Genomic DNA, 112,807 nt, shown 5'->3' on the forward strand with positions numbered 1-112,807 from the left:
GGATCCGCCCACCGCAGCCCGCCGCCCACCGGCGACACCGGTGTCAGCGGACGCGGCTCGCCGCCCTCCTCGTACCGGTACAGGCGCTGGTCGGCGAAGTGCACGAACACCACGACCGGGTGGCCGTCGGCCAGGGCGCCGGCCCAGGGCTGCCCGCCGTACTCGATGACGCGGCTGCGCACGTTCCACGGCGCGGGCAGCACGGACTCCTCCGTGCCGTCGGAGTGCCGGCGCACCAGGGTGCGGCGGCCCCCCTCCGCGGGCCGTGGCTCGGTCCACCACACCTCGTCACCGACGAAGCCCACGTACTCCGGGTGCCCGTCGTGCGCGGCGGCCAGGGCCGCGTCGATGGGCGTCGGCCAGGAACCGTACGGCAGGGTCTGCACGTTCTCCCCCATGTGGTCAGGCGTCCCGCAGGAACCGGTCGAGGACCCGCACGCCGAAGTGCAGCGCCTCGACGGGCACCCGCTCGTCGACGCCGTGGAAGAGGGCCTGGTAGTCGAGGCCCTCGGGCAGCTTCAGCGGCGCGAAGCCGTAGCCGGTGATGCCGAGCCGGGAGAACTGCTTGGCGTCGGTGCCCCCGGACATGCAGTACGGCACGACGTGCCCCTCGGGGGCGAACTCCTCCACGGCGGCCCGCATCCTGGCGTACGTCGGCGAGTCCAGCGGTGCCTGGAGCGCCACCTCGCGGTGCTCGAACTCCCAGTCCACGTCCGGCCCGGTGAGCAGGTCGAGGGTGGCCCGGAACTCCTGCTCGGCGCCCGGCAGGTACCGCCCGTCGACGTGGGCCACGGCCTCGCCCGGAATGACGTTGATCTTGTATCCGGCGTCCAGCATGGTCGGGTTGGCGCTGTTGCGCACGGTGGCCTCGACGAGCTTGGCGGCCGGCCCGAGCTTCTCCAGCAGCCTGTCGACGTCCCTCAGGTCGCCGTCGACGCCGTACAGCGCGGCCAGCTCGGTGAGCGCCGCACGCACGGTCGGGGTCAGCCGCAGCGGCCACTCGTGCGCGCCGATCCGCGCGATCGCGGCGGACAGCCGGGTCACCGCGTTCTCGCGGTTGACCTTGGAGCCGTGCCCGGCGCGCCCGCGCGCGGTGAGCTTGAGCCAGCCCGTGCCGCGCTCGCCGGCCGCGATCGGGTAGATCTCGCGGCCCGCCCCGTCGTGGAAGGTGAACGCCCCGGACTCGCTGATGCCCTCGGTGCACCCCTCGAACAGCCCGGCGTGCCGGTCGGCGAGGAAGCCGGAGCCGTCGACGGCGCTGGCCTCCTCGTCCGCGGTGAACGCGACGACGATGTCCCGCCGGGGCCGGACGCCCTCGCGGGCCCAGGACCGCACGACGGCGAGGATCATCGCGTCCATGTTCTTCATGTCGACCGCGCCCCGCCCCCAGACGACCCCGTCGCGGACCTCGCCGGAGAACGGGTGCACGCTCCAGTCGGCGGCCTCGGCGGGTACGACGTCCAGGTGCCCGTGCACCAGCAGCGCGTCGGCGGACGGGTCGCTGCCCTCGATCCGGGCGACCACGTTGGTGCGCCCCTTGGTGCGCTCCACAAGCGTGGGTTCCAGGCCCGCCTCGGCCAGCCGGTGGGCGGCGTACTCGGCGGCGGGCCGCTCCTGGCAGTCGCCGCCACCCCGGTTCGTGGTGTCGATGCGGATGAGGCCGGAGGTGAACTCCACGACCTCCTCCAGCGCCTGCTGATCAGCCATACTGCTCCTCCACGGCGGCCGAGACAACGGTGGTGACCGCCTTGAAGGTGCGGATCCCCTCGTACATCGTCGCACTGGTGTACGCCACCTTGCGCTCCCCGGTCCGGTCGACGCCCGGCACGACGGTCGCCGCCATCGCGAGGTGCTCGGCGTCGAACTCGACCGCGACCGTGCAGGGGCCGGAAGCGACCGGTTCGTACCGCACGGCCAGCGTGGCCGCCTCCTTGGCGGCGGCCCGGATGTCGGCGGCGGTCCTGGCCGGCGTGCGGCACACGGCCGCGTACCGCGACACATGGTCCTTCACGGCGACCTTCAGCGCCTCGGGCGCGTACCCGAGCGCGTCCTCGCACGCCACGTCGTCGCCGGTCACCAGCACCACGGGCACCCCGTACTCGGCCACGACATGCGCGTTCAGCAGACCCTCGCTGGCCCGGACGTCGTTCAGCCACACGCCGGTGATGGAGTTGGCGAGGTAGGTGTGGGCGAGGACGCCCTCCGCGCCGGCGGCGGCGTGGTAGCCGACGAAGGCGATCCCGTCCACGTCGCCGCGCTGCACGCCCTCGACCATCGACAGCGGCTTGTGCCGCCCGGTGAGCATCTGCACCCGCTCGTCCAACTGCTCGAGCAGCAGGTTGCGCATGGTCCAGTGGGCCTCGTTGACCAGCACCTCGTCTGCGCCGCCGTCGTAGAAACCGAGCGCCGCCGCGTTGACGTCCGAGGTGAACAGGGAACGGCAGCGCTCCCACTGCGGTGTGCCGGGCAGCACGTCCGCCGGCCAGGTGACACCGGTGGCGCCCTCCATGTCGGCGCTGATCAGGATCTTCATGAAGCGTCACGTTACGCGGAGATTCGGCGGGCGACCAGAACGGATTTCGCGCGGCCCGTACTTCGCCCGACCCTACGCCCGCGCGCACACCCGTGTCACCCGGTGCGGCCCGCGAGCAGCCACTTCGACGGCAGCTCGATCCGGGTGCCGTCGGGCCCCGTCTCCGTGGTGGTCAGCGGCAGCTCGCCGCTCGCCAGCACGGTGAGGCCCGCCGCGGTCAGGTACTCGGGCACCGCGGCGTCGGCGACCTCGCCGGGCGCGATGCCGTGCCGGAAGACCGGCGCGAGCTTGGCGGGCGGTCCGGCCGGACTCTGTGCCAGGCCACGCAGGACGGGCCCGGCGGCCTCGGCGAGCTCGACGAGGAAGACCCGGCCACGCTCGCCGACGAGGCTCGCGATCCCGTCGACGAGCGGCTGCCGGTCCCCGGGCTCGCACTGGTGCAGTACGCCGCGCATGTACACGTTGGCGTCGCCGAGCTGCGCGCGCAGCGTCTCCACCTCGGTCTTGTCGGCCGCGTCCAGCTCGCGGTACGTCGCCTGGCCGGCCGGATCCGCCTGTTCGGCGTGCGCGACGGCCGCCGCGGACAGGTCGGCGCCGAGGACGCGCGGGAACCGCCCGGCGAGGAAGCGGGTCTGGGTGCCGTTGCCGCAGCCCAGGTCGACCATCGCCAGCCCGGGGTCGGCCAGGAGCGGCTCGAACAGGGCCACGTGCCGTCCCGCGGTCAGCGCGGGCTCGGCGTCCCAGAACACGGAGCCCGGCCCGCCGGGCGCCTCGCGCCAGAACCCTTCCCAGGCCGCCCGGTACCGACTCGTCACACTCATGGCCAACTCCCCAGGTCCGACACCGATTTCCCGCCGCGGGCGACGGGCCAGTACGGTCTACCGCGCCCGGCGCGCGGCCACAAGGACACGGCGCGCGGACGGCGCATACCTTCACGCCGCGTTCGAACGGAGTACGCCGTCCTGAAGGACGGTTCAGCGACGCGGCAGCGTGAGTTCGAACCAGACGGTCTTGCCCTCCTCGGTACGGCTGGCGCCCCACTCGCGCGCGAGGGTGCTCACCACCCGCAGCCCGCGGCCCGCCTCGTCGAGCGGTCCGGCGCTGCGCAGCGCCGGCAGGTCGTGATCGTCGTCGTCCACCTCGCACAGCAGCGTGTCGCCGCGTACGAGGCGCAGCACGACCGGCCGGCGGTGGGAGTGCCGTACCGCGTTGGTGACCAGCTCGCCGGCCATCAGCTCGGCGCTCCCGGCGAGCTCGGAAAGGCCCCACTCGTGCAGCCGCTCGCGGACCACCGCGCGGGCCCTGCCGACCTCGGCCGGGTCGAGGGGGAAGCGCCGTTCGACGACGTCGCCGGCTGCGATGCCGCCCAGGCGGGCCATCAGCAGGGCCACGTCGTCCTTGCGTCCGCCGCGCGCGCCCAGGGCGCGGATGATCGTGTCGCAGGCGGCGTCCATGGACGCGGCGGGGTGGGCGGCCGACTCGCACAGCGTGGCGAGCCCGACACCGATGTCCTCACCGCGCATCTCGACCAGCCCGTCGGTGCACATCACCAGGCGGTCACCGGGCTCCACGCGCACGCGCACCGCCTCGAACGGCACCCCGCCGACGCCGACGGGCGCGCCGGTGGGCAGATCGAGCAACTCGCTGCGGCCGTCGGCGGCGCGGACCAGCACGGGCGGGATGTGGCCCGCGTTGGCGAGGTGCAACTCGCCCGCGATGGGGTCGTACACGGCGTACACGCAGGTCGCGAGATAGCTGTCGCCGAGCCGCTGGGCGAGGTCGTCGAGGTTGCGCAGCAACCGCGCGGGCGGCAGGTCGAGGGCGGCCATGGTCTGCACGGCCGTACGCAACTGGCCCATCATGGCGGCCGAGTTCAGGCCATGGCCCATGACGTCGCCGACGACGAACGCGGTGCGCGCGCCGGGCAGCTTCACCGCGTCGAACCAGTCGCCGCCCACCCGTCCGAGCAGCGTCCCGGGCAGATAGCGGGTGGCGATGTCACAGCCGGACATGCGCGCCGGGATGTGCGGCAGCATGCTGTCCTGGAGGGTCTCGGCGACGCTCTCCTGGAACGTGTACATCCGCGCGTTGTCGAGCACCAGGCCCGCGCGGGCGGCGAGTTCGGCGCCGGTGACCCGGTCCATGTCGTTGAACTCGGCGCGCTCGGGGTGCCGCAGCAGGACCATGAACCCGAGCACGACATGGCGGGCCTTCAGCGGTACGACGAGCATGCTGCGGCCCGTGATCAGCGGCCGGATGTCACGCTTTTCGAACTGCGAGGCGATGGCGTGCCCCATCGCCTCGCTGATCCGGGGCACCAGAACGGGCTCGCCGGTCGTCATGCACTGGAAGAACGGTGTGGCCGCCGGGAACGGCATGGCCTCGCCGACGGGGACGACGTCGTCCCAGCGGCCCGGTTCGTCGGTGTGCTCCAGGGCCACCCGGTGCCACAGGGTGGTGGTGTCCGGCACGCCGTCCGGGAAGCCCTCGCCTGCGACGACCTGTTCGCGCAGATAGGTGCCCGCGACGTCGGTGAAGCGGGGCACGACCGCCCTGCTGACCTCGACGATCGTGCGGGCCAGATCGAGCGAGGTGCCGATCCTCCCGCTGACCTCGTTGAGGAACTCCAGACGCTCGCGTACGGCGGCGTACTCCAGGTCGCCGGCCTCGTCGCGCAGTTCCTCGGGAACGGGCGCGCCGGCGGCCATGGCACGGGCGAGCCGCGCACGCCGCGCCGTGCGCCCGGCACGCCGGGGCACGCCCCAGTCGGGGGTGACCGGAACCCGGTCGTTCTGGCTGAACTCCAGCACGGGATAGCCCAGTTCGAGGACCTGCGCGACGATTCGGGCGCTCTCGCCGACGCTCATGCCGGGCAGGATGTCGGGGAGCCTGCGGGCCAGTTCGTCGGCGCCGGGGAAGTCGGTGTGCAGGGCGAAGGCGGGCGAGATCCGCTCCACGGGCGCGTCCTTGCCGGTCTCGTTCACGCGCAGCGCGGCGGCGTCGGCGGCGAGCACCAGCAGCCGCTCCGCTCCGGGGCCCACCAGCGGGTACGCCCACCACAGCACGTCGATCCGGCCACCGTCGGGCACGGTGAGCCGGGCGGTGCCCGCGGCCGGGTAGGACAGTCCGCCGTCGAGTGAGGCCCCGAGGTCCGGACCGAGACCGTCGTACGCCCCGTAGGGTCCGTACGGCGAGGGGTCCTGATGCGCCGGCAGGGCGCCGGAGACGGGCAGCAGGTCGCTCACCGGGCGGCCTGTCGCGGACTCCTTGGCGGTGCCGAACAGCCGCCGCGCGCCGGTGCTCCAGTGCGACACGAGGCCCTCACGGTCCACCACGACCACGGCCAGCGGGACCCGCCCCGCCGGCGTGCCGCTCCCGGCCGGGTGGCCGGGAGGTGCTTCCCGGTCGGTGCCATGCTCCACGGCCCAGGCCCTCTCTCCACGGCTGTGCAAGATCTGTGCCCCGGCTCACCACCGTACGGCGCCGACCGCGGCGATGTGCGCCAATACGGGAATTGAGGCGCCCGGACGCGCGGGCGCACGAGGGGTGCGCCCCTCGGGCGGCTCAGTCCTCGTGGCCCAGCTGGAGGTCCCGTTCGGTGCGCCCCCCGCCCGCCACCTGGAGCACGGTCGCCACGGGCGGGTATCCGGCCGCGATGACCGTGTACTCGCCGGAGGAGAGGTCGACGAAGCGGAACGTGCCGTCGGGACCCGTGGTGAGGGTGTCGACGACGTTTCCCGCCGCGTCCAGCAGGGTCACACGCGCGTCCTCCACGGGCCGTCCGCCGCCCGCCCGGACCGTGCCGCGCAGCACGGCGCCGCCGGCCAGTTCGACGTCCTGCCGGGTCTCCCGGGCGGCCTGCACGGTGACGGGGAGCGCGGCGGGGCGGAACGCGGGCGCGCTGGCGGCGAGGGTGTACTCGCCAGCGACCAGTTCGCTGATGACGTAGCCGCCCTCGCGTCCGCTGCGGGTGCTGGAGACGACCTCGCCGTGCACGTTGGTGAGGGTGACCGTGGCGTCCCGTACCGGCGTGCCGTCGGCGGTGAGCACACTCCCGGCGAGGCGTCCCGCGCCGCCGAGGACGACGTCCAGCTCGACGGGGCGCTCGCCGACGGTCACGGAGACGGCCTGCGGCTGGTGACCGCCGGCCGCCGCGATCAGGACGTACGCCCCGGAGCCGGGCGTGGCCAGCGCGTAGCGCCCGTCCTCGCCGCTGGCGCCGCGCCCGATCTGCTGTCCGGCGACGTCGATGAGGGTGAGCGCCGCGCGCGGGACGACCGTCCCGTCGGGGTGCTGCACGGTACCGCAGACGGCGATCCCGGCGGCGTACGGCGAACGGGCCTGTGGGATCGGGGTGTTCACCGGCGCGGTGTCCGTCTCGGGGGTGTGGTGGGCCACCAGCGGTTTCTCCTTGAGGAAGAACGACAGGAGCAGGCCTGCGGCGAGCACGGGCACGAGGTACAGGAAGATCCTCGGCATGGCGTCGGCGTAGGCCTGGACGTAGCCGTCGCGCAGCGCCGGGGGCAGTGCGTGGACGGCCTGGGGGGTGATGGACTCGGCCCCGGGCAGGGCGGCACCCGCGCGCGGCAGGTGCTCGGCGAGGGAGTCGGTGAGGCGGTCGGCGAAGAGGGTGCCGAAGACGGCGGCGCCGACGCTGCCGCCGATCTGCCGCAGGAAGTTGTTGGCACTGGTCGCCGTGCCGAGGTCGGCGGGGCGCACGGAGTTCTGCACGGCGAGGATCAGCACCGGCAGCACCATGCCCATCCCGGCGCCGAGGACCCCCATCCAGATGCTGTAGTGCAGCCGGGGGGTGTCGGCGTCGAGCCGGGAGAGCAGCCACATGCCGGCGACGGACAGGGCGCTGCCGAGGATCGGGTGGATCTTGTAGTGGCCGGTGGCGCTGATGAGCTGCCCGGAGATGATCGAGGCGGCGACGATGCCGCCCATCATCGGCAGCATCAGCAGCCCGGACTCGGTGGCGCTGGCCCCGTCGACCAACTGCAGGAAGGTGGGCAGATAGCTGGCGGCGCCGAACAGGGCGACGCCCAGCACCAGGCCGATCAGACCGGTGATGTTGAAGACCGGGTCGCGGAACAGATGGAGCGGGATGAGCGGTTCGGCGGCGAAGCGCTCGGCGACGAGGAACAGCGCGACGGCGGCCACGGCGCCGGCGGCGAGGCCGAGGATGACCCGGGAGCCCCAGTCGTACTCGGTGCCGCCCCAGCTGGTGAGCAGGACCAGACAGGTCGAGGCCGTGGTGAGCAGCAGGGCTCCGGGGATGTCGAGCCGTGCCTTGGCCCGGGGTCTGGGCAGTTTGAGTACGACGGCGACGACGGCCATGGTGACCAGGCCGAAGGGCACGTTGATGTAGAAGCACCAGCGCCAGGACAGGTGGTCCGTGAAGTAGCCGCCGAGCAGCGGCCCGGCGACGGAGGCGAGGCCGAAGGCGGCGCCGATCAGCCCCATGAACTTGCCGCGCTGCCGGGGCGGCACGATGTCCGCCATGATCGCCTGGACGCCGATCATGAGCCCGCCGGCCCCGACGCCCTGCACCGCGCGGAAGGCGATCAGCTGGTCCATGGTCTGCGCGCGGCCCGCGAGGGCGGAGCCGGCGACGAAGACGACGATGGCGAACTGGAAGACACCCTTGCGGCCGAGGAGATCACCGAGCTTGCCGTAGATCGGGAGTCCGATCGTGGCCGTGAGCAGATAGGCGGTGATCGCCCAGGACATCTTGTCGAGGCCGTTCAGCTCGCCCACGATCTTCGGCAGGGCGGTGGCGACGATCATCTGCTCCAGGGCGGCCAGGAGCAGGGCCAGCATCAGCGCGAAGAAGACCAACCGCACCCGTCGCGGGCCGAGTTCGGCGGCCGGGGCGGGCGGTGGCACCGGGAGCCGCGGGGGCGCCACCGCCACGGCCGGTCCGTCCTGCACCAGAGTGGTCCCGCCCACGTACCGCTCCCCTCGTCGCGCTGCTGCACCATTCCCGCGTAAAAGCGACAACCAACAACAAGCGCGGCGAGTTACGGATTCATGCCGGCGGGACCTGAGATCCACCCGAACCGGTGAGGGGCCAACGGCCTTTGCGGACCGGCCTCTTGGGCTACTTCTCCACTTCGGCGGCGAGCTTGTCGAGCATCGCGTCGTAGATCCGGGCGAGACCCTTGGGTGCGAACGTCTTCTCGAAGAAGCCGCCGATGCCGCCCGCACCCTGCCAGACGGTGACCACGACGACTCGGGACCTGCCCTCGCCCGCGGGGGTGACCCGCCAGGTGGTGACCATGGAGGAGTTGCGGTCCTTCTCGACCAGTTCGCCGTCGGTCGGCTCGGTGACCTCCAGGAGGCAGTCCCGGACGCGCTTGCTGGTGGCCTGGAGCTTCCAGTGGACGAGGGTGCCCTCACCGTCACCGCCCTCGCGCACCTCGTACTCGCTGAAGTGCTCGGGCAGCAGCTTCGCGCGCGTGCCGCTGTAGTCGGCGAGGGTGTCGAACACCTTCTCCGGGTCCGCCGCGACGACGCGTTCCGTGGTGGCCTCGACCTGCGCCATGGAGTTCCTCCAGCACCTGGGTTCTCGGGATCGGGGCAAGCCAACCACCCCGGTCCCCGGCCGCCCAAATCGGGGGCACGGAAGTGATCGATCGGGTATCGGAGCGCGACCGGAGGTGACACCCGCACGATCATGGGAACAGACGTTCTATTGTGAGGGCGGTGCTATCGACGAGGCGCCATGCGCTGGGAGAACCTCACCCTGGAATCCGGCGACCGCCCGGCCGACGCCGCGCTGTTCGGCGCGGACGCGGTGACCACCCGTACCTTCGACGCCCCCGAGTGCGCCGGCATCACCTTCCACGAGGTGCGGGCCCGCTCGATCATCAACCGGGTGCCGGGGGCCTCCCGCATGCCCTTCATCGGCCCCACGCGCGCGGGGACGCGGCGCCGGATCCGGGAGCCGGAACCGGCCTCGTCGGCGATGCCCGAGCAGACTCAGCTTTCGCTGATCTGAGAGCGTTCGAGCGCAACTCGCGGCCCGATCGGGTCAAGAATCGACGGAACACGTTCTTACAGGTGCTCACCCCGGGACGATGCGGCGAGGACCGCGGGACGCGCGGTCGCGACCCTCCGTCCTGGGAGGACCCCATGAAGAAACGCGCAGCCGCGCTGTGCGGCGCCGCCGTCGTGGTGGCCGGGACGTTCACGGCCGTCCCCGCCCGGGCCGGCGGCGCGTACGCCACCGGGCCCACCTGGAAGGAGTGCGGCACCGCCGACTACCCCACGCTCCAGTGCGCGTCCCTGGAGGTGCCGCTCGACCACGCGGACCCCGGCGGGCGGAAGATCACCCTCGCCCTGTCCCGCGTCCCGCACACCGCGAAGACGTTCCAGGGGCCGCTGCTGGTCAATCCCGGCGGGCCCGGCGGCAGCGGGCTGAAACTCGCCGGGTTCGTCGCCTCCGCACTGCCCAGGGCGGTGGCGGCCCAGTACGACGTCATCGGCTTCGACCCACGCGGCGTCGGCGCCGGAAAGCCGGCGCTGAACTGCGCTCCCGGCCACTTCGACCCCGTGCGCGCCGCCTCCGTGCCGGCCACCACGGCCGTCGAGCAGGCGGGCCTGACGCGCGCGAAGTCCTTCGCCGACGCCTGCGGCACGAAGTACGCGCGCGAGCTGCCGCACATGAACACGCTCAGCTCCGCGCGGGACATGGACCGGATCCGGCGCGCCCTGGGCGCACCGCGGATCAACTACTTCGGCTACTCGTACGGCACGTATCTCGGCGCGGTCTACGCCAAGCTCCACCCGGACCGGGTACGGCGCATGGTCCTCGACTCGGTGGTCGACCCCACGGGTGTCTGGTACGACGACAACCTCGCGCAGGACAGCGCCTTCGGCGACCGCCACCGGGCCTTCATGACGTGGGTCGCCGAACACGACGCCTCCTACCGGCTGGGCACCGATCCGGAGAAGGTCGAGGCCAAGTGGTACGCGATGCGCACGGCTCTGGACAAGCGGCCCGCCGGTGGCACGGTGGGCGCGGCCGAGCTGGAGGACACGTTCCTGCCCGGCGGCTACTACAACGGCTACTGGCCCTACCTCGCCGAGGCGTTCGCCGCGTACGTGGGCGAGAAGGACCCCGGCCCGCTCATCGAGGCGTACGAGGACTTCGGCGCGGCCGACGCCGCCGCGGAGAACGGCTACAGCGTCTACACCGCGGTCCAGTGCCGGGACGCGGGGTGGCCGCGTGACTGGCGGCAGTGGCGCAAGGACAACTGGGCGGTGCACGCGAAGGCGCCGTTCATGACCTGGAACAACGCCTGGTACAACGCACCGTGCGCGTTCTGGCCGACGGCTTCCCTGCGTCCGGTGGACGTGGCCAACACCAAGCTGCCGCCGGTCCTGCTGTTCCAGGCGACGCACGACGCGGCCACGCCGTACCAGGGCGGTGCGGCGGTCCACCGTCTGCTGCGCGGCTCCAGCCTGGTGGTGGAGAAGAACGGCGGCAACCACGGCATCACACTGAGCGGCAACACCTGCCTCGACGAGCACCTGGCGGCCTACCTCACCGACGGAACGGTGCCGCGCGGTCGCGGTGAGGCCGACGCGCAGTGCGCGGCACCGCCCGGCCCGAAGCCCCTGGTCGCCAAGGCCGGGGGGCAGTCGCGGGGCTCGACCCTGCACCGGCTGCTCGGCTTCCGCGGCTGAACGGTGAGGTGACGGCCCGTCGGGGCGCTGCGGGGCCCATGGTCCACCATGGACGCATGAGTGAGCCGACCAGGATCCCCGCTCCCGACGGGGTCGCAGCCGCCACGCAGTACTCGCACGGGGGCATCGGCACCGGCCGTCTCGGCGCCGGGCCGGTCCGCCCCGGGCACCTGAGGGAGATCGACGCGTTCGCGGTGGTCGCCGCGTGACCGGGCCGCACATCCGCGAGCTGGTGCTCGCCGACTGCGACCGGGTGGCCGAGATCCGCGTCCGTGGCTGGCAGAGCGCCTACCGGGGCCTGATGCCGCAGTCCTTTCTCGACGCGCTCAGCGTCGCGCAGGACGCCGCGCGTCACCGGGCCCGCTTCGGGCAGGGCGACGGCACGGTGGTGAACCTGGTCGCGGAGCGGGCGGGCGAGATCGTCGGCTGGGCTTGTCACGGCCCCTACCGGGGCGGCGAAGCGCGCACCACGGATGCCGAGTTGTACGCGATCTACGTGCACCCCGAGCGGTACGGCGAGGGCATCGGGCAGGCCCTGCTGGGGGAGTCGGTACGACGCTGCCGGGCCGCCGGTCACCCCCGGATGTTGCTGTGGGTCCTGCGGGACAACATCTCCGCCCGCCGCTTCTACGAGCGGGCGGGGTTCACCGCGGACGGCGCGGAGGAGCCTTTCGAGGTGGAGGGGGTCGAGGTGCCGGAGGTGCGGTACGCACGGGAGCTGCCCCGCCCGCGGTAGCCGGGTGCCGCCGTGGCCGCTCCCCTCACCCCTTGCGCTGCTCCGGAATGCGGGCCAGTGCCGCCACGGCCGCCTCCGCCAGTGCCGGGTGCGCCAGCGCCTCGTGCAGCACGGCCCTGGCCCGGGTGTCGCCCAGCGCACCCAGCCCCTCCACGCAGGCGAGGGCCACACGGCGGTAGGGGTCGTGCGGGCGCAGCCGGCGCCGCAGCGTGGTGATCAGCGCGGGGGCCGACTCGGGGGCGCGCAGCTCGACGAGCAGGCGCACGGGGTACAGGGCGTAGGCGACGCGCAGTTCGTTCGTGGCGAGGGCGGCGGCGGCGCGGGCGGTGCGCGGGTCGCCGAGCCGGGCGAGGGCGTGGGCGGCGGACGCGCAGCGCGGTGGATCGCGGTGGTTGAGGAGCAGCACGAGGGACTCGAAGGCCCGCCGGTCGCCCGCGAGGCCCAGCCGGAAGGCGGCCAGTTCCCTTGCCCACAACGGCACGCCGGGAGCGGTGAGCACCTCGGCCAGTTCGCCGTGGTCCCCGGTGGCCGCCAGCCGCTCGTACTCCGCGGAACCCGCGGACTCCTGCCGTAAACGCTCCGTGAGCGAGCGCAACTCTTCGTCCATGACGCGAGCGTACAAACGATCTCGGCGGGAGGGACCTACATCACAAAGACAGAGGACTGGCGCGCTCGTTACCCACGGGTTAAGCTCATACGAGCGAGTTACCCACTCGCACCCCGCTCGCGACGGCCTGGTGACGCAGCCGCCGCGAGGGGACCCCTCCCCCGCTCGCGGAGCGGTGGGGGACGTCGGTTCGGTACGTCAGGTACCGCAGTACGACTCGGCCACGGGACAGGGCCGGTCGGTCATCACCGTTCCCCGGGCGTGTGCACGTCCGCGGCGACGGCGCCGGGCGTGTGCGCTTGCGGCCCGGAACCACCCGCACTCCTCACGCACCCGGTGCGCCCCGGCGCACCCGGCGCGTTCCCAGTCGTCACCCTCATTCTCCAGGAGTCCCGCGATGGCCACTCCCCTGTCCGACAGCCCTCTGTCCCCGCTCAAGACCATTGCCGTGGTCGGCCTCGGCACCATGGGCACCGGTATCGCCGAGGTCCTGGCCAAGGCCGGCCGCGACGTCGTCGGCATCGACATCAGCGAGGCCCAGGCGCTGCGCTGCGTCGCCGCCCTGGAGTCCTCCACCGCCCGCGCCGTGGAGCGCGGGCGCCTGACCGAGCAGGAGCGCGCCGACGCCCTCGCCCGTGTCCGCACCACCACCGACCTGCGGGCGGCGGCCGGCGCCGACCTGGTGATCGAGGTGGCTCCGGAGTCGTACGAGATCAAGCAGCAGATCTTCCGCGAACTGGACGGCGTGGTGCGCCCGGAGACGATCCTGGCGACCGGCACCAACGCCCTGTCCGTGACGCGCCTGGCCGCCGAGTCGGCCCGCCCGGAGCGCGTGCTGGGGCTGCACTTCTTCAACCCGGCCCCGGCGATGAAGCTCGTCGAGGTGGTCTCCTCGGTGCTCACCGCACCGCAGGCCACGGCCGCGGTCACGGACCTCGCGATCGAGCTCGGCAAGGAGCCCGTGGCGGTCGGTGACCGGCCCGGTTTCGTCGCCGACGGTCTGCTGTTCGGGTACCTCAACCAGGCCGCCGCGATGTACGAGGCGAGGTACGCCTCCCGCGAGGACATCGACGCCGCGATGCGGCTGGGCTGCGGTCTGCCGATGGGGCCGCTCGCCCTGCTCGACCTGATCGGCGTCGACACCGCGCGGACCGTCCTGGACGCCATGTACACCGCGTCCCGTGACCGGCTGCACGCCCCCGCCCCGATCCTGAAGCAGCTCAGCGAGGCGGGCCTGACGGGACGCAAGGCGGGCCGCGGCTTCTACACCTACGAGTCCCCGGGCAGCGCCACCGTCGTGCCGGACGCGCTGACACCGCGGGAGGGCGGGAACCTCACGCCGGGCCGCGCGGTCCGCTCGGTCGGTGTCGCGGGCTCCGGCACCATGGCGTCCGGCATCGCCGAGGTGTTCGCGAAGGCGGGCTACGAGGTGGTTCTCGCCGCCCGCAGCGAGGAGAAGGCGCAGACGGCCAAGGCCCGCATCGGCAAGTCCCTCGCCCGCTCCGTCGACAAGGGCCGGCTGACCGCTCAGGCGGCTGCGCAGACTCTGGAGCGGATCACCCCGGCGGGCTCGTACGACGCCTTCGCGGACGTCGACCTGGCCGTCGAGGCCGTCGCCGAGGACCTGGAGATCAAGCGGCAGCTGTTCGCGGCGCTGGACAAGGTCTGCAAGCCGGGCGCGGTCCTGGCGACGACCACCTCGTCGCTGCCGGTCGTCGCGTGCGCCCGCGCCACCTCGCGTCCGCAGGACGTGATCGGCATGCACTTCTTCAACCCGGCGCCGGCGATGAAGCTGGTCGAGGTCGTCCGCACGGTGCTGACGGCCGACGACGTCCACGCCACGGTCCGCGAGGTCTGCGCCAAGGTCAGGAAGCACGCCGTCGACTGCGGCGACCGTGCCGGGTTCATCGTCAACGCCCTGCTCTTCCCGTACCTGAACAACGCGATCAAGATGGTGCAGGACCACTACGCGTCCCTCGACGACATCGACGCGGCGATGAGGCTGGGCGGCGGCTACCCCATGGGCCCCTTCGAGCTGCTCGACGTGGTCGGCCTGGATGTGTCGCTGGCCATCGAGAAGGTGCTGCACCGCGAGTTCCGCGACCCGGGACTGGCCCCGGCGCCGCTGCTGGAGCACCTGGTCGCCGCGGGCTGCCTCGGCCGCAAGACGGGCCGGGGCTTCCGCGAGTACGCCCGCCGCTAGGGGCGTTCCGTGGATCCGTCCGGCCCGCAGGAGCGGCCCGGCGCGACCACGCCGGGCCCGGTCGCGGGGAGCCGGCCCACGGCCGCCGAGGCCGGGGGCGCCGGAGCGGGCGCGCCGGCAGGCGCGCGTGCCCGGCGCCGTTCCGCCGGCCCGCTCCACGAGGGCCCGCCCGGCCGGCCCGGCGACTGGTTCAGGACGGGCGGCGAATGGGGCGGGCTGCTGGAGCCCGGCAGCCCGCCCCCGGCCGCCCGGCCCGGCGCTCCCCCGCCCGCCGGCGGCGGGGGAAACCCCGGACCTGCGCACCGAGCTGCGCACATGCAGTACGTTCAGGGCATGTCCCAGCCCGCCAAGTCCTCACGTACACCAGCCACGCCCGACGCTCCGGAGAGCACCGCGGGCGGTCGCGCCGCCGCCCAACGGCTCAAAATGCGCCGGGAACTGGCGGCCGCGGCGATGCAGCTGTTCGCGACCAAGGGCTACGAGGCGACCACCGTCGACGAGATCGCGGCCCAGGCCGGGGTCGCGCGCCGCACCTTCTTCCGCCACTTCCGCTCCAAGGAAGAGGCGATCTTCCCCGACCACGACGACACCTTGATCCGGGCCGAGGCGGTGCTCAACGCGGCACCCGCGCACGAGCACCCGCTCGACACGGTGTGCCGGGGGATCAAGGAAGTCATGAAGATGTACGCGGCCCGGCCGGAGATCTCGGTCGCCCGCTACAAGCTCACGCGTGAGGTGCCCACCCTGCGCGAGGCGGAGATCGCCTCGGTGGCCCGCTACGAGCGCCTCTTCACGCGCTATCTGCTGGGCCACTTCGACGAGCACGCGCACGACGACGACGCCAACGACGACCCGCTGCTGGCCGAGGTCGCCGCGTCCGCCGTCGTCACCGCCCACAACCACGTCCTGCGGCGCTGGCTGCGCGCGGGCGGCCAGGGGGAGGTGGAGGCGCAGCTGGACCACGCCTTCGCGATCGTGCGCAGGACGTTCGGGGCGGGCATCGGGGTCGGGCGCTCCGCGGCGCCGAAGCCGGCCCCCGCGGCGGTCTCGGCGCATGGCGAGGTACTGGTGACGGTCGCCCGCACCGACGCCCCCCTGGACGAGGTCATGCGGACGATCGAGGAGGCGCTCAAGGAGCGCTGAGCGGTTCGCCCGCTGTGACGACGGCCACCCTTCGGGGTGGCCGTTTTGGCATGTCGGGGCCCCTTTTCGGCGCCTACCGGAACCCCGTTCGATCGATCATCGCTCATTTGTTACGTAAAGATTTCGTCTGAGCACGATTTCTGGCACCCAGTGCCTTGCCGGATGACACGGGGTGCCATACGTTGATGTTGTCCGGGCGGCCGGCGTGCAGCGACCTTTCGTACGCCGGCTGTCCCCGCAAACCGACGGCTTGCGCGCCCGGACGCCTGCGTCACAGGCAACCTCCCGCGCCACAAAGCGCTGCCGAACAAGCACCGTCCGCCGAACCGACGGCAACCCTCATCCCTCAGCAGCACCGACGTAACCCTCAGCGCCCCTCCCTCAGAGGCGCTCACCGCCGGAGGCAACACCGTGACCGTGAAGGACATCCTGGCCGCGATCCAGTCGCCCGACTCCACGCCGGCCGACTTCGCCGCTCTGCCGCTCCCCGAGTCGTACCGCGCGATCACCGTGCACAAGGACGAGACGGAGATGTTCGCGGGCCTCGCGACCCGCGACAAGGACCCCCGCAAGTCGATCCACCTGGACGAGGTCCCGGTGCCGGAACTCGGCCCGGGCGAGGCCCTGGTGGCCGTCATGGCCTCCTCGGTGAACTACAACTCGGTCTGGACCTCGATCTTCGAGCCGCTGTCGACCTTCGGCTTCCTGGAGCGCTACGGGCGGCTCTCGCCGCTCGCCAAGCGCCATGACCTGCCGTACCACATCATCGGCTCCGACCTGGCCGGCGTCGTCCTGCGCACCGGTCCGGGCGTCAACTCCTGGAAGCCCGGTGACGAGGTCGTCGCGCACTGCCTGTCCGTCGAGCTGGAGTCGTCCGACGGGCACAACGACACCATGCTCGACCCCGAGCAGCGGATCTGGGGCTTCGAGACCAACTTCGGCGGCCTCGCCGAGATCGCGCTCGTGAAGTCCAACCAGCTGATGCCCAAGCCCACCCACCTGTCGTGGGAGGAGGCCGCCGCCCCGGGCCTGGTCAACTCCACCGCGTACCGGCAACTGGTCTCCCGCAACGGCGCCGGCATGAAGCAGGGCGACAACGTCCTGATCTGGGGCGCGAGCGGCGGACTCGGCTCGTACGCCACGCAGTTCGCGCTGGCCGGCGGAGCGACCCCGATCTGTGTCGTCTCCAGCGACCAGAAGGCGGACATCTGCCGGTCGATGGGCGCCGAGGCGATCATCGACCGCAACGCCGAGGGCTACAAGTTCTGGAAGGACGAGCAGACCCAGGATCCCAAGGAGTGGAAGCGTTTCGGCAAGCGCATCCGCGAACTCACCGGCGGCGAGGACATCGACATCGTCTTCGAGCACCCCGGCCGCGAGACCTTCGGTGCCTCCGTCTTCGTCACCCGCAAGGGCGGCACCATCACCACCTGTGCCTCGACATCGGGCTACATGCACGAGTACGACAACCGCTACCTGTGGATGTCGCTGAAGCGGATCATCGGCTCCCACTTCGCCAACTACCGCGAGGCCTGGGAGGCCAACCGCCTGATCGCCAAGGGCAAGATCCACCCGACGCTGTCCAAGGTCTACCCGCTGGAGGAGACCGGCCAGGCCGCCCACGACGTCCACCGCAACGCCCACCAGGGCAAGGTCGGCGTGCTGTGCCTGGCGCCCGAGGAGGGTCTCGGCGTGCGCGACCAGGAGAAGCGCGCCCAGCACGTCGACGCGATCAACCGCTTCCGGAACATCTGAGGAGCGCTGCATGACTGAGCGTCAGAAGGACCGGCCGTGGCTCATGCGCACGTACGCCGGTCACTCCACGGCCGAGGCGTCCAACGAGTTGTACCGGCGCAACCTCGCCAAGGGCCAGACAGGGCTGTCGGTGGCGTTCGACCTGCCGACGCAGACCGGCTACGACTCCGACCACATCCTCGCCCGCGGCGAGGTCGGCCGGGTCGGCGTGCCGATCGGGCACCTCGGTGACATGCGCCGGCTGTTCCAGGACATCCCCCTGGAGCAGATGAACACCTCGATGACCATCAACGCCACGGCCATGTGGCTGCTGGCGCTCTACCAGGTCGTCGCGGAGGAGCAGGGTGCGGACATCACCAAGCTCCAGGGCACGACCCAGAACGACATCGTCAAGGAATACCTCTCGCGGGGGACGCACGTGTTCCCGCCGGGGCCCTCACTCCGGCTGACCACGGACATGATCGCGTACACGGTCTCCCACATCCCGAAGTGGAACCCGATCAACATCTGCAGCTACCACCTGCAGGAGGCGGGCGCCACCCCGGTCCAGGAGATCGCGTACGCGATGTCCACCGCGATCGCGGTTCTCGATGCCGTACGCGACTCAGGGCAGGTTCCCCAGGAGAAGTTCGGGGACGTCGTGGCCCGCATCTCCTTCTTCGTGAACGCGGGCGTCCGCTTCATCGAGGAGATGTGCAAGATGCGGGCGTTCGGGCGGATCTGGGACCAGGTCACGCGCGAGCGGTACGGCATCGAGAACCCCAAGCAGCGCCGGTTCCGCTACGGCGTGCAGGTCAACTCCCTCGGCCTGACCGAGGCGCAGCCGGAGAACAACGTCCAGCGCATCGTCCTGGAGATGCTGGCCGTGACGCTCTCCAAGGACGCCCGCGCGCGGGCCGTCCAGCTGCCCGCCTGGAACGAGGCCCTGGGCCTGCCCCGCCCCTGGGACCAGCAGTGGTCCCTGCGCATCCAGCAGGTTCTCGCACACGAGAGCGACCTGCTGGAGTACGACGACATCTTCGAGGGCTCGAAGGTGATAGAGGCGAAGGTGGGCGAGCTGGTCGCCCAGTCGCTCGCCGAGATGGAGCGCATCCAGGAGATGGGCGGCGCGATGGCCGCCGTCGAGTCGGGCTACCTGAAGTCGCAACTGGTCGCATCGCACGCCGAGCGACGGGGGCGGATCGAGTCCGGCCAGGAGAAGATCATCGGCGTCAACATCTTCGAGACGACCGAGCCGAACCCGCTGACCGCCGACCTGGACACCGCGATCCAGACGGTCGACCCGGCAGTCGAGGCACGCGTCGTCGAGGCACTGGGGCGCTGGCGCGACACCCGTTACCAGCCTCCCTTCAACCACCCCCGCCCCTGCAAGGCGCTGGAGCGGCTGAAGGAGGCCGCCAAGGGCACCGGGAACCTCATGGAGGCCACCCTGGAGTGCGCCCGCGCCGGGGTGACGACCGGCGAGTGGGCCGGGGCCCTGCGCGAGGTGTTCGGCGAGTTCCGCGCCCCGACGGGAGTCTCGTCGGCGCCGGTGGCCGTCCCCGCCGAGGAGGGCAGCGCCCTGTCCGGGGTGCGGCGCAAGGTGAACCTGACGGCCCAGGACCTCGGTGTGGGCAAGCTGCGCTTCCTGGTCGGCAAGCCGGGCCTGGACGGGCACTCCAACGGCGCCGAGCAGATCGCGGTGCGCGCGCGTGACGCCGGCTTCGAGGTGGTCTACCAGGGCATCCGGCTGACGCCCGAACAGATCGTCGACGCCGCCCTGGCGGAGGACGTGCACGCGGTCGGGCTCTCCATCCTCTCCGGTTCGCACGCCCAGCTGGTCCCGGACGTGCTGGAGCGGCTGCGCGAGGCCGGGGCGCCCGACATCCCGGTGATCGCCGGCGGGATCATCCCGAACGGCGACGCCGAGCAGCTCAGGGCCGCCGGAGTGGCCGCGGTCTTCACCCCGAAGGACTTCGACATCACCGGGATCATCGGCCGTATCGTCGACGAGATCCGCAAAGCGAACAAGCTCGACCCCCTGGAGGTCCCCGCATGACCGTCAACCGTCTGCGCCCCCGCCGCTCCTGTCTGGCGGTCCCGGGAAGCAACCCCCGCTTCCTGGAGAAGGCGCAGGGCCTCCCGGCCGACCAGGTCTTCCTCGACCTGGAGGACGCCTGCGCGCCGCTCGCCAAGCCCGAGGCGCGGCACACCATCGTGAAGTTCCTCAACGAGGGTGACTGGACGGGCAAGACCAGGGTCGTACGGGTCAACGACTGGACGACGCAGTGGACGTACCGCGACGTCGTGACGGTCGTCGAGGGCGCCGGCCCCAACCTCGACTGCATCATGCTGCCCAAGGTGCAGGACGCCCAGCAGATCGTCGCCCTCGACCTGCTGCTGACGCAGATCGAGAAGACGATGGGCTTCGAGGTCGGGCGGATCGGCATCGAGGCACAGATCGAGAACGCGCAGGGCCTGAACAACGTCAACGAGATCGCACAGGCCTCGCCGCGGGTCGAGACGATCATCTTCGGCCCGGCCGACTTCATGGCGTCCATCAACATGAAGTCCCTCGTCGTGGGCGAGCAGCCGCCCGGCTACCCGGCGGACGCGTACCACTACATCCTGATGAAGATCCTGATGGCCGCCCGCGCCAACGACCTCCAGGCGATCGACGGCCCCTACCTCCAGATCCGCAACATCGACGGCTACCGCGAGGTGGCCCGGCGCGCCGCCGCGCTCGGCTTCGACGGCAAGTGGGTGCTGCACCCGGGTCAGGTCGAGGCGTCCAACGAGATCTTCTCGCCCTCGCAGGAGGACTACGACCACGCCGAGCTGATCCTGGACGCGTACGACTACTACACGTCCGAGGCGGGCGGCAGGAAGGGCTCCGCGATGCTCGGCGACGAGATGATCGACGAGGCCAGCCGCAAGATGGCACTGGTCATCTCCGGCAAGGGCCGCGCGGCCGGCATGGAGCGCACCTCGAAGTTCGAGATCCCGGAGGGATGAGCGCGATGCAGTTCGGACGCACCTACGAGGAGTTCGAGGTCGGCGCGACGTACAAGCACTGGCCGGGCAAGACGGTCACCGAGTACGACGACCACCTGTTCTGCCTCCTCACCATGAACCACCACCCGCTCCACATGGACACCAACTACGCCGAGAAGACGACGGACTTCGGCAGGAACGTGGTGGTCGGCAACTACATCTACTCCCTTCTGCTCGGCATGTCCGTCCCGGACGTCTCCGGCAAGGCGATCGCCAACCTGGAGATCGAGTCGCTCCGGCACGTGGCGCCGACCTTCCACGGCGACACCGTCTACGGCGAGACGACCGTGCTGGACAAGTGGCCGTCGAAGTCGAAGAACGACCGCGGCATCGTGCACGTGGAGACCAGGGGCTACAAGCAGGACGGCACGCTGGTCTGCGTGTTCCGCCGCAAGGTGATGGTCCCCACGGAGGCGTACATCAAGGAGCGCGGCGGCGAGCAGCCGGGCCGGCCCGAACTCGAGGAAAAGGAACAGGGGAAGTAGCGATGGCGCGACTCGCCCAGACCGCCGGTCTGACCGACGTCCAGCAGGAGATCCTGTCCACGGTCCGGGACTTCGTGGACAAGGAGATCATCCCGGTCGCCACCGGGCTGGAGCACCGCGACGAGTACCCGCAGGCGATCGTCGACGGCCTCAAGGAGTTGGGCCTGTTCGGCCTGATGATCCCCGAGGAGTACGGGGGTCTGGGCGAGTCGCTGCTGACGTACGCCCTCTGCGTCGAGGAGATCGCCCGCGGCTGGATGTCGGTCTCCGGCATCATCAACACGCACTTCATCGTGGCGTACATGCTCAAGCAGCACGGTACGCAGGAGCAGAAGGACCACTACCTGCCGAGGATGGCGGCCGGTGAGATCCGTGGCGCCTTCTCGATGTCCGAGCCGGGTCTGGGCTCCGACGTGTCGGCCATCACGTCCAAGGCGGTCCGGGACGGCGATGAATTCGTCCTGAACGGTCAGAAGATGTGGCTGACCAACGGGGGTACCTCGTCCCTGGTGGCCGTGCTGGTGCGAAGTGACGAAGGTCACCCCGAGGGCACCGCCCCGCACAAGTCGATGACCACCTTCCTGGTCGAGAAGGAGCCCGGCTTCGGTGAGGTCCGTCCCGGCCTGACCATCCCCGGCAAGATCGACAAGATGGGCTACAAGGGCGTCGACACCACCGAGCTCATCATGGACGGCCTGCGGATTCCCGCGGATCGCGTGCTCGGCGGGGTCACCGGGCGCGGCTTCTACCAGATGATGGACGGCGTGGAGGTCGGCCGCGTCAACGTGGCCGCACGTGGCTGCGGTGTCGCTCAGCGTGCGTTCGAGCTCGGCGTCCAGTACGCCCAGCAGCGCCACACCTTCGGCAAGCCGATCGCGCAGCACCAGGCGATCCAGTTCAAGCTCGCCGAGATGGCTACCAAGGTCGAGGCAGCGCATGCCATGATGGTGAACGCTGCGCGCAAGAAGGACTCCGGGGAGCGCAACGACCTCGAGGCAGGGATGGCGAAGTACCTCGCCTCCGAGTACTGCAAGGAGGTCGTGGAGGACGCCTTCCGGATCCACGGCGGCTACGGCTTCTCGAAGGAGTACGAGATCGAGCGCCTCTACCGTGAGGCCCCCATGCTGCTGATCGGTGAAGGTACCGCCGAGATCCAGAAAATGATCATCGGGCGCAGGCTGCTCGAAGAGTATCGGTTCCAGGGCTGATTGTCCGGAAGCGGGGTGTTTTCTTCGAGAAGAAGATCACACCCCGTAGGCACTCTTCGGCCGCCGACTCGGCTTCCTGGCTTACCCAGTTGTGGCGCTTAGCCGCTACGATCGCCGGAAAGCCGCCGTCCCCCGTCAGAAGCGCGGCATCATCCGCTACGAAGGTCATCCATGCCCCACAGCCAAACCTCTGCACACCGCGACAGCCTGGTCGGCGTACGCCTCGCGCGCGGAGCATCGCCGTGGCTTCTGCCGACCGTCGCCACCGCAGCCCTCAGCCTGGCCCGCGCACGCCGCTCCGGTGCCGCGAAGGCCGTCGCCGTTCCCGCCACCGCGCTCGCGGCGGGGATGCTGTGGTTCTTCCGCGACCCCGAGCGTGAGATCGCCCAGGGCCGGGTCATCTCGCCGGCCGACGGTGTGGTGCAGAGCATCATGCCGTGGAAGGACGGGCGCACCCGCGTCGCGATCTTCATGAGCCCGCTCAACGTCCACGTCAACCGCGCCCCCCTGGCCGGCACCGTGACGTCGGTCGAGCACGTCCCGGGTGGCTTCGTTCCCGCCTTCAACAAGGAGAGCGAGAACAACGAGCGGGTCGTGTGGCACTTCGACACCGAGCTCGGCGACATCGAGATGATCCAGATCGCCGGTGCCGTGGCCCGGCGTATCGTGCCTTACGTGCCCGAGGGCACGAAGGTGGAGCAGGGCGACCGGATCGGACTGATCCGCTTCGGCTCACGTGTGGACCTCTATCTGCCGGAGGGCGTGGAGGTCGCGGTCGAGGTCGGTCAGAAGACCGTGGCTGGGGTGACTCGAATTGACCGTGATTGACCCGGAGACCCAGGCCGGCTGGGTGCCCGAGGCCGAGGAGGCCGACGACGAGGAGGAGATGCCGCTCTCTCTCCGCCTCTCGATAGCGGACACCCTCACCCTCGGCAACGCCACGTGCGGCTTCATGGCGGTGTACTTCACCACCACCGGCATCCTGATCCCGCACCTCACCGGCAGCCAGGAGACGGGCATGGCCCGCCACAGCGCGGCCACGGCGGTCATCCTGATGCTCTGCGCGGCTGTCTTCGACCTGTTCGACGGCCTGGTCGCGCGCAAGCTGCGCTCCTCCCCCATGGGCGCCGAGCTGGACAACCTGTCCGACCTGATCAGCTTCGGCCTGGCCCCGGCATACTTCGTGCTGGTCTACGGCATGGTCGCCGACGACGCGCACCAGCGGGTGGCGGCGGTCGGCGCGATCGTCGTGCTGCTCGCCGTGGTGCTCAGGCTCGCCAGATTCTCCTGTGTGACCCCGACCAACGGCATGTTCCAGGGCATGCCGAGCCCCTTCGGCGCGCTGACGGTCGTCGCCATCGTGCTGCTGGAGCTGCCCTTCGCGGCGACGCTGCTGGCGATCCTGGGCACCGCGTGGCTGATGGTGAGCCGCGTGGAGTACCCGAAGCCGCGGGGCCGCCTGGCCGGCGCGATGCTCGCCTGGATCGTGCTGAGCATGGGCCTGCTGGTGGCCTGGGCCTTCGGCGCCCCCAGCGGCCAGCTGCTGCTCCAGACGGGCTGCGCGCTCCAGCTGGTCATGGGCGCGGTGATCCCGCTGTTCGCCACGGCCCGCCGGGTGAACAACTTCCGTGACAACCGGCGCGAGGCGCGGGCGGCGCAGCTGCCGTAAGCGGTGCGGACGGTGAGACGTGGGTGAGGGCCCCGGACCTGACTGGTTCGGGGCCCTTCACTGTTCCTGGGTGGGCTCGCGGGCGGGCCGGTCGCGGTGCCGGGCGCCGAGGCCGGCGAGGATGTCCAGCAGCTCGGGGCTCAGGCTGATCAGGATGCGCGTCGGCGCCGTCGACCGTGAGCCCGTCAGGGTGCGGGCCCAGGTCGCCCACCTGCGGAGGGCGCGGCAGGCTGACGCGCCCGCGGTGCGCCCGGACGTCGTGGCGGCCCGCCGGTCGCAGACGCCGGCCGACGCGGCGGCGGCCGGGCCGGGTGTCTCCCCGCAGCAGGTGGCTTCGGCCTGGCTCCCGCACCGCTCCCGGCGGTCGCCGTGATCCCCGGCACCTCGTCCGCGGGCCCGCCTGCGGGAGAACCCGGCGGCGGAGCCCGGGACCATGGCCCTGCTGGACGCGGTCGGCGGCATGCCCGGCCCGTGATCGCGTCGCCCCTGGACGCCCACCCGCCAGGGAGGTGGTAGGCCGGGCCGCCCGGAAGGTCTCAGGCCAGGTGGTCCCGCGCGATGCGCTCCGCGGTCCGCTCCAGCAGCGGACCGGCGTCCGCGATGCTCTTCGCCGCGTCCGGCTCGATCTCGCTCAGCGGGTAGGCCCGCCGGATCCCCGCTCCCGCCAGCGCCTGAGGCGTCAGCGCGAGGCGCCCGCACACCGCGACGACCTCCTTGCCCGCCGCCCGCGCCGCCGCGGCGACGCCCGCCGGGGCCTTGCCGTGCAGTGTCTGCTCGTCCAGCGACCCCTCACCGGTGATCACCAGGTGCGCGCGCTCCAGGGCGGGTGCGAAGCCGAGCACGTCGAGCATGACCTCGATGCCGGGCCGGAAGCGCGCGCCGAGCAGCATGGCGCCGTAGCCGACGCCGCCCGCCGCACCGGCCCCCGGCGAGCCCGCGTACTCGCCCGCCCGGGCGCCCACGGCCTGCTCCAGGACCTCGGCGAAGTGCCCCAGCGCCGCGTCCAGCGTCGCCACGTCGCCGGGCGAGGCCCCCTTCTGCGGGCCGTACACCGCGGGAGCGCCCTTCGGCCCGGTCAGGGGGTTGTCGACGTCGCTGGCCAGCACCAGTTCGACCGAGGAGAGTCGCGCGTCCAGGCCCGACAGGTCCGCGGACGCGAGCTCGGCCAGCCCTTTGCCGCCCGGCGTCACCGGCTCCCCGCCGGCCGTCAGGAACCGTGCTCCGAGCGCGGACAGCATGCCCGCCCCGCCGTCGGTCGTCGCGCTGCCGCCGACCCCGAAGACGATCGTGCGCGCCCCGGCGTCGAGGGCGGCCCGCAGCAGCTCCCCCGAGCCGTATGTGGACGCCGTCAGGGGTGCGAGGACCCCGGCCGGCAGCCGCTGGAGCCCGCTCGCCTCGGCCATCTCCACGACCGCCGTGTCACCGCGCAGCGCGAACGCGGCCGTCACCTCGTCCCCGAGGGGACCGGCGACCCGCACCTCGCGCCGTTCGAAACCGGCCGCGACCGCCGCGTCCACCGTCCCGTCGCCGCCGTCCGCCACGGGCAGCGACTCCACGGCGAGGTCCGGCAGGACGCGGCGCAGCCCGGCCGTGACCCGTTCGGCGACCTGTACGGCCGTCAGCGACCCCTTGAACTTGTCCGCGGCGATGAGCACCCCACGGGCACCGTCCACAGCGTCAGCCACCTTGTCTTCCCCTCGCTCTCCGGGCCCCGCGCACGTCAGGGCCAGTCGCGCCGCTGCGACCTTAACCGCAGGACACCCCCGCCGTCATGCCCGGCCCGGCCCGTGGGATCCCCGGCGACCGGCCGGGACGGTCTGTGGCGGTGGCCGGAAGTGGGTAGACCGGAGCTATGACCCCTGTGGGCACCGAGCCAGAGCTCGCCGACCGCGTCCTGGGGGGCTGGCTGGGCCGGATCGCCGGCAACATGCTGGGCAAACCGGTCGAGCAGGGCGACCTGTGGACGCGGGACCGTATCGACGACTACCTGCGGCAGGCGTCCGCCCTGCCCCTCACCGACTACTTCCCCGAGCCGCCTCCCGGCGGCACCGCCATCGAGCTGCGCCCGGAGTGGCGCCAGTGCGTCCGTGGCCGCATCCACGGCAGCTGCCGCGACGACGACGTCGACTACGCGATCCTCGGACTGCACCTGCTGGAGACCCACGGCTTCGGCTTCAGCACCGAGCAGGTCGGTGACCTGTGGCTGCTGCGGCTGCCGTACCTGCAGACCTTCACGGCCGAGCGGGCGGCGTACCGGAACCTGGCGAGCGGCCTGAAGCCGCCGCTGACGGCCACGTACGAGAACCCGTACCAGGAGTGGATCGGCGCGCTGATCCGCGCCGACATCTACGGCTGGACCTGTCCCGGTGAGCCCCGGCGCGCGGCCGGGCTGGCCCGCCGGGACGCGGTGCTCTCGCACACCGGCAACGGCGTGTACGGCGCCATGTGGGCGGCGGCACTGGTCTCGGCGGCGTTCACCGTCTCCACGGTGCGCCAGGCCCTGGACGAGGCGCTGGCCGTCGTTCCGGCGAGCAGCCGGCTGGCCCGCACGGTCCGGCGGGTCATGTCGCTGCACGAGACCCGGATGACGTGGGAGGACACGCTGACCACGGTGGGCGAGGAGACCGCTGGGCTGGGCTGGATCCACACGATTCCGAACGCCGCGGTGCTCACCGCGGGGCTGCTGTACGGCGACGGCGACTTCACCCGCACCGTCGCGCTGACCGTCCGCGGCGGACTGGACACCGACTCCAACGGCGCCACCGCGGGCTCCGTGGCCGGCGTGCTGACCGGTGCGGACGCGATCCCGGAGCAGTGGAAGGAGCCGCTTCAGGACACGGTCCGCAGCGCGGTGTTCGGCTTCGACGGGGTGCGCATCAGCGAACTGGCGGAAAGGACGGTGCGGCTGGCGCAGGCAGAGCCGTAGACGCCGGGCTGGTCTGGATGACCTCCACGCCAGACTTCGTCGGGGATGTACGCCTTGGTGAGGAGTTCACTGATGGCGTTGACCACTGCCAAGATCGCCGACATTCGGCGCTACGCCCAGGAACTGGCCGACCAGGCGCCCCGACACATCAACGGTCTACACGGTTGAAGTCCCGCTGACTACAGGCTGCGAACCTTTCGAACCTGCTCTGATGATGCGGGGAAAGGCGGCACGTGCGGCAACGGCCCACGGCAGCGTGACCAAGGCGACGATCACCCTGTGGGCGGAGACCGGCGGCGAGCGGGAGCAGCCACTGCTCGGGGGTGACCAGAACGTCGATCTTGATGTCCTCCACGGGACCGAAGGTGCCGTCGGCGCGCTTGTCGAAGAACGTGCCGCGGCCCGCCCCCAGGCTCCCGAACCGAACCCGTGCTGCTCCGGGAGCACGGCCACGGGAGGAAAGATCCGGGGGCGCTCCTGGCTGAGGTCTCCCGGCCGTCAGGCGCGCAGCAGGGTGACGGCTCGCCCGGACGGCGTGGTCTGCTGCGAGAAGGCGGTGCGCTCGTGGACCGGGGCGGCCTGGGGACGGGTGTCGAAGACGACGAGGGTACCCGTGGACAACTCCGTGCGGTCCAGGTAGTCGTCCAACTGTGCCAGCCCCTCCGCGAGGGGGTCGGTGCGGCCCTGGCGCCACACCTTCAGCTCCAGCGCGTCACGCTGCACCGCCCGCGAACCGTCGGCAGCGGTGTACGGCTGGCGGATCAGCAGGTCGACCCGGCGCCGGCCGACCCCGTACTCCCGGTCGATGAAACCCGCCCCGTTCACGATCCGGTGCAGATACGCCATCATCACCAGCTGCGCCGCCGCCTCCGGATACGTCGAGCTGGTGGCCAGGATCTCCCCGTTCTCCCGCCAGAACTCCGCGAACGAACGCAACAGCTTGTCCATGTCGATCCGGCCGTCCGGCAACCGGAAACTACTCGGGAGGGCGGTGATGACCGATTCCGTCCTGACACCCAGGACCCGAACGATCACCTCTTTGTAGACCGGGTTGGCCACCCGCACCGGCGAATCCGCGGCGATCAGCCCCAGGTCACGAACGTAGGCCAGGTCGTCGTCGTAGGTGCTCGCCTCCTGCGGCAGCTCGCCGGCGATCAGCGGCTCGATCACCCGCCGTACCCGGTCCTCCCCCAGCCGCGCGGCCAGCGAGTCCAGATGCGTCGCACGCGCCAGGATCAACCGCTCCTTCGCCTGGTCCACATGGTCCGCCGTGACCGGCTCGGACAGTGGGATCCGCATCCGCCTGGTGATCTCGTAGGCCAGGGCATTGACCAGCCAGGGCTGGCCCTGGGTGCACCAGAAAGCGCGCCGGGTGGCGTCCGGGGTGAACTCCTGCCCGGTGGCGGCGGTGTGCTGCCCGTACAGCTCGACGACCTCGGACTCGGTGAAGTCGCCCAGCCGCAGCGAGGCGACCTTGATATTGAACGGACTCGACGTCCCCAGCCTGCTCGCATCCCCGCCCGAGGCCGCCTTGTAGTCGCGCACGTCCCGCAGCCCGCACAACACCACCGAGTGCGGGAACTGCTCCCGCACGGCGGTGTAACCGTCCCGCAACTGGCGCAGCACACTGCGCAGACTCTCCCCCCGCAGCGCGTCGATCTCGTCGAAGAACAGCACCAGCGGACGCGAGCAGCTCCGCACCCACTCCGTCAGCCCCCGCGCAAGCCGGGCCCCGGGCACCGCATCGGGCCAGGGGGCGGGGGGCGCGAGCTCGTCGGGATACCAGGCGGCCTCCGCCGACCGCCGGATCGCCTCCAGGATCAGCTCCTCCGCCCAGCCGACGTCTTCCCCGGCGGGTTCGGCGCTCTCGCAGGAGAAGCGCAATGCCGCATACTGTCCCGAGGCCGTCAGGTCCTGGGCCATCGCCGCCAGCGCCGTGGTCTTGCCGGTCTGCCGGGGCGCGTGCACCACGGAGTACTGGCCCTCATCCACAATCTCGCGGGCCTGCGGCAGCCGCTCCTGGGCCGGCAGCATGTAGTGCCGTTCGGGGATGCACGGCCCTGCCGTGTTGAAGTAGCGCACGACACGAACGCTATCCGACAGCACCGACAACGGAGCTGGGCGAGTGGAAGCCGGCTAACGCCGGAGCTCTGCCACAGCGGAGCCGTCGAGAATCCACAGACTGTTTCCGTGTTCCGGCTGTCCGGCTCCTGCGAACAGGTCCGCCGACCGTGCGGAATCAGTGCCTCTTACGCTTCTTCTTCGGCCGTTTCCCGGCCTGCGGCCTGCCTCGTGAGGCCGTCTTCGCGCCCTTCGCCCGGCCGGTGGACCTGGAGTGCGCTTCCGCCCGCAAGCTCCGGGCGGCACGCCACGCCTCCTCGGCCACCGCCGTGTCCGGATGACGGGACAGTTGCTCAAGGACCGGCGGTACCTCGTACGGATCGGCCACGGCCAGAGCTGTGACCAGGGCTTGGCCGCCTCCGGGCCACCCGGCCGCGGCCTCGTCGAAAGCGGCGTACAGCGCGTGGTAAGGCTCCGTTACCTCGCCTTCGCCACCATCCGCGGTGTCGGGGCCCACGGCCATGCGATGTGCGAGGGCGGCGGTCAGACGGACCTCCTCGAACCGGTCGGCCAGGTACGTCGCGCGGGCGGCCTCGGGTACCCGGGTGGAGTCGGCCCGGTGGCCGAGAGTACGCAGGGTGTGCGCGACGTGTTCTCCCAGTACGGGATCGTCGAGCAGGGTCTCCAGGGCCGGTACCGGGGCGGCCGCCGCGTCGAGCACACCGAGCAGGGCACGCCTGCGGGCCGCGTCCGGCCCGGTGGGGGTGTCGGCGAGCGCGGCGAGGAGCTCAGACCAGCCGTCGGCGCCGCGACCGGACAGCCAGTCGCCGAGCGTCTTGCGGGCCGCACCTGACGGCCACCACTGGGCGGCAGCCACCAGCCGGCCCGCGTCCCAGGCCCGTACCGCTTCCTCGGTGGGGAAGGTGCCGGGGTCGACGTCCGGCAGGTTCGCGGTGCCCAGGAGCAGGCCTTCTCGGAGCAGGGCGTGGCCGAGCGGGGTGAGGGTGAATGTGTCGCCGGTGCGCTCGGTGACGCCGAGGCCGGCCAGCCGGTCGATGACGCGGGCCAGTCCGGCGGCGACAGGCCGGAGTTCGTCGCGGTCGTCCTCGGTCAGGCCGGGCAGCCCGGTGAGCGCGGAGAGGGTCTCGGGGTCCGGGAGTTCGTACGGGCCCGAGGCCGGGGTGCGGACATCGGCAGCGGGGTTGTACGAAGGCGGGACGGCCCACGCGTCCCGCTGCGCGGCCTGGCGGGCCACCGACTGCGCGGTCCCCGCCTCCTGGTAAAGGAAGTAGAGCTTGGAGAGATGCTCGCCGCGGTACTCCTCGGCGGTCTCCTCGTCCTCGGCCAGCTGGGCCAGGAGGGAGCCGAGGAGATCAAGGCCGAGTCCGACCAGTTCTCCCGGGGCCCCTTCGCGCAGGACGACGGCGGCCGGTCCCTCGATGAGGGGGCCACCCTCGTCCTCCAGTAGCAGGCCGACGGCCAGCGCGAGCCGGACGAGCGGTTCGTCGGCTGTTTCCGGGCTGTCCAGGGCCGCCGTGAGCGACCGTAGGAGCGGTGCCGCGCGCAGCGCGTCGGCCAGCACGTCGAGGGACTCCGGCAGCGGGACCGGGGCCAGCGGGTCGGGATCCGGGCCGAAGCACTCCAGGTGCTCCTGGGCGAGGGAGGCGGCCATGCCGAGCAGCGGCGCGGTGTGCCGGCCGCCGGGGGCCAGGTGGGCGAACGGGCCGCGCAGCAGGGCGTCGAGCCCGGCAGCCGTCCACCGGTCCGAGACCACTGCCGCCTGCGTCTCGTACCAGTCCTCCTCCGGGTCCGTCCCGTCCGGCGCCCCCAGCGGGGCGCCGGGGATCAGGGGATCCTGGCCCAGGTGGGTCCGGTCGCGCTCGTCCAGGGCCACGAGGTGCAGCCGGGCGGCGAGCTCGGAGCGGGCCCGACGGGTGCGCTCCCCCGCCAGTGCCCGTTCCCAGGACCCCATGGCCGCCGAGCCGCCCGCCGTCGTGGGGGCCGAGAAGCCGAGTGCCGCCTCGCGTTCGGCCGACGGGCGGGCGGCGAAGGACTCCAGCCATCCGCGTACGGCGTCCGTGTCCCCGGTGTCCACGCCCTCGGCGCGCATCAGCCCGGCGTACAGCCGTGGCCACGTGGTGCGTCCGGAAGCGGTCATCGCCTCGGTGAAGCCGTCGGCCAGCTCCCGCACCCGGGCCGCCAGGCGGGCCTGCCGCTTGGCGTTCAGCCGACCCTTCTCGCGGGTGTGGTCGACGAGCGCGAGCAGCACCTCCACATAGCCCGGCAGCTCGGCCGGTGCGGCGCCCGCGTACAGCGGCAGCAGGATGTGCAACAGCTCCTCGGCGAGGTGCTCGGTCGGCTCGGGCAGGCCGGTCCTGCGGTGCTCGGTGCTCAGCGCGAGCAGCCCGGTCACGGCATCGGCCGCACGTGGATCGAGCGCAGTGCCACGGTGTTCCGCCCAGGCGAGGAACGGTTCGAGAGGAAGGCTCAGGGGCGTACCGCTGTTCATCCGGGCAGGCTAACGCCGAGCGGCGCCCGGCGGCGCCGGAAACGACGATCCTCACCCGCCCCGGGGAGCGGCCCGACCGGCGCCCGGGTCCATGCGCTTGGATGACCGTATGCGGATTTCGGTGGACGACGGAGAGACCCCCAGGCAGGGCGCCCGGCGCGAGACCGCGGAGGAGATCGGCCTGGACCGCGAACTCGGGCGGCTGCTCGCCGTGGACTGGGTGCACGGCACGGCCCGGCCGCCGCTGGTGGCGTACCTGTACGACGGCGGGGTCCTGAGCCAGGAGGACATCAAGGGGATCCGGTTGCAGGAGGAGGAGCTGCTGTCGTGGCGGTTCGTCGCGCCCGGCGACCTCGGGGACCACCTGTCCGGCGCCACGGGCCGCCGCGTGCTGGCCGCGCTGGACGCCCTGGCGGACGGCTCGGAGACGGTCGAGCTGGAGAACGGCCACCGGACCGGCTGAGCCCGCGCCGGGCGGCCCGGACATCCGTTCGCCGTCCCGCCGGCCGCCGCCCTGCCCTCGGGCCGACGAGGTCGTACGGGAACCCGATCGGCACCGCGCTGCCCCGGTTGCTGCGGGGCCCTCGCCGGGTAGGGCGTGTCGTCAGGGCCGGGGCGGGAGCGGGAAGAGGCCCGCGCCGCGCTCGAAGTCGAGCAGGCGCTGCTTGCGTTCCAGGCCGCCGCCGTAGCCGGTGAGGCCGCCGCCGGCGCCGATGACGCGATGGCAGGGGACGATGATGCCGACGGGGTTCCTGCCGTTGGCGAGCCCGACCGCACGGGAGGCCTGGGGATTGCCGAGGGCTGCGGCCAGTTCGCCGTACGAGCGGGTCTCGCCGTAGGGGATGCGGCGGAGCTGGTCCCAGACGGTGCGCTGGAACGGCGTGCCGTTCAGGCGCAGTTCGACGGTGAAGTCCCGCAACTCGCCGTCGAAGTAGGCCGTCAGCTGGTCGACGGCCGCGGCGAAGGGCGTCTCGTCGCGCCCGCCGAAGGTCTCCTCGGCCGGGCGGTGACGCTGGTCTGTCATGTAGAGGCCGCTCAGGACGCCGTCGTCGGCGACGAGGGTGAGCAGGCCGTAGGGGCTGTCGATGACGGTGTGCTGTCGCATCGGGGTCCTTGTACGGGTTCTTTCGCGGCCACGTGCACGGGTACGCGCAAACGCGCTTACACGGGGAGGAAGTTGACCGGGTGGCTGTCGGTCGCCCACAGGTACTGGACCGCGTACGCCCGCCAGGGCCGCCACGCCGCCGCGCGCGCGGTGAGCGCCGCCGGCGTCGAGGGCAGGCCCAGTTCCCCCGCCGCACGGCGGATGCCGAGGTCGGTGGGGAGGAAGGCGTCGGGATCGCCGAGGGCGCGCATCGCGATGACGTCGGCCGTCCAGGGGCCGAAGCCGGGCAGGGCCAGCAGCCGTGCGCGGGTGTCCGGCCAGTCGCTCTCCACCCCCAGGTGGAGTGAGCCGTCGGCGAGTCGGCCCACGAGGGTGGTGAACGTCGTGCGGCGGGTGCGGGGCATGGCGAGGGAGGCGGGATCGAGGTCGGCCAGGGCCTCGGGGGACGGGAACAGGTGGGTCAGTGCGCCCTCGGGGTCCTCGACCGGCTCGCCGTGCGCGGTGACCAGTCGGGCGGCGTGGGTGCGGGCGGCGGCCGTGGAGACCTGCTGGCCGAGCACCGCCCGTATCGCGAACTCGGCCTCGTCGACCGTGCGCGGCACCCGGCGGCCGGGCGCCTTGTCGACCAGCGGCGCCAGCACCGGGTCGGCGCGCAGCTGGTCGTCCACCGCGACCGGGTCGGCGTCCAGGTCGAGCATCCGGCGGCAGCGGCTGATGGCGACGGGCAGATCGCGCAGGTCGCTCAGGGTGAGGCGGCAGGCGATGTGGTCGGGCTGCGGGGTGAGCGCGGCGACGCCGTGGCCGTAGGGGAGGCGGAGCGTGCGCCGGTAGGCGCCGGCGCGCCACTCCTCCACGCCGGGTACGGCGGTGGCGGCGAGGTGACCGAAGAGGTTGTCGGGGTTGAGCGGGGCACGGAACGGGAGCCGGAGGGACAGGGCGCCCGGGGTGCCTCCGGCGTGTCCCTTCGGTACCCGCTCGCGCAGTCCGCCGGGGGTCAGGGCGTAGACCTCGCGGACGGTGTCGTTGAAGGTGCGGATGGAGGAGAAGCCGGCCGCGAAGGCGATCTGCGCCATGGGCAGCGCGGTCGTCTCGATGAGCAGCCGGGCGGTCTGGGCGCGCTGGGCGCGGGCCAGCGCGAGCGGGCCCGCGCCGAGTTCGGCGCGCAGCTGGCGTTCGAGCTGCCGGGCGCTGTAGCCGAGCCGGGCGGCGAGGCCGGGCACGCCTTCGCGGTCCACCACGCCGTCGGCGATCAGCCGCATGGCGCGGGCGACCAGGTCGGCGCGCTGGTTCCACTCCGGGGAGCCGGGGCTGGTGTCCGGACGGCAGCGCTTGCACGCGCGGAAGCCGGCCTGCTGACAGGCCGCCGCGCTCGGCTGGAACACCATGTTCTCGGGCTTGGGCGGCACGACCGGGCAGCTGGGCCGGCAGTAGATCCCGGTGGTCAGGACCGCCGTGAAGAACCAGCCGTCGAACCGCGCGTCCTTCGAGCGGACGGCTCGCAGACAGCGTTCGGTGTCGGTGTGCATCCCCTTGTGCATGCCTCAAGCATGGTCCACCGGACGCGCCGGGACTGGCGAGAATCCGACATCGACCTTCCCTGTCCTGGGCCGGCATGGATCACGGATCAGGGCGGCACCCGCAGGTGCCGCCCTGTTCGCGAGCCGCCTCAGCGGGTGGCCGGGGTTTCCCGCCAGGAGGCCAGTGCCCAGATCACGAACACGTCGATCGCCATCATGACGACCGACCAGACGGGCTGGTACGGCAGGAAGAGGAACTGGAGGATCAGGCTGATCGCGGCCAGGGTGATACCGGCGATCCGCGCCCAGGGCGCGCCCATCAGCAGGCCCCAGCCGGTGACGGCCACCAGCACGCCCACGACCAGGTGGATCCAGCCCCAGCCGGTGAGGTTCAGCTCGTAGACGTACGTGCCGACGCGGGTGTACACGTCGTCCGCGGCGATCGCCGCGATGCCCTGGAGCACCGCCAGCACACCGCCGACCAGCATCAGCACACCGGCGAACATGACACCGCCGGTCACCCATCCCTCGCGGCGGCCCGTCGGCCCGGTGGGCGAGGTTCCCGATTGATGTGCAGCGTGCTGAGTCATGGCGGCCGTTCCTTCCGTCCCCGAGCAGATGTCCCGATGAGCCCCCGGGGGCCGCGTGCCGGGCTCCCGTGGGGGCGCCCGACGGGTCCCCATGTGGGTGACTCCAGCGTCCGGGCGCCCCTGGGGTGCCGCCATTCCGGCTACGCCGGCCGGGTGAAGGGCGCTCACATGTTGATCATGTGGCCGGACAGCCCGTGCACCGCCTCCTTGACCGCCTCGCCCAGCGTCGGGTGGGCGTGCACGTTACGGGCGACCTCGTGGACGGTCAGGTCCCACTGCTGGGCCAGGGTCAGCTCGGGCAGCAGCTCGGTGACGTCCGGGCCGATGAGGTGGCCGCCGATGAGTTCGCCGTACCTGGCGTCGCTGATCAGCTTCACGAAGCCGGCGGCGTCGCCCAGGCCGTGCGCCTTGGCGTTGGCGGTGAAGGGGAACTTGACCACCTTGACGTCATGGCCCCGCTCGCGGGCCTGGGCCTCGGTGTAGCCGAAGCTGGCCACCTGAGGCTGACAGTAGGTGGCGCGCGGGATCATCGCGTAGTCGAGTTCCATCGTCTCGGCGTCCGCGAGGGTCTCCGCGGCGACGATGCCCATGGCCTCGGCGGCGTGCGCGAGCATGAGCTTCGCGGTGACGTCGCCGATGGCGAAGATGTGCGGCACGGAGGTGCGGCAGCGGCCGTCGACGTCGATCGCGCCGCGCTCGGTGACGCGGACGCCGGTGTTCTCCAGGCCGTAGCCGGTGACGTTGGGTGCGAAACCGATCGCCTGGAGCACCTTGTCGGCCTCCAGCACCTGCTGGGAGCCGTCCTTGGCGGTGACCGTGACACGGACCTGGGGGCCGGACTCGTCGATGGCGTCCACGCGGGTGGAGGTCATCACGTCGATACCCAGCTTGCGGTACTGGCGGGCCAGTTCGGCCGAGACGTCGGCGTCCTCGGTGGGTGCGAGGCGGTCCAGGAACTCGACGACGGTGACCTTCACGCCGTAGTTGTGCAGCACGTAGGCGAACTCGACGCCGATCGCCCCGGCGCCCGCGATGACGACCGAGCGCGGCAGGTCCTCGGCGAGGATCTGCTCCTCGTAGGTCACCACGCGCGAGGTGCGGCGGGTGCCGGGGAGCAGCTTGGGGGTGGCGCCGGTGGCGATGACGCAGTTCTCGAAGCCGATCGTGCGGGTGTCGCCCTCGTAGTCGGTGACCTGGAGGGTGTGGGCGTCCAGGAAGGTGCCGCGGCCGTCGATCTCCGTGATCTTGTTCTTCTTCATCAGGTAGTGGACGCCCTTGACCCGGCCGTCCGCGACCCGGCGGCTGCGGCGGAAGGCCTCGCCGTAGTCGAAGGAGATCTCGCCGTCGACCTTGATGCCGAAGGTCTTGGCCTCACGGGTGACGATGTGCGCGAGCTCGGCGTTGCGCAGCAGGGCCTTGGTGGGGATGCAGCCGACGTTCAGGCAGACGCCGCCCCAGTACTTCTCCTCCACGACGGCGACCCGCTTGCCCAGCTGGGCGGCCCGGACGGCGGCGACGTACCCGCCGGGGCCCGCTCCGAGAACGACGACGTCGAAGCGCTCCTGCTCGTCCTGCTCGTCCATGCGTCAGGTCCCTTTCGGTGTGATGCGCAGACTTCACATGCGAAAGGGATTCTTTCGCCCCGCCGCGCCCATGACCACACTGGTCGCCATGACGCGGGTCTCAGACCGGTCGGCTGCCGTGCAGCGCTTCCAGCACGTCCTCGTCCGTCAGCTGCTCGAAGTCGTCGTACCACAGGCCCACCGCGTGGAACGGGCTCGGCCGCAGCATGCACACCACGTCGTCGGCCTCGCCGCGCAGCAGCTCGACGGCCTCGTGGGAGCAGACCGGCGCGGCGACGACGATCCGCTCGGGATCCCGGTGCCGTACCGCGCGCACGGCGGCCCGTGCCGTCGATCCGGTGGCCAGTCCGTCGTCGACGAGGATGGCGGTACGTCCGTGCAGTTCGGCGGCGGGCCGGTCCTGGCGGTAGCGCTGCTCCCTGCGGTGCAGCTCGCCGCGCTCCCGGGCCACGATCGGTGCCAGCTCGGCCTCCTTCAGGCCGAGCTGGTCCAGAGCCCGGGTGTCGAAGAACGGCGGCTCGTCGCCCGCGATGGCACCGACCCCGAACTCCTCGTGGAACGGCGCCCCGATCTTGCGGACCACCAGCACGTCGAGCGGCGCGCCGAGTGCCAGCGCGACCTCCCGGGCCACCGTGACGCCGCCGCGGGGCAGTGCGAGGACCACGGGATCCGGGAGCGTTCCCTTCTCCTGCAGGATGCGCAGGTGCCCGGCCAGTTCCCGGCCGGCGTGCGCGCGGTCACGGAAACGCATGTGCTCCCCTTCCGCCGCGGGGCCGTCTTCGCGCCCCGTGGTCGTACGGGTTTCCACCATGCGGCGCCCGACACGCGCAGAACCTCACGTCAGGTGCCGGGGACCGCCTTACCGCCACTCGGCGGCCGCCGCTCTGCGTGCCGCCGACCTCGCCTCCCGCACACCGCTCGGCGGGCGCGAACGGTACGTGCGGGCGCGGTCGCGGTCGGCGAACTTGTCGTGCGTGTGCGCGCCCCCAGCTGTCGTCGCCGCCCACGTAGCGTGGCGGACTTGCCGCCCTCGAAGTGCGGGAAGGTCCGGCGCGCCGCCCTGAGAGAGCCCGGCGGGGCGGCCCGGGTCAGCCCACCTGCCGCGCGAACGCGTCGTAGGCATCCTGGTCGAACAGCACGAACGTGACCTCCTCGACCGACGTCGCCGTGGCCCGTACCGTCGCGACGGCGATGCGCGCGGCGTCGTCCGTCGGCCAGCCGAAGATGCCCGCGGAGACAGCCGGGAACGCGACGGTCCGCGCGCCCAACTCGTCGGCCACGCCCAGGGATTCGCGGTAGCACGAGGCCAGCAGCCCGGAGCGGTCCTCCTGTGCGGAGTGCACCGGGCCCACGGTGTGGATCACCCACCGCGCGTCCAGTTCGCCTGCCGTCGTGGCGACCGCCTGTCCGGTCGGCAGGCCCTTGCCGTAGCGGGAGGCGCGCAGCTTGCGGCAGTCCTCCAGGATCGCGGGGCCGCCGCGCCGGTGGATCGCGCCGTCCACTCCTCCGCCGCCCAGCAGCGAGGAGTTGGCGGCGTTGACGAGGGCGTCGGCGCGCTGCTCGGTGATGTCGCCCCGGACGAGCGTGATGCGAGGGGTCATGTCTGCCTCAGCCTCCTCCACACGGCCTTCGCCGCGTTGTGTCCCGACATGCCGTGCACCCCCGGCCCCGGCGGGGTGGCCGAGGAGCAGATGTACACGGCCGGGTGCGGGGTGCGGTACGGGGACAGGGACAGGGTGGGCCGCAGCAGGGTCTGCAGACCGCTGACCGCGCCGGAGGCGATGTCGCCGCCGACGTAGTTGGCGTTGCGGGCGGCGATCTCGGGGGGTCCGGCTGTGGCGCGGGCGAGGACACGGTCACGGAACCCCGGGGCGAAGCGCTCCAGTTGGCGCTCGACGGCGTCGGTGAGGTCTCCGGTCCAGCCGCTCGGGACATGGCCGTACGTCCAGAAGACCTGCTTGCCCTCGGGAGCGCGGGTGGGGTCGGCGACACCGGGCTGCACGGTGATGAGGAACGGCCGCCCGGGTGCCCGGCCGAGACGGGACGCCTCACGCAGCGCGGTGCCGATCTCGGCGCTGTCCCCGCCGATCTGCACGGTCCCGGCCCTGCGCGGCTCCTCGGCGGTCCACGGCACCAGGCCGTCCAGCGCGTAGTCGATCTTGAAGACGCCCGGGCCGTACCGGTACCCCTCGTAGTACCGGCCGAAGCCCGCGATGCGGGCCAGTGCGGTGGGTGAGGTGTCGAAGACGTACGCGCGCGCGGGCGGCAGGTCGTCCAGGCGCTTGACCTCGTAGTCCGTGTGGATCGCGCCGCCGAGGTCCTTCAGGTACGCGGCGAGCGCGTCCGAGATGGACTGGGAGCCGCCGCGGGCCACGGGCCAGCCCCGGGCGTGCGCGGCGAGGGCGAAGACCAGGCCGATCGCGCCGGTGGCGAGGCCGGTGAGCGGAGCCATCACATGGGCGACGAGACCGGCGAACAGGGTCCTGGCGGGCTCGTCCCGGAAGCGGCGGGTCAGCCAGGTGGACGGGGGCAGGCCGACCAGGCCGAAGCGGGCGAGGGTGACCGGGTCGCGGGGCAGCGCGGTCGCCGGCAGGGACATGAAGTCGCGGACCAGCGTGTCCCAGTGGGGCAGGAAGGGCTCCACCAGCCTGCGGTACGCCCCCGCGTCGCGCGGGCCTAGGGACGCGGCCGTCTCACCGACCGAGCGGGACAGGACCGCGGCTCTGCCGTCGGGGAAGGGGTGCGCCATGGGGAGCTCGGCGTGCAGCCACTGCAGGCCGTAGCGGTCCAGGGGGAGCGCCCGGAACGCCGGGGAGTTGATACCGAGGGGATGGGCTGCCGAGCACGGGTCGTGACGGAAACCGGGGAGCGTGAGCTCCTCGGTGCGGGCGCCGCCGCCGATCGTGTCCCGCGCCTCGAACACCGCCACGGAGAAGCCCCGGCGGGCCAGCTCCACGGCGGCGGTCAGTCCGTTCGGCCCCGCACCCACCACGACCGCATCGAGCATCGACGGCACCTTCGGACTCCTTCGTCAGCCGATGGCCACTCAGGATCAGGATATGCCGGGAGACTGACACTCCTCCGCGACGGGGGCCTGCCCGGGGAGGCAGGGGGCGTTCGGGGCAGGGACGGCGTGGTGGGGGCGGGCGGAGGCGGGGGCGGGGTGGCTGAGGGGACAGGCGGGGCGGCCGGGGCATGACAGCGGGCGCGTGGGGGGCGTGACGCCGGGAGCGACCAGGGCATGGTGGCCGGAGCGACGAGCACCCCGCGCCGGACGGTCGGGGCAGGGCGCCCGGAGCGCGGAGGGCGCGAGGGACCGGGGCGGTGGGCCCCCAGCACGAGGGGCGGTGGCTCCACCGCACGCGGGGACAACGGGATCCGCCGCGCCAGGAACCGTAGGTCCCCGCCCCAGGAACGGCAGGTCCGCACACCAAGACCGGCAGGTCCCCGCGCCAGAACGGGCAGGTCCCCGCCCCAAGACCGGCAGGCCCGCCGCGACGGCGGCCCGGCGGGGTCGGGCCGGGCCGGGCCGGGCAGGCCGGGCCCACGGGCAGGACGGGGTGGTACCCGGACCCCTTTTAACAGAACCCCCGCTCAGACCGCCGAGGCGAGCAGTCCCGCCACCCGTCGGGCCGTGGCCGTGTCGCGGGCCGCGGTGAACGGCAGGACGTTGCCTCCCGTGATGCGGAACGGCTCGCCGGTACGGGTCAGATGGGCGCCGCCCGCCTCCTCGACCAGCAGCAGTCCCGCCGCGTGGTCCCACGCGGCCTCCCACGAGAACGCCGTCGCGTCCGACTCGCCCCGCGCGACGGCGAGATACTCCAGGCCGGCCGAGCCGCACTCCCGCGGCGCGACGCCGTCCGTCCACAGGCCGAGCAGCGCGCGCTTCTCCTCGTCGGTCGTGTAGTCCGGGTGGGAGGTGGCGATCCGCAGGTCGTGGCCGGGCGTGGGCGGTCCGGGGAACAGCCGCTCGCCGTCGAGGAAGGCGCCCTGGCCGCGGACGGCCGTGGCCAGCTGGTCACGGGCGGCCGCATACGTCCACGACGCCAGCACGACGCCGTGGTGCGCGAGCGCGACCAGCGTGCAGAAGCCCTCGTCGCCGTGCACGAACTGCCGGGTGCCGTCGACCGGGTCGACGATCCAGACCGGGGCGTCGCCGCGTATGGCGTCGTACGACGCGGGGTTGGCGTGCACCGCCTCCTCGCCGACCACCACGGAGCCGGGCAGCAGCGCGCCGAGCGCCTCGGTGAGGTGCCGCTCGGCCAGCCGGTCGGCGTCCGTCACCAGGTCGTGCGGGCCGCTCTTCTGGTCGACCTCGTGCGCCGCCAGCTGCCGGAAGCGCGGCATGATCTCGGCCGCGGCGGCCTTGCGCACCGCTTCTTCGACGTCGGCCGAGTGACGTGCGAGAAACTCGTCGATGGTTTCCATGTCTTCGAACATGCCTCCATGAGAGCACGTGGCACTGACAATCCCCGCCCCGCCGGTGCACGCCGGGTGGAATCGGGATGAATTCCCGGCTCCCCCTCCCGCCCCTCGCAGGTCACCGACCGACCGCGTACCCCTGCATGCCGCGCGGATTCGCCGCCGCCGACAGCACACCGGTCTCCGGGTCACGCGCCACCGCGCACAGCCGCCCCTCCGACCAGTCGTCACCCACGGTGACGTCATGCCCGCGCCGCCGCAGCTCCTCGACCACCTCCGGGGCCGTCCGGCCCTCCACGGTCACGCTCCCCGGGCGCATTCCGCGCGGGTGGAAGGATCCGGGGAAGCTGTCGTTGTGCCAGTTCGGGGCGTCGATGGCGCCCTGGAGGTCGAGGCCGCCGCGGACCGGGGAGCGCAGGGCGACCGCCAGGAAGAAGTGCAGCTGCCACTGGTCCTGCTGGTCCCCGCCCGGCGTGCCGAACGCCATCACCGGCACCCCGTCACGCAGCGCGATCGACGGGGTGAGCGTGGTCCGCGGCCTGCGCCCTGGCGTGAGCGAGTTCGGCAGGCCCTCCTCCAGCCAGGTCATCTGCAACCGCGTACCGAGCGGAAAGCCCAGCTCGGGCACGACGGGGTTGGACTGGAGCCAGCCGCCGCTGGGGGTGGCGGCGACCATGTTGCCCCACCGGTCGACGACGTCCAGGTGACAGGTGTCGCCCCGGGTACCGCCGTCCGCCGAGACGCCGGGCTCGCCGGGTACCGGGGAGACCGGGCTCTTCGCGACGGTCGGCTCCCCCGCCCCCATGAGGGTGAAGCCGGCCTCCTCGGTGACCACCGCACCCGCGAGGACGCTCAGCCGGGGCGTACGTCCGCCCGGGCTCCCCGGCCGCAGCTCGTGCGAGGCCAGGTGGCCGACGAGGCCGCGCCGCTCCGCGTTGTAGGACGCCGACAGCAGGTCGCCGAGCGGCACCTCGCGGGCGTCGCCGTACCAGGCCTCACGGTCGGCCAAGGCGAGCTTGGCGCCCTCGACCAGCAGATGGACGTAGTCCGCGGAGCCGTAGGCGGGCAGCTCGGGCGGGAGCAGGGCGAGCTGCTGGAGCAGCACCGGGCCCTGGCTCCATGGGCCGGCCTTGCACACGGTCCAGCCGTTCCAGTCGTACGTCGCCGGCGCCTCGTAGGCCGCGGACCAGCCGGCGAGGTCGGCGGCCGTGAGGGTGCCCGCGTGGTGCCGGCCGCTATTGTCCAGCGTGGGACGCGCCGACTGCCGTACCAGGGCCTCGGCGACGAATCCGGTGCGCCACACCTCCCGCGCCGCCTCGATCTGCGCCTCCCGGTCCCCCGCCCCGGCGACCTCGGCGAGCAGCCGCTGCCAGGTGGCGGCGAGCGCGGGGTTGCGCAGCAGCTCGCCGGGGCGCGGGGACCTGCCTCCCGGCAGGTACAGCTCCGCCGACGAGGTCCACTCCTTCTCGAACAGCTCACGCACGCTCTCGACGGTCTCGCCGACGCGCTCCACGGGCGCGTGCCCGTGCTCGGCGTATCCGACGGCGTACTTCAGCACCTCGGCGAGCGGCTTCGTACCGTGGTCGCGCAGCAGCAGCATCCAGGCGTCGAAGGCACCCGGGACGGCGGCGGCCAGCGGTCCCGTGCCGGGGACGAGGTCGAGGCCGAGCCCCCGGTAGTGGGCGACGCTCGCCCCGGCGGGCGCCACGCCCTGCCCGCACAGCACCCGCACCTCAGCGCCCGCGGGGGCGAGCAGGATGGGCACCTCGCCGGCGGGCCCGTTGAGATGCGGCTCGACGACATGCAGCACGAACGCCCCGGCCACGGCGGCGTCGTAGGCGTTGCCCCCGTCCTCCAGCACGGCCATCGCGCACTGCGAGGCGAGCCAGTGGGTGGACGACACCATGCCGAAGGTGCCCTGGAGGGTGGGTCGGGTCGTGAACACGGGGCCTCTCATCTCGCTGCTTACGTGTCGCGGCCCGGACGATGGGCGCTCAGGTCGGGTCCTGGGCGGAATCTGGGGAGTTCGCACCAGGGGTCTCCTTCTCCCGCTCCCCCGAAGGCTATCGATCGCGCCGCGCAACTTCTTCCCCGCCTCCGGCGTGAAGTGGATGGAGCGGTCGGGCGCTCAGCCCCACACCCGGGACGGCCTACGAGCCGCGCAGGCGATCGATCTCACCCCGACCGGCACGCGCGCGGTGATCGTTGCCGCGGAACAGCCGGCACGGCGATGTCGATGACGGGCCGCAGGCGACGGCCTTGAGGGGCTTCGCGCCAGGGATGGACCAGGAACCGGTCGGAGCGCGGGGCGCCCGCTCACGGTTCGCGGTGCGCCACCACCGGGTCGCTGTCCGGTACCCGGGCCGCCGCGCGGTGGTCGCGGGCTCCGAGCGGGCTGAGTTCGAAGGCCAGCCGTCCCAGCGCGGCAAGGGTGCCCTGACCGAAGACGAGGACCAGCCACCACCCGGCGTCCCAGTACCAGTTGTCCGTCCAGGGCCGTGTGATCGCCGCCGTCGCGACGAGGTGCGAGACCGCAAGGACGATGCCGGCCCGCCGCTGCCGGGGGCAGAGGAGCGGCAGGATCACCCAGAGCACGGAGACCAGCACGAGCCAGGGGGCGAAGAACGGCAGACCGGACATGGTGGCCTCGGATTTCGGTGGAGGGAACGGTCCGGCCACCGTGGCACCGGCGGGCCCGCGGTACCAGCTCGGCCGGATATCGCCGGGATCACGATGCGTCCCTGGCCTCTTCCGCCTTCGGCAGCCGCGCACGCGTGCGGGCCCACCGGCCTATTCCGTCCGCCGGGCGTCGAGTCGGCCGGCCGGGCGGGTGTGGACGTAGAGCTGGCGGCGGTCCCCGACGTCCAGGCGCTGCGGCAGCGGAAGCTCGTAGCGCACCGGGCGCCGGTGATCGGCGAGTTGGCGCTGGGGGTTGTAGACGCGGTTGAACTTCCACAGCATGCGGGCGAAGTTGGTCTGCCCGCGGGCCAGGTTGCCGGCCAGGACGCGCAGGGCGCCGACCGCGGTCCGTACCCCCAGGTGCTTGCGGTTGATGACCGCCTGCGTCTTGACCAGTTCCCGGTAGAAGACGTCCAGCGGCAAGGTCGTGGGCACCACGGCGTGCTGGATGTCGAACAGCCGGTAGTCGCGGGTGGTCAGCCTGCGCGATTCGGTGTGCCAGATCTCCGTGCCGGGGTATGGCGTCATCACCGTCAGGTGCACGATCTCCGGGACGGCGAGGGCGAACTCCCGGACGACGCGGAAGCGTTCCTCGTCCCAGGCCGGGTCCACGATGAGGTTGATCGCCACGTTGAGGCCGAGTCGGCGCGCCACCTCCAGGGCCCGGAAGTTGTCGTCGGGCGTGACGCGCTTCCGGTACAGGTCGAGCCCCTCGGCGTCGATGGCCTCCATCCCGAGGAACATGTAGCTCAGCCCGAGCCGGGCCCAGCGCTGGAAGACCTCGGTGTTGCGCAGGAGGACGTCGCTGCGCGTTTCCAGGTAGTACCGCTTGCGGATCCGGCGGCGTTCCAGTTCGGCGGCGATGGCGTGCCCGTGTTCGGGCCGGATGAACGCGACGTCGTCGACGATGAACACGTTCGGTTCCCGGATGCTCGCCATCTCGGCGCCGGCTGCCTCGGGCGAGGCCTTGCGGTAGCTGCGGCCGTAGAAGGTCCAGGCGGAGCAGAAGGAGCAGTCCCACGGGCAGCCCCGGGTGAACTCGATCGACGCGCACGGATCCAGTTCCCCGATGAAGTACCTGCGCCGGTGCCGCATCAGATCGCGCGCCGGAAGGGGACTGTCGATGCTGTGCAGCATCCGGGGGGCGGGGCCTCGGCCCGCCGGCGTCACGATGCCCGGCACCGCGTCCACCCCGCCGTCCCGTACGGCTTCCAGCAAGGGGACCACGGCCGGTTCACCCTCACCGCGCACCACGGCGTCCACGGCCCCTTCGGCCTGTACGAGCACGTCCTCGGCCACGAAGGACACGCTGTGCCCGCCGAAGAAGACGAAGCAGTCGGGGGAGTCGCGTTTCGCCGCGCGGGCGAGGCCGATCGCCTCGGGGATGTTGGCCAGGTAGTTCAGGGACACGCCGAGAGCGTCCGGGCGGAAGGAGGCGAACTCGCGGGCCAGCTCCCTCGTGCCCGTCGTCTGAAGGTCCACGATCCGTACCTCGTGGCCCGCGTCGCGGGCCGCACCGGCCACCCGTTCCAGGCCGAGCGGCTCCAGACGCAGGAAGATCTCCGAGTACATCAGGGCGCTGGGATGGACGAGGAGCAGGCGCATGGTCACCTCGGTGTTCGGAGGGCGGGGGGTGATCGGGCAACGCCTGCCAGGAGCTTCCGGGCGGGACGGAGCCACAGGTCGCCGAAGCGTCCCAACGTCGGGGGTGCCGGTCGACCAGCGTTCAGTGCGTCCGCCCGTGAATCACCCGCGCGGCGCAGCCAGGGATTCCCCACCGGTGAGGGGACCCGCACCGGGTGGTGTCCTGGCGCAGGCGGCGGGCGTGCGCACGGCGCGTCGGTGTCGCGGGCCGCAGCCCGACAGCGGAGCGAACTCCCGGGCCGGCGGGGCCGCGAGCCTCACGTCGGATGCGGAATCCTGGGGAGGTACCCAAGACCCACAGCCCCGCCGGTCGACCGTCACCACGGTCCATCCATGTGTCCCTTGCCTGTGCGCAGGCGTGCACCGCTTGCGCGGACGCGTGCATGTCGGAAGAGATGGTCGGTGAGCTGACCAAGTGCGTCCGCACCGACGCCGACTGCGCCGACATCTGCAACACCACCGCCGCGGTGCTGTCCCGCCACACCGGCTACGACGCGAACGTCACGCGCGCGATCCTCCAGGCATGCGCCACGGTCTGCAAGGCCTGCGGCGACGAATGCGAACGCCACGCCGACCGGCACGACCACTGCCGGGTGTGCGCGGAGGCCTGCCGCCGCTGCGAACGAGCCTGCAACGACCTGATCGCCTCCCTGGGCTGACACACCACATAACGAGATCGTCCGACGAGACGGGTTCCTCGAACCACGTGACACCGCGGTCCGCCAAGGCGGCCGCTACGCGGACCGCCTGCTTGCGGCTGTAGCCGCCGTTGGCGTCGGCGTACAGCTCCCCGTCGTCGCCCATGACCCGGCGGGCCAGCCGCACACGGCTCAGATCCCGGCGCTCGTGCCGCCCCCAGGACTCACCGATCTTGATCTTGGCCCGGTGGATGCCCTCCACGGCGGGTCCGTCATGGAGCACGTGGGCGGCCGTTCCGCTCATGGATTCGCGCCGGCGCTGCCACCGGGTCCGGCGCCGGGGCGGTCGTGCCGGTGCCGGGTGCCGGGCAGCATCTCCTGCACCTTGGCCTTGAAACCCTGCTTGATCATGGAGCCGCGGTCGCTGTCGCCACGCAGGACGGCGAAGGCCGCCGCCTCGATCTGGTCCAGTTCGGCGTGCGGCGGGATGGGAGGTACGGCCGGGTCGGTGCGGAAGTCGATGACGAAGGGCCGGTCGGCCGCCAGCGCCCGCTCCCACGCCGCCTCGACGTGCTTGGGCTTCTCCACCCGGACCCCCTCCAGGCCGATGCGCTGGGCGATCTCCGCGTACGGCAGGTCCGGAATGGCCTGCGACTGCTCGAACTGGGGTGCCCCGGACATGGCCCGCATCTCCCAGGTGACCTGGTTCAGGTCGTGGTTGTTCAGCACCGCCACGATCAGCCGGGGATCGGACCACTCACGCCAGTACTTGGCCGCGGTCACCATCTCCATCATGCCGTTCATCTGCATCGCGCCGTCGCCGACCAGGGCGACCGCCGGCCGGTCCGGGTGGGCGAACTTCGCGCCGATGGCGTACGGCACGCCCGGTCCCATCGTCGCCAGGGTGCCGGACAGCGAACCGCGCATCCGGCCCCGCAGCCGCAGGTGGCGTGCGTACCAGTTGGCGGCGGAGCCGGAGTCGGCGGTGATGACGGCGTCGTCGGGGAGCCTGCCGTCCAGCGCGTGGATCACGTACTCGGGGTTGATCGGGTCGGCGTCGACGGCGGCGCGGCGCTGCATCACCTCCCACCAGCGGGCGTTGTTCTTCTCGATCTTCTCCCGCCAGACGCGGCTCTCCTTGCGGTGCAGGCGCGGCAGCAGCCGCTGCAGCGTCTCGCGGGCATCGCCCACGAGGTTCACCTCGAAGGGATAGCGCAGTCCGATCATGTGGGGGTCGATGTCGATCTGCACGGCCCGCGCCTGGTCCAGCTCCGGCATGAACTGCGTGTACGGGAAGCTGGAGCCGATCATCAGCAGGGTGTCGCAGTCCCGCATCAGTTCGTAGGAGGGGCGGGTACCGAGCAGGCCGATCGCGCCGGTCACGTAGGGCAGGTCGTCCGGAAGCACGTCCTTGCCCAGCAGCGCCTTGGCGACACCGGCACCGAGCACGTCCGCCAGCCGCTCCACCTCCGCGCGCGCGCCTCGCGCTCCCTGCCCGATGAGGACGGCGACCCTCTCACCGGCGTTGAGCACGTCGGCGGCCCGCTGGATGTCCTCGTCCGCCGGCACCGGGGCGTACCGTCCCAGGCCCAGGCTGGACGGCACCATCTTGAAGGCGTGGGTCGGCGGGCTGTAGTCCAGCTCCTGCACATCGGCGGGGAGAATGATCGCGGCGACCGAGTGCTTGGCGTACGCGGTGCGAAACGCCCGGTCGATCAGGTTCGGCAGCTGTTCCGGCACCATCGCCGTCTCGCAGAAGTCCGAGGCGACGTCCTTGAACAGGTTCTGCAGGTCGACTTCCTGCTGGTAGGAGCCGCCCATCGCGCTGCGGTTGGTCTGCCCGACCAGGGCGACGACGGGAACGTGGTCGAGTTTGGCGTCGTAGAGGCCGTTGAGCAGGTGGATCGCGCCCGGGCCGGACGTCGCGGCGCACACGCCGACCTTGCCGGAGAACTTGGCGTAGCCCACCGCCTGGAAGGCGGACATCTCCTCGTGGCGGGACTGCACGAACTTCGGCTTGTTGTCCGCACGGCCCCATGCCGCGAGCAGGCCGTTGATGCCGTCTCCGGCGTAGGCGAAGACGTGGTCGACGTCCCATTCGCGCAGGCGCTGGAGGATGTAGTCGGACACCTTCATGCTGGCCATCGAGGTTCCGTTTCTGCCGGTGAGTACCTGCTGTGACGGGATGCACGGGTAACCGTGCCGCCGTCGGCGCAAACGTCAGGCATTCCATGCCCCTGACACACGCCTGGGCCACTACTTCGCCGGGCCCCGGTAAAGGAGCTATGCCGAGATGGCCTGTGATGACGCGCCGCGAGTCGCGTGCCTGAATCCGGCCGGGGAACTCTGAGAAGAAGCGACGCACACCGTGACCGGTCGGTGCCGGTCACCCCCGGATTCGTGTCCGGGCCGCGGCCCGAAGCGAACGCGGACCGGTGGTTCATGGGCAGGGACCAGGCAGCCATCACCGACCTGGTGGACACCGTCCTCGGTGGCCTTGAGGCCTCACGCGGCGGACCCGCCAGGTTCCTGGAGACGCTGTTCGCCTACTTCGAGAGCGGCTGCCTCAGCACCGTCACGGCGCGCCGGCTCGGAGTGAGCGTGCGCACGGTCACCTACCGGCTCACACGTATCCGGCAGCTCACGGGCCACGACCCCGCCGACCCCGACCAGCGGTACGTCCTGCAGACCGCCACGCTCGGGGCCCGTCTGCTCAACTGGCCGCCCCGGCCGCTGCAGCCCGCCGACTGAAGACGCCCCTCCCGACCGAAGGCGGGTGGCACACCGCACCGCGGCGGCATCCAGCGGAGCGGCGCCGCGGCCCGGGGACCGGACGCAGCGCGCTCGTCGGCAGCGTCAGCACGCCGATCGCGCACCGCACCGCCGTCAGCGGCACCGCACCGGCCGTCAGCCCCTGCGGGGACGCTACGTGTCCGCGGACGGCTCCGCGGAGGGTTCCGGGGGCGGCCCCGCTGACGACTCGTAGCGCGTGCGCAGCACGTCCGCGACACCGAGGGCGGCGGCGGTGACCGGCACCGCCAGGAGCACTCCCACGATCCCGGCAACGGACGCGCCCGCGGTGAGCGCGATCAGGACCACCGCCGGGTGCATCCGCACCGTCCGGCTCTGCACCATCGGCTGGAACACGTTCCCCTCCAGCCCCTGCACCAGGAGCACCACCCCCAGTGCCCACAGCGCGATCGCCAGTCCCCGGTCGGCGAGCGCGACCAGCACGGCCACGGCCCCGGAGACGAAGGCGCCCAGGTAGGGGACGTAGGCGCCGATGAAGACGAGGGCACCGAGCCCGACGGCGCCGGGAACGCCCAGGATCAGCAGGCCGACGGTGATGCAGACCGCGTCGATGAGCGCGACCACGGTGGTGCCCCGCATGAACCCCTCGACGCCCTCGAAGGCCCGCCGGGCCATCGCCTCCACGGTCTCGGTGCTGCCGCGCGGAACGAGCGAGCGCAGGGCGCCGGCGGCCCGATGGGAGTCGCGCAGGAAGAAGAAGACCAGCAGCAGCGCGAGTACCGCCATGCCGAGGGCCTGAGTGACGAGGCCGACCCCGCTGATGACGCCGGAGGCAGCCGTGCCGCCGAACCGGCCAAGCAGGTCCAGGGCGTCGTCGGCCAGATCCCCCAGCGACGTACCGGTCGCCCCGAAGTGATCGGCCAGCACGCGCACCGACCTGCGCAGTGAAGCCAGGATCTGGTCCCAGGTCCCGACCAGCGCGGCCGTGACGATGTACACGGCACCGCCGACGACAGCGAGGACCGCCGCGCAGGTGAGCCCGGCGGCAACGGACCGGTTGACCTTCACTCTGACGAGCCATCGGTGGAGGGGCAGGAGCAGCGCGGTGCCGAGCAGGGCGAGAAGCACGGGAACGACGGCCAGCCGGAGCGCCACACACAGCTGGATGCCGATGTAGGCGACCCCCGCGACCAACAGGATCACGGCGCACCAGGCGGCAAGCCGGCGGACAGGCTCCGGGAGTAGCTGCACACGTCCAGCGTACGCACCGCCGGCCCTGCCCAGGCGCGAGCCGGAGGCGATCCGGGCAAGTGTCCGCCGCCCGGCGGTTGGCGCGGCGGGAACGGTGAGTACGGCATCCGGACGCACCAATGGCGAGGTAGTGCCTCCTGTCCGTCGAGTGTCCTGGAATGCGGGTGGGTGGCAAACGTGTCGGAGCCTCTCCCCGGCTGCCGAGGAGCGAAGATCTCAGGGTGCTGGATCAGGTGAGCGGCCAGTGGTCCGTGGGCTGGATCGTGACGGTGTTCGTTCTCGCGGGCGCGGCCACCGTCGTCTGCGGTGTACGGCTCACCGCGCTCGGGGACACCCTGGCGGATCGCACCGGCTGGGGCGAGGCCCTGTTCGGGACGGTGTTCTTCGGGCTGGCGACATCCCTGTCGGGCATCGTCATGACCGCGGTCAGCGCGGCGGAGGGTCACCCTCAGCTTGCCTACGGCAATGCCGTGGGCGGTATCGCCGCACAGACCCTGGCCGTCGCCCTCGCCGACGCGGTCCACCGCGGAGCGAACCTCGAGCACGCGGCGGCATCGTCGCAGAACCTGCTTTTCGGGTGTCTGCTCGTGGCTTTGCTCGGCATCGCCCTCATGGCCTCCCTCGGCCCCCGGGCGACGGTTTGGGGGGTGCATCCGGCATCCGCGGTGCTCGTCGCCGTCTATCTCGGGGCCCTGCGGCTGATCCGCAGGGACAGGCAGCCACTGTGGCGGGCCGTGCGCACCGAGGACACCGTGATGGACGTTCCTGACCACGCGTCGGCGTTCTCCGAGCGGCGTACCACGGCCATGTGGAGTGAGTTCGCGGGCATCGCACTCGCCGTCGTGGTGAGCGGCTGGGCGGTGGCGCAGGCCGCGGAGCAGCTGGTGACGACCACGGGGCTGAGGGCCGGGCTGGTCGGCGGGGTGTTCATGGGTGTCGTCAACGCCCTGCCCGAGACCGTGGCCGCCGTCGCCGCAGTCCGGCGCGGCGCGCTGACCTTGGCCATCGCGGCGGTGGTGGGCGGCAACTGCCTCGACGTACTGAACCTCGCCATCGGTGACGTGGCCTACCGGCCCGGTTCGCTGTACCAGGCGGCGGATGCCGACGAACTGTTCCTCACCAGTGGATCGTTGGTCATGACCTCGGTACTGCTCGCCGGCCTGCTGGTACGGCAACGCCGTGGCTGGGGGCGTCTGGGCTTCGAGGGGGTCCTGCTCATCGCGGTCTACGCCGTCACCGTCACGGCCCTCGCCGTCTGACGTCCCCTCCGCACCCCTGGGGGCTTCCACGCGCGCGACGAAGCCGACGTTCCGCAGGGCACGCGTCACGCATGAGCCGAGGGGAGGGGGGAAACCGGGAAGGGCGACCAGGTACCAGACGGCCTGGCCATGTCCCGACATTCGAGGGAGGCCTCATGAAGTCCGGCGAGATTCCCGTCCTGATCAGGCTCTCCGACTCCCATCACGCGATCCCGTCCGCCGACGAGGACATCCGGGGCCGGAAGGTCACCGACCGGTCCGGCAACGAACTCGGCAAGGTCGGCGACCTGATCATCGATGAAGGGGAGCGCAAGGTCCGCTTCCTGCTCGTGGAGCACGGCGGTTTCCTGGGCCTCGGCGAGAAGAAGAGCTATGTGCCCGTCGACGCCGTGGCCGAGGTGACCGAGGAGGAGGTCCGCACCGACCGTACCCGGGACGACGTCGTCGACGCGCCCGAGTACGACCCGGATCTCGTGGACCAGCGCGAGTACTACGACCGCGTCTACACGCACTACGGCTACGCCCCCTTCTGGGGCACGGGTTACATCCCGCCGCGCTTTCCCTACGGGTTCTGAACCCGAACGCCCGGGTTCTGAAACGCCCGGTTTCCGAACGCCCGGTTTCCGAACGCCCGGTTTCCGAACGCACGGGTTGTGGACACCGCGGTTCCTGAAGGCCGTGCACGCGCGCGGGTTCGGTGAGGTCCTCTTGCGGCACCACTGTTGACCCGCGGGTGCCGCCTGCTCACAAGGTCCGTCGCCGCCAGGCGGACGCGGAACCCAGCCAGGACGTGACCCGGCTGATGTCGGACGAGGTGACGATGCCGACCAGCCGGTCTCCGTCCAGCACGAGGGCGCGATGGGCGGGGCTGGACTGCAACTCGGGTACGAGCCGCGTCAGTGGGTCGTCGGGGTGAGGCGTCGGCAGTTCGCCGACCGGCACCATGACGCGGGTGACGGGTGTGGCAGCGCGTTCCGCCTCCGGGACGGCGTCGGCACCCTTCAGCGTGACCAGGCCGACGACGGTGTCCGAGTGGTCGAGGACGGGGAAGGCCGAGTGCCGGTAGCGGAACTGCGGGTCGGTCAGGAACTCCTCCACCGTGGTGGTGGCCCCGACGGACACCGGCTCGGGCGTCATCGCGTCGCTCACCGGGATGCCGCCCAGCAGTTCACGCAGTCGCGCCTGGCCGCCTTCCACCGTGGCCATGGCGACGATGAACCAACCGATGACCACCAGCCAGATACCGCTGAACACGGCACCGACAAGCACGAGATACAGGCCGATCCCCACCAGCGCCCACCCCAGGAACCGTCCCGCGGTCGTGGCCACCGCGGTGGCACGCAGCGGGCTGCCGGTCCTCCACCACACGATCGCGCGCAGCAGCCTGCCGCCGTCCAGCGGCGCGGCGGGCAGAACGTTGAAGACGGCCAGCAGGATGTTGATCCCCGCCAGCCAGGCCAGCGCCTCCACCACGAGCCCCGCGCCGGCGAATCCCGCCAACAGCCCGGCTGCCAGGGCGAACAGTCCCCCGAGTACGAGGCTGACGAGGGGACCCACGCCGGCGATGCGCAGTTCCGCCCCCGGGGTGGACGCCTCGCTCTTGAGCCGGGCGAGTCCGCCGAGCAGCCACAAGGTGATGTCGTCGACGGAGACCCCGTTGCGGCGGGCGACCAGCGCGTGGCTGATCTCATGAGCCAGGAGGGAGAACAGGAAGACGGTGGCGGTCGCCGCCGCGGCGAGCCAGTAGTGCCACACCGGGCGACCCGGATGGGCCGCCGGCAGACCACCTTGGGCCAGTCCCACCAGGATCAGGGCGAAGACGAACAGTACGCTCCAGTGCGCGCCCACCCGGATTCCGGCCAACTGGCCCAGTGAGATCGTCGCCCGCACAGCAGCCGCCTCCTTGATGCCCGGCGTTCGCCACTGCCCCGCGGCGGGATGCGTCAGTGGCCGAAAATGTGTCGCCCACGCCGCCGGTGGACCGGCTGCGCCATCTCCGTCCCGGGCTCCGTCGAGGCAGCCGGCGCGGATGCGAGCACCTCACGCACACGCCGCCGCTGCTTCAGTCCTGAGGCCATCATCGCCAGCCCCAAGCAGAAGATCAGCGCGAGCGCCACCCCGGAAAGGAAGAGCCCCGGCATGCTGAGCGTCGCGATCTGGTTGCCGAACATCTCCACCGCGTACTGAGGGCCACCGGTGAAGTTCTCCACGACGGCGATGGTCCCGAACGCGGCAGCAGCCGCCGCCAGCAAGAGTCCCAACAAGATCACCGCTCTCACCTCCTTGTCCGGACGTTTCCGACCGACTACCCGGGACCGGCCTCGCGACACGCCCCCTTGGACCCGAAATCGCTCCGCCTTTTCGTTAGACCCGGTTCACCCCTACTTGTTGGGTTAGCTGGTACGGCATGAGGTTCCCGTACCGAAGAACTGATGCCATGCGCCGACCCCGTCGGCAGGGTGTTCTGACCACATTGCGCGCGCTCGCCGCGGCGACGGCGTTGCTGTTGCTCGTCGGCTGCGGCAGGGACAATCCTCTGAACGAGACCGTCGAACCGTTCGAGATGGTCGAGGTCGACTACGAGCGGGCCATCCGCCTGTCCCTCGCCGAGGTGTCGGGAGGGGAGCTGGTCTCGCTCAGGCTCCAGGAGCCTGAGTCGACGTCGTTCGCATGGGAGAGCGAGATCGCCACCGAGGACGGGAGCATCCAGGTCGTGCGTCTCGACGCGACGCGGGGCAGCGTTCTGGAATCGACCGCCGCCCCCGGCCGGGAGGACTCCCAGGGGCAGGCGGTGGTGAAACTGCTGGACCGGGCAACGGTACTGCCAGGCGAGGCCGCCCGTGAGGCGATGGGTACGACGGACGGCCGGGTCACCTCCATCTCTCTGGAGGAACGAGGCGGCGAGCCGGTCTGGATCGTCGACGTGCTGGACACGGGCGCATCGCCTGCGGTGAGTCATGTGGTGGACGCCCGGACCGGAGAGGTCCAGAACCGCACGCCGGCGTGACACAGAGCGAGCGCGGGACGCGGGTGCCCGGCATGGAGCGCGACGCGGGTGCCCGGCGTGGAGATTGCCGGCAGGCCGAACGTCCCGGGTCTCGGCGGCCCCGCGTCGCCGGACCGGTGAGAGGCGAGGTGCGTGGTACGTCGTCAGGAAGCGGGGATCTCGAGGACGCCTTCGTCGTAGTCGATGGTGATCGAGCCGAAGTCGCTGAGCACGTCCGAACCGAGCAGACCCTGCATCGTGCCGCCGCCCGGGGGCGGCCCGAGATCGATGAGCGTGAGCTCACCCGGCGCGAGAGGCAGGTCGCCGACCTCCCAGTGGGTCACCTCCACAACGGCGACCTCTCCCGTGCTGAGGATCCCGCTCACCGCGCGGCGCTCGCCGGTGCGTTCCAGACCGGCCCGGTCGGCGACGTCGTCGTCGACGACGCTCATGGAAGCACCGGTGTCCAGGGCGAACATGAAGGGCCCCTGGCCTTCGATGCTCACCGGCACGAACGCCAGCGTCTGGCCGAACTGCTCCTGCACCCTGAGCGGTACCTCGCGCGCCGCTGTCCGAGAGGCCCGCCCGTCACCCCGGTCGTCGCTGTCCTGGGGGACCAGGCAGCCGGCGAGCAGCAGCGCGGCGAGAAGCGCTGCGGCGCGTCCGGGCTTCCTTCGATGCCTGGCGCCGGACGCTCGGGCGTCCCGCGTGCTCATGCGCACGGGGTGCCCACCGCGAGGCCGCGCAAACGCGCACCGTGCCGGTGGCGTTGTCGGCCATGGCCGATGGGCCCCGCCCCTTCCACTCGACACCCAGGCATGGGGAGGTAGATCCTGAAACAGGAACACTTGGGGTGTTCGTGTGATGCGAAGGGGCGTCGACATGGAATGGTGGACCTGGCTCATCATCGCTCTCGCGGTCCTCGCGGCAGTCGTCATCTGCGTCATGGCGCTCCAGGCACGGCGCCGATCCGGTGGGGTGATAGCGCAGGACCGCCGTCCTCCCGGGGAGGGAGGGCAGAGGCCATGACGACCTTCATGCGAGCGAGCGAGATCGCCCAGCACCCCGTGGTCACCTTGACGGGGGAGGACCTCGGCCAGGTCAAGGACCTCGTCTTCGACGCCTCGACGGGCAGCATCCGATGCTTCACCCTCGCGGGCCGCGGCCTGCTGGCGGGTCCGCTGCATCGCGCTCTGCTGTGGAAGAACGTCCACGGCCTGGGACCGGACGCGGTGATGGTCCGCGACGAGAGCGCGCTGGAGGACGACGAATCCGCCGCCGAGCGGGGTGACGAGGAGCGTGCCGGAGGCAACGTGCTGGGCGTCGCGATCTCGACACGCAGCGGCACACGTCTGGGCACCGTCACCGACGCCGTCGTCGTGGTCGGCCGGGAACCGGCGGTGGCGGGCTACGAGGTCGAGACCGCCGAGCACCAGCGCGTTCTGCTGCCGGTCGCCGGCCCCGTCGCGGTCTCCGGCGAACGCGTACTCGTCCCGGACGCCACCGCACAGCACAGCGCGGGTGACTTGGCGGGGTTCGGCACCGCCCTGGACAACCTGCGCAGCAGCCTCCAGCAGCACCCCCAGGAGGATTGACCCATGCTGTTCACCAAGGCCCAGGGCAAGACCGTGATGGACCTCAAGACGGCCGAGACGGTCGGAACGGTCGCGGCGTGCACCGTCGCTCCCTCACCGGCGCGCCTCGCCGGTCTGCGCCTGAAGACCCGGGGCCGCGGACATCACACCCTCTCGTGGGAGGACGTCCAGTCGTTCGGTCCGGACGAGGTGGCCGTCGAAGGTGCCGACCGGATTCGCGACGAGAAGGACATCGACCCCGGCCAAGACGCCCACGCGGTGCACGATCCCATCGGGAAGGACGTCCTGACCGAGACAGGAGTCCGCAAGGGCACCGTGACCGACATCGAGTTCGACGAGCGGTCAGGAAGTATTTCGCGCCTGATCACCGCCGACGAGCAGATCCCGGGCGACGCACTTCTGGGAGTCGGCAGCCACGCGGTCGTCGTCAGCGCCCCGAAGTGACGGGCGGCACGTCCACATTCCCTACGGGACCGGTGTGCTCCGAACCCCGCCTGCCGCCGTCCCGGGTGCTCCCACGGTGATCCCCTTCATGCGCGGCCCGGTGCACCGCCACGGGCTCCGGAACGACGTTCTCCCGGGGACGAACCACCGTCAGACGCCGTCCGGCGTGCCGGACTCGGCAGGGGGCCCCGCGGTCTGATCGCGCCTGAGGGGATGACGTCGTGCACGAGGTTCCGCCGTGGCTCTGGGCCGCGTTCGCCGTCACCGTTGGGGTGGCCCTGGCGGTCGATCTGCTGGCGAACCGGCGGGCGCACGTCATCGGCTTGAGGGAGGCGGCCGTCTGGAGCGGGGTCTGGGTGGGCCTCGCTGTCGTGTTCGGAGCCTCCGTATTCCTCGTGGTGGGCCCCACGGCCGGAGTGGAGTACACCACCGCGTGGCTGCTGGAGAAGAGCCTGTCGGTCGACAACCTCTTCGTCTTCGCGCTGATCTTCGGCTACTTCCAGGTGCCCCGTGAGTACCAGCACCGGGTGCTGTTCCTCGGCGTGCTGGGTGCGCTCGTCTTCCGCGGTCTGTTCCTCGCCGCCGGTGTGGCGGTCGTCAACCGCTTCACCGTCGTGATGTTCGTCTTCGCCGCTGTCCTCTTCTACAGCTCGTACAAGATCCTCACCAAGGAGGGGGACAGCGTCGACCCCGGCAGGAGCATCGCCGTGCGGCTCCTGCGCAAGGTCGTACCGGTCCGGGACGACTATGCCGGGAACCGGTTCTTCCTCAGGGAGAACGGCAGGCTGGTCGCCACCCCACTGCTCGCGGTCGTCACGGCGGTCGAAGGCGCCGACCTGATCTTCGCCATCGACAGCGTGCCCGCCGTCCTGGGCGTCAGCAGCGACATCTTCATCGTCTACACCAGCAACGCCTTCGCGATCCTCGGCCTGCGGGCCCTGTACTTCCTGCTCGCGGACCTGCTGGACCGCTTCCACCAGCTCAGCAAGGGCCTGGCGCTCATCCTCGCCCTCATCGGCGTGAAGCTGGCCCTCCAGGCGTCCCACGAGATCATCAGCACCGGCGTTCCCGAGGTGCCCTCCCTTGTCGGCCTCGCAGTGATCGTCGTGGTCCTGGCCACCTCCGTCGTGCTCAGTGTGGTGCGGCCCGCGCCGTCGGGGGCCGACGAGGCGCCGTCCGGCCGCAAGCCGTGATGCCGGCGCTCGTGGCAGCACGGGAATCGGCACCTCGTGCAGCCGCGGGGCGATGACTCCCGGCGCCACAACCGCGCTTGCGGGATCTGCCCGCCGGGTACCCGGTGATTTCGCTGGTGGTGATGGTTCCGCGATGGCCCTGACGCCCCTTCGCTCGCGTCGCGCGATGCCGGCCGATGACTCGCCGAGCCGTCCGGGGCGCACGGAGGGAGCCGAGATGGCTGACACGAAACCCGTCATCGTGGGTGTCGACGACGCCGACGACCAGGTCGGCCTCGTGCGGTACGCCGCTCAGCAGGCCATGACGCGTGGCGTGCCCCTCCACATCACCCACGCGGTGGTGCTGCCCGGTCCCTTCTTCGGCTCGGACGAGGCAGAGGGCCGCTCCGTGGTGCGGCGCGGTGTGGCAGTCGTTGACCGGTTCGAAGCGGTGGCACGGGCGGCGTTTCCGGGCCTGACCGTCGCAGGCGACACGCCCTTCGGTGACGCCGTCTGGACGCTGGTGGAACGCTCCGAAGAGGCGTCCCTGCTGGTGCTCGGGCACCGGGGCAGCGGCGGTTTTCCGCTGCTCCTGCTGGGCTCGGTGAGCCTTCAGGTCGCCACTCACTCCCGGTGCCCGGTTCTGGTGACGCGTCCCGGCGCGCGGGGCGAACCACCTCGGGGGCGCGTCATCACGGGCGCCGATCTGGTGCGCTACTCGCCCAAGGCGGCGGAGTTCGCCTTCGCGGAGGCCGATCGGCGCTCGGCCCACCTGCTCGTCGCCCATGCCCTGCACCGGCCTGCGCTCCTGCCCGGTCCCGGGGCGGCCACCACGGCCCGACGTGAGGTGCACGAGGCCGAGGACGGAGCCCGGGCCATGCTCGAGGACCGGATCGCCGGGCTGCGCGACCGGTATCCGAAGGTGCCGGTCGAGGTGCGGGTCGAGTGGACGCGTCCCGCGACGCACCTGACGGAGTTGTCCGAGGACGCTGAGCTACTGGTGGTCGGCACGCACGGCCGCACGGGCCTGCGCAGACTGCTTCTCGGCTCCGTGAGCACGGAAGTCCTGCACACGGCCCACTCCCCGGTCGCCGTCGTACCCACCCCGGCAGAGGGATGACCGCGCTCGGCCGGAGTTCCCGTAAGGGGCCCATCCCGCCCCACAGGACCTCCCCGGTGTCGCGCATGACCTCACCCCCGGAGATCGTCCGACTGGACCAAGAACTGACGCATGCCGCCCGCAGGCGTGGCATGTCTGACAGCGACTTGTCTTCGACCAGGATCCGAGGGAGCGACCAGGCATGAACGTCAAGAAGGTGTCAGGGCCGTGGCGTAGAGCAGTCACGTTCCTGGTGGTCGGCTGTCTCGCCGCGGTCTGGGGGACGACGGGATGCGCCAGCGACAACGAGTACAACCCTCCGGGCGCCAACGCCCGAGTCGGGCAGGTCCTGATCCGTTTCGCCCACCTCGCCGAACCCCCCGACGGGCCCTGGGAGCAGGGGGACGACGTCCCGCTCTACGCCTGGTTCTTCAATGAGGGGCAGGAAGCCGACAGACTGGTCGGCGCCGAGACGACCGTCGCGAGCTCCGTCGACATCGTGAACGCCGGGGGCACGGTGCGAGGCCCGGTCGAGCTACCGCCCCGACAACTCGTCGAGCTGGAGGAGGGGCGCACCCACCTGCTGCTCAAGGACGTGCGCCAGCGGATCCGGGGCGGTGAGTTCGTGTGGATCACCCTGCGCTTCGAACGCGCCGGCGAGATCGCGCTGCAGGTGCACTCCCAGGCGCCCACCTACGACGACGACGACGTGACCCACGTGCCAGGACTGACATCCCCCTCACCGGAGTGACCGGCGCCACGCAGGCGGTGACCGGGCGAGGGTCCCCCCGCGCGGCACAGGTGGGTCCCGCCCGCCGGTCCCCCGGCCGCCGCACGCGCCGGAGCCGACGGGCCGCCCCGCCGCAGTGTGGTCCAGCGCCGCGTCCCTGGTACGCGCAGCCCAGGCCCCTCGCCCTGTCCGCGACGCGGGAGCGCAGGAGGTGAGTCCCGAGCGGCACGGTGCGGAACGAGAACCCGGCCGAGTGCGGCATCGCCGGGCGGTGACAGCCGCCCTGTACGCCGTGGGACTTTCCGTGCTGGCGCTGGCAGCGGTGTCGCTGGCGGTCCGGATCACTCCGCTGCAACCGGTGTCCGCCGCCGGTCAGACGGTGCGGGTGGGCGCCGCGCCGCTCGAATGGACCCTGTCCGGCCCCGGGCAACTCGATCTCTTCGGTCAGACCCTCCCGACGAGACCGCATGTCGAACGACGTGCGCCGGGCGGACCTGGTCAAGCTCTGTGCGACCTCCCCGACCTGCGACGACCGGGCCTCGACCGCCTACTTCCAGAACCGTCTCGCCCGCTTCGCGCTGGACTACCGCCGGCTCATGCGACTCCTGGCCGCCCTCCCGCAGCGCCCGTCGGTACTGGTCAACGAGTACTACGACCCCTTCGGCCCGGACATCGGCTGCCTGCGGGACGAGGGTCTCACCCGGCAGAAGGTGCAGGTGCTGCGCTCACGACTGGCCGCGCTCAACGCCGTCCTGAGGCAGGGGGCCGAGACCGCCTGCTTCACCTCGGTGAGGCCGGACTTCGCGGCACACGGGCTGTGCAGCGCCCAACCGTATGTCCAGGGGCCCGCCGGCCGCGCCCCGCTGCACCCCACGGCCGCGGGAGCCCTGGCCATCGCCCTCGCCGACCAGCAGGCCATCCCGGCGGACGCACGCTGACGCACCATCCGGCCCCCTCATCGCGGCAGAGACCCCGGGCGAGGCGGCACGCACGGGGGAGGCACCGTGGAAGCACCCGTACGGCCGGCCGGCCGGCCGCGGCCGGTGCCGGGCCAGGCCCGGTGGTCCTGTCGACGACGGCCGGCCACCAGGACCGCCGCCTCACGGCACGGCCGGACTCGGCGGCGACTCCCGGAGCCGGTCGTCGTACGGTTAGTTCGATCACCCCCGGCAGTGTCGCCGCGGCGGTTCTCCGGCGCGAAGCGGCGCTCGCTCTGCGTGGACACCCCCGCCCCGGGGCCACGCGGGGGTCCGGTGTCCTGGTCGGCCTGGTACGGGCTGCTGTTGAACACCGCGGTGAGGATCAGTCCCAGGGTCGCGATGGCGGCGAAGATCATGGCAGCCGTCGTGCGCCGGTCGCGCCGCTTCTCCGCTGCGTCAGGGGCCTCGTCGTGTCCGTCGGCGGGCCCTCCCCGGGACTCGTCGGGGAACTGCGCGTTGAGCTCCTCCATGGTCGCGGCGAGGCAGGGGTCGTCCTGGGCCAGCCGTCGTTCGAGCTGAGCGAAGATTTCCTTCTCAGGATTCATGTCGGTCACCTCGAACTGTGCGGGAGGGATCCTCGGACGGCCGGCCGGGCCGATCTGACGTCTCCGTCCCGCCCACGGCGAGGACCCCGACCCCGGACGTGGGACTCGCCAGTTCGTAGATCACGGCCAGGGCCCCGACCGGCAGAAGAGGGAGCACCAGTTCCGGGTTGGCCGCTGGCTGCCGGGCCTGGCCCCGGGAAGCCGGACCGCGCTCCACCACACACGCGCCCGCGGTGCGCAGCACGACCTCGTGTTCGCCGCCCTCCTGCTTCACCAGGACGCGGCGGCCGTCCCACTCGGTGAGCAGGGCCTCCCGGGCGGGAGCCACGGACCGTAGGTGCGCATCGACGTCCGAGCACGGCACGGTGCCCCCTGGTTCTCTCACGTATCTCGACCGGAAATTGCACTCACGAAGTACCCACACGCCGTGGACCGACGCTTGCCGGAGGTGCGGGGCTACGGCCGTCTCACAGAGCCCTTTCTTGCCGGACCACGGCAAAGCCGGCCACGGACGCGTGAGCACAGCCGCGACGCGGCCACCGCGACGGCCGGGCCGCGAAGGATCGCCGCAGCCGGGTGTGCGGCGTCGCCCTCACGGCTTTGTTCCGGAGACGCCCGGCTCCCTGCCGCAGGACCCGACAGGGTGACGTGACGCGCGGTAGTCGTCCGATCACGGTAGCGTGCCGAGCAGTGGCCGAGAGAGCGTGCAGCGGCGGGGCCGACCGGGCAGCGGGGATCCGACCAGGTTCTCCTGGTGCTCGCCGTGACCCTCGCTCCGCGTGCCGACGGTACCGACGGCGCTTCGGCGCAGGCGGACGAGAGTCTGGGAGGACCAGATGGCCGTAGAGATCAAGCCCCTCATCAAGCCCTCGCGGCTCAGGCGGCGGGCGGGCCTGTTGGGCGAATGCCTCTCAGAATTCCTCGGGACCTTCGTTCTCGTCTGCTTCGGGTGCGGCGTGGTCGCGATGACGGTCGCGGGCCTGCCGGGCTCGGGTCGCACCTCGGGACCCACCACGTTCTTCCTGGGCGCCGGGGACTGGCTGCTGATCACCTGGGGCTGGGCCATGGGCGTGGTCTTCGGTGTGTACGTGGCCGGCGGGGTCAGCGGGGCTCATATCAACCCGGCGGTGACACTGGCGTTCGCGGTACGGCGCAAGTTCCCGTGGGTCAAGGTCCTGCCGTACATGGCGTCGCAGGTACTTGGGGCGTTCGCCGGGGCCGCTCTGGTGTACGGGGTCTACCACGACGCGATCAACACGTTCGACGCCGCCGCGGAAGGCCCGAAGACGAATGGCCGCACGCTCGCGTCCTTCTCCATCTTCGCCACGTTCCCGGCGCCGTACTTCAACGGTGGTATCTGGGGGCCGCTGTTCGACCAGATCGTCGGCACCGCGTTCCTGGCGATGTTCGTGGTCGCCGTCATCGACCTGCGCAACACCGCGGTGAAGGCCAACCTCGGTCCCCTGATCATCGGTTTCGCGGTCGCGGCGATCGGCATGTCCTACGGTGCCAACGCCGGCTACGCCATCAATCCCGCACGTGACCTCGGCCCGCGCCTGTTCACCTGGGCCGCGGGCTGGCAGGACCTGGCGATGCCGGGGACCCTGTCGGGCGCCTTCAGCAACTACTTCTGGATCCCGATCGTCGGGCCGCTCGTCGGCGGCGTCATCGGAGTGCTGGTGTACGACCTGTTCATCGGTGACACCCTCTACTCGCGTGGCGGCGCTCCTCCGGAGCCCGGTCGGACGCGGCCGACGACAGCCGACGATTCCTGATGGAGTTGTAGAGCGGCCTGCGTGACGGGCGGTATGGGTTCGTAACACCGTCCGTCACGCAGGAGAGCCCACAGGACGTTGACCCGGCGGCGGGCGAGCGCGAGCACGGCTTGGACGTGGCGTTCACCCTCGGCGCGCTTGCGGTCGTAGAAGCGGCGGGACTCGTCGCAGCAGGGCTCACGCCTCGTAGGCGCCGGCGTCCAGTACGTACCGGCGTCCGGTGAGGGAGTCGTGGGCGAGTTCGCCGTCGCCGGCGTTCCGCTCCACAGGTCCGCGGTCCTGGAAGCCCAGTTTCTCCAGCACACGCAGCGACGGATGGTTCTCAGTGGTGACGTCCGCGCGAACCGAGGTGATACCGGGAAGCGCAAAGAGGTACGCGAGCAGCAGCTGTACGGCACCGGTAGCCAGGCCACGCCCCTGCTCACCGGGGACGACCGTGTAATAGATCTCCACCACCCCTTCCGTGTCCGTGGCAGTGCCCCCGATCGAGCCCAGGTACGAGTCGTCTGCGGCGTCCGCGATGGTCAGGGACAGAACCTCGTGATCAGAGCCGTAGGCGGAGATCACGTAGTCGAGCATGCCCTGCGCACCCTGCGTGGTCTTCTGCTCCGCCGTGAAAGCCATGTGGCGGGTGGCCTCGGGGTCGGTGAGGAAGGCCGCGAACGCCTCCTGGTCAGCGGGGCAGTGCCGGCGCAGGTTGAAGCCCTCGCCGGGCAGCAGTTCCGGACAGGGCAACAGCATGGCGACTCCACAAAGAACAAGCACAGGCAGAAACGGCCTCAACGACTCCGAATGGTACGTGCCGCGGCCTGCTACCTCGGCAGTACGTCCTGCCCCTCAACCATTTGACATCCATGGGAGCATCCGGGATTCACCCACAGCACCGGCGGACGTCCCGGACGGCGGACGGCCGCCTGATTGCCCGAGCGCCCGCGACACCGCGGCACCGCGGCACCGCGGCACCGCGGCACGCCGAGGCGTCGGACGGCTGAGGGCTACGCACCGGTGCCTGAGCCGGGAGGCGGAGAGCCGGCACGAGCGCACCGCGGCGACAGGACCCGCGGTCAGGAGTCCGGTCGCCCAGGCGTGGAGTCCGCCGGGGGTCCAGGGCGCCCCTCCCTTCGCACCACGCGGCGGCACCCGTCCTTCCACGTCGTACACGACGGCGCTGGCGTCACCAGGCCGGGTGGTCGGTTCGCGACCGCGCCAGCTCCGCACCGCCTTCTCCGGCGGCCAGTCCGGTGATCCCATACCGGGCGCCCGCGACCGTACTGCCGACGACCGCACCCGCTGCCAGGCATCCCACCAGGCGGTCCGCCCCGCAGGCGCAGCCCAACCTTTAGACTATGCAAAGGTTACTTCCGTGAGACGACTCCTGCTCCGGGTCCTCACCCGATCGAGCCAGGGAGTCATTCCCGACACGTGGAAGGCCCGGCCATGCCCGACAGAGACACCGCACCCCGCCGCCCGCCGCTTCCCACCGGATGGCGACGCCTGGCCCTGCGCCTGCCGGTCCTGCTCTACCGCGCGGGTCTCGGCCCCCTCTTCGGGAAGCGGCTCCTTCTGCTGCACCACACAGGCCGGGTCTCCGACCGCGACCACATGACGGTCCTGGAGGTCGTGTCCTACGACTCGGCGGAGTCGACCTGGACGGTCGCCTCCGGCTTCGGCCCGGGGGCCGACTGGTACCTGAACCTGCGCGCCCAGCCGAAGACCCTGATCCGGTTCGGAAACCGCCCGCGCGCGGTCACCGCACACTTCCTGCCGCCCGAGGACGGCGCTGAGATCATGGCCGGCTACGCGTGCCGGCGCCCCCGCACCGCCCGCCGACTGTGCGCCTTCATGGGCCTTCCCGTGGACGGTGGTGAGGCGTCGTTCCGCGAAGCGGGACGGGTCATCCCCTTCGTGCGGCTCGAAGCCGCCGACGGGTACGGCCAGGCCACGCGCGGCCACCGGTGAGTCCGGAAAGTCACTCAGGAGCACCGGCAAGAGCACTGGCGATCACATTTTGCACTGTGCAATGATCGGGCGCCGAGGCCGGCCGAGGGCCGATCGGCACAGGACAAACCCTCCGGCCATCGGCCGGCCTCTCGAAGGACACGGCGGGGCGGCTCCTGCACCGGCCCTTGCAACCACTCCGTCGATTTGTCCCCTTCATCATGATCTGTAGGCTGGACTGGTGCTGATGTCGACGCGCTTCCGCCGTCCGCCCGCACCCCGGTTCCCCTCGGCCCCGGCCGCGTCGACGGGACGCGTTCCTCACGCCGATGCGTGAAACGCTGCGGGTGCAGTTGTGGCCCCTGCCGACGCTGGGTGTCGCCCTTGCCGCCGTCGCGGGCGTGGGTCTGCCCCAGTTGGACGCGCGGATTCAGCTCGACCCCCCGACCTGGCTCAAGACCTATCTGTTCAGCGGCGGCCCCGATGCCGCCCGCTCGGTGCTCTCGGCGATCGCCGGCTCACTGGTCACGGTCACGGCGCTGACCTTCTCGCTGACCGTCCTGACCCTGCAGCTGGCGAGCAGTCAGTTCTCCCCTCGTCTGTTGCGGACGTTCACCGCCGACCGGCACGTCCAGGCGACCCTGGCGCTGTTCCTCACGACGTTCACCTTCGCCCTGACCGTGCTGCGCACGGTACGCACCGGCAAGGACGAGCAGACCGAGTTCGTCCCCCAGATCTCGGTCACCGTGGCTCTTCTGCTCACTCTGGCCAGCCTCCTCGCCCTCGTGCTCTTCCTGTCGCACCTGGCACGCGAACTCCGCATCGAGACGATGATGCGCAGCGTCCACTCCGCCACCGTCCACACCATCCACCGGCTTCTCCCCCAGCAGCAGGACACGGCCGGCAGGGACTCCGCCGCCGGCAATGCCTCCGGCGCCACGCCGGAACCACCCGCCAACGCGCTGCCCCTGACCGTCAGCGCTTCCGGCTTCCTCACCTCGATGGACGAGAAGGCACTCCTGCGTGCCGCCGTGGAGGCCGACGCCGTCGTCCTCATCGACCGCACTCCCGGCGACTCGCTCGTCGCCGGCACACCCGTGGGGGTGGCATGGCCCCGCCCCGGGACCCACCTTTCGTCCGAGGCCCGGGCACGTCTGGTCGGCCGGGCCGCCGCAGCGGTGAGCATCGGCCCCGAGCGGACCGACCGTGAAGACGTCGCCTTCGGAATCCGGCAGCTCACCGACATCGCCACCAAGGCGCTGTCCCCCGGGATCAACGACCCGACGACCGCTGTCCACGCGCTGGCCCACTCCTCCGCACTGCTGTGTGAGCTGGCAGGCCGCGATCTGGGTCCCCGGATGCTCCACGACGATCAGCAGCGGCTCAGAGTCGTGCTGCGGCGCCCGGATCTGGACGAGCTGGTGACTCTGGCAGTCGCCCAGCCCCTGCGGTACGGAGCCGGTGAGCCCGCCGTCCTGGCCCGCATCGCGGCGCTGCTGCGCGAGCTGGCCTGGACCGCCCCACCCGACCGGCACCCGCCCATCGCCGGCGCACTCGCCCGACTGCGCTCGACGATCGACGGCCAGGACCTCGACGACACCGAGCACGTCCGGCTCGTGGAGCTGACTCGGCTTGCCGAAGAGGCCCTCGCCGGGCGCTGGCCGCCCGGTCGCTGACCGCCCGCCGGGGTGGCCCGTCGCCGGGCCGCCCCACCTCCACGGGCGCGCTCCACCGCGAGGGGGAAGGCGTGGAGCCATGACCGCCCGTCACCTCCGGGCGACACCGTCCCGCCACGTCCCACGGCGCAGACGGCCGGGTCTGCCACAGCCGGCGCCGCCCCGTGCCCCCTCGTCGGGCCTGGATGGACAAACCAGGGCACACAACGCGTCGACGGTACGCGCCAGTTACCGCTCAGGCACGGAGCGAGTTGGCACTTCCGCCCCACAGGGAGTCGTGTGACACTGGCGTCCCGTCCGCAGTGCGGACCCCCTCCGCACCCACCCCCACGAGAAGTGCGCCGTGCGTTCTCTTCCTCTGCCGCTCGCTCTCACCGCGCGCCTGACGCCGGTCGTCGTGCTCGCCTGCGCGGGCTGGGCGCTCAGCTCCGGCCCGGAGCCCACCGCCCCGGCCGCCCAGGGCAAGGAGGCGGACCGGACCGGGACCCGGTCCCCCTCCGCGCCGTCCTCGACGACCGCGCCGAAGACGTACACCGCGGCCCCCGCGCCGTGCGACAGCCTGGCGCAGAAGACGATCACGTCGCTGGTGCCCGGCGCCAGGACGGCCGGCAAGGAGATCACCTCGACGGACAAGTCGGTCCGCCGCACCTGCTCCTGGAACGCCCTGAAGGGCTACGACTACCGCTGGCTGGACGTCTCCTTCGAGATCAGCGACTCGGACGACAAGGCGCTCAAGCAGTACGAGGCACGGGTGCGGGAGAAGAGCGGCGGCGGCGCGGTCCCCGGCACGGGCGACGCGGCCTACTCGGTCGTGAACCTCACCACCGAGGACGACCAGAAGACGCGCGAGGCGACAGTGATCGTCCGGGCGTCCAACGCGCTCGTGGTCGTCACCTACAACGGCTCGGACTTCGAGTCGAAGGAGGCGCCCAGCTCGGACGAGATGAACAAGGGCGCGATCAAGGCGGCGAAGGAGGCGGCTGCCGCACTGGAGGGCGGCGGGTAGGCGCCACCGCCCTGCCGGCGGCGACGCCTCAGGTCACCCGGTCGCCGCCGGCACGCTCACGGGGCAGCATCAGCGCCACGTACAGCAGCAGCGAGGCCGTGAGACCCACCGCCCAGCCGTAGTCCGCGAGCGGCTTCAGGAACGGGATCAGGCCCTCCGACGGGAAGGGACCGGAGCGCACCCCGTCCGCGTTCACGGTGGAGTACGAGCCGCCGATCGCCAGTACACCGCCGACGGCGAACGCCACCAGGGCACGCCAGTTCCAGCCGGCGGCGTACCAGTAGCGTCCGCCCGGGGTGTACAGGTCCGCCAGGTGCAGGACCGTGCGCCGGACGATCCAGTAGTCGGCGATGAGGATGCCCGCGACCGTGCCGAGCAGCCCGCCGACCACGCCGAGCCAGGTGAAGATGTAGAACTCGGGCGTCGAGATCAGCTTCCACGGGAAGATCAGGATTCCGACCACGCCCGTGATCAGCGCGCCGGTACGGAAGTTGATGAACTTCGGCGCCAGGTTGGCCAGGTCGTAGGCCGGGGAGACCACGTTCGCCGCGATGTTCACGGAGATGGTGGCGACCAGCACGGTGATCAGCGCGAAGAGCAGGCCGAAGACGTTGTCCGCCTTGGCGGCGAGGGTGACCGGGTCCCAGATCGCCTCGCCGTAGACCGCCTCGGAGCCGGAGGTCACGAGGACGGCGAGGATCGCGAACAGGGTCATCGTGGTGGGCAGGCCCAGCGTCTGGCCCAGGGTCTGGGCGCGCTGGCTGGCGCCGAAGCGGGTGAAGTCGGGGATGTTCAGCGACAGGGTCGCCCAGAAGCCGATCATGCCCATGAGGGACGGGATGAAGACCGGCCAGAAGTCCGCGCCCCAGCCGAGCTTCGAGGGCTGCGAGAGCAACTCACCGAAGCCGTCCGCCTGCACGGCGATCCAGATCAGCAGCACGAAGGCGCCGACGATCACGAAGGGCGCGGCCCAGTTCTCGAAGTGCCGCAGGAAGTTCATGCCGCGGTGGATGATGGCGATCTGCACGGCCCAGAACAGGATGAAGCACAGCCACAGCGGCCAGGGGTTGCCGGCGATCTGCCCGGCCTTCTCCCATTCGCCGCCGGTGAGCTTGGAGCCGAGGACGAAGATGCCGCTGCCGCCGATCCAGGTCTGGATCCCGAACCAGCCGCAGGCCACCGCGGCCCGGATCAGCGCCGGGACGTTGGCGCCGCGCAGCCCGAAGGAGGCGCGGGCGAGCACCGGGAAGGGAATGCCGTACTTGGGGCCGGCGTGGCCGGTGGCGAGCATCGGCAGCAGCACGATGACGTTGGCCAGGGCGATGGTGAAGACCGCCTGCTTCCAGTCCATGCCGAGCGCGACCAGACCGGATGCCAGGGTCCAGCTGGGAATGCAGTGCGCCATGGAGATCCACAGCGCCGCGAAGTTGTAGGTCGTCCACCGGCGCTCGGCGACCGGGACGGGACGCAGGTCCTCGTTGGCGAACGGGCTTTCGGCGGGGAAGGCCTCGGGGGCCAGCTCTATCCGGCCGTCGGCATCGGCACTCTGGGCGGCGGGCGACCCCGCGGGGACTGTTTCGGTCATGGCAGGCCAATCGGCAAGGTGGGACGGGAGAGGCCGTGCGGAGGCCCTGGGCCCCTCCCCGGAACGGCGGGGAGGAGGGCAAGGGGTGGGGGGTCGGTCGGTGGTCGCTGCGCGTTCAGGAACGGAGCGTGGGGATGACCTTCGCGCCGTAGGCGTCGATCACCGCTTCCTGTGCGTCGTGCATGTCGTACACCGCGAACTGGTCGACGCCCAGCGCGCGCAGCGCCCTGAGTTTCTCGACGTGCTTCTCGACCGGCCCGATCAGGCAGAACCGGTCGACGATCTCGTCCGGCACGAACTGGGTGTCGGGGTTGCCGCTGCGCCCGTGGTGGGCGTAGTCGTAGCCCTCGCGGGCCTTGATGTAGTCGGTGAGTCCGGCGGGTACGGCGGCGGAGTGCTCGCCGTACTTGGCGACCAGGTCGGCGACGTGGTTTCCCACCATTCCGCCGAACCAGCGGCACTGCTCCCGCGCGTGCGCGAGCGCCTCGGGCGAGTCGTCCTCGGTGACGTAGGCGGGGGCGGCCACGCAGATCGTGACGGCGCCGGGGTCGCGCCCGGCGGCGACCGCCGCGTCCTTGACCGCCTTGACCATGTACTCGGTGAGATACAGGTCGGCGAGCTGGAGGATGAACCCGTCTGCTTCCTCACCGGTCATCTTCAGCGCCTTGGGCCCGTACGCGGCCATCCACACGGGGAGCCGGGCGCCCGGCTTGATCCACGGGAGCCTGATCACCGTGCCGCCCAGTTCGGCCTGCCGGCCGCTGCCCAGCTCGCGGATGACCTTCATCGCCTCACTGATCCGGGCGAGCGTGTTGGGCCGGCGTCCGGCCACCCGCATCGCCGAGTCGCCGCGCCCGATGCCGCACACCGTGCGGTTGCCGAACATGTCGTTGAGCGTGGCGAAGGTGGAGGCGGTGACCTCCCAGGTGCGGGTGCCGGGGTTGGTGACCATGGGGCCGACCGTCAGCTTCGTGGTGTTGGCGAGGATCTGGCTGTAGATGACGAAGGGTTCCTGCCAGAGCACCGCCGAGTCGAAGGTCCACCCGTGGGTGAATCCGTTGCGCTCGGCACGCTTCATCAGGGAGACGACCCGGGAGGCCGGCGGGTCGGTCTGCAGCACGAGTCCGAAGTCCATGGGCGCCTCTCCTAGTTGAGGTACTGACAGGTGGAGCGGGGGATGAAGACGCCGTGTCCGGCGTGCCCGGTGTACTCCCGCTCGGTGATGACGGGAACGCCGCGCGAGAGCACCGTCTCGACACGGCCGGTGACGCGCTTGCCCTCGTAGGCCGAGTAGTCGACGTTCATGTGATGCGTACCGGCCGACATCACCTGCTCGGCGTGCGGGTCGTAGATCACGACGTCGGCGTCGGCGCCCGGCGCGATGGTGCCCTTCTTCGGGTACATGCCGAACATCCGGGCCGGGGTGGCGCAGGCGATCTCGATCCAGCGGCGGCGCGTGATGTGCCCGTCGAGGACGGCCTGGTGGAGCAGGTCCATGCGGTTCTCCACGCCGGGCAGCCCGTTGGGGATCCTGGAGAAGTCGCCGCGGCCGAGTTCCTTCTGCCCGGCGAAGCAGAAGGGGCAGTGGTCGGTGGAGACGACCTGGAGGTCGTTGGTGCGCAGGCCCTTCCACAGCGCCGCCTGGTGCTCGCGGGGCCGCAGCGGCGTGGAGCAGACGTACTTCGCGCCTTCGAAGCCGGGTTCGGCGAGGTTGTCGGTCGACAGGAACAGATACTGCGGGCAGGTCTCGCCGAAGACGTTCAGACCCTCGTCGCGCGCCCGGGTCAGCTCGGCGACCGCCTCCGCGGCCGAGACGTGCACGACGTACAGGGGCGCTCCCGCGACCTGGGCCAGCCTGATGGCGCGGTGGGTGGCCTCGGCCTCCAGCAGGGCCTTGCGCACCTCGCCGTGATACCGGGGGTCGGTCTCCCCGCGGGCCAGTGCCTGCTGCACGAGGACGTCGATGGCGATGCCGTTCTCCGCGTGCATCATGATCAGCCCGCCGTTGTCGGCGGATCGCTGCATGGCGCGCAGGATCTGGCCGTCGTCGCTGTAGAAGACGCCCGGATACGCCATGAACTGCTTGAAGGAGGTCACCCCCTCCTCGACCAGCAGGTCCATCTCCTTGAGCGTCTCGTCGTGCACATCGGAGACGATCATGTGGAAGCCGTAGTCGACGGCGCAGTTCCCCTCGGCCTTGGCGTGCCAGGCGTCCAGCCCTTCGCGCAGGCTGTGGCCGACGCTCTGCACCGCGAAGTCGACGATCGTCGTGGTGCCGCCCCAGGCCGCGGCCCGGGTGCCGGTCTCGAAGGTGTCGGAGGCGAAGGTGCCGCCGAACGGCAGCTCCATGTGGGTATGGGCGTCGACGCCGCCCGGGATGACGTACTTCCCGGTGGCGTCGAGCACCCTCTCGGCCGTCCAGGCCTCGGCGGCCGGGGTGCCGGAGGCGGCGAGGGCGGCGAATCGGCCGTCCTCGATCAGGACGTCGGCGTGCATCTCGTCGGACGCGGTGACGACGAGGCCACCGCGGATCACGGTACGGCTCATGCTCCCTCTCCTGCCGTGACGGTTGCTTTCAGGGCGCGGTCAGCGGGGTGTACGTGCCCGGCGCCCGGTCGCGGTAGAACTGCCAGCGGTCGCGGACCTCGCGCAGCTTGGCCATGTCCAGGTCCCGCACGACCAGTTCGCTCTCCTTGTCGCTCGCCACCTCGCCGACGAACTGGGCCTCGGGGTCCACGAAGTACGAGGTGCCGTAGAAGTCGTTGTCGCCGTACTCCTCGACGCCGACCCGGTTGATCGCGCCGACGAAGTACTCGTTGGCGACGGCCGCCGCCGGCTGCTCCAGCTGCCACAGGTAGCCGGAGAGTCCGCGCGAGGTGGCCGAGGGGTTGAAGACGATCTCGGCGCCCGCGAGGCCGAGCGCCCGCCAGCCCTCCGGGAAGTGGCGGTCGTAGCAGATGTAGACGCCGACCTTGCCGACGGCCGTGTCGAAGACCGGCCAGCCGCTGCTGCCGGGCCGGAAGTAGAACTTCTCCCAGAAGCCGCGCACCTGCGGGATGTGTGTCTTGCGGTACTTGCCGAGGTAGGAGCCGTCCGCGTCGATCACCGCGGCGGTGTTGTACAGCACGCCGGGCTGCTCCTCCTCGTACATCGGCAGCACGAGGACGATGCCCAGCTCGCGGGCGAGCGCCTGGAACCGCCGCACGATCGGGCCGTCCGGGATCCGCTCGGCGTACTCGTAGAAGGCAGGGTCCTGCACCTGGCAGAAGTACGGTCCGTAGAACAGCTCCTGGAAACACAGGATCCCGGCGCCCTGGGCGGCGGCGTCGCGCACCGCCTGCTCGTGCACCCGGATCATCGACTCCTTGTCGCCGGTCCATGACGTCTGGAAGACGGCGGCGCGGATCACTCGGCTCATCGGGACCTCCGGTCGCTCCGGTAGCTCGGTGTCCGGTGAGCCTAGGAAGTCCGTTTGCCGTCGTTGAGTTGCACCGTGTCACGTCCGCGAGGGCGCGGCGTGCCACCGTGTCACCCTGGTGCGGGTCCATGTTTCACCGCCGTCATCGCAGGTCGTCGCATGTTTCACCCCTGTTGCGCGTCGTGTGCGAGGAGCGCGATGTGCACCGACGCGGCCTGCTCGAAGTCGTCGAGGTCGACGCCGAGGCGGGCCTGTATCGCCTCCAGACGGCGGTAGAGCGCGGGCCGTGAGACATGGTGGAGCTGCGCGGTGCGGGACTTGTTGCGGCCGGTCGCGAGATACGTCCGCAGCACGGCGAGCAGGGCGCCCGCCTCGTCGTCCCGTGCGCACAGCAGCCCGTCCAGCTCCCGCTCCGCGAAGGACTGCACCTGCGGGTCGTCCCGCAGCAGCCGGATCAGGCCCCGCAGATGAACGTCCCTCAGGCGGACGACGGCGGGAAGGTCGAGGACGGCCGGGGAGCCGGCCACGGCGTCCGCGACGTGCAGCGCCTCGCGCAGGCCCGCGGGGACCTCGTCCCAGGCGGCGCGCGGGTCCGCCGCGGCGACGACGACGGGCCGTGACGTGGACCGCAGCCGTGCCGCGAAGTGGGCGGTGAGCGCCTCGGCGTCCTGGTCCGGAGCGAGGCTGAGCAGCACCGCGGTGGCCCCGCCGGCGAGTTCCGCGGCGATCCCGGGCAGCCCCAGCAGGCGCATCACCCGGTCCGGCCGGCCGGATTCCCGCTCCCGCACGACCAGCGGGACGAAGGTGCGCCGGTTGACCGGCAGCCCGGCCGCCCGTGCCCTGGGCAGCAACTGCCGTGCCGGTACGACGCCACCGATCAGGTCCGTCAGCAGGCTCTGCGCCGACTGCTCCTCCCAGCTGCCCGAGGAGCCGCCGAGCATGCGGTGCAGCACGATGGCCTCGGCGGCCCGGTCGGCGAGCAGCCGCCCGGTCGCGGTGTCGCCCCGGTAGCCGCACAGCATGATGCGTCCCCACCGCTCCCCGCGCCCGCCCAGCTCGGCGCGGATCCAGCCGTCGCCCTCGCTGCCGCCGGCCTGGCGGGCGATGCGCTCCCAGTCGCGCAGCACGTCGTCGACGGCGGGACGCTCCCCCGCCGTGGCGAGGACGCGGTGAGCGAGGTTGGTCACGACGACGGGACAGGCGCTGTGCCGGGCCACCTCGTCGAGCAGGCGTTGCAGCGGGGCGCCGGAGGTGATCAGGGCGGTGAGTTCGGTGCGAACCTCCTCGGAGAGGCTGACCGCGGCGAACTTGCGCCTGACCAGCCGGGACTGGACCTCCTCGGTGAGCTGGGCGAAGGGGAAGGGGCGGTGCAGGACGACCATGGGCAGCCCGCAGCGCTCGGCGACCCGCCGCATCGGGTCCGGCGCGGCGGGGAAGGCGCGGCCGAGGCCGAGCACGAGGGCCGCCGCCTCCGCCCGGTGCAGCGACCTCACGTACTCGGCCTGCTTGTCCGCGTCACCGGCGAGCAGGACGCCGGTGGTGAGGACCATCTCCCCGCCGCTGAGCATCACGCCGACGTCGGCGGCCTCGGCGACGTGCACCCAGCGCACCGGCCGGTCCAGCTGGCCCGCGCCGGCCACCACTTCCGGCTCCCCGGCGAGCACCCGCTCCAGCGTGAGGACCTGCCGGACCGACAGGGCCGGTTCGAGGGTCTCCCAGGAATCCGGGGTGGTGGTCATGGCGGCGATCCCTTGCTTCGCTCGTGCTAGCCGATGCTCCTCAGGGCCCGTTCGAGGACGGCGGCGCCCTCCTCGGCCTCGGCGACGGTCAGGGACATCGGCGGGGCGATGCGCAGGGCGCTGGTGTTGTGCCCGCCGCCCTTGCCGATGAGCAGCCCGCCCGCGCGGGCCGCCTCCAGCACGGCGGACGCGGCCTGCGGATCGGCCTCGTCGGTGCCCGGCCGGGCCACCTCGATGCCGATCATCAGCCCGCGCCCGCGCACCTCCCGCACGGCCGGCACCTGCGCGGCGACGGCCCGCAGCCGCTCGATCAGCAGTCCGCCGACCCTGCGGGCGTTGCCCTGGAGGTCGTGCTCCAGCAGGTAGGTGAGGTTGGCCAGGCCCGCGGCCATGGTGATCTGGGTGCCGCCGAAGGTGGAGATGCTGTGCGAGTCGAGGCAGTTCATGATCCCGGCGCGGGCGACGACCCCGCCGATGGACATGCCGTTGCCGATGCCCTTGGCGAAGGTGAGCATGTCCGGGGGACCACTGCGGCCGTGCGCCTGCCAGCCCCAGAAGTGCTCGCCGGTGCGGCCCCAGCCGGTCTGCACCTCGTCGGCGATCCAGAGGATCCCGCGCTCGGCAAGCACCTCGCGGAAGGCGGCGTACAGCCCGTCCGGCGGGGCGGTGAAGCCCCCGACGCCCTGGACGGGCTCGGCGATCAGCGCGGCGGGCGGGCGGGTGTGGCCGAGCAGGTCGGTCAGGTCCTCGACGCAGGCCGCGATGAACTCGTCGTCGCTCAGGCTCGCGTAGGGTCCGCGGGTGCGGACGCCTCCGTGCACGTACAGCGTCTGCAGCGGGGACAGGGAGGTCGGCGACCAGCCGCGGTTGCCGGTGATGCCCACGGCGCTGAAGGAGCGGCCGTGGTAGCTGTTGCGCATCGCCAGGATCGTGTTGCTGCGGCGGTAGGCCGTGGCCAGCAGCAGGGCGGTGTCGTTGGCCTCCGTGCCGGAGGTGGTGAAGAAGACGCGGGCGTCCGGGATACCGCTCAACTGGGCGATACGCTCGGCGAGTTCGACCATCGGCCGGTTGAGGTACAGGGTGGAGGAGTGGATGATCCGTCCGGCCTGCTCGCTCACCGCCTTGGTCACCTCGGGCAGGGCGTGCGCGGTCATCGTGGTCAGGATGCCGCCGAAGAAGTCGAGGTAGCGGTTCCCGGCGGCGTCCCAGACGTGCCGGCCCTCTCCGTGGGTGATCTCGATCGGCTCCTCGTAGTAGAGCGCGAGCCAGTCGGGGAGCACGGCCCGATGGCGTCCCAGCAGGTCCTTGGTCACGGCTGCACCAGCCCTTCGTAGGCGTCGGGGCGGCGGTCGCGGTAGAAGGCCCACTGCTGCCGCACCTCTTCGATGACGTCGAAGTCGAGGTCGCGCACGACGAGTTCCTCGGCCTTGTCGCTGGCGGCCTCCCCCACGAACTGCCCCCGCGGGTCGACGAAGTAGCTCGTTCCGTAGAAGTCGTTGTCGCCGTACTCCTCGACGCCGACCCGGTTGATGGCGGCGACGAAGTACTCGTTGGCGACGGCCGCCGCCGGCTGCTCCAGCCGCCACAGGTAGGACGACAGGCCGCGGTGCGTGGCGGACGGATTGTACACCAGCTGGGCTCCGTTCAGGCCGAGTTGGCGCCAGCCCTCCGGGAAGTGCCGGTCGTAGCAGATGTAGACGCCCACCTTTCCCACTGCGGTGTCGAAGACGGGCCAGCCGAGGTTGCCGGGCTTGAAGTAGTACTTCTCCCAGAAGCCCCGCACCTGCGGGATGTGGTGCTTGCGGTACTTGCCGAGGTAGCTGCCGTCGGCGTCGATCACCGCGGCGGTGTTGTAGTAGAAGCCGGACTGCTCGATCTCGAACACCGGCACGACGATCACCATGCCGGTCTCGCGCGCCAGTTCCCGCATACGGCGCACGGTCGGCCCGTCCGGCACCGGCTCGGCCCAGCGGTAGTGCTCCGGCTCCTGGACCTGGCAGAAGTAGGGGGCGTTGAAGACCTCCTGGAACCCGATGACCTTGGCGCCCTGCCGGGCCGCCTCGCGGGCGTGCTCCTCGTGTTTCGCCACCATGGACTCGGTGTCGCCGGTCCAGGTGGCCTGGACCAGAGCGGCACGGACGACGTTCGCCATGAGCTGCTCCTTCGCGGGGCGTCAGCGCCTCTACGCCCGTAGAGCAGGACGTAGAGGCACGAACGTATGCCCAGGCGGAGGACTTGCCAAGACCATCGTCGTCAACCCCGGGTTTCGGGGCTGTTTCACACTCCTGTGGGTGAGCGGCGCGCGAGGGCTCTCGGGGCCGCGGACATGTGCGCCGGCCGGTTTCCCGCGTCTGCCGCCGGTCGTTCCCGCCCCCGGGGGCTCGGCACCGCCGGCCGCCTGCGTCCGGTCCCGCACCGGGACGAGCGGCGGTGCGGCGCGCCGTTCAGGAGCGGCGGGCGGCCTCGCCGACGTCCTCGTGCACATGGGCCATCAGCTCACCCATCTCACGGACGACAGGGAGGGGGTCGTCGGGGCTCTCGGCCACGTGCCGCAGCCAGGAGGTGGTCGCCAGGGCGAGGCGGACCGCCTCCTCCTCACGGCCGTCTGCCAGCAGGTCCTCGATCCGGGCGGCCACGGTGCCGAGGGTCTCGTCCGTGGTGTCGGGGGGAAGGTAGTCGCGCAGGCCGCCGGGATACGGGTCCTGGGCCCGGGACGCCCGCAGCGCGTCCAGCACCGCGCCCTCGTCGCTGTAGCGGTCGAGGTGCCCCATGAGCACGTACATCCGCGCGATCAGTCTGGGGCGACCGGGGTGGCGGTCGAGCCATGCCATCAGTTCTCGCTGCCCCCCGAGGTGATCGATGATCGTGGTCAGCGTCTCTCGCGCCTTGGTGGGCATGTCGGCGCCGTGGGGGAGGAGCTGCGCCACCTCGTCGGCGAGCCTCGCCTCGTCCTCGGGGCCGAGCGTGCCGGCGGTGAATCCCCCGGCCAGCATGCTGTCCAGCCCGAACCTGTCCGGCCCGGGCCGGGCGTGGGCCCGCCGGGGGGAGCCGTGCCGCCGGTGCAGGAGTTCACCGATGCTCTTGGTCAACGGCATGTCGCGCACGGAACCTCCACAAGCTGCTGTCGAGCCCTCTCGGCAGGGTGGACGCGCCGCGGGCCACTCCACCGACCGAGACGGTGGCGCTCGGCGAGCACCTCCCGCGGACACCACCACCCTGCGGCCGTTCCGCGCCGTGCGCGCCCCCGGTGACCCGGACGGGCGACGACGTCGGCGCCGCCCGGCTCACCACCCCCGGGGGCCGGCGTGTCCGCCGCCGGACGCCTCCGGCCCCCCGAGGTGCCCGGACCGGACCGTGTGCGCCCTGCGGACGTCCCCGCCGGCACCGCTCCCCTACGGCCGGACGCGGCCCGCGTGGCCGGCGGCGGCGCCGCGGGCGGCGAGCATCTCGTCACGCACGTCCGCCGGCGTGCTCAGGCGGTGAGCCCGGCAACCCTCAGGGCGTGCACCAGGTCCCCGTGCCGCTCGGCGGAGGCCGCGCGCGCGGCCTCCAGCAGGAGGGGCACCAGGGTCTCCGGCTCGGCGCCGGCACTGCGCGCGGCCTCGTCGGGGGTGCGGACGCGGACGTACGCGCCGAGCAGCGCGCGCACCTCGCGGTGTCGGCCCTCGTGGGCCAACCCCAGCACGGCCAGGCCGATCTCGCCCGGCGGCCGCGCCACGCCCTGTCGCAGGAGCCGCGCCCCGTCGGCGTCCCGGCCCGCCGCGACCAGCGCGTCCGCCGCGGCGACCAGCCGGCGCACGGGCAGCGAGGCTGCCTCCCACAGCAACGTCGCCCAGTCGGCACCGAGCCCGGCGCGTTCGAGTTCGTCGGCGACCAGCGGGAAGCGGGCGGCGGACCCGTACGCGGCCTCGGCCAGCAGCACGTGCGCCTCCCCCGTGCGGCCCTCGCCCCGCAGCCGCGCCAGCGTCTCGGCCATCCCCGCGGCCTCCCGCCGCGCCGATCCGTCCACCGCCTCGAGCGGCGGCTCAGCCGTCGCGGCGGGCTCGGCTGCCGCTCCCGCGAAACGGGCTCCTCGCGGGGAGCGTCCGGTGGCGGGGGCCGGGGCGGGCAGTCCCTGGACGGCACCCGGGGGTACGACGGCGGGGGCGGCGCCCTCCTCCGTCATGCCTGCGAAACGGGCACTGCCCCGACGACGCCTGCGCTGTTCCCGCGGCCCCCTCCCCCGGCCCTCCCGGCCCTCCCGGCCGTCCCTCGCGGCCGAGTCGGCGGCACCGGGGCCGGGAGCCGCACCGGGATCGGGGACGGCCTCCCCGGAGCCACCGCCGGGATCCAGGAGCGCTCCCCCGGCCTCGCGTCCGTCCGCCGCCCGTCGGTCCAAGTCAGCAATCCTCCGGCGGAGTTCGGCGCACCGTGCGGTCGCCCGGCCGTGGTCGTCGCGGGCCCACGCCAGGTCCAGGCGGACGGCGTCCGCGTCGGCCCGGCCGGCGGCCGTGGGCAGTGACCGGGCCAGCTCCGCGAGCCGTGCGGCGGCGTACCGCTGTTCATGGAGCATGGCGTCGAGCCGGTCCACGAGGGCGTCGCGGCCGCCTGGCCGGGTGTCGTACGCGAGGAGCGCGGCGGCGTGCAGCGCGCGGGCCCACCGCAGTTCGGCGGCGGCGGCCTCGGAGCCGTGCTCCGCGGCGAGATCCTGCAGGAGCGCCTCGACCACGTCCCAGGGTGGCACCTCGCGTCCGTCGAGGCAGGCCCGCATGCCCTCCGGATCGCGCTGCCAGAACACCGCGCACCACCCGGCACCGTTGTCCAGCCTCGCCAGCAGGCCGGTCAGGTGGTTCGCGAACTCCCGCACACGGGCTGGTAGTTGTTCCGCCGCCATGGCGCGACCCCCGTAAGGAGCGAAGCATTCCGCGCCGTAGACAACACCAGTCGTGTTACGGCGCCGCTACGGGGAGTTTTCCGGCGGCGACCTCAGACCCCCACCGGCGCGCACGCACCGGCCAGTTCGTCCATCGACAGGCCGAGCGCGCGGGCGAGGGCCGCCACGGTGAAGAAGGCCGGCGTCGGGGCGCGGCCGGTCTCGATCTTGCGGAGGGTCTCCGCGGAGATGCCGGCGGCGGCCGCGACCTCGGCCATGCTGCGGCCGCCGCGCGCCTCGCGCAGCAGCTGCCCGAGCCGCTCGCCGCGTTCACGCTCTTCGGGGGTGAGGGGGGTGCGCACCATGAAGCCATTCTAATACCGGTATGGTAATTGGCGCGCTGGGGCTCAGGACAGACAGGTCGATCGAGGCGACGACGCGATCGTGCGCGGCATCCCGTCCCCTGCCGGCTGCGCGACGGCGCCCAGGTCTGCCTCGGCGGCGGCACCGAGCGGGACGGCCGGGAGGGCGGCTCGGCGCTGAGCGCCGTCGCCTGCCGCCTCCGCCCGGCCGACGTGCGCCTCGTGGGCACCGTCGAGCACGCCCTCACGGCGGCATCGAGGCGGCGGTGTGGGCGACCGCGTCGGCGACATGGCCCACGCCGTCGGCACGGGCTGCCACCGGACCGGCGACGCAATCCCGGACGGCTTCGGCGGCCACGGCATCGGCCGCCGTATGCGCGAAGCCCCTCGGCTCCGGACGAAGGCCGCCCCGGAAAGGGCCCGCGCCCGCGCAAGAGCACGGTGCCGGCCATCGAGCCCATGCTCGTCGCGAGCGGCCGGGACGACTACCACGCGAACCCCGACGGACGGCCCCCGCGCGCGAACGACGGCCGCCGCGCGGCCCACACGTAACACACCGTGGCGATCACGGACGCGGGGTCCCGCGTCCTCACGGCCGGGCGACACCCTGAAAGGGGCGCGGAGGACCGGGCGACCTGCCACTCAGACCCGCAGCCGCCGGTCAAGGGACGCTCCCCGGGCCGCGGGCTCCACATGCCACCCGCCCCCGATCGTGCCAGGGTGTTGAGCAGCGCACCCCACGCACAGCCGCGCAGCGCACGGGAGCCCGTGCACACCGGTACGCCGACCAGCGAAACGGAACTGTGATGACCAGCGGCTTCCCCGGCCCGGAGGGCATGAACCCGGACCCGTTCGGAGAATTCCTGGCCCGCTTCTTCGGCGGACCTCGTCCGGGTCCCCGCCAGATCGACATCGGCCGGCTGCTCAGTCAGCCGGCCCGGGACATGGTGCGCGGCGCCGCCCAGTACGCCGCCGAGCACGGCAGCCGGGACCTGGACACCCAGCACCTGCTGCGCGCGGCCCTGGCCAGCGAACCGACCCGCAGCCTGCTCAGCCGCGCCGGCGCGGACCCCGACAGCCTGGCCTCGGAGATCGACGAGCGCTCGGGCCCGGTCCAGCACCCGCAGAACGAGGCCCCGCCGCCCACCTCCCTCTCACTCACCCCGGCCGTCAAGCGCGCCCTGCTGGACGCGCACGACCTGGCCCGCGCGAGCGGCACCGGCTACATCAGCCCCGAGCACGTGCTCAGCGCCCTCGCCGCCAACCCGGACTCCGCCGCCGGGCACATCCTGAACGCGGCCCGCTTCGCCCCCACCGGCATGCCGCCCGAGGCCCCGGACACCGCGCAGGCCCGCCCCGAGCAGCCCCGGTCCACGGCCACGCCGACCGTCGACAAGTACGGTCGCGATCTCACCGAACTGGCCCGTCAGGGCCGTATCGACCCCGTGATCGGACGGGACGAGGAGATCGAGCAGACCATCGAGGTGCTCTCCCGGCGCGGCAAGAACAACCCCGTGCTCATCGGTGACGCGGGCGTCGGCAAGACGGCGATCGTGGAGGGGCTGGCGCAGCGGATCACCGACGGCGACGTGCCCGACGTGCTGATCGGGCGGCGGGTGGTCGCCCTCGACCTGCCCGGCGTGGTCGCGGGAACGCGTTACCGGGGCGACTTCGAGGAGCGGCTCAACACCATCGTGGGCGAGATCCGCGCCAACTCCGACCGCCTGATCGTCTTCATCGACGAGCTGCACACCGTCGTCGGCGCGGGCGGCGGCGGTGAGGGCGGCTCCATGGACGCGGGCAACATCCTCAAGCCCGCCCTGTCCCGCGGAGAACTGCACATCGTCGGCGCGACGACGCTGGAGGAGTACCGCCGGATCGAGAAGGACGCGGCCCTCGCCCGCCGCTTCCAGCCGATTTTGGTCCCCGAGCCGACTCCCGCGGACGCGATCGAGATCCTGCGGGGCCTGCGCGACCGCTACGAGGCCCACCACCAGGTCCGTTACACGGACGAGGCCCTGGTCGCCGCCGTCGAGCTGTCCGACCGGTATCTCACCGACCGGCGGCTGCCCGACAAGGCCATCGACCTCATCGACCAGGCGGGCGCGCGGGTGCGGCTGCGCGCCCGTACCAAGGGCACGGACGTGCGGGCCATGGAGCGGGAGGCCGAGCAACTGGCCCGGGACAAGGACCAGGCGGTCGCCGCCGAGCAGTACGAGCAGGCCACGAGGCTGCGGGACCGGATCATGGAGCTGAGGCAACGGATCTCGCAGGCCTCCGGCGGCGACCAGGCCGACGAGGGGCAGAACCTGGAGGTCACCACCGAGGCCGTTGCCGAGGTGGTGTCCCGGCAGACCGGCATCCCGGTGAGCAGGCTGACCGAGGAGGAGAAGGAACGGCTGCTGGGCCTGGAGGAACACCTGCACGAGCGAGTCGTCGGCCAGGACGAGGCCGTCCGGGTGGTCTCCGAGGCGGTGATGCGCTCCCGCGCCGGGCTGGCCAGTCCCGACCGGCCGATCGGCAGCTTCCTGTTCCTCGGCCCGACCGGGGTCGGCAAGACGGAACTGGCCCGCGCGCTGGCCGAGGCGCTGTTCGGCAGCGAGGAGCGGATGGTACGGCTCGACATGAGCGAGTACCAGGAACGGCACACCGTCAGCCGGCTGGTGGGCGCGCCACCCGGGTACGTCGGCCACGAGGAGGCCGGCCAGCTCACCGAGGTGGTGCGGCGGCACCCGTACTCGCTGCTGCTGCTCGACGAGGTGGAGAAGGCGCACCCGGACGTCTTCAACATCCTTCTCCAGGTCCTCGACGACGGCCGGCTGACCGACTCCCAGGGCCGCACGGTCGACTTCACCAACACGGTGATCGTGATGACCAGCAACCTCGGTTCCGAGGCGATCACCCGGCGCGGGGCCGGCATCGGTTTCGGCGCGGGCGGCGCCGACGCGGACGAGGAGGCCCGCCGCGAGCAGATCCTGCGGCCGCTGCGCGAGCACTTCAGGCCCGAGTTCCTGAACCGGATCGACGAGATCGTCTTCTTCCGCCAGCTCACGCCGGACCAGCTGCACCGCATCACCAACCTGCTGCTGGAGCGCACCCGCCGGCTGATGCACGCGCAGGGCATCACGGTCGAGTTCTCCGACCCGGCCGTCGATCTCCTGGCCCGGCGGGGCTACGAGCCGGAGTACGGCGCCCGCCCGCTGCGCCGCACCATTCAGCGCGAGGTCGACAACCAGCTCTCCCGCCTCCTCCTCGACGGCCGGGTCAAGGACGGCGACCGGGTGCGGGTCGACGAGGAGGACGGCAGGCTGACGTTCGGTACCGAGGGCGCGGCCGGCTAGGCCTCACCGCACCGGCCGCACCACCATCGCGGACCCGCCGCCGCGCCGGGTGGTCTCGGCCGCGGCCAGCCACTTGCCGTTCGGCAGCCGCTGCACGCCCGTGGTCGCGCCGATCTCCGGGTTGGGGCGGAAGGAGTGGCCGATGTCCTGCAACCGCTTGCGCAGCGCGCTGTCGTCGTACAAACCGGGCTCCAGCTCGGTCTGCGCGGCGTTGCGCTGACTGGCCCGGGGCGCGGCGATCGCGTCGACCAGCGGCAGCCCCCGGTCGAGGAACCCGGTCAGTGTCTGCAGCACGGTGGTGATGATGGTGGCGCCGCCGGGCGAGCCGAGCGCGACGACCGGCCTGCCGTGCCCGTCCAGCACGATCGTCGGCGACATCGACGAGCGCGGCCGCTTGCCGGGACCGGGCAGATTGGGGTCGTGCACCGCCGGGTTGGCGGGGGTGAAGGAGAAGTCCGTCAGCTCGTTGTTGAGCAGGAAGCCGCGGCCCGGGACGGTGATGCCGCTGCCGCCGGTCTGCTCGATGGTGAGCGTGTAGGAGACGACGTTGCCCCACCGGTCCGCCGTGGTGAGGTGGGTGGTGCTGTCGCCCTCGTAGGTCGTCGGCGCGGCCGTGCCACCCGTGGCGCAGGCCGCCGGATTGCGCGGGTCGCCCGGCGCGACCGGGCTGGTCAGCACCGCGTCGTCCTTGATCAGACAGGCGCGCGAGTCGGCGTAGCGCTGCGAGAGCAACTCCCTGGCCGGCACGTCCTCGAAGGCGGGGTCGCCGACCCAGCGCCCCCGGTCGGCGAAGGCGATCCGGCTCGCCTCGATGAGGCGGTGCAGATACTGGGCCTCGCTCGTCCGCTTCCTCGACAGGTCGGTCAGCTCCAGCATGTTGAGCGCCTCGCCGACGGTGGTACCGCCCGAGGAGGAGGGCGCCATCGAGTAGACCTCAAGGCCCCGGTACGTGATCCGGGAGGGCGCCTGCTTCTTCGTGCGGTAGGCGGCCAGGTCCTTCAGCGACAGGTCTCCGGGGCGGGCGTGGTAGCCCGAGTCGGGGTCCACCGGGGGTTCGTTGACGGTGTCGACGATGTCCTTGGCCAGCTTGCCCCGGTACAGCGCGCCGACGCCCTTGCGGCCCAGTTCCTCGTAGGTGGCGGCCAGGTCGCCGTTGGTGAGGGTGGAGCCGACGACGGGCAGTTCGCCGCCGGGCAGGAAGAGCTTCGCGGTGTCCGGGAAGTTCCGGAACCGGGCTTCGTTGGACGCGGTCTGGGCGCGGAAGGTGGCGTCGACGGTGAAGCCGTCGCGGGCCAGCCGTTCGGCGGGCTCCAGGAGGGTGCGCAGCGGTTTGCTGCCCCAGCTCCGCAGCGCCGTCCCCCAGGTCGCGGGGGTGCCGGGGGTGCCGACGCCCAGTCCGCTCGTGACGGCCTCGGCGAAGGGGACGGGCTTGCCGTTCTCCACGAAGAGGTTCTCGTCGGCACTCAGCGGTGCCGTCTCGCGACCGTCGATCGTGTGCACGGTACGGGACTTGGCGTCGTAGAAGACGAAGTAGCCGCCTCCGCCCAGACCGGCGGAGTAGGGCTCGGTGACGCCCAGGGCGGCGGCGGTGGCCACGGCCGCGTCGACGGCGTTGCCGCCCTTTCTCAGTACCTCGATGCCGGCGGCGGAGGCGTCCGCGTCGACGCTCGACACCGCGCCGCCGTGACCGACGGCGACGGGGACCTTCTCCACCGGTGCCGTCCGGGGAGCCGGGGGCGCCGCGGCCCCCACCGACACCACGGCGGCCGACACCGCCAGAACCGACAGCTTCCGCACGACAGGGCGACGCATCCGCACCTCCAGTCAGGGACCGTCCGCGCAGCCTAATTCATGGGCATGCCCGCGTCAGGAGCGCGCGCATGCCCCTCCCCCACCACTCGAACACGGTTTCCCCGCGCCCGCTACCATGCGCGCCCATGACTGACGACGTGCGCAACATCGTCCTCGGCGTGATCGCCGCCGGCCTCAGCGCCGCGATCGGCTGGCTGGCCCGCACCTATCTCTGGAAGCGCAGACTCCGCCGCAAGCAGGCGTTCTTCGGGCTGCCCGACAACTCGGAGTCGCTGCTGGTGGTGAACCGCGGCGCGGGCGGGCCGGAGTTGTCGGTGATGCGCTTCGACGTGTTCGCGCTCCTCGAGCTGGCCGCGCTGATCAAGGACTGCAACGCCTACGCCCAGATCGTCCCGCACGACACGGCACGCCAGGGCTTCGGCGAGCGCACGGAGTTCTGTGTGGGCGGCCCGGCGTCCAACCGCCGTATGGCGGCGCACCTCGCGTCCCTGCTGCCCGGTGTGCGGGTGAACGTCGACGCCGAGCCCGGACCGGACCGCGGCGCCTTCCAGATCGGCTCCGAGCGGTACCGCGTGGAGCCCGGCAGGGAGGAGCACGTGCTCCTCGCCCGGCTGACCGTGGATCAGGCCCCGGGCACGCGGCCCGTCTTCCTCTTCTGCGGCCAGACCGCGATCACCAACCAGGCCGCCACCCGCTATCTCGCCCGCAACCACGAGCGCCTGGCCCGCAAGCACGGCAACCACACCTTCGTGCTGCTGCTGAAGGTGGTGAACTCGCAGGCCTACGGCCCGGACGTGGTCGAGCTGGTCGCGGACGTGACCCGGGCGGCCCAGGCGCCGGCTCCCGCGGCCACCTCTTCCCGTGCCTCGCATCGCGCGTCGTAGGGTGCTGCGCGTTTCAATGATTGTTACTTTCACGTAACTTACCGACGGGTTACCTGCGGTAAGCAGCTGAGGTTACCGTCGGGTCACTTTGCACTTGGACGAGTGAGGAGTGACCCATGGGACTCCATCGCAAGGCCCTGCGTACGACTGCCGTGGGCGCCGTCTCCGCGACCCTGGTCGCCGGAAGCGCCCTCGGGCTCGCCCCCGCCGCCCAGGCGGCCCCGAACAACGTCCGCTTCGTCGACATCACCGGCGACGGCGGCACGATCCTGAAAGCGAACGTCGTCACGCCCGCGGGCGCCGGCTCCGGCCGCCACCCGCTGCTGGTGCTGCCGACGAGCTGGGCCACGCCGCAGATCGAGTACCTCGCACAGGCCCACAAGCTCGCCGACGCGGGCTACGTCGTCGTCACGTACAACACCCGCGGCTTCTGGCAGTCCGGCGGCCACATAGAGGTCGCCGGGCCGCCCGACATGGCCGACGCGTCCAAGGTCATCGACTGGGCGCTCGCCCACACCCCCTCCGACGCCGGGCGGATCGGCATGGCGGGCGTCTCCTACGGCGCCGGCATCAGCCTGCTCGCCGCCGCGCACGACAAGCGGATCAGGGCCGTCGCCGCGCTCAGCGGCTGGGCCGACCTGATCGGCTCGATCTACTCCGGCCGCACCCAGCACTCCCAGGCCGCCGCCCTGCTGCGGGGCACCGGGCAGATCACCGGGCGGCCCAGCGCCGAACTCCAGCAGGTGTTCGACGACTTCTTCGCCTCCAACCTGGAGAAGGAGCCGGAGCTGATCGCCTGGGGGAAGAAACGTTCCCCTGCCGCCTTCTTCAACCGGATCAACGACAACGGCGCCGCGATCATGCTGGCCAACGCCTGGGGAGACACCATCTTCCCGCCCAACCAATACGCGGACTTCTACGAGAAGCTCACCGTCCCCAAGAGACTCGCCCTGCGCCCCGGCGACCACGCGACCGCGGAGGCCACCGGACTGCTGGGCCTGCCCAACGACGTGTGGACCGACACCGAGCGCTGGTTCGACCACCACCTCCGGGGCGTGGACAACGGCGTCGACCGCGAGCAGCCGGTCCGCCTCAAGGCCCGTACGGGCGGCGGCTACGAGGGCTACCCGGACTGGAAGTCGGTCGCCGCGACCAGCCGGAAGATCGACCTCGCCGGCTCGGCCACGATCCGAACGAACGTCAACTCGGGAGCGGACGGCGGAGTCGTCCTCCTGTCCAGCATCCTCGACCAGATCGCCCAGTTGCCCCCGACGGCCTCGATCCCCCTGCTGCCACGCCGCTGGGCCGCCGTGTGGCAGTCCGGGAAGTACGCCACCCCCCAGCGAGTGCGGGGCACGGCGAAGCTGCACACGACCCTCACTGCGACCGAGGGGAGCGGAACCCTCGTCGCCCACCTCTACGACGTGGGCCCGCTCGGCCTCGGCAAGCTGGTCAGCCACGCGCCGTACACCTTCCACGGGCGCACGCCCGGAAAGCCCTTCGGCGTCGACCTGGAGCTGTTCTCCACGGCCTACGACGTCCCGGCAGGGCACCGGCTCGCCCTGGTCGTCGACACGGTCGACCCGCTCTACATCGAGCACAACCCGTCCGGCGCGCGGCTGACCTTCTCCTCACCGGCGAACGACCCGTCGTACGTGTCGATTCCGCTGCGCGAGCAGTGATCTCCGGCCGCTGCCGGACGGGCCTGGCTCGGGGTGCCGCTGCCCCTGCGGCCGAACGACCGCGGGGGGAGCACCCATCACGGGGCTGAACGGCACATCGTAGTCGAGACCGGGGCGCGACGAGTCTGCCGGCCATGAGCCGCGGGACCCGGGGCGCGAGGCAGTACGGGGTGAAGGGCCCCCCGCACACGCCGGGCGCGATCGCGGCCTTCGAAAGGCCGCGTTCGATGGCGTTCGCACACGGTGAACGCGGACAAGGCGCGGGGCACACGCTCGCTGGGCGGATCGACGGCCATGCTCTCCCCCACTCAACTCTCGGCCGTGTCGTGGCTGCCGCAAAGTATCCAGGCGGGCGAGGAGTTGACACCCGACACGCCCTCTCGGGCATTAGCCGTATTTACCGCATTTGCCAGCGATTGCCCCATCCGGCTCAGGACTCGGCGACCTCCGCGTACAGCTGGGAGAGCTCGGGCACACCGCTGGCGGCCCACTCCTGGCCCGCCGCCACGACATCGAACTCCCGCCCGGAATCGAGCCGCACCACCGGCTGACCGTCCGGCCAGATCTCCCAGGCCGCGCCGGGGACCGTGCGCACGATCACCGTGCCCAGGTACAGACCGGCGTCGTTGCCCAGCCAGGGCAGGATCTCCTCGTCGTCCCGCCAGCGCGGCAGCAGCTGGTCGAGCGCCTCCAACGAGTCCACGGTGTCGTCGAGTTGGACGCCCACCCGGCCCGCCTGGGAACGGAGGAGCTCGCACTCGGCCAGGAGTTCGGCGATGCCCTCGGGGTCGAAGACCCCGGGCCTCCGGCGTCGGTGGCCCAGGAAAGGGATGTTCATACCTCCAGCCTGTCATTCGCACCCGCGTGCGCACCACAGGCGCGCGGACGGCCGTATCCGGTCGTCCGGGCGGTTTCACACCGTGTTCGCGCACGGTCCGTTGACCCACCACCGCCCTCTCCCTAGCTTCAGGATCATGGCTTCACCCATGTCCCGTCGCGGCGCAGAGCAGGAGGGTCGCTCGGTACGCCGAGGTGTCCGGGGGTTCGCGGTCGTCCTCGTACTGATCGCCTCCGTGCTTCCGGTGGCGTCGGCGCAGGCCGAGCACGACGACCGGGCGGCGCCGCTGCCGCTGGAGCGGCTGTTCGACAACACCGCCGTGAGCGACGCCGGCAACCCCGCCGCGGCCGACTTCGACGGCGCGGGAGCCTCCCTGTCCGCCGAGGACCTCACGGCCGCCGGCTGGACCCCGGGCCGGGCGCTCACCGTCCAGGGCGCCACACTGACCTGGCCGGACCGGGTCGCGGGCCTGCCCGACAACGTGCGGGCGAACGGCCAGAGCGTGGCAGTGGCCGGCCAGGGCGACGCACTCGCGTTCCTGGTCGCGAGCACGTCAGGCGCCGACCTCACCGCCTCCGGCACGGTCACCTACGCCGACGGCACTGTCTCCTCCTACGCGCTCACCGCCCCCGACTGGCGGCGCGGCGCGCTCGCCACCAAGGCGGTGGCGCTGCCGCACGTGAACACGCCCTCCGGCCCGCTCGCCGAGAAGGCGCGGCTGTACGTCGTGACCGTGCCGGCCGACGCGGCACGGTCCGTCGCCTCGGTGCAGCTGCCCCTCGCCCCCGACCTGCATGTCTTCGCCCTGTCGGTGCGCGCCGCCACGACCGGCTGGACGGGCGCCTGGGCCGCGGCGACCTCCGGCTATCCGGCCGTGGGCCCGTGGACCGACCGAACGCTGCGGCTGGTGGTCCACACGTCGGTGGGCGGGCCCGGGGTGCGGCTGCGGTTCGACAACACCTTCGCCGCGGCGCCGGTACGGATCGGCGCCGCGACGGTGGCCGTGCAGGAGACGGGCGCCGCGGCCCAGGCGACGCCGGTGCGGCTGACCTTCGGCGGGGCGGCGGACGCCGAGATTCCGGCAGGGGCACAGGCGTACAGCGATCCGCTCGCCTCCGACGTGCCCGCCGGTGCCGATCTGCTGGTCAGCTTCCATCTGCCCGGCCCGGTCGCGGCGGCGCCCGTGCACCGCCTCGCACAGCAGCGGTCGTACCTGAGCGAACCCGGTGACCACACCGCCGACGGCGCGGCCACCGCGTACACCGGCGTCCTGACGAACTGGCCGCTGCTGACCGGTGTGGACGTGGCCGGCGGTCCGGGGTCGGTGGTGGTGATCGGCGACTCGATCACCGACGGCGACAGGTCGACCGTGGACGCCAACCGGCGCTGGCCCGACGTGCTGGCGGGGCGGCTGCGGGCGCAGAGCGCGGTGCCGCGGTACGGCGTGCTCAACCAGGGCATCGCGGGCAACAGCGTGATCGCCGACCGCTATCCCGGCGACGGGGTCTCCACGGACTCGGCCGGGGTGAGCGCGCTGCACCGGCTGGACCGGGACGTGCACGCCCAGACCTCGGTGCGCGCGGCGATCGTCCTGGAGGGCATCAACGACCTGCTGGCGGGCCGGAGCGCGCGGACGCTGACAGCGGGGCTGGAGGAGATCGCCGACCGGGCGCACGCGCGCGGGCTGCGGGTGCTGGTGGCCACCCTCCTGCCGTGCGGCGGCGAACCCCGCTGCACCGCCGCCCTGGAGACCGAGCGGACCGCGGCGAACGCCTGGATCCGGCAGAACGACGTCTTCGACGGCGTGCTCGACTTCGACGCCGCGGTACGGGACCCGGCGCAGCCGTCGCGGATGCTGCCGGCGTACGACAGCGGCGACCACCTGCATCCGGGCGACGCGGGGCTGGCGGCGATGGCCGAGTCGGTGGATCTGACACTGCTGTGACGCACCCGCCCGGCGGGCGGCGCTAGACCTCCAGGTCTACCACCACGGGCGCGTGGTCCGAGGCGCCCTTGCCCTTGCGCTCCTCGCGGTCCACGTAGGCGTCCTTGACCGCGTTCGCGAACGGCTTGTTGCCGTAGACCAGGTCGATCCGCATACCGCGGTTCTTGGGGAAGCAGAGCTGGCGGTAGTCCCAGTACGTGTACGGGCGGTCGTACTTCAGGGGGCGCGGGACGACGTCGGACAGGCCCGTCTCGCGCAGGGAGGCGAGCGCGGCGCGCTCGGCGGGGGTGACGTGGGTCAGGCCCTCGAAGGCGGCCACGTCGTAGACGTCGTCGTCCGTCGGCGCCACGTTGAAGTCGCCGAGCACCGCGAAGGGGCGGGTGCCGCCCGCGTCGCCTGCGACGGTCGCCTTCAGCGCCTCGAGCCACTGGAGCTTGTAGGCGTAGTGGGCGTGGTCGACCTCACGTCCGTTCGGCACGTAGACCGACCAGACGCGGACCGGGCCGCAGGTCGCCGCGATGGCGCGGGGCTCCGTCGCACCGTCGTACCCGGTGTCGCCGGGCAGGCCCCTGACCACGTCCGCGATGCCGAGCCGGGAGAGCACCGCCACGCCGTTCCACCGGCCGGTGGCGTGCACCGCGGCCTCGTAGCCCAGGTCACGGAGCTGGTCGTACGGGAACTGCTCCTCGGCGACCTTGGCCTCCTGCAGGCACAGCACGTCCGTGCCGCTGTTCTCCAGCCAGGCCAGCAGGCGGGGCAGACGGGCGGTGATCGAGTTCACGTTCCAGGTCGCGATGCGCATGTCTCACAACCTACCGGGCGGGTCCGACAACGCGTCCCGCCCGCCCGCCGTCACAGCTGGGCGGACTCGCCCGGCGTCAGCCGCAGGTGTTCGGAGCCGCCGAGGGCGCCGATCTGCCGGTCGTAGATCGGGCGGGCCAGGTCGGTGAGCAGGGCGTCGTGGACGTCGTACGCCCGCCGCGGCTCGACCTCACGGACGTAGTCGATCACCTCGGAGATCTTGCTCCAGGGGGCCATGACCGGCAGCAGCAGCGTCTCCACCGGGTGGCCGGGCACGGTGAGGGCGTCGCCGGGGTGGAAGACGCCGCCGTCGACCAGGTAGCCGACGTTGGTGATGCGCGGGATGTCCGGGTGGATCACGGCGTGCAGCTCGCCGTGCACCTGGACGTCGAAGCCCGCGGCGGTGAACGTGTCGCCGTGGCCGACGGTGTGCACGCGGCCCGGGAACGCCGCCGAGATCTTGTCCGCGACGGACTTCAGCGTCCAGATCTCGGCGGCCGGGTTGCCCTCCAGGGCCGTGCGCAGCCGCTCCTCGTCGAAGTGGTCGGCGTGCTCGTGTGTGACGAGGATCGCCTCGGCGCCCGCCGCGGCGTCCGTCTCGCTGAACCCGCCCGGGTCGAGGACGAGCGTCCGGCCGTCCTTCTCCAGACGGACGCAGGCGTGCGTCTTCTTGGTGAGCTTCATGCGGTCCATCCTGCCCGGGGTGTGCGGCGGATGCTCGTGGCGGGGCTCACTCGTGGGGCGTGGTCTCCTCCCGGATGACCTGCTGGGCGACCTTGAACGCGCTGTTCGCCGCCGGCACGCCGCAGTAGACGGCCGCCTGGAGCAGCACCTCCCTGATCTCGGCCGGTGTGAGGCCGTTGCGCAGGGCGGCGCGGGTGTGGAAGGCGAGCTCGTCCAGGTGACCGCCTGCGATCAGGGCGGTGAGGGTGATGCAGCTGCGGGTACGGCGGTCCAGGCCCGGCCGGTCCCAGACCTCGCCCCAGGCGTAGCGGGTCACGAAGTCCTGGAAGTCGCCGGAGAACTCGTCGGCCTGCGCCAGCGCCCTGTCCACGTGCGCGTCGCCGAGCACCTCGCGCCGCACCTTGATCCCGGCGTCGTAGGGGTCCGGCCGCCCGTCCGCCTGCGGGTCGGCGACGGGCGGCGCGATCTCGGCGACGGGCGTGGCCTGCGGGGGCGGCGGAGCGGCCAGGACCGGTTTGACCGGGGCCGCCTGGATGGCCATCTGGCCGGTGGCGTCGAACGCGGGCTGCCAGGCGGTGGAGAAGTGTGTGACCAGCAGGTCCGTGACGGCGGCCGGCTGCTCGACGGGCACCAGGTGCGAGGCTCCGGGTACGACGGCCAGGCGGGCGTCAGGAATCCCGGCGACCAGGGTGCGGGCCTCGGCGGGGCCGGTGACCTGGTCCTCCGAGCCGACCAGGACCAGCGTGGGCACGCCGACCCGGCCGAGTTCGTGCCGTACGTCGAAGGTGGCGAGAGCCTCGCAGTCGGCGATGTAGCAGCCGGGGTCGGTGGTGCGCACCATCTGCACGGCCCACTCGGTGATCGCGGGCTGGGCGGCGGCGAAGCCGCCCGTGAACCAGCGGTCGGGCGCGCTGCGGGCGATCGGGTCGAGCCCGTTCGACCGTACGATCACACCGCGCCGGCGGAACTCGTCGGCGGTGCCGAAGCGGGGCGAGGTGGCGATCAGCGCGAGCGAGGCGAGCCGCTGGGGGTGGCGCAGGGCCAGCTCGACGCCGACCGCGCCGCCGAGGGCGCAGCCCGCGTAGCCGAAGCGGTGCACGCCCAGACTGTCGAGGGTGGCGAGCAGCCGGGCGGTGAGATCGCCGACGGAGCCCGCGGGGTGGGCGGGGGCGCCGCCGTGCCCGGGCAGGTCGAACCGGAAGACGCGCCACTGCTTCATCAGCTCCGGGACCTGCCGGTCCCACATGTGCCATGTGGTACCCAGGGAGGGACCCAAGATCAGGACGGGAGCCTCTTCTGGCCCGTCAAAGCGGTATTGCAGGGTGTTCGACGGTGTCTCACTCACGCCCCAGACCCTCTCACGTCTCACAAAATCTCACACGGCCAGGTGAACCCGGCGGCTCGTGACCCTCGCGGCGCGGCACGCCCGACAACCGTGAATACCCTGATGAGCTCCGCGAGCGCGTGATCCGCGAGGTCCGTGCCACCGGTCGGCCGATCGCCCACGTCGCGAAGGACCTGGGCATCCACAAGAGGCCCTGCGCGGCTGGGTCCGCCAGGCCGAGGCCGACCGCGGCGAACGCGACGATCGGCTGACCACCGCCGAACAGGACGAGCTCCGGCAACTGCGTGAAGAAGTGCCCGAGTTGAGGCGGGCGAACGAGATCCTCAAAGCCGCCGGCGTTCTTTTCCCACAAGCCGCCCTGGGTCGAATGCGGCGATGTAGACGGCGTCGTCAGCGACCAAGGGGGCCGTACTGATGCGTCGGGACACCTGAGTGTCAAACAACGGGTGTCCCTTTTGCCCGTCCCAGGCCAGCGCCCGGCCGCCCCCGTAGTCAGATGAACCGTCGCGCGACGGTAAGGGCTCGGCATCCCGAAGCCGGGATGCCGAGCCCCCCTTACCGGGGCGCGATCAGGCGGGGCGGATGTTCTCCGCCTGCGGGCCCTTCTGGCCCTGCGTGACGTCGAACTCGACCTTCTGGCCCTCCTGCAGCTCGCGGTAGCCCTGGCTGGCGATGTTGGAGTAGTGGGCGAAGACGTCGGGGCCGCCGCCCTCCTGCTCGATGAAGCCGAAGCCCTTCTCGCTGTTGAACCACTTCACTGTGCCCTTGGCCATGACTGTCTCCTTTGAGGGAAACCGGGCACGCACCCTGCGCGACCGGGAGGTGATCGCCCTGGTCCGGAGAGGCGCTGAACAGCAAGAACGCCCGTGAGGCGATCACGGGCGAACGGAACTTCGGAACCACGACTGCTGATCACAACGCTATAACGGCATGACGGAAGCCGCCAGCGAAAACGCGCCGGCATCCGGCCCGGAACGAAGGGCTGGATCGCCCGTGAGGCTCGGCCGATGGTGATCAAGCAGATTCACGCCCTCTTCCGCACAAGGCTGCGGCGAGGCATGACCTCTCCCCGCCGCCGGCTGTTCTCCGGGTGGACCCCACCGGTCATGCGCGCCGAAGCCACCCGAGTCTCGACTGCTGCGAGTGGACCAGTGTCGAGGCCCGCCGGGAGGCAGCGCACGTCGCAAAAGCACGACAGGGTGCACGAGATCTTCTCCAGCACCGGGCGAACGGTTCGGCCACGGAAGGTGGTACCGCTTTCACCGCTCCCTGTCCCCGGTCGCCGGCGTGATCCGATCGTGCCGAGGCACGCTGCGGGTGCCCCGCTCAGTCGGGAGAGCAGATCGCACAGGCAATGGATCACCCTGTCCCGCTCTCCGGGTACCGTCAGGGTATGAGTCATCCGCACCCCGAGCTGAAAGCCGCCCCGCCCCTTCCTGAAGGAGGGCTGCGGGTCATCGCCCTGGGTGGCCTGGGTGAGATCGGCCGCAACATGACCGTCTTCGAGCACGCGGGCAAGCTGCTCATCGTCGACTGCGGCGTACTGTTCCCCGAGGAGACCCAGCCCGGCGTGGACGTGATCCTGCCGGACTTCACCTCGATCCGCGACCGGCTGGACGACATCGTGGCCGTGGTCCTCACCCACGGCCACGAGGACCACATCGGCGGCGTGCCGTACCTGCTGCGCGAGCGGTCCGACCTTCCCGTCGTCGGCTCCAAGCTGACGCTGGCGTTCCTGGAGGCCAAGCTCAAGGAACACGGCATCCGGCCGCGCACGGTGCGGGTGCGGGAGGGCGACCGGCGTGGCTTCGGGCCCTTCGACTGCGAGTTCGTGGCGGTCAACCACTCCATCCCCGACAGCCTCGCGGTCGCGATCCGCACCCGGGCCGGGATGGTGCTGCACACCGGCGACTTCAAGATGGACCAGTTCCCTCTCGACGACCGCATCACCGATCTGCGCGCCTTCGCCCGCCTCGGCGAGGAGGGCGTGGACCTGTTCCTCACCGACTCCACCAACGCCGAAGTACCCGGCTTCACCACCTCCGAGCGAGAGCTGAACCCGGCGATCGAGCAGGTGATGCGCACCGCGCCGCGCCGGGTCATCGTCTCCAGCTTCGCCAGCCACGTGCACCGCATCCAGCAGGTCCTGGACGCCGCCCACCAGCACGGCCGTAAGGTCGCCTTCGTCGGCCGGTCGATGGTCCGCAACATGGGCATCGCCCGTGACCTGGGCTATCTGAAGGTCCCCTCCGGTCTGGTCGTGAGCACGAAGGAGTTGGAGAAGCTTCCGGATCACAAGATCGCTCTGGTGTGCACCGGCTCCCAGGGCGAACCGATGGCCGCGCTGTCACGGATGGCCAACCGCGACCACATGATCCGCATCGGCAAGGACGACACCGTCCTGCTCGCCAGCTCCCTCATCCCCGGCAACGAGAACGCCATCTACCGGGTGATCAACGGACTCACCCGGTGGGGCGCCCACGTGGTCCACAAGGGCAACGCCAAGGTGCACGTCTCCGGACACGCCAGCGCAGGCGAACTCGTCTACTGCTACAACATCGTCAAGCCCCGCAACGTCATGCCCGTGCACGGCGAATGGCGCCATCTGCGGGCCAACGGCGACCTCGCCATCCGTACAGGTGTCGACCCCGACCGGGTCGTCATCGCCGAGGACGGCGTCGTCGTCGATCTGGTCGACGGGCGCGCATCCATCACCGGCAAGGTCCCCGCCGGCAACGTCTACGTGGACGGCATGGAGGTCGGCGGCGCGACCGAAGCGTCCCTCAAGGACCGCCTCACCCTCGCCGCCGAAGGCGTGGTCACGGTGGTGGCGATCGTCGACGCGGACACCGGCGCACTCGCCGAGGCCCCCGACTTCCTGGCCCGGGGCTTCGTCCACGACGACGCCACCTTCGAGCCGGTCATCCCCGTCATCGAGAAGACCCTGGCCACCGCAGCTGAGGAAGGCGTCGGGGACGCCCGCCAACTCGAACAACTCGTCGCCCGCGCCGTGGCGAACTGGGCGTTCCGCACCCACCGCCGCAAGCCCCTCATCATCCCCGTCATCATCGACGCCTGAGCCGCGGCCCGGCAGCACGTCCGCGGTTCCGGTGGCGGCCCCGCGAGCATCGAGGTCGGGCACGCCCGGACCGGACGGTGGCGAAGCCGCCGGGCTCGACGAGGCGGATCGCCTCGCCGTGAGCGGCCGGCAGGTCCGCGAGGGAGTCGGTGTTGCGGGCGACGGCCCTGTCGCCGCGCTCCAGGGCCGCCTGCGCAAACTCGCGGCCGAAGCGCGGGAGGAACCCGTGACATGGCGGCCATGCACCCCGCTCAGGTGTCGCACCAGATCGGACAGCGTTCAACCGGGGCAGGTCGGCACCCGCACGTCGTGGCTGGGCACGGAGGCGACCGCTGCCCGGAGCGCGACCGTCTGTGCGTCGTTCAGCCGCAGCAGGACGTCCAGTTCGGCGGCGCCACCGACCCGAGCCAACCGCATCTGGGCCATTCCCCCAGGCGAGTCCTCCGGCTACGCCCCGCCCGCGACGCGCGCACGGGCATACGCACGTCGCGGGCCACAGCACGGGATGGTTGAGTCGACTGCGCGAGTGCCGGTGAAGCGGTCAGATCGCGGGACTCATCGACTCAGCCGCCGCTCTTGCGCCTGAACGACCGCTGACTCGCAGCCGGGCCGTGTGCCGAACGCACCTTCGATGCATAGGACTTGGCGGCAACATCAGCGGCATCCGCCTGCGCACCGCGCTTGCGCGCCAGGGCTTCGCGGAACTTGCGCTTGAGGTCGTAGTTGCCGTCGCTGTCCGGCTCCAGAGGGGACGTCCCGGGGGCAGCCGGCTCCGAACCTTCCGTAGATACGGGCTCTGCGGTCATGGTGACCTCCTGGGTTCGGGGGGGGTGGGCAAGCACAGCTTGTCATGCTGGGCGCAGTTCGAGGCGCCGGCAACATCATCCTGGGCCGTTTCGGCGGGCATCCCTCTCGCGGCCACAGGCGTTGACTTCGTAGGTGAGGCGCACAGGACGGCTTCGGGCCGGGCCCGAGGGTTGTCGATCCCGTGGCCAGGCTGCCAAGGCAACGACTCTCAGCCGTTGCGACGCACGAGGGCGGCCCTGCGGGCCTCGGCGAGCTTGCGGGCCTCGCCCGCCTTCCGGGACTTGCCGCCGGCGCCGCGGGAGGTGCCCTTGCTGGTGCCGAGGCCGCGGAAGGCAGCGTTGGTGTTCTTGGGCCGGGGGGCGGCGGGCTCGCCGTCGAGCGGGATCCCGGAGGGAGTCTTGGCGCCGGTGATCCGGCTCAGCTCCGCCTCGCCCGAGCGCACCTTGGTGACGGTCGGCTCGATGCCGGCCCCGGCCATCATGCGGCTCGTCTCACGGCGCCGGCCCGCCGGCACGAGCGTGACCACGCTGCCGGACTCACCGGCGCGGGCGGTGCGGCCCGCCCGGTGCACATAGTCCTTGGCATCGGTGGGCGGGTCGACGTTGACCACGAGATCGAGGTCGTCGACGTGCAGGCCACGGGCCGCGACATCGGTCGCCACCAGAGCGGTGATCTGGCCGTTCTTGAACTGCGCCAGAGTCCGTGTGCGCTGTGGCTGGGACTTGCCGCTGTGCAGGGCCCCGGCGTGCACCCCGCTGACCCGCAGATGCCGGGTGAGCTGGTCGACGGCGTGCTTGGTGTCGAGGAACAGCAGTACGCGGCCGTCGCGGGCCGCGATCTCCGTGATGACGGCGTAGCGGTCAGGGCCGTGGACGACCAGCACGTGGTGCTCCATCGTCGTGACGGTGCCCACGGCCGGGTCGACCGAGTGGACGATGGGGTCGTGGAGGTAGCGGCGGACCAGTTGATCGACGTCGCGATCGAGAGTGGCCGAGAAGAGCATCCGCTGACCGTCGGCGTGCACCTGTTCGAGCACGTCGGCAACCTGCGGCAGGAATCCCAGGTCGCACATCTGGTCGGCCTCGTCCAGCACGGTGATTCTCACCCGTCCCAGGCGGCAGGCGTTGCGCTCGATCAGGTCGTGCAGGCGTCCGGGGGTGGCGACGACCACCTCGGCTCCCTGGCGCAGCGCGGCGACCTGCCGACCGATCGACGTTCCGCCGACGACCGCGGCGATCCGCAGCCGCAGTGCCTCGGCGTACGGCGCCAGCGCCTGGGTGACCTGTTGGGCCAGCTCCCGGGTAGGCACCAGGATCAGAGCAAGGGGCTGCTTCGGTTCCGCGCGCCGCCCGGCCGTCCGTGCGAGTAGCGGCAGGCCGAAGGCGAGCGTCTTGCCTGATCCGGTGCGCCCGCGTCCCAGGATGTCGCGCCCCTCCAGGGCATCGGGCAGTGTGGCTGCCTGGATCGGAAAGGGTTCGCGCACCCCGAGTTCGCTCAGTGTCCGCAGCACCTCCGTCGGCAGTTCCAGACCGGCGAAGGTGACGGCCGGGAGCAGCGCCGGGGTCGTTGTCCCAGGCTGGGCGGGACTGCCGTGGGCGATGCCGGAGCCATTGGGGTGCTTCATGGAACAGCCTTCCGCAAGGGAACGTACCGAGGAAGGCCCGGCAGGTTTGAACAGCCCACGCACGAGCCGGACGGAACAGACGGAATCGCCCACCGCGACGACCACGCAAACGCGTGACACTAGCACACGGCATAACCTCGCGCCACTGATACCGATTGCCCCTGTGTGCGGGTGCCGGCAGCGGGTCGGCCTGGAACAACCGTTCCCCTTGAAGAACGGCCCCGCCCCACGGGGGGCTGTCGAGCCACGCATCGAGCACGGGATCCGGCTCCCGTGGCCGACCGGGAGGACCGGCATTGCCGTTCACTGCCCGAGGAGTTCCCGGACCATCGGCTGATGCTCGCGTCACCGGGCGAGGTCACGACCCCTGTGACGGTCCGGGAACTACTCCTGCGAGCCCTGGAAGAACACCCCGCCGAGGGCATCGCGGCAGACCGCTGGCGCAGGCGATCACGGCGCCGGGGCAGAGGAGACCACACGCACGGTGCGCGCGGCGTCCAGCGGCTCCTGCAGACCGGCCACCACGCAGCGAAGCCGGTGCCTCGCCAACCGGCACACCGCGTCATCCCGAGGGAATGCGGAACTCGAATGCGGGACGGTCCCACGGCACGGCGGGCGGGTTCGCAAACGCGGTCCCGGTCCGCACCGCGCCGACACGGTGGTAGAAGTCCTCGGCGGGAAGATGCGACACGACCATGACACGGTCGAGCCCGGCGGCACGGGCCTCGGACTGCATGTGCGCCACGAGCAGCCGTCCAATACCCCGTCCTTGCACGTCGTCGGCAACGAACAGCAGGTCGAGCTCCGGCGGAGCAAGGACGAGGGAGTAGAACCCGAGGACCCGGTCTCCCTGCCCGTCGGCGCCGACGGCCACAAAGGCGCGGTGGGCCTCAATGTAATCAGGACCGACCCGGTAGCCCGCGACTGCGGATGCGTACTTACCCTCGTAGGCGCCTGAGCCACGCACGAGCCGCGTGAGCCGTTTGGCATCCCGCGCAACGGCCCTCCGTATCGTGACCGGCTGGCCGATCGGGGAAATGCGTGAACTCACCGGGAGAGTATGTCGCACCGGAGCGTGCCGCCGTGCGGCGGGTCGGCTGCGCGGGCAGGATTCCTGCACCGCTCCCGGGAACCGTCTGCCCAGGCCCCGACCGACCAGAGATTTGCGTCAGCAAAGGGATGTGTCCTGGCTGATGGCACCAAGTCCCTGGGGCGTGTGTTGCGCGTCGGCCGTAACGCGTGCCGTCGCTGTGCCCTTGCTTCGGGTGGCTCCCAGGAGGACAAAAACGAGGGCGACGGCGCCCGCGCCGGCGTTGTAACCCGAGGGTCTCTGCAACTGTGCCAGGCCGTGCCCAGTGAGGGACCCAAGATCAGTACTGGGCGTCTTCCCGCCCGTCAAGGCGGTATTGCAGGGTGTTCGGTGGTGTCTCGTTCACCCGTCAGACCCTTCCACCGGAGTCCGCAGACTTCTGCCGGCCGTGGGTTCTCCCTTGCGTGCCGTACGCGGATTGTCACGTGCTGGGCCACATTCGTGTACACCGGCCGACGCGTCACGGCTCGATTCAGAGCGCCCTTCAGTCGCTAATGGTCTCGGTCCGGATGCGGCCCGGGCGCTGCCCGGAACGGACAGTGCGTTCTGTTCCGTGTGTTCCGTGCACGTCGACGGCCTCGGCCTCCTGGGCCGGGTTGCCGCTCCACCACGCACGGGCGGGTACCTCCTCGCCCTTCATCAGGAAGGAATCGGCGGCGAGTTGGGCCCGGTCGCCCACGATGGTCCCGTAGTGGACGAACGCGCCGACCCCGAGGGTCACACCGGCGCCGATGGTGATGCGGTCGGACTTGAAGGCGCCGTCCTCCTGCGAGTGGCACTGGACGACCGTCCCGGCGTTGAGGGTGCATCCGTCGCCGATGCTGACGAGGGTCCGCTCGATCAGCGAGCAGCCGTCGTCGAAGACCCGGCGGCCGATCCTGACGCCCAGCAGCCGCCAGATCAGGGCCTTGAACGGGGTGCCGTTGAAGACCTGCATGTACCGGTGAGTAGTCAGCTTCCAGAAGCGCTCGTGCCGCCAGAAGGACGGGTCGTAGATCGAGCAGTACAGCGGCTTCAGCGGCTGCCGGGCGGTGATGACCCGCTCGACCAAGGCGAAGAAGCCGACGGTGAACGACACGCTGACCAGGCCCGCCAGGGCGAACACCACCGCGCCGAAGCGGTGGTAGAGGTCCACCGCGGCCGTCGCGACAAGCACGAACACGAAGAAGTGGAACCAGTGCATCAGCAGGAACAGGCAGGCTGTCAGCGCGTTGTGCCGGTTCTTGGCGGCGAGGCGGCGGCGCAGCTCGTCACCCGTGGCGAGGTGGTCGAACTGACTGTCACGGAACACGGTCCGCGGGATCTCGAAGCTGGGTGAGCCCAGCAGGCCGACGCCTTCGCGGACGGGCCCGTCGACGGGGACCATGACCTTCGTCGCGAGCAGGCAGTTGTCGCCGATCCGGGCACGAGCGGGATAGGCGATGTTGTTCCCGAGGAAGCTGTTCGTCCCGATCTCGGCCCCGGAGTACCGGAAGGACGCGCTGGAGAAGTCGGCGTTGATGACAGACAGGCCGTCGGCCACCATGGTGCCGGTGCCCACATGGGTCAGGTACGGGGTGTCGTGTTTGACCAGCGAGCCGAAGTTCGACCCCGTCTGCCGCACCCGGCGCAGGTCGTATCCGACCGACCGCAGGTAGTGCACGATCGCTGAGCTGTCGCCGAACAGCAGGACGAGGAACCTGATGTTGGTCAGCCTCACGACCGCCCGCTGGATGCTGTGGTGAAAGCCGCACAGGTGATAGACCCTGCCCGGCTTTATCACCATGGAGAGCAGGCGAGGCAACGTGCTCACCATGACGAGGAGCGCGAGCAGACCACCGAGGAAGGCCATCTGGGAAGCGATCAGCGCCTCCAGAAGGAACTTCCAGCTCGTGAAGGTCAGCGGTCCGGCCGTCACCACCGCGTTGAGCTGCGGCACGACGGTCAGCACCATCGTGACGCCGGCCAGCGTCAGCGGGAGGTACAGCAGCAGGACGGCCAGCAGTTCCCACAGTCCGTAGAGGAACCGGCGCAGGGTTCCGCACGGCGCGGGCTCGACGGCCCGGAAATCGGTGCTCGTCGGCCGGGCCGGCGTCCCGTGCCAGGACTCACCTGCGGGCACCGACTGCCCGGAATGCAGCGAGGAAGCGTGCCCCAGCTGGGCATCGTCGCCCATCGACGTCCCGATGTCGACGACCGCCTGCTCGCCGATAGTCACGTCGGCGCCGAGCGTGACCGGGCCCGTCTCGATCCAGCCGTCATGCGCCCGGTAACCGGACATGAACACGTCCTTGCGGACGACCGTGCCCTCGCCTATGGAGATCAGATCGGCGCAGACAGGGACGTTGCGCGTGAGGATCGTGACGCCTCCGCCGATGCGCGCGCCGAGAGCCCTCAGGAACACCACGTACAGCGGTGATCCCATGAACAGGCGCACCGGACTGATGCGTATGAGGGTTCTGACACACCAGAAACGCAAGTAGCCAAGGCTCCACACGGGGACCCTGCGGGCGCTGAAACGGCCGATGACTGTCCACTTGGCCACGACGGGCAGCGCACAGAGCACCAGGAACCCCGCCGCTCCGAAGAGAACGGCCCGCAGATACGCGCCGGCCACGCCTGAAGCGGCCTCGATCCACTCGTAGCCGCGGATGGCGGCCACGGCACCCGCGCAGGTGAAGCCGAGGAAGACCAGCAGCTGCGTCGCGCCGCACAGCACCTGGTGCCATACACCGGCCGGCGGTGTTCCCGATTCACCGGCCGAGGCGTCATCCTGCGCCGGAAGAGTCGGCGACGGCCTCGACGGATCCGGCGAAGCGGTGTCCGTGAGCGAGGCGGCCAGGTTCTGGATCGTGGAGTGCTGATAGATGTCCTTCATCGACACGGAGGGCAGATCGTCCCGCTTGCGCACCCGCGCACAGAACTGCGCCATCACCAACGAATCCGCACCCAGATCCGTGAAGAAGTGACCATCGACCGGCACCCGCTCCACGAGCAACACGCCCGCCAGCACCTCCGCCAGCTGCGCCTCGGTGCCGGCCGCTGCCGCATGCGAGTCGCTGGTGTCCTCACCGCCGTCGTAGATCATGAGAGCTCCCTCTGGTCATCCCGGCCGGCGCCACGGGCTTCCGCAACCGACGCTGCGAGGGAAGCAGACCGCGCGAACACTGCCTGATCGGACTCCATCACTCAGAGCAACGCCGCACCAGGTATACACCGGACTCAACGTACCATCCCAAAATGGACGAATTCCCCGCCGAATGGCGTGGGTTTGCACCACCGATCCGCAAAGGAATCCGGCCGGCGACGGGGCCTTTGGGTCGACGGGGGCCTTTTGAATGAGTGAACAGCGCATGTCCGCACGGATTCTCGCCATCCGGCAGGACGAGGTGGGCTGCGGCCCGCGCGAGAAGCGGCTGCACAGGTCCGGTTCCTGGAGGCGGCTGCCGGCGGGCTGCCCGTGGTAGGCGGACCACCTCAGGGTCGATCACGGTCTGCCCGCCCGCGACCCGGTCCAGCGCGTCAAGGAAGCCGGCCGATGTCGTCCGCGCGGGAGACGAAGCGGGCCTCACCGTCGTGCACGCGGCACAGGAACGCGCCGCCGTCCTCGGCGGCCTCGAAGTACTGGCCGCCGGCGTCGAAGCTGACGCGGCGGGTGATGCCCTGCCAGGGGCGGCGCAGCAGTTCCGAGCGGAGGGCCGAGCGGCCGTCGGCGCCGGCGGCGGCCAGGCCGTGCGCGGCGAACCTGACGGCGTCGTAGGCCTCGGCCGCCCACGGCGCCGGCGCGGCGCCGTGGCGGTCGCGGTGGGCGGCGGCGAAGGCCCTGGTGCGGGGATCGGCGGCGGCGTCGTTGTACCCGGTGCCGACCATCCAGCCCTCCGCCTCGGTGAGGAAGCGCCCGGCCGCCACGTGCGCGGGCGCCCCGGTGGCCGGCGTCCCTTAGGGCGCTGGCGCAGGCCGCGGCGCGGTCGGGGCGGATGCCCGCGAACAGGACCGCGTCGTGCGCACGCGTGGCGATGCGCCGGGCGACGCCGGTGAAGCCCTCGTCCCCGGCGACCTCTTCCACGGCGGTCTCGCCGTCGAGCTTGCCGTGGACGGTGACGATCCGCACGGTCTGGAGGGTCTCCGCGGCGTCGGTGAGGTCGTGCACGACCACAGTCCTCGCGGGTTTCACGACCCGGTTGAGGTGTCGCAGTACGGCGGGCGGGCCGGCCGTCCTGGTCGAGCGGAGCACCAGCGTGGTGGTCAGGTTGGCGCCGTCGAGCCGGTCGGTGTCCGCGCGCGTGACGAGCAGGGTGACGCGCGCCTGCTCGCACGCGGCCACGGCCGCCGGCACGGTCGTGTTGGTCCCGGCACCGATCACCACCGCCACCTCGGGATCCGCGGCCAGCCGCGCCGCCGCGCGGGCGGAGCCCTCGGCGGTGGCGCCGTCGTCGGCGGTACGCAGGGCGAGGTCGAAGGTGCGGCGGTCGTCCCGGCTGTGCTGCTCGACGGCGAGCCGGGCGCCTCGTTCGTGGGCGGTGCGGACGGCGTCGGTCCGGTCGCCGAGGAGGCCCACCACCTGGCGGGGGCGTGGCGCGGCGCCCGGCCCGGCGGACGCGCCGGGGCGGGCCCACCACCAGGCACCGCCGCCGGCGGCGGTGACGCCCAGCACCGACGCGCCGGTGAGCAGGCGCCTTCGGGTGGGAGAACCGGCGGGTCCGGGCGCGGCCCGCGGGGGGTCGGCGGCGGTGGGTTCGGGGACCGGCAGGTCGAGGACGCGTGAGGCCCGGGCCGCCACGAGCGGGGGCAGCCCTTCGGGCAGCCAGCCCTGCGCGGGGAACGTGCCGAGTGCCCGGCGCAGTTCGGGCACGGCGGGGCGGGCGTCCGGGTCCTTGGCCAGGCAACCTCGCACCAGCTGCCGCAGGCCGGGCGGTACGCCGTCGAGGTCCGGCTCCTCGTGCACGGTCCGGTACAGCACGCTCGCGACCCCGCCGGTGCCGAACACGGCATGTCCCGTGGCCGCGTGGGCGAGGACGCAGCCGAGGGCGAAGACGTCGCTCGGCGGGCCCACCGACACACCCCGGGCCTGCTCGGGCGAGAGGTAGCCGGGTGAGCCGACGACGACGCCGTCCGCGGTGAGGGCGGTCGCCCCGACGCCGCGCGCTGTACCGAAGTCGATCAGCCGCGGTCCGTCGGCGGCGAGCAGCACGTTGGCGGGCTTGACGTCGCGGTGGACCAGCCCCGCCGTGTGCACGTCCTGCAGCGCCTCGGCCAGCGCGGCGCCCAGTGCCCGCACCTGCTCCTCGGGCCAGGGCCCGTTGCGGGCGACGGCCTCGGCGAGGGACGGGCCCGGCACGTACGCGGTGGCGAGCCACGGGGAGCGGCTCTCCGCGTCGGCCGCGACCACCGGGACGGTCCAGCGCCCGGTCAGGCGGGACGCCAGGTCGACCTCCCGGCGGAAGCGGGCGCGGAAGCCGGGGTCGTCCGCGTGCTCGGCGCGGATCACCTTGACCGCGCACCAGGCGCCGTGTGCGGAACGCGCCAGGTACACGACTCCCATGCCGCCCGCACCGAGCCGTGCCGCGAGCCGGTGGCCGCCGATCTCCGACGGGTCGGAGGGGCGAAGCCGTTCCATGCCTGATCGCCTTCCTCGCCGCCGTGCCGGAGCGGCGTTGCGTCGCTATGCCGTGGTCTGCGAGGCGCGCTCCAGCTCGGACAGCGACCCCAGTTGCCGGAACCGCCCGTCGCGGACCTCGTGGACGAAGGTGCCGTCCGACTTACGAGCTTCCCGCGTCCGCCGGTCCGGCCGGTCCGCGGCGCAGCGGCTCGCGGCCGCGGGGCTGCTCGGGCTCCGGTCGCGAGGGGGCGGGCGGGATGGCACGCGTGGCCGGCTCGGCGGCCGTGACGGTGAGCCGTTCGCCGTGGTGCAGCAGATCAAGGGGCTCGCCCTCCAGCAGGACGTAGCGTGCCGCGTCCCGGCCGATCTCGACGCGCAGCCCACGGCCCCGGATCAGCACGGTGAAGGCGAGCCGGGTCAGCTGCTCCGGGAGGCGGGGCGCGAACCCGACCATCGGCTCGCCGGCGCCGGCGCCGCCGTACTGGCGCATGCCGCCCAGCCCCAGTACCAGCGCGACCCAGGTCCCCGCGAGGGAGGCGATGTGCAGCCCGTCCCGCGTGTTGTGCTCCAGGTCCTGGAGGTCCATCAGGGCGGCCTCCCCCACGTAGTCCCAGGCGAGCCGGAGGTGCCCGGTCTCGGCGGCGAGGACGGCCTGGCAGCAGGCGGAGAGGGAGGAGTCCCGGACGGTGAGGGCCTCGTAGTAGGCGAAGTTCCGGGCCTTCTCCTCCTCGGTGAAGGCGTCCGGGCAGGTGAGCATGGCCAGGACGAGATCGGCCTGCTTGACGACCTGTTTGCGGTAGAGGTCGAAGTAGGGGAAGTGCAGCAGCAGCGGGTACTGCTCCGGCGCCGTCGCCTCGAAGTCCCAGCGCTCAAGGGTGGTGAACCCGGCCGACTGCTCGTGCACACCGAGCTGTTCGTCGTACGGCACGGCCATGCGGTCCCCGGCGTCCTGCCAGGCGGCGGCCTCCTCGGCCGCGGCGCCCAGTTCCGCCGCCTCGTCGGGGAACCGCCGCACGCAGGCCGCGGCCGCCCACAGGTTCCGGCGGGCCATCAGGTTGGTGTAGAGGTTGTCGCGGGCGATGGCGCTGTACTCGTCCGGGCCTGTGACCCCGTCGATGTGGAAGACGCCCCCGGCGTCCCGGCGGCCCAGCGAGTGCCACAGCCGGGCGGTGTGCACGAGGAGCTCCAGGCCGGGCCCGCGCACGAACTGCTCGTCACCCGTGGCGGCCACGTACCGCACCACCGCGTGGGCGATGTCGGCGTCGACGTGGAAGGCGGCCGTGCCGGCGGGCCAGTAGGCGGAGCACTCCGCGCCGCTGATGGTCCGCCAGGGGAACGCCGCTCCCTCCAGGCCGAGCGTACGGGCCCGCTCCAGCGCCGCGGGCAGGGTCTCCTGCCGCCAGCGCAGGGCAGAGGCGACGGTGTGCGGAGCCGTGAAGGTGAGGACGGGAAGCACGAACGACTCCGAGTCCCAGAACGCGTGTCCGTCGTACCCCGTGCCCGTCAGGCCCTTGGCCGGTACGGCACGGCGCTCGGCGCGCGCCGCCGCCTGCAGCACGTGGAACAGCGCGAAGCGTACGGCTTGCTGGATCTGCTCGTCGCCGTCCACCTCGACATCCGCCCGGGACCAGAAGTCGTCGAGGTACTGGCGCTGTTCGGCGAGCAGGCCCTCCCATCCGGAGCTGCGGGCGGTCGCGACCGCGCCCTCCACCTGGTCGCGGACGGCGGGCAGCGACCGCTCGGCCGACCAGCCGTGTGCCACGAACTTGACGAGTCTGAGCCGCTGGCCGGGGGCCAGCGTGGCGGTGACGGTGAGGCGGCTGACGTCGGGCTCGCTCTCGGCCGACCAGCACGTGCCCTCGGGCCCCTGCACGAGGTGGTCGGCCGCGACGCCCACCCGCTGGTCGCTGTGCCCGGTGCGGTGCAGCAGGCGCAGCCGGGTGCCCCGGGCGAAGTCCTCCTCCGCGCGCAGCGGTGTGTCGATCACGGCGGAGACCCGGGGGTCGCCGGAGGTGCGCGGAAGCTGTTCGTTGGCGACCAGTTCCGACTGGACGGCCACGGTGATCGGGGTGCCGAGCGGCTCCACGAGGTACTCCACCGCGGCGATCGCCCGCTGGGTGAAGGACACCAGGCGGCGGGAGGCGACGCGGGCCGCCGTCCCGGCGGGGCTGATCCATTCGGCGGTCCTGCTCAGCAGACCGGTGCGGAAGTCCAGCACGCGCTCATGGGCGACGAGTTCGCCGTAGCGCAGGTCGAACGGCTCGTCGTCGACCAGCAGCCGGATGATCTTTCCGTCGGTGACGTTGACAGCCGTCTCGCCGGACTCGGGGTAGCCGTAGCCGCCCTCCCCGTACGGCAGGGGGTGCACCTCGTGGACGCCGTTGAGGTAGGCGCCGGGCAGTCCGTGCGGTTCGCCCTCGTCGAGGTTGCCGCGCCAGCCGACGTGCCCGTTGGCCAGGGCGAACACGGACTCGCTCTGGGCGAGGACGTCGAGGCTCAGTTCGGTCTCGCGCAGGGACCAGGGCTCGCAGCCGAAGGCCGGGTGGGTGATCACCGCGGTTCCTCCAGCAGCTGGGCGAGGTCGGTCACGACCAGGTCCGCCCCGTGCCGGCGCAGTTCCGCCGCCTGGCCCACCCGGTCGACACCGACGACGACACCGAAGTGACCCGCGTGCCCGGCCTCCACGCCGGCCAGGGCGTCCTCGAACACCGCCGCCGCGGCGGGTTCGACGCCGAGCAGGCGGGCACCGGCGAGATAGGTGTCGGGGGCGGGCTTGCCGCGCAGCCCCTGCTCGCGCCGGGTGATGCCGTCCACGCGCTCCTCCAGCAGGTCCTCGATCCCGGCGGCGACCAGCACGTCACGGCAGTTGGCGCTGGAGGAGACGACGGCGCGCCGCAGACCGGCGTCCCGGGCAGCCCGCAGAAAGGCGACCGAGCCCTCGTACGGCTCGACGCCCTGCTCGCGGATCATGCGGAGCACCAGCTCGTTCTTGCGGTTGCCCACGCCGTGCACGGACTCGTGGCCGGGTCCGTCACCGGGTGAGCCCTCGGGCAGTTCGATGCCGCGCGAGGCGAGAAACGTGCGCACTCCGTCCTCGCGGGGGCGGCCGTCCACGTAGGCGTCGTAGTCCTGGCGGGCGTCGAAGGGCACGTAGGTGCCGCCCTCCCGGTCGGCGCGCCGGCGCAGGAAGGCGTCGAAGGTCTCCTTCCAGGCGGCGGCGTGGACCTTGGCGGTCTGCGTCAGCACTCCGTCGAGGTCGAACAGACAGGCCCGGACGTGATCGGGGAGGCCCAGCACGGCTCACCGCCCGTCCGGCAGGTACCACTGGTGGGGCCGGACGAGCCGGTGGATGCTCTTTGGCCCCCAGGATCCCCTGGGGTACGGTTCGACCGGCGGCGGGTGCTTCAGCAGGGGCTCGGCGACCTCCCACAGGCGGTCGATGCCCTCGGCGCTGGTGAACAGGGACTGGTCGCCCAGCATGGCCTCCAGGATCAGGTGCTCGTAGGCCTCCAGGGCGTGGTCCTGGACGAAGGAACCGGCGTAGTCGAAGACCATCTCGGTCTGTCCGAGCCGCATCTCGGGTCCGGGTTCCTTCGCCAGGAAGCGCGCGGTGATCCTGCCGGGATCGTCGAAGTCGATCGCGAGCGAGTCGCAGCCGGCCGCGGCGGCGTCGTGGGCGGCCGCCGGGAACATGCGCAGGGGTGGCTGCCGGAAGGTGAGGGTGACCATGTGCCGTCCCTCGGCCAGCGCCTTGCCCGAGCGGAGGTAGAACGGCACCCCGGCCCAGCGCCAGTTGTCGATCTCGACGCGGAGTGCGGCGAAGGTCTCGGTGTCGGAGGCGGGCGCCACTTCCTGCTCGCCGCGGTAGCCCTCGTACTGGCCGCGCACCGCATGTGCCGGGTCCAGGAGCCGCAGGCTGCGGAAGACCTTGTTCTTCTCCTCCCGCAGCGAGCGCGCGTCGAGCGCCGCCGGGGGTTCCATGGCCACGAAGCCGAGAAGCTGGAAGAGGTGGGTGACGATCATGTCCCGGAAGGTGCCGGTGCCCTCGAAGAACCGGGCGCGGCCCTGGATGTCGATGCTCTCCGGCACGTCGATCTGGACATGGCTGATGTGATCGCGGTTCCAGATCGGCTCGAACATCCCGTTGGCGAAGCGCAGGGCCAGGATGTTGTCGACGGACTCCTTGCCGAGGAAGTGGTCGATGCGGAACACCCGTGACTCGTCGAAGACGGCGTGCAGGGTGTCGTTCAGGGTGCGGGCCGAGGCGAGGTCCGTGCCGAACGGCTTCTCGACGATGACCCGGGCCCCCTCCGACAGCCCCGACGCGCCGAGCATCGTGACGACGGAGCCGAAGGCGACCGGCGGCACGGCCAGATGGAACAGCCGCCGGGGACTGCCGCCGACGGCACGCTCGGCCTCCCGTACGGCGGCCAGGAGCGGGGCCGTGTCGCCGGGGTCGGCGGAGCCGAAGGACAGGGCTTGCTCGAACGCCTCCCACTGGTCACCCTCGGGTGCCGACCGGCCGAACCGGGCGACGGCCTGCCGGGCGTGCTCGCGGAACTCCGCCTCGCCGGGAGCGTCGGCGGCGGGTGCCGTACCGACGATGCGGTACCGGGCGGGCAGCAGGCCCGCCTTGGCCAGATGGAACAGGCCGGGCAGCAGCTTGCGCCGCGCGAGGTCGCCGGTGGCCCCGCAGATGACGATCACGTGATCGTCGGGCAGCCGCCCTGCCGCGGCGAGGGAGCGGGTGACGTCGTGCCGGTCGTCAGTGGCCATCGTGTGCTTCCCCGTCCTCGCCGACGCAACATCCTGCACAGCACGCTAGCGGCGACGGGCGCATTCGGCCGGGTGGGGATGCTCCAGGCGGGGGCCGGTGAGGGCGACCCCCGGGGCCGGGGGGTCGCCCCGGCCCCGGGCACGCGGGTCAGCGGGCGGCCGCCGCGGTCAAGGGGCTCGGCAGCAGGTCGTCGAGGATGCGGGCGGGGCTGTTCGCCGCGTCGGGGACCGGTTGGCCGGCGAGGGCGCGCAGCACGGAGGCGGCGACCGTGGTGCCCGCCCTGTCCTGGGCCTCCGCGGTGCTCGCGCCGAGGTGGGGCGTGGTGATGACGTTGTCGAGGCCCAGCAGCGGCGAGTCGGTGCAGGGTTCGTCGGCGTGGACGTCGAGGGCGGCGCCGGCGATCTGCCCGGTGGTCACCGCGGTGTGCAGGGCTGCCTCGTCGACGATGCCCCCGCGCGCGACGTTGACGAAGTAGGCGCCGGGCTTGGCCCGGCCCAGCTCCGCAGCGCCGATCAGGCCCGTGGTCTCGGGCGTCCTCGGCAGGTGGACCGTCACGAAGTCGGATCGCGTCAGGAGTTCGTCCAGGGTCACCAGGGGCGCCGGGCCGTCCGTGTCCGGCACATAGGGGTCGTGGGCGAGGACGTTCATGTCGAAGGCCCGCATGCGGGTGGCCACCAGACGGCCGATGCGGCCGAGGCCCACGATGCCCAGGGTCTTGCCGGCGAGTTCGGTGCCGGTGAACCGGCCGCGCTGCCATGAGCCCGCGCGCAGCGCGCCGTCGGCCTGGGGCAGGTTGCGGGCGACGGCCAGGATGAGGGCGCAGGTCATCTCGGCGGCGCTGACGACGTTCGCGGCCGGCGCGTTCACCACCAGCACGCCGGCGGCCGTGGCGGCGGGGATGTCGACGTTGTCGAGGCCGACGCCGGCGCGCCCGATGACCTTCAGGCGGCGGGCGGCGCCGATGACCTCGGCGTCCGCCCGCGTGCCGCTGCGGATCAGGAGCGCGTCGGCGTCGGCGGCGAGGAGTCCGGCGCGGTCGGTGCCGTCGCAGTGGCGGACCTCGACGCCGGTGCCGAGTGCGTCCAAGGCGGCGGGCGACAGCCGGTCGGCGATCAGGACGAGGGGCCTGGACATGGTGTGCCCTTTCTGGGCGTAGACGGGCGGCTCGGCGGCGGTGCCCAGGGCCGCCAGGGCGGCGTACAGGGCGCGGACCCTGACGGCGAGCAGGCCGAGGGTGGTCAGGATGGGCAGGGCGGCCAGGAAGGCGTTCACAGGGCGGCCTCGGTGGTGACGTGCGGTCGGTACCCGGGGGCGGCGGTGCCGAGCAGGGCGCGCACGCAGCGGTCCGCGTCCAGCAGGGCACGTGAGATGCCGCCGGGAGAGGGGACGTAGTGGTTGCAGAACGTGGCTCCCTCGCAGAGCGGGCCGAGGATCCACAGGGCGCCGGTCCACGGTGCCGTCGCGTCCCACGGGGTGCTGCTGCGGGGTGATGTCCACGCCGCGGCTGCTGCTCGCCCGGGCGCGGTGGCGGCGGATGCGGCCGCTGTCGCGCAGCTGGGTGAGCAGGGCGCTGCCGGTGTGGTCCACGTCGGGCTGGCCCGACGTGGCGTGGCACAGCCAGTCGGCGTGGGTGGTGTACCGCTGGGTGAAGCGGGTCGAGGACAGCCGCCAGGCGCCGGCGTTCCCGTCCCAGGTCACCTCGGGCTCCGGTCCCAGGGGGACCTCCACGACTCCGGCGTCGATCAGGGCGAGGAGTTCGCCGTGCCGCTCCCGTTGCGGGCCGGTCACGGCACGGTTGAGGACCGCGGTGAAGGCCCCGTAGAACTCGTCGTGCGACTTCTCGTCCAGGCCGCCGAAGTCGACGGCGTGGCGCAGGACGTCCCGCTGGTCGCGCAGCACTTCGAGGGCGGACTTGAGGGGACTGGCACCGAGGCCCTTGGCGGCCTCGGCGTGCTGCCCGGCTCCAGGCGGTCGCCGGTGCGCTCCACGGCGGCCAGGACCGAGCCGGTCGAGCCGCCCAGGGCGATGCCGCGTTCGGTGGCGAGCCGGCGGCACATCCGCACGGCCTCGAACTCCGGGACCAGGATCGCCTCGTCGACCCGCCCCGAGCGGAAGATCTCGGGACGCCGGCTGGTGCCGAGCCCGGGGATGTGCCGCTTTCCGGGGGGCGCGCCGAACGTCACCGAACCCACCGAGTCGACGGCGACGATCCGGGTGTGCGGGGAGTGCTCGCGGAAGTAGTCGGTGCAGCCCATGAGCGTTCCGGTGGTGCCGGCGCCGATGTACAGGTGGTCGACCGTCCAGCCCTGCCGGGCGATGGCGGCCGCGGTGCGCTCGTAATGGGCGCGCGGATTGGCGGGGTTGGCGTACTGGTTCGGCCACACCAGCGAGGCGTCCTGGCGCAGTCGCTCGTGGATGTAGTCGATCCGGGTCTGCAAGTACCCCCCGTTGGCGTCGCGTTCGGTGACCACCACGACGTCCGCGCCGAACGCCTCCATCAGGCCGACGCTCTGGCGCTAGGTGTTGGGGTCGACGACACAGGTGAAGGCGTAACCGCGGGCGGCGCAGACCGAGCTGAGCGCGATGCCGAGGTTTCCGGAGGACGACTCGATGACCCGCCCGCCCGGCCTCAGCCGGCCCTTGCGCTCCGCGTCCTCGATGAGACCGATCGCGGCCTCGATTTTGATGGAGTCGGCTGGATTGAGGCCTTCGATTTTCAACTTCAGATCGATGTGCGGAAAGAATCCGTCCAAGTCCAGGAAGACACTGTCCAGCACCAGTTCATGAGCATTCCGATAGAGCACCGGACCCCCGTCCTTCCCAACAGCGGATTCCTCGACTCTGCCGCCCTCGTGGCGGAGCCGCCCGAACCGCGCCGCGCACTTTGTCACTTGCGGGGCGAGTCTCCGGGCGCAGACCGGGGAACGTGGTGGAATGTCGTGGTCAGAAGAGCAATCGCCGTGGAGGCTGAAAGCGTGGATGACATGGACGCACCGGACAGCGGAATTCTCCTCTTCCGCAACACCATGCGCATCACCGAAGGGCATCTCGACGCCTATCGGGAAGCCACCGACCGGGCGGTGCGGTTCGTGGAACAGCACGGTCCACAGGTCATGGTGGAGGTGTTCATCGACGAACAGAAGCTGCTCGCGCACAGCTTCCAGCTGTACCGCGACTCCGATTCGGTCCGAGCGCACTGGAAGATGTCCGAACCGTACATCCGGGAAGTGATGAAGCACTGCCGGGTGGAACGCTTCGAGGTGTTCGGAGAACCCGATGCCGAGGTGGCGGCGGGCGTGCGGGGTTCGCTCGACGACGAGGTCTCGCCCTCGTTCGCGTCGCGCTTCACGGGGTTCATGCGATTCGACGCGTTGCGTTCCGGGAAGTAGCGAGCGCCGGTCTTCCGCACCGGCCCCGGCAGATCCGCCCCGGCCGCGTGTGCGCTGCGGCCGGGGGTCTTCCTCGCTGCTGTCGTGGGGTTCAGCCGACGACGGTCCAGGTGTCGCCGCCGGCGAGGAGTGTGGCGAGGTCGCCCTTGCCGTTCTGCTCGACGGCGGCGTCGAGCTGTCCGGTCATCCGGGTGTCGTAGACGGGGCGGTGCACGGCGCGGAAGACGC

General features: G+C 71.8%; 89 protein-coding genes and 10 pseudogenes (1 of these 99 running past the window's edge). 36 read left to right on the plus strand and 63 right to left on the minus strand.

Annotation, left to right across the window (positions count from 1 at the left end; translation table 11 throughout):
* The 7 genes from ACGF8A_RS20835 to ACGF8A_RS20865 all read right to left on the minus strand — a co-directional run.
* On the minus strand, positions 1-398 hold the 5' portion of the coding sequence (locus tag ACGF8A_RS20835) for a S9 family peptidase (protein ID WP_393110216.1). 1,567 nt of this gene lie to the left of the window's left edge; 398 of the gene's 1,965 nt are visible here — the first part of the coding sequence; its start codon is at positions 396-398; its stop codon lies beyond the left edge, outside the window.
* A 4-nt stretch (positions 399-402) separates the two neighbouring features.
* Positions 403-1,707, minus strand: coding sequence for a M20/M25/M40 family metallo-hydrolase (locus tag ACGF8A_RS20840; RefSeq protein ID WP_393110218.1), 1,305 nt, complete (start codon positions 1,705-1,707; stop codon positions 403-405).
* A complete protein-coding gene (locus ACGF8A_RS20845) occupies positions 1,700-2,533 on the minus strand; it encodes a M55 family metallopeptidase (RefSeq protein ID WP_393110220.1) in 834 nt (277 codons plus the stop codon). The genes ACGF8A_RS20840 and ACGF8A_RS20845 overlap by 8 nt, the downstream gene beginning before the upstream one ends.
* A 95-nt stretch (positions 2,534-2,628) precedes the next feature.
* Positions 2,629-3,354, minus strand: a complete 726-nt coding sequence (locus tag ACGF8A_RS20850) for a class I SAM-dependent methyltransferase (RefSeq protein WP_393110222.1) — start codon at positions 3,352-3,354, stop codon at positions 2,629-2,631.
* A gap of 153 nt (positions 3,355-3,507) precedes the next feature.
* Positions 3,508-5,955 (minus strand): SpoIIE family protein phosphatase, encoded by a 2,448-nt coding sequence (locus tag ACGF8A_RS20855; protein WP_393110224.1) that lies wholly within the window; start codon positions 5,953-5,955, stop codon positions 3,508-3,510.
* Between the two features lie 142 nt (positions 5,956-6,097).
* Positions 6,098-8,485: an MFS transporter gene (locus ACGF8A_RS20860; RefSeq protein WP_393110226.1), complete on the minus strand. Its 2,388-nt coding sequence runs from the start codon at positions 8,483-8,485 to the stop codon at positions 6,098-6,100.
* A 151-nt stretch (positions 8,486-8,636) separates the two neighbouring features.
* The gene (locus ACGF8A_RS20865; protein WP_393110228.1) at positions 8,637-9,080 is read right to left on the minus strand and encodes an SRPBCC family protein; all 444 of its coding nucleotides are present in this window, start codon (positions 9,078-9,080) and stop codon (positions 8,637-8,639) included.
* 180 nt (positions 9,081-9,260) lie between these two features.
* Here ACGF8A_RS20865 and ACGF8A_RS20870 point away from each other — a divergent pair.
* From ACGF8A_RS20870 to ACGF8A_RS20885, 4 genes and pseudogenes are all read left to right on the plus strand, one after another.
* Positions 9,261-9,440 (plus strand): annotated as a pseudogene (locus ACGF8A_RS20870) (radical SAM protein); the annotation flags it as partial.
* Between the two features lie 230 nt (positions 9,441-9,670).
* Positions 9,671-11,227 carry an alpha/beta hydrolase gene (locus ACGF8A_RS20875; RefSeq protein WP_393110230.1) on the plus strand — a complete coding sequence of 519 codons (1,557 nt, stop codon included), beginning with the start codon at positions 9,671-9,673 and terminating at the stop codon, positions 11,225-11,227.
* Between the two features lie 56 nt (positions 11,228-11,283).
* Positions 11,284-11,376 (plus strand): annotated as a pseudogene (locus ACGF8A_RS20880) (RidA family protein); the annotation flags it as partial.
* Positions 11,377-11,432: 56 nt separating this feature from the next.
* Complete coding sequence (locus ACGF8A_RS20885) at positions 11,433-11,963, plus strand: GNAT family N-acetyltransferase (protein ID WP_393110232.1); 531 nt, start codon at positions 11,433-11,435, stop codon at positions 11,961-11,963.
* 25 nt (positions 11,964-11,988) lie between these two features.
* Here the strand turns inward: ACGF8A_RS20885 and ACGF8A_RS20890 are convergent, their stop codons facing one another.
* Positions 11,989-12,570, minus strand: a complete 582-nt coding sequence (locus tag ACGF8A_RS20890) for an adenylosuccinate lyase (RefSeq protein ID WP_393110234.1) — start codon at positions 12,568-12,570, stop codon at positions 11,989-11,991.
* A 397-nt stretch (positions 12,571-12,967) separates the two neighbouring features.
* Between ACGF8A_RS20890 and ACGF8A_RS20895 the strand changes: the two genes are divergently transcribed.
* The 9 genes from ACGF8A_RS20895 (at position 12,968) to pssA (ending at position 24,066) form a co-directional block, all read left to right on the plus strand.
* Complete coding sequence (locus ACGF8A_RS20895; protein WP_393110236.1) at positions 12,968-14,773, plus strand: 3-hydroxyacyl-CoA dehydrogenase family protein; 1,806 nt, start codon at positions 12,968-12,970, stop codon at positions 14,771-14,773.
* Positions 14,774-15,106: 333 nt separating this feature from the next.
* Positions 15,107-15,916, plus strand: coding sequence for a TetR family transcriptional regulator (locus ACGF8A_RS20900; RefSeq protein ID WP_393110238.1), 810 nt, complete (start codon positions 15,107-15,109; stop codon positions 15,914-15,916).
* Positions 15,917-16,327: 411 nt separating this feature from the next.
* The gene (ccrA, locus tag ACGF8A_RS20905) at positions 16,328-17,671 is read left to right on the plus strand and encodes a crotonyl-CoA carboxylase/reductase (protein WP_393110240.1); all 1,344 of its coding nucleotides are present in this window, start codon (positions 16,328-16,330) and stop codon (positions 17,669-17,671) included.
* A gap of 10 nt (positions 17,672-17,681) precedes the next feature.
* Positions 17,682-19,709 (plus strand): protein meaA, encoded by a 2,028-nt coding sequence (locus tag ACGF8A_RS20910; RefSeq protein WP_393110242.1) that lies wholly within the window; start codon positions 17,682-17,684, stop codon positions 19,707-19,709.
* Entirely contained in the window at positions 19,706-20,665 is a 960-nt protein-coding gene (locus tag ACGF8A_RS20915) for an HpcH/HpaI aldolase/citrate lyase family protein (protein WP_393110244.1), read from the plus strand. Before ACGF8A_RS20910 ends, ACGF8A_RS20915 begins: the two co-directional genes overlap by 4 nt.
* Before the next feature lie 5 nt (positions 20,666-20,670).
* A complete protein-coding gene (locus ACGF8A_RS20920; protein WP_393110246.1) occupies positions 20,671-21,189 on the plus strand; it encodes a MaoC family dehydratase in 519 nt (172 codons plus the stop codon).
* 2 nt (positions 21,190-21,191) lie between these two features.
* Positions 21,192-22,397: an acyl-CoA dehydrogenase family protein gene (locus ACGF8A_RS20925; protein ID WP_393110248.1), complete on the plus strand. Its 1,206-nt coding sequence runs from the start codon at positions 21,192-21,194 to the stop codon at positions 22,395-22,397.
* Between the two features lie 171 nt (positions 22,398-22,568).
* Positions 22,569-23,225 (plus strand): phosphatidylserine decarboxylase, encoded by a 657-nt coding sequence (locus tag ACGF8A_RS20930; protein ID WP_393110250.1) that lies wholly within the window; start codon positions 22,569-22,571, stop codon positions 23,223-23,225.
* 22 nt (positions 23,226-23,247) lie between these two features.
* Positions 23,248-24,066: a CDP-diacylglycerol--serine O-phosphatidyltransferase gene (pssA, locus tag ACGF8A_RS20935; RefSeq protein ID WP_393110389.1), complete on the plus strand. Its 819-nt coding sequence runs from the start codon at positions 23,248-23,250 to the stop codon at positions 24,064-24,066.
* 57 nt (positions 24,067-24,123) lie between these two features.
* On the opposite strand, the gene ACGF8A_RS20940 is transcribed toward pssA, so the two are convergent.
* Entirely contained in the window at positions 24,124-24,528 is a 405-nt protein-coding gene (locus tag ACGF8A_RS20940; protein ID WP_393110252.1) for a hypothetical protein, read from the minus strand.
* A gap of 74 nt (positions 24,529-24,602) precedes the next feature.
* Positions 24,603-25,739, minus strand: coding sequence for a glycerate kinase (locus ACGF8A_RS20945; RefSeq protein ID WP_393110391.1), 1,137 nt, complete (start codon positions 25,737-25,739; stop codon positions 24,603-24,605).
* A gap of 179 nt (positions 25,740-25,918) precedes the next feature.
* On the opposite strand from ACGF8A_RS20945, the gene ACGF8A_RS20950 reads away from it, so the two are divergent.
* The gene (locus ACGF8A_RS20950; protein ID WP_393110254.1) at positions 25,919-26,992 is read left to right on the plus strand and encodes an ADP-ribosylglycohydrolase family protein; all 1,074 of its coding nucleotides are present in this window, start codon (positions 25,919-25,921) and stop codon (positions 26,990-26,992) included.
* A 498-nt stretch (positions 26,993-27,490) separates the two neighbouring features.
* On the opposite strand, the gene ACGF8A_RS20955 is transcribed toward ACGF8A_RS20950, so the two are convergent.
* Positions 27,491-29,074, minus strand: a complete 1,584-nt coding sequence (locus ACGF8A_RS20955; RefSeq protein WP_393110256.1) for an ATP-binding protein — start codon at positions 29,072-29,074, stop codon at positions 27,491-27,493.
* A gap of 157 nt (positions 29,075-29,231) precedes the next feature.
* Complete coding sequence (locus tag ACGF8A_RS20960) at positions 29,232-31,562, minus strand: hypothetical protein (protein ID WP_393110258.1); 2,331 nt, start codon at positions 31,560-31,562, stop codon at positions 29,232-29,234.
* Positions 31,563-31,677: 115 nt separating this feature from the next.
* Between ACGF8A_RS20960 and ACGF8A_RS20965 the strand changes: the two are divergent.
* Positions 31,678-32,025 (plus strand): annotated as a pseudogene (locus tag ACGF8A_RS20965) (NUDIX domain-containing protein); the annotation flags it as partial.
* A 141-nt stretch (positions 32,026-32,166) separates the two neighbouring features.
* On the opposite strand, the gene ACGF8A_RS20970 reads toward ACGF8A_RS20965, so the two are convergent.
* The 11 genes from ACGF8A_RS20970 to hpnR all read right to left on the minus strand — a co-directional run bounded on the left by ACGF8A_RS20970 (position 32,167) and on the right by hpnR (position 45,063).
* Positions 32,167-32,667: a methylated-DNA--[protein]-cysteine S-methyltransferase gene (locus tag ACGF8A_RS20970; RefSeq protein ID WP_393110260.1), complete on the minus strand. Its 501-nt coding sequence runs from the start codon at positions 32,665-32,667 to the stop codon at positions 32,167-32,169.
* Between the two features lie 56 nt (positions 32,668-32,723).
* A complete protein-coding gene (locus tag ACGF8A_RS20975; RefSeq protein ID WP_393110262.1) occupies positions 32,724-34,205 on the minus strand; it encodes an AlkA N-terminal domain-containing protein in 1,482 nt (493 codons plus the stop codon).
* Positions 34,206-34,333: 128 nt separating this feature from the next.
* A complete protein-coding gene (locus ACGF8A_RS20980; RefSeq protein ID WP_393110264.1) occupies positions 34,334-34,774 on the minus strand; it encodes a hypothetical protein in 441 nt (146 codons plus the stop codon).
* 164 nt (positions 34,775-34,938) lie between these two features.
* Entirely contained in the window at positions 34,939-36,357 is a 1,419-nt protein-coding gene (gene lpdA, locus ACGF8A_RS20985) for a dihydrolipoyl dehydrogenase (protein WP_393110266.1), read from the minus strand.
* 100 nt (positions 36,358-36,457) lie between these two features.
* Entirely contained in the window at positions 36,458-37,108 is a 651-nt protein-coding gene (locus ACGF8A_RS20990; protein ID WP_393110268.1) for a phosphoribosyltransferase, read from the minus strand.
* A gap of 337 nt (positions 37,109-37,445) precedes the next feature.
* Positions 37,446-37,958 (minus strand): O-acetyl-ADP-ribose deacetylase, encoded by a 513-nt coding sequence (locus tag ACGF8A_RS20995; RefSeq protein ID WP_393110270.1) that lies wholly within the window; start codon positions 37,956-37,958, stop codon positions 37,446-37,448.
* The gene (locus ACGF8A_RS21000) at positions 37,955-39,364 is read right to left on the minus strand and encodes a phytoene desaturase family protein (RefSeq protein ID WP_393110272.1); all 1,410 of its coding nucleotides are present in this window, start codon (positions 39,362-39,364) and stop codon (positions 37,955-37,957) included. Before ACGF8A_RS21000 ends, ACGF8A_RS20995 begins: the two co-directional genes overlap by 4 nt.
* A gap of 587 nt (positions 39,365-39,951) precedes the next feature.
* Complete coding sequence (locus ACGF8A_RS21005) at positions 39,952-40,797, minus strand: inositol monophosphatase family protein (protein ID WP_393110274.1); 846 nt, start codon at positions 40,795-40,797, stop codon at positions 39,952-39,954.
* Between the two features lie 100 nt (positions 40,798-40,897).
* A complete protein-coding gene (locus ACGF8A_RS21010; RefSeq protein WP_393110276.1) occupies positions 40,898-42,724 on the minus strand; it encodes a gamma-glutamyltransferase family protein in 1,827 nt (608 codons plus the stop codon).
* A gap of 371 nt (positions 42,725-43,095) precedes the next feature.
* Positions 43,096-43,419, minus strand: coding sequence for a hypothetical protein (locus tag ACGF8A_RS21015; protein ID WP_393110278.1), 324 nt, complete (start codon positions 43,417-43,419; stop codon positions 43,096-43,098).
* A gap of 150 nt (positions 43,420-43,569) precedes the next feature.
* On the minus strand, positions 43,570-45,063 hold the full coding sequence (hpnR, locus tag ACGF8A_RS21020) for a hopanoid C-3 methylase HpnR (protein ID WP_393110280.1): 1,494 nt from the start codon (positions 45,061-45,063) through the stop codon (positions 43,570-43,572).
* 377 nt (positions 45,064-45,440) lie between these two features.
* Here hpnR and ACGF8A_RS21025 point away from each other — a divergent pair.
* A pseudogene (locus tag ACGF8A_RS21025) lies at positions 45,441-45,761 on the plus strand (four-helix bundle copper-binding protein); the annotation flags it as partial.
* A 13-nt stretch (positions 45,762-45,774) separates the two neighbouring features.
* Here ACGF8A_RS21025 and ACGF8A_RS21030 read toward each other — a convergent pair.
* Together ACGF8A_RS21030 and ACGF8A_RS21035 are read right to left on the minus strand one after the other, a co-directional pair.
* Positions 45,775-45,999, minus strand: a pseudogene (locus ACGF8A_RS21030) (enolase C-terminal domain-like protein); the annotation flags it as partial.
* A 41-nt stretch (positions 46,000-46,040) separates the two neighbouring features.
* Entirely contained in the window at positions 46,041-47,876 is a 1,836-nt protein-coding gene (locus ACGF8A_RS21035) for a thiamine pyrophosphate-requiring protein (protein ID WP_393110393.1), read from the minus strand.
* Positions 47,877-48,182: 306 nt separating this feature from the next.
* On the opposite strand from ACGF8A_RS21035, the gene ACGF8A_RS21040 reads away from it, so the two are divergent.
* Positions 48,183-48,491, plus strand: coding sequence for a PucR family transcriptional regulator (locus ACGF8A_RS21040; protein WP_393110282.1), 309 nt, complete (start codon positions 48,183-48,185; stop codon positions 48,489-48,491).
* A gap of 174 nt (positions 48,492-48,665) precedes the next feature.
* Here ACGF8A_RS21040 and ACGF8A_RS21045 read toward each other — a convergent pair whose 3' ends face one another.
* Entirely contained in the window at positions 48,666-49,742 is a 1,077-nt protein-coding gene (locus ACGF8A_RS21045) for an AI-2E family transporter (protein ID WP_393110284.1), read from the minus strand.
* Between the two features lie 221 nt (positions 49,743-49,963).
* Here ACGF8A_RS21045 and ACGF8A_RS21050 point away from each other — a divergent pair, with 221 nt between their 5' ends.
* The gene (locus tag ACGF8A_RS21050) at positions 49,964-51,001 is read left to right on the plus strand and encodes a sodium:calcium antiporter (protein WP_393110286.1); all 1,038 of its coding nucleotides are present in this window, start codon (positions 49,964-49,966) and stop codon (positions 50,999-51,001) included.
* 155 nt (positions 51,002-51,156) lie between these two features.
* Entirely contained in the window at positions 51,157-51,576 is a 420-nt protein-coding gene (locus ACGF8A_RS21055; protein ID WP_393110288.1) for a PRC-barrel domain-containing protein, read from the plus strand.
* A 169-nt stretch (positions 51,577-51,745) separates the two neighbouring features.
* Here the strand turns inward: ACGF8A_RS21055 and ACGF8A_RS21060 are convergent, their stop codons facing one another.
* Positions 51,746-52,891 carry a site-2 protease family protein gene (locus ACGF8A_RS21060; RefSeq protein ID WP_393110290.1) on the minus strand — a complete coding sequence of 382 codons (1,146 nt, stop codon included), beginning with the start codon at positions 52,889-52,891 and terminating at the stop codon, positions 51,746-51,748.
* A gap of 53 nt (positions 52,892-52,944) precedes the next feature.
* Positions 52,945-53,280, minus strand: a complete 336-nt coding sequence (locus ACGF8A_RS21065) for a hypothetical protein (protein ID WP_393110292.1) — start codon at positions 53,278-53,280, stop codon at positions 52,945-52,947.
* 158 nt (positions 53,281-53,438) lie between these two features.
* Here ACGF8A_RS21065 and ACGF8A_RS21070 point away from each other — a divergent pair, with 158 nt between their 5' ends.
* A complete protein-coding gene (locus tag ACGF8A_RS21070) occupies positions 53,439-54,008 on the plus strand; it encodes a PepSY domain-containing protein (RefSeq protein ID WP_393110294.1) in 570 nt (189 codons plus the stop codon).
* 143 nt (positions 54,009-54,151) lie between these two features.
* Here ACGF8A_RS21070 and ACGF8A_RS21075 read toward each other — a convergent pair whose 3' ends face one another.
* Positions 54,152-54,703 (minus strand): retropepsin-like aspartic protease, encoded by a 552-nt coding sequence (locus ACGF8A_RS21075; RefSeq protein ID WP_393110296.1) that lies wholly within the window; start codon positions 54,701-54,703, stop codon positions 54,152-54,154.
* Between the two features lie 309 nt (positions 54,704-55,012).
* On the opposite strand from ACGF8A_RS21075, the gene ACGF8A_RS21080 reads away from it, so the two are divergent.
* The 6 genes from ACGF8A_RS21080 (at position 55,013) to ACGF8A_RS21105 (ending at position 59,965) form a co-directional block, all read left to right on the plus strand.
* A complete protein-coding gene (locus ACGF8A_RS21080; RefSeq protein ID WP_393110298.1) occupies positions 55,013-55,582 on the plus strand; it encodes a PRC-barrel domain-containing protein in 570 nt (189 codons plus the stop codon).
* Positions 55,583-55,585: 3 nt separating this feature from the next.
* A complete protein-coding gene (locus ACGF8A_RS21085; protein WP_393110300.1) occupies positions 55,586-56,026 on the plus strand; it encodes a PRC-barrel domain-containing protein in 441 nt (146 codons plus the stop codon).
* Between the two features lie 221 nt (positions 56,027-56,247).
* A complete protein-coding gene (locus ACGF8A_RS21090; RefSeq protein ID WP_393110302.1) occupies positions 56,248-57,219 on the plus strand; it encodes a TerC family protein in 972 nt (323 codons plus the stop codon).
* A gap of 217 nt (positions 57,220-57,436) precedes the next feature.
* Positions 57,437-58,318, plus strand: a complete 882-nt coding sequence (locus ACGF8A_RS21095; RefSeq protein ID WP_393110303.1) for a universal stress protein — start codon at positions 57,437-57,439, stop codon at positions 58,316-58,318.
* Positions 58,319-58,499: 181 nt separating this feature from the next.
* Complete coding sequence (locus tag ACGF8A_RS21100; protein ID WP_393110305.1) at positions 58,500-59,048, plus strand: copper chaperone PCu(A)C; 549 nt, start codon at positions 58,500-58,502, stop codon at positions 59,046-59,048.
* A gap of 446 nt (positions 59,049-59,494) precedes the next feature.
* Complete coding sequence (locus tag ACGF8A_RS21105) at positions 59,495-59,965, plus strand: hypothetical protein (RefSeq protein WP_393110307.1); 471 nt, start codon at positions 59,495-59,497, stop codon at positions 59,963-59,965.
* A gap of 17 nt (positions 59,966-59,982) precedes the next feature.
* Here ACGF8A_RS21105 and ACGF8A_RS21110 read toward each other — a convergent pair whose 3' ends face one another.
* Positions 59,983-60,552 carry a DUF3040 domain-containing protein gene (locus ACGF8A_RS21110; RefSeq protein WP_393110309.1) on the minus strand — a complete coding sequence of 190 codons (570 nt, stop codon included), beginning with the start codon at positions 60,550-60,552 and terminating at the stop codon, positions 59,983-59,985.
* The gene (locus ACGF8A_RS21115) at positions 60,542-60,880 is read right to left on the minus strand and encodes a hypothetical protein (RefSeq protein ID WP_393110311.1); all 339 of its coding nucleotides are present in this window, start codon (positions 60,878-60,880) and stop codon (positions 60,542-60,544) included. Before ACGF8A_RS21115 ends, ACGF8A_RS21110 begins: the two co-directional genes overlap by 11 nt.
* Before the next feature lie 508 nt (positions 60,881-61,388).
* On the opposite strand from ACGF8A_RS21115, the gene ACGF8A_RS21120 reads away from it, so the two are divergent.
* Positions 61,389-62,327: an MIP/aquaporin family protein gene (locus tag ACGF8A_RS21120; protein WP_393110313.1), complete on the plus strand. Its 939-nt coding sequence runs from the start codon at positions 61,389-61,391 to the stop codon at positions 62,325-62,327.
* Positions 62,328-62,353: 26 nt separating this feature from the next.
* On the opposite strand, the pseudogene ACGF8A_RS21125 reads toward ACGF8A_RS21120, so the two are convergent.
* Together ACGF8A_RS21125 and ACGF8A_RS21130 are read right to left on the minus strand one after the other, a co-directional pair.
* Positions 62,354-62,488 (minus strand): annotated as a pseudogene (locus ACGF8A_RS21125) (IS110 family transposase); the annotation flags it as partial.
* 16 nt (positions 62,489-62,504) lie between these two features.
* Entirely contained in the window at positions 62,505-63,068 is a 564-nt protein-coding gene (locus ACGF8A_RS21130; protein ID WP_393110315.1) for a GNAT family N-acetyltransferase, read from the minus strand.
* A 696-nt stretch (positions 63,069-63,764) separates the two neighbouring features.
* Here ACGF8A_RS21130 and ACGF8A_RS21135 point away from each other — a divergent pair.
* The 3 genes from ACGF8A_RS21135 (at position 63,765) to ACGF8A_RS21145 (ending at position 66,947) form a co-directional block, all read left to right on the plus strand.
* Entirely contained in the window at positions 63,765-64,286 is a 522-nt protein-coding gene (locus ACGF8A_RS21135) for a nitroreductase family deazaflavin-dependent oxidoreductase (protein ID WP_393110317.1), read from the plus strand.
* Between the two features lie 308 nt (positions 64,287-64,594).
* Complete coding sequence (locus ACGF8A_RS21140; RefSeq protein WP_393110319.1) at positions 64,595-65,941, plus strand: DUF2254 domain-containing protein; 1,347 nt, start codon at positions 64,595-64,597, stop codon at positions 65,939-65,941.
* 343 nt (positions 65,942-66,284) lie between these two features.
* Positions 66,285-66,947 carry a hypothetical protein gene (locus ACGF8A_RS21145; RefSeq protein ID WP_393110321.1) on the plus strand — a complete coding sequence of 221 codons (663 nt, stop codon included), beginning with the start codon at positions 66,285-66,287 and terminating at the stop codon, positions 66,945-66,947.
* A 28-nt stretch (positions 66,948-66,975) separates the two neighbouring features.
* Here ACGF8A_RS21145 and ACGF8A_RS21150 read toward each other — a convergent pair whose 3' ends face one another.
* From ACGF8A_RS21150 to ACGF8A_RS21200, 11 genes are all read right to left on the minus strand, one after another.
* Positions 66,976-68,532: an NCS1 family nucleobase:cation symporter-1 gene (locus tag ACGF8A_RS21150; protein ID WP_393110323.1), complete on the minus strand. Its 1,557-nt coding sequence runs from the start codon at positions 68,530-68,532 to the stop codon at positions 66,976-66,978.
* A 115-nt stretch (positions 68,533-68,647) separates the two neighbouring features.
* The gene (locus ACGF8A_RS21155; RefSeq protein ID WP_393110325.1) at positions 68,648-69,667 is read right to left on the minus strand and encodes a TIGR03842 family LLM class F420-dependent oxidoreductase; all 1,020 of its coding nucleotides are present in this window, start codon (positions 69,665-69,667) and stop codon (positions 68,648-68,650) included.
* Between the two features lie 11 nt (positions 69,668-69,678).
* A complete protein-coding gene (hydA, locus tag ACGF8A_RS21160) occupies positions 69,679-71,079 on the minus strand; it encodes a dihydropyrimidinase (protein ID WP_393110327.1) in 1,401 nt (466 codons plus the stop codon).
* A 28-nt stretch (positions 71,080-71,107) separates the two neighbouring features.
* Complete coding sequence (locus tag ACGF8A_RS21165; RefSeq protein WP_393110329.1) at positions 71,108-71,950, minus strand: nitrilase-related carbon-nitrogen hydrolase; 843 nt, start codon at positions 71,948-71,950, stop codon at positions 71,108-71,110.
* Positions 71,951-72,114: 164 nt separating this feature from the next.
* A complete protein-coding gene (locus ACGF8A_RS21170; RefSeq protein ID WP_393110331.1) occupies positions 72,115-73,689 on the minus strand; it encodes a PucR family transcriptional regulator in 1,575 nt (524 codons plus the stop codon).
* 26 nt (positions 73,690-73,715) lie between these two features.
* Complete coding sequence (locus ACGF8A_RS21175) at positions 73,716-75,002, minus strand: aspartate aminotransferase family protein (RefSeq protein ID WP_393110333.1); 1,287 nt, start codon at positions 75,000-75,002, stop codon at positions 73,716-73,718.
* Positions 74,999-75,841, minus strand: a complete 843-nt coding sequence (locus ACGF8A_RS21180; protein WP_393110335.1) for a nitrilase-related carbon-nitrogen hydrolase — start codon at positions 75,839-75,841, stop codon at positions 74,999-75,001. Before ACGF8A_RS21180 ends, ACGF8A_RS21175 begins: the two co-directional genes overlap by 4 nt.
* A 292-nt stretch (positions 75,842-76,133) precedes the next feature.
* Positions 76,134-76,784: a hypothetical protein gene (locus ACGF8A_RS21185; RefSeq protein ID WP_393110337.1), complete on the minus strand. Its 651-nt coding sequence runs from the start codon at positions 76,782-76,784 to the stop codon at positions 76,134-76,136.
* A gap of 377 nt (positions 76,785-77,161) precedes the next feature.
* Positions 77,162-78,562 carry a hypothetical protein gene (locus ACGF8A_RS21190; RefSeq protein WP_393110339.1) on the minus strand — a complete coding sequence of 467 codons (1,401 nt, stop codon included), beginning with the start codon at positions 78,560-78,562 and terminating at the stop codon, positions 77,162-77,164.
* Positions 78,563-78,654: 92 nt separating this feature from the next.
* Positions 78,655-78,906, minus strand: coding sequence for a helix-turn-helix domain-containing protein (locus tag ACGF8A_RS21195; protein ID WP_393110341.1), 252 nt, complete (start codon positions 78,904-78,906; stop codon positions 78,655-78,657).
* 42 nt (positions 78,907-78,948) lie between these two features.
* Positions 78,949-79,143 carry a hypothetical protein gene (locus ACGF8A_RS21200; RefSeq protein ID WP_393110343.1) on the minus strand — a complete coding sequence of 65 codons (195 nt, stop codon included), beginning with the start codon at positions 79,141-79,143 and terminating at the stop codon, positions 78,949-78,951.
* A gap of 566 nt (positions 79,144-79,709) precedes the next feature.
* Here ACGF8A_RS21200 and ACGF8A_RS21205 point away from each other — a divergent pair.
* Positions 79,710-82,244, plus strand: a complete 2,535-nt coding sequence (locus tag ACGF8A_RS21205) for an ATP-dependent Clp protease ATP-binding subunit (RefSeq protein WP_393110345.1) — start codon at positions 79,710-79,712, stop codon at positions 82,242-82,244.
* Positions 82,245-82,247: 3 nt separating this feature from the next.
* On the opposite strand, the gene ggt is transcribed toward ACGF8A_RS21205, so the two are convergent.
* A complete protein-coding gene (ggt, locus tag ACGF8A_RS21210; protein WP_393110347.1) occupies positions 82,248-84,056 on the minus strand; it encodes a gamma-glutamyltransferase in 1,809 nt (602 codons plus the stop codon).
* Between the two features lie 125 nt (positions 84,057-84,181).
* Here ggt and ACGF8A_RS21215 point away from each other — a divergent pair, with 125 nt between their 5' ends.
* Together ACGF8A_RS21215 and ACGF8A_RS21220 are read left to right on the plus strand one after the other, a co-directional pair.
* Positions 84,182-84,940 (plus strand): hypothetical protein, encoded by a 759-nt coding sequence (locus ACGF8A_RS21215; protein WP_393110349.1) that lies wholly within the window; start codon positions 84,182-84,184, stop codon positions 84,938-84,940.
* 116 nt (positions 84,941-85,056) lie between these two features.
* A complete protein-coding gene (locus ACGF8A_RS21220) occupies positions 85,057-86,622 on the plus strand; it encodes an alpha/beta fold hydrolase (RefSeq protein ID WP_393110351.1) in 1,566 nt (521 codons plus the stop codon).
* 430 nt (positions 86,623-87,052) lie between these two features.
* On the opposite strand, the gene ACGF8A_RS21225 is transcribed toward ACGF8A_RS21220, so the two are convergent.
* Positions 87,053-87,460: a DUF6278 family protein gene (locus tag ACGF8A_RS21225; RefSeq protein WP_393110353.1), complete on the minus strand. Its 408-nt coding sequence runs from the start codon at positions 87,458-87,460 to the stop codon at positions 87,053-87,055.
* Between the two features lie 136 nt (positions 87,461-87,596).
* Here ACGF8A_RS21225 and ACGF8A_RS21230 point away from each other — a divergent pair, with 136 nt between their 5' ends.
* The gene (locus tag ACGF8A_RS21230; RefSeq protein ID WP_393110355.1) at positions 87,597-89,405 is read left to right on the plus strand and encodes a GDSL-type esterase/lipase family protein; all 1,809 of its coding nucleotides are present in this window, start codon (positions 87,597-87,599) and stop codon (positions 89,403-89,405) included.
* A gap of 22 nt (positions 89,406-89,427) precedes the next feature.
* Here ACGF8A_RS21230 and ACGF8A_RS21235 read toward each other — a convergent pair whose 3' ends face one another.
* The 4 genes from ACGF8A_RS21235 to ACGF8A_RS21250 form a co-directional block, all read right to left on the minus strand.
* On the minus strand, positions 89,428-90,207 hold the full coding sequence (locus ACGF8A_RS21235; protein WP_393110357.1) for an exodeoxyribonuclease III: 780 nt from the start codon (positions 90,205-90,207) through the stop codon (positions 89,428-89,430).
* 50 nt (positions 90,208-90,257) lie between these two features.
* Positions 90,258-90,890: an MBL fold metallo-hydrolase gene (locus ACGF8A_RS21240; protein WP_393110359.1), complete on the minus strand. Its 633-nt coding sequence runs from the start codon at positions 90,888-90,890 to the stop codon at positions 90,258-90,260.
* Positions 90,891-90,936: 46 nt separating this feature from the next.
* On the minus strand, positions 90,937-92,235 hold the full coding sequence (gene pcaC, locus ACGF8A_RS21245; protein WP_393110361.1) for a 4-carboxymuconolactone decarboxylase: 1,299 nt from the start codon (positions 92,233-92,235) through the stop codon (positions 90,937-90,939).
* Positions 92,236-92,804: 569 nt separating this feature from the next.
* Positions 92,805-93,008: a cold-shock protein gene (locus tag ACGF8A_RS21250; protein WP_014670069.1), complete on the minus strand. Its 204-nt coding sequence runs from the start codon at positions 93,006-93,008 to the stop codon at positions 92,805-92,807.
* Positions 93,009-93,628: 620 nt separating this feature from the next.
* Here ACGF8A_RS21250 and ACGF8A_RS21255 point away from each other — a divergent pair.
* Positions 93,629-95,314: a ribonuclease J gene (locus ACGF8A_RS21255; protein ID WP_393110363.1), complete on the plus strand. Its 1,686-nt coding sequence runs from the start codon at positions 93,629-93,631 to the stop codon at positions 95,312-95,314.
* A gap of 279 nt (positions 95,315-95,593) precedes the next feature.
* Here ACGF8A_RS21255 and ACGF8A_RS21260 read toward each other — a convergent pair whose 3' ends face one another.
* From ACGF8A_RS21260 to sbnA, 12 genes and pseudogenes are all read right to left on the minus strand, one after another.
* Positions 95,594-95,731: a hypothetical protein gene (locus tag ACGF8A_RS21260; RefSeq protein ID WP_393110365.1), complete on the minus strand. Its 138-nt coding sequence runs from the start codon at positions 95,729-95,731 to the stop codon at positions 95,594-95,596.
* 146 nt (positions 95,732-95,877) lie between these two features.
* A complete protein-coding gene (locus ACGF8A_RS21265) occupies positions 95,878-96,120 on the minus strand; it encodes a DUF5302 domain-containing protein (protein ID WP_393110367.1) in 243 nt (80 codons plus the stop codon).
* Positions 96,121-96,329: 209 nt separating this feature from the next.
* Positions 96,330-97,745 carry a DEAD/DEAH box helicase gene (locus ACGF8A_RS21270; RefSeq protein WP_393110369.1) on the minus strand — a complete coding sequence of 472 codons (1,416 nt, stop codon included), beginning with the start codon at positions 97,743-97,745 and terminating at the stop codon, positions 96,330-96,332.
* Positions 97,746-98,307: 562 nt separating this feature from the next.
* Positions 98,308-98,796, minus strand: coding sequence for a GNAT family N-acetyltransferase (locus tag ACGF8A_RS21275; RefSeq protein ID WP_393110371.1), 489 nt, complete (start codon positions 98,794-98,796; stop codon positions 98,308-98,310).
* A 523-nt stretch (positions 98,797-99,319) separates the two neighbouring features.
* Positions 99,320-101,902: a Pls/PosA family non-ribosomal peptide synthetase gene (locus ACGF8A_RS21280; RefSeq protein WP_393110373.1), complete on the minus strand. Its 2,583-nt coding sequence runs from the start codon at positions 101,900-101,902 to the stop codon at positions 99,320-99,322.
* Between the two features lie 434 nt (positions 101,903-102,336).
* The gene (locus tag ACGF8A_RS21285; RefSeq protein ID WP_393110375.1) at positions 102,337-102,684 is read right to left on the minus strand and encodes an ABC transporter substrate-binding protein; all 348 of its coding nucleotides are present in this window, start codon (positions 102,682-102,684) and stop codon (positions 102,337-102,339) included.
* A 1,018-nt stretch (positions 102,685-103,702) separates the two neighbouring features.
* Positions 103,703-104,431 (minus strand): annotated as a pseudogene (locus ACGF8A_RS21290) (serine/threonine-protein kinase); the annotation flags it as partial.
* 142 nt (positions 104,432-104,573) lie between these two features.
* Positions 104,574-106,967 carry a glycoside hydrolase family 65 protein gene (locus tag ACGF8A_RS21295; protein ID WP_393110377.1) on the minus strand — a complete coding sequence of 798 codons (2,394 nt, stop codon included), beginning with the start codon at positions 106,965-106,967 and terminating at the stop codon, positions 104,574-104,576.
* Positions 106,964-107,710, minus strand: coding sequence for a beta-phosphoglucomutase family hydrolase (locus ACGF8A_RS21300; RefSeq protein ID WP_393110379.1), 747 nt, complete (start codon positions 107,708-107,710; stop codon positions 106,964-106,966). Before ACGF8A_RS21300 ends, ACGF8A_RS21295 begins: the two co-directional genes overlap by 4 nt.
* Before the next feature lie 3 nt (positions 107,711-107,713).
* Positions 107,714-109,189 (minus strand): glucose-6-phosphate dehydrogenase, encoded by a 1,476-nt coding sequence (gene zwf, locus ACGF8A_RS21305; protein ID WP_393110381.1) that lies wholly within the window; start codon positions 109,187-109,189, stop codon positions 107,714-107,716.
* Between the two features lie 151 nt (positions 109,190-109,340).
* Positions 109,341-110,324, minus strand: a pseudogene (locus tag ACGF8A_RS21310) (hydroxyacid dehydrogenase); the annotation flags it as partial.
* Between the two features lie 650 nt (positions 110,325-110,974).
* Positions 110,975-112,237: pseudogene (sbnA, locus tag ACGF8A_RS21315) on the minus strand (2,3-diaminopropionate biosynthesis protein SbnA).
* Between sbnA and ACGF8A_RS21320 the strand changes: the two are divergent.
* Entirely contained in the window at positions 112,175-112,579 is a 405-nt protein-coding gene (locus tag ACGF8A_RS21320) for a hypothetical protein (RefSeq protein WP_393110383.1), read from the plus strand. The pseudogene sbnA and the gene ACGF8A_RS21320 sit on opposite strands and share 63 nt — an antisense overlap.
* A 91-nt stretch (positions 112,580-112,670) precedes the next feature.
* Here ACGF8A_RS21320 and ACGF8A_RS21325 read toward each other — a convergent pair.
* Positions 112,671-112,807, minus strand: a pseudogene (locus tag ACGF8A_RS21325) (2-oxoacid:ferredoxin oxidoreductase subunit beta); the annotation flags it as partial.

The sequence above is a fragment of the Streptomyces sp. NPDC047706 genome (assembly GCF_043204795.1).
Taxonomy (GTDB): Bacteria; Actinomycetota; Actinomycetes; order Streptomycetales; family Streptomycetaceae; genus Streptomyces.

Excerpts from the sequence above, each read along its gene's own strand:
- ACGF8A_RS21235 (WP_393110357.1), bottom strand. The coding sequence starts at position 90,207 with ATGCGCATCGCGACCTGGAACGTGAACTCGATCACCGCCCGTCTGCCC.
- ACGF8A_RS20895 (WP_393110236.1), top strand. The coding sequence starts at position 12,968 with ATGGCCACTCCCCTGTCCGACAGCCCTCTGTCCCCGCTCAAGACCATT.
- hydA (WP_393110327.1), bottom strand. The coding sequence starts at position 71,079 with ATGAGCCGTACCGTGATCCGCGGTGGCCTCGTCGTCACCGCGTCCGAC.
- ACGF8A_RS21035 (WP_393110393.1), bottom strand. The coding sequence starts at position 47,876 with ATGAAGGTGTCCGACTACATCCTCCAGCGCCTGCGCGAATGGGACGTC.
- ACGF8A_RS20960 (WP_393110258.1), bottom strand. The coding sequence starts at position 31,562 with ATGAACAGCGGTACGCCCCTGAGCCTTCCTCTCGAACCGTTCCTCGCC.
- ACGF8A_RS20940 (WP_393110252.1), bottom strand. The coding sequence starts at position 24,528 with ATGCCGCCGACCGCGTCCAGCAGGGCCATGGTCCCGGGCTCCGCCGCC.
- ACGF8A_RS21285 (WP_393110375.1), bottom strand. The coding sequence starts at position 102,684 with ATGGTCGGCACCGGGTACAACGACGCCGCCGCCGATCCCCGCACCAGG.
- ACGF8A_RS20865 (WP_393110228.1), bottom strand. The coding sequence starts at position 9,080 with ATGGCGCAGGTCGAGGCCACCACGGAACGCGTCGTCGCGGCGGACCCG.
- ACGF8A_RS20840 (WP_393110218.1), bottom strand. The coding sequence starts at position 1,707 with ATGGCTGATCAGCAGGCGCTGGAGGAGGTCGTGGAGTTCACCTCCGGC.
- ACGF8A_RS21095 (WP_393110303.1), top strand. The coding sequence starts at position 57,437 with ATGGCTGACACGAAACCCGTCATCGTGGGTGTCGACGACGCCGACGAC.
- ACGF8A_RS21135 (WP_393110317.1), top strand. The coding sequence starts at position 63,765 with ATGCCCGACAGAGACACCGCACCCCGCCGCCCGCCGCTTCCCACCGGA.
- ACGF8A_RS21120 (WP_393110313.1), top strand. The coding sequence starts at position 61,389 with ATGGCCGTAGAGATCAAGCCCCTCATCAAGCCCTCGCGGCTCAGGCGG.
- ACGF8A_RS21130 (WP_393110315.1), bottom strand. The coding sequence starts at position 63,068 with ATGCTGTTGCCCTGTCCGGAACTGCTGCCCGGCGAGGGCTTCAACCTG.
- ACGF8A_RS20850 (WP_393110222.1), bottom strand. The coding sequence starts at position 3,354 with ATGAGTGTGACGAGTCGGTACCGGGCGGCCTGGGAAGGGTTCTGGCGC.
- ACGF8A_RS21255 (WP_393110363.1), top strand. The coding sequence starts at position 93,629 with ATGAGTCATCCGCACCCCGAGCTGAAAGCCGCCCCGCCCCTTCCTGAA.
- ggt (WP_393110347.1), bottom strand. The coding sequence starts at position 84,056 with ATGCGTCGCCCTGTCGTGCGGAAGCTGTCGGTTCTGGCGGTGTCGGCC.
- ACGF8A_RS21240 (WP_393110359.1), bottom strand. The coding sequence starts at position 90,890 with ATGAAGCTCACCAAGAAGACGCACGCCTGCGTCCGTCTGGAGAAGGAC.
- ACGF8A_RS21000 (WP_393110272.1), bottom strand. The coding sequence starts at position 39,364 with ATGCTCGATGCGGTCGTGGTGGGTGCGGGGCCGAACGGACTGACCGCC.
- ACGF8A_RS20990 (WP_393110268.1), bottom strand. The coding sequence starts at position 37,108 with ATGCGTTTCCGTGACCGCGCGCACGCCGGCCGGGAACTGGCCGGGCAC.
- ACGF8A_RS21225 (WP_393110353.1), bottom strand. The coding sequence starts at position 87,460 with ATGAACATCCCTTTCCTGGGCCACCGACGCCGGAGGCCCGGGGTCTTC.
- ACGF8A_RS21055 (WP_393110288.1), top strand. The coding sequence starts at position 51,157 with ATGAAGTCCGGCGAGATTCCCGTCCTGATCAGGCTCTCCGACTCCCAT.
- hpnR (WP_393110280.1), bottom strand. The coding sequence starts at position 45,063 with ATGCGCCTGCTCCTCGTCCATCCCAGCGCCCTGATGTACTCGGAGATC.
- ACGF8A_RS21110 (WP_393110309.1), bottom strand. The coding sequence starts at position 60,552 with ATGAATCCTGAGAAGGAAATCTTCGCTCAGCTCGAACGACGGCTGGCC.
- ACGF8A_RS20920 (WP_393110246.1), top strand. The coding sequence starts at position 20,671 with ATGCAGTTCGGACGCACCTACGAGGAGTTCGAGGTCGGCGCGACGTAC.
- ACGF8A_RS21165 (WP_393110329.1), bottom strand. The coding sequence starts at position 71,950 with ATGAGCCGAGTGATCCGCGCCGCCGTCTTCCAGACGTCATGGACCGGC.
- ACGF8A_RS21100 (WP_393110305.1), top strand. The coding sequence starts at position 58,500 with ATGAACGTCAAGAAGGTGTCAGGGCCGTGGCGTAGAGCAGTCACGTTC.
- ACGF8A_RS21170 (WP_393110331.1), bottom strand. The coding sequence starts at position 73,689 with ATGACCACCACCCCGGATTCCTGGGAGACCCTCGAACCGGCCCTGTCG.
- ACGF8A_RS21220 (WP_393110351.1), top strand. The coding sequence starts at position 85,057 with ATGGGACTCCATCGCAAGGCCCTGCGTACGACTGCCGTGGGCGCCGTC.
- ACGF8A_RS20980 (WP_393110264.1), bottom strand. The coding sequence starts at position 34,774 with ATGACTCAGCACGCTGCACATCAATCGGGAACCTCGCCCACCGGGCCG.
- zwf (WP_393110381.1), bottom strand. The coding sequence starts at position 109,189 with ATGGCCACTGACGACCGGCACGACGTCACCCGCTCCCTCGCCGCGGCA.
- ACGF8A_RS20845 (WP_393110220.1), bottom strand. The coding sequence starts at position 2,533 with ATGAAGATCCTGATCAGCGCCGACATGGAGGGCGCCACCGGTGTCACC.
- ACGF8A_RS21015 (WP_393110278.1), bottom strand. The coding sequence starts at position 43,419 with ATGTCCGGTCTGCCGTTCTTCGCCCCCTGGCTCGTGCTGGTCTCCGTG.
- ACGF8A_RS20970 (WP_393110260.1), bottom strand. The coding sequence starts at position 32,667 with ATGCGACAGCACACCGTCATCGACAGCCCCTACGGCCTGCTCACCCTC.
- ACGF8A_RS21320 (WP_393110383.1), top strand. The coding sequence starts at position 112,175 with ATGGACGCACCGGACAGCGGAATTCTCCTCTTCCGCAACACCATGCGC.
- ACGF8A_RS21190 (WP_393110339.1), bottom strand. The coding sequence starts at position 78,562 with ATGGCGGCGGAACAACTACCAGCCCGTGTGCGGGAGTTCGCGAACCAC.
- ACGF8A_RS20925 (WP_393110248.1), top strand. The coding sequence starts at position 21,192 with ATGGCGCGACTCGCCCAGACCGCCGGTCTGACCGACGTCCAGCAGGAG.
- ACGF8A_RS21230 (WP_393110355.1), top strand. The coding sequence starts at position 87,597 with ATGGCTTCACCCATGTCCCGTCGCGGCGCAGAGCAGGAGGGTCGCTCG.
- ACGF8A_RS20890 (WP_393110234.1), bottom strand. The coding sequence starts at position 12,570 with ATGGACGAAGAGTTGCGCTCGCTCACGGAGCGTTTACGGCAGGAGTCC.
- ACGF8A_RS21265 (WP_393110367.1), bottom strand. The coding sequence starts at position 96,120 with ATGACCGCAGAGCCCGTATCTACGGAAGGTTCGGAGCCGGCTGCCCCC.
- ACGF8A_RS21205 (WP_393110345.1), top strand. The coding sequence starts at position 79,710 with ATGACCAGCGGCTTCCCCGGCCCGGAGGGCATGAACCCGGACCCGTTC.
- ACGF8A_RS21195 (WP_393110341.1), bottom strand. The coding sequence starts at position 78,906 with ATGGTGCGCACCCCCCTCACCCCCGAAGAGCGTGAACGCGGCGAGCGG.
- ACGF8A_RS20875 (WP_393110230.1), top strand. The coding sequence starts at position 9,671 with ATGAAGAAACGCGCAGCCGCGCTGTGCGGCGCCGCCGTCGTGGTGGCC.
- lpdA (WP_393110266.1), bottom strand. The coding sequence starts at position 36,357 with ATGGACGAGCAGGACGAGCAGGAGCGCTTCGACGTCGTCGTTCTCGGA.
- ACGF8A_RS21040 (WP_393110282.1), top strand. The coding sequence starts at position 48,183 with ATGGGCAGGGACCAGGCAGCCATCACCGACCTGGTGGACACCGTCCTC.
- ACGF8A_RS20950 (WP_393110254.1), top strand. The coding sequence starts at position 25,919 with ATGACCCCTGTGGGCACCGAGCCAGAGCTCGCCGACCGCGTCCTGGGG.
- ACGF8A_RS21150 (WP_393110323.1), bottom strand. The coding sequence starts at position 68,532 with ATGACCGAAACAGTCCCCGCGGGGTCGCCCGCCGCCCAGAGTGCCGAT.
- ACGF8A_RS20910 (WP_393110242.1), top strand. The coding sequence starts at position 17,682 with ATGACTGAGCGTCAGAAGGACCGGCCGTGGCTCATGCGCACGTACGCC.
- ACGF8A_RS21070 (WP_393110294.1), top strand. The coding sequence starts at position 53,439 with ATGCGCCGACCCCGTCGGCAGGGTGTTCTGACCACATTGCGCGCGCTC.
- ACGF8A_RS20900 (WP_393110238.1), top strand. The coding sequence starts at position 15,107 with ATGTCCCAGCCCGCCAAGTCCTCACGTACACCAGCCACGCCCGACGCT.
- ACGF8A_RS21105 (WP_393110307.1), top strand. The coding sequence starts at position 59,495 with ATGTCGAACGACGTGCGCCGGGCGGACCTGGTCAAGCTCTGTGCGACC.
- ACGF8A_RS21185 (WP_393110337.1), bottom strand. The coding sequence starts at position 76,784 with ATGCCGTTGACCAAGAGCATCGGTGAACTCCTGCACCGGCGGCACGGC.
- ACGF8A_RS21005 (WP_393110274.1), bottom strand. The coding sequence starts at position 40,797 with ATGTTCGAAGACATGGAAACCATCGACGAGTTTCTCGCACGTCACTCG.
- ACGF8A_RS21280 (WP_393110373.1), bottom strand. The coding sequence starts at position 101,902 with ATGATCTACGACGGCGGTGAGGACACCAGCGACTCGCATGCGGCAGCG.
- ACGF8A_RS21080 (WP_393110298.1), top strand. The coding sequence starts at position 55,013 with ATGACGACCTTCATGCGAGCGAGCGAGATCGCCCAGCACCCCGTGGTC.
- ACGF8A_RS21260 (WP_393110365.1), bottom strand. The coding sequence starts at position 95,731 with ATGCGGTTGGCTCGGGTCGGTGGCGCCGCCGAACTGGACGTCCTGCTG.
- ACGF8A_RS21270 (WP_393110369.1), bottom strand. The coding sequence starts at position 97,745 with ATGAAGCACCCCAATGGCTCCGGCATCGCCCACGGCAGTCCCGCCCAG.
- ACGF8A_RS20930 (WP_393110250.1), top strand. The coding sequence starts at position 22,569 with ATGCCCCACAGCCAAACCTCTGCACACCGCGACAGCCTGGTCGGCGTA.
- ACGF8A_RS20915 (WP_393110244.1), top strand. The coding sequence starts at position 19,706 with ATGACCGTCAACCGTCTGCGCCCCCGCCGCTCCTGTCTGGCGGTCCCG.
- ACGF8A_RS21075 (WP_393110296.1), bottom strand. The coding sequence starts at position 54,703 with ATGAGCACGCGGGACGCCCGAGCGTCCGGCGCCAGGCATCGAAGGAAG.
- ACGF8A_RS20995 (WP_393110270.1), bottom strand. The coding sequence starts at position 37,958 with ATGACCCCTCGCATCACGCTCGTCCGGGGCGACATCACCGAGCAGCGC.
- ACGF8A_RS21215 (WP_393110349.1), top strand. The coding sequence starts at position 84,182 with ATGACTGACGACGTGCGCAACATCGTCCTCGGCGTGATCGCCGCCGGC.
- ACGF8A_RS21085 (WP_393110300.1), top strand. The coding sequence starts at position 55,586 with ATGCTGTTCACCAAGGCCCAGGGCAAGACCGTGATGGACCTCAAGACG.
- ACGF8A_RS20975 (WP_393110262.1), bottom strand. The coding sequence starts at position 34,205 with ATGCACAAGGGGATGCACACCGACACCGAACGCTGTCTGCGAGCCGTC.
- ACGF8A_RS21180 (WP_393110335.1), bottom strand. The coding sequence starts at position 75,841 with ATGGCGAACGTCGTCCGTGCCGCTCTGGTCCAGGCCACCTGGACCGGC.
- ACGF8A_RS21250 (WP_014670069.1), bottom strand. The coding sequence starts at position 93,008 with ATGGCCAAGGGCACAGTGAAGTGGTTCAACAGCGAGAAGGGCTTCGGC.
- ACGF8A_RS21140 (WP_393110319.1), top strand. The coding sequence starts at position 64,595 with ATGCGTGAAACGCTGCGGGTGCAGTTGTGGCCCCTGCCGACGCTGGGT.
- ACGF8A_RS21155 (WP_393110325.1), bottom strand. The coding sequence starts at position 69,667 with ATGGACTTCGGACTCGTGCTGCAGACCGACCCGCCGGCCTCCCGGGTC.